The sequence below is a fragment of the Streptomyces zhihengii genome (assembly GCF_016919245.1).
GTDB classification, from domain to species: Bacteria; Actinomycetota; Actinomycetes; order Streptomycetales; family Streptomycetaceae; genus Streptomyces; species Streptomyces zhihengii.
Map to the genome: position 1 here is coordinate 5,505,093 of NZ_JAFEJA010000001.1, position 115,343 is coordinate 5,620,435.

Consider the following 115,343-nt stretch of genomic DNA (forward strand, 5'->3'; position numbering starts at 1 on the left):
CGAACGGAACAGCTTGGCGAGGCCGTTGCTCATGAAGAACGAGCTCGCCGTCAGCGGACGCCCGATGAACACGTCGTCGTTGAGGTAGAGGAAGTGCTCCGAGAGGCCGTCGATGCGGTGCAACTGGCTCTCGATGGCGTGCGAGTTGAACGTCGGCAGCCACTCGGGGTCGGTGAAGATGTCGCGGTGGCTGACGACCTCGATGCCGGGCTGGTCGGTGTCCAGCCAGGAGGGCGTCTGGTCGTCCGTCACCAGGTAGACGGTGCGCACCCAGGGGGCGAACATCGCCAGCGACCGCAGCGAGTACCGCAGTTCGTCCCGGTTGCGGAAGCGGACGTCACCGCTGTCGGCGTCGTCGACGGGCATGTCCATGCGCCGGCGGACGGTGTCCCGGCGCTCGCGCCAGGCCGGGTCGGTGTCGTCGACCCAGGTGTAGACGACGTCGACGGGGAAGTCGACGTCCCACATCAGCTTCTTGGTGAACTGGTTCAGCGTCGGATAGGCGTGCTCGCCGACCTGGAGCTTCGCGGTGGCCTCCAGCGAGGGCAGCCGGCGGCCGAGGAGCGTCGCGGACCGGGGGCTGTTGCGCCAGCCGTCCTCGTCCTCGTCCCAGAACTCGACGGTGCAGCCGTAGGCCGGTCCGTAGCGCAGGGTCCGGCTCGGGCTCGTCACCGGCTTGAAGACGCGGACGCCGGCGATGTCGCCGACACCCTCCAGCCGCTCGGCGAGCACGGCGCCGGGCGCCGCGCCCCGCGGGGTGATCAGCTCGCCGTAGACCGGCTGGCCCGCCAGCTCGGTGGCCAGCGCCCGCAGCGCGTCCGCGCGCCGCTCGACCGGCACGGCGAGCAGGTGCGGGACACCGTCGTTGCGGACGAGGACGAAGGGGATCCCGGCGTTCTCGAACGCGCCGGCCGTGATCTCCAGGTTGAGATCGGCCATCGTCGGCCCGTTTATGTCGTTGCGCTCCTCGGCCAGGCGGCCGGCGGAACGGATCAGGGACCGGTCCTGCGCCTGGATGAGGACCTCGCGGGCCTTCTGCTCGTCGGCGGAGTTCGCGAGGTGGGAGACCGGGGCGGCGACGCTGAAGCTCTTGGTGCCGCCCGCGGCGATGCGCAGGGCGGTGCGGTCGGCGCGGGCGGCGAGCCGCTCGGGGGTGTCCCGGGCGGCGAGGAGGCGCTCGAAGAGCTCCTCCCACTGCGCGGTGATCTTCTCGCCGGAGAAGCGCTCGTTGACCCCGGCCCGGGCGGCCTTGCCGAAGGCGTGCCGGGTCTCGTCGTCGCTCATCAGCCGGGACATGGCGGAGGCGAGGGAGTCGATGTCGCCCGGCGGGACGAGCAGTCCGTCCACGTCGTGCCGGATGATCTCAGCCGGGCCGGTGACGATGTCGTAGGCGATCACCGGTACACCGGCGGCGAACACCTCCAGCAGCACCAGCGGGAACGCCTCGTTGCGCGACGGCAGCAGGCAGAGCGCGGCCTTGGCCCACTCCTGCTCCATCTGGTCGGAGCGGCCCATGAGTTCGACGTGCGAGTGCAGGCCGAGCCCTTCGACGAGCCGGCGCAGCCTGACGAGCTGGGGACCGTCGCCGAAGATGCGCAGCGTCCAGTCCGGGAAGTCGTCACGGACCTTGTGGAAGGCGTTGATCGCGTGGTCGAGCTGCTTCTCCGGGGTCATCCGGGCGGCGAGGACGATGGTCCTGCTCTCCAGGTCGGAGCGCTGGCGGTAGCCGTCCGGCACCGCGTTCGGGATGTGGACCAGCTCGGGCGCGGCGGCCTGGAGCGAGTCGGCGAACCAGTCGTTGGTGCGTTCGGTGAGCGAGACCAGGGCGTCGAGCATGGGCCCGTACACGAGCAGCGGCTCGCCGGTGACGCCGCGGAGCTGGGAGGCGCGGTGCTCCTGGTGCACGGTGACGACACGGGAGGGGGCGAGCTCGGCGACGGCGGCCATCAGGGCCGGGGTCGTGCTGACCAGGATGTCGGCGTCCAGCTCGGCGAGTTCCCGCTTCAGCTCGACGTCGGAGAGCCGGTTGAAGGTGCTCTCCCAGGACGGCTTGATGATCTCGCTGGGCAGCGAGGCCAGCGTGCGGCACGCCTCGGCGTTCAGCGAGGAGGAGCGCACCGGGCGCTCGGTGGAGCCGGTCCGGTCGATCAGGTAGCGCCGCTCGACCTTCCTGGCCGCGGCGAAGAACGGCTCCTGGCGGGTCTTGAAGACGCTGAGGACCTCGACCTCGTGACGGGGCGCGAGGTGGATCGCCTGGGTGTAGGCGGCCATCTCGGTGCCGCCCATCTCGTCGCCCCAGGTGAGCAGAAACGTGATCTTCATGCGATGTCCTCAGTGCTTCGGAGCGCCGGTTCGAGTTCTGCGCAGGCGACGGTGAGTGCCCCTGCCGCCGTGACATGGGCGTGCACCCGCAGGAGGGCTCCGTTGTCCAGGGCGATGATGCGGAACGGTGTGCGGTACACCTGCTTGGGGTGGCGGACGTCCGTCAGCCGGCGGGCGATCCGCAGCCGGCTGCCGCCGGCCCGCAGGAAGAGGTCCCAGGTGCGGGAGGCACCGCGGCCGCCGCCCATGCGGTCGAGCGGCACGTCGAAGGTGAAGCGGTCGCCCTCCCAGCGGGGCTTCGCCGAGGCGGTCAGGCTGCCCCGGCGGGCGACGGCCTCGGCCGTCCCGGATCCGTCCGGGTCCCGGCCGACGAGGCGGCCGTACACGGTCACCCGGTCCCACCGCAGGTCGAACGAGGTGAGCTCGGCGTGCGGGCGGGCGGGGCGGACCTTCAGCAGGGCGAAGCCGTCGACGGAGCGGACCGGCCGGAAGACGGTGCCGTCCACGGGCGACGGGGAGTAGGTAAGGGTCGGGCCGTCGGAGATCTCGGCGTGCGCCGCCGCCGTGACCCTGACCCGGCGGGTCTGCCCCGCGGCGTCCGTGAGGAGCACGGTCAGCCGCCAGATGCCGGTCCCGAGGACGGGCCCGCGGGTGCCCGGGCCCGGCCGGTCGCGGTGGCGCAGGGGCACGGTCGCGGTGAGCAGCAGGGCGCCGTCGGCCTGGGGCTCCAGCTCCAGCGGGACGCGTTCGCGGCTGGTGCCGTGGGACAGCATGAGGTCGGCCGACGCGATGTCACCGCCCGGCACGGAGACCGCGAAATTCAGGGTCCGGCCGCTGGAGACCGAGTAGTGGACGGGCCGGAGTTGTGCGCGTGGCCGGATTCCACCGCCGATCGCGGGGACGGTGTGCAATTGCTCGACGCGACGTCGTACACGTACGGCGGCCCGGCGAGCACGCTTGGCAGCGCCCACCGCATAGGGCAGCAGTGAGTCACTCACAGCGTTCCCGGCTTCCATTCAGATCTGATGGTCAGCGTCGCATGGTGCCAAGAATGAGCATCATCGGCAAGTTGACTCATAATTCGAACCTTATGTGACGGCGATCACTCGTCCAGGTGAAACCTGTCGTCATTTTTCTCCTCTTTACCAGTGGCCGATCCGGGTGATCGGCACCGACGTGAAGAGGGAGACATGGCTCGCCGTACCGAAACTCATTGTTCCGCACTCTCGCGGCGGGCCGTACTGGCCGCCGTCGCGGGAGCCTCGGCGGCGGGCATGATGAGCGGTTGCGTCGCGGCGCCCCGCCCCGTCCCTTCGGACGCCCCGGGAGCGGCCGGCGGTTCCGGCACGCCGGTCGGCCGGGTCGGCGCCCAGCCCCGCCGGGCCTTCGCCCGTACGGGCGAGGCCCGGGTGATGCAGATCGTCGCCCATCCCGACGACGACCTGTTCTTCATGAACCCCGACGTGGCGCAGACCATCGAGGGCGGCGTCCCGGTCACCTCCGTCTACGTCACGGACGGGGGATCCTTCGGGGTCAACAAGGTGCCCGGCAGGCCCGCCCCCGCCGCGGACGTCCCCGCCTACGTCTCCGCGCGCCAGCAGGGCCTGCGCCAGGCGTACGCCCAGATGATGGGGCTGCCCCTGTTCACCCCCTGGGAGCGGGCGGCCGTCCGGCTGCCCGGCGGGCGGGAGGCCGAGCTCAACCGGCTGGACCACCTGGGCCGGCGCGTCGACCTGGTCTTCCTCAATCTGCGCATGCACGCCAAGGCCGGCGGCACCGCCGTGAACCTCACCCATCTGTGGAAGAGCCCGGGGGTGCTGCTGCCCACCCAGCCCGCCCCCGGGTCGCCCGTGAGCGGTGCCTTCTCGTACGGCCACGACGACCTCGTCGAGGCCCTCGTGGCGCTGCTCCGCCGCTACCGACCCACCCTGATACGCACGCTGGACCCCGACCCCGACGCCCAGGTGCACGACCAGCGGCATCCGCGCGGCAGCGACCAGCGCGGGTACTCGGACCACCCGGACCACACGGCGGCGGCGCTCTTCGCCTGGCGCGCGCTGACCTCCTGGGCGGCGGGCCCGGGTGGTGCCGCCGGGGCGCCCGCCTTCCAGACCGAGGCGTACCGGGGCTACTACAACCAGCGCTGGCCGCACAATCTGCCCCCGGAGACGGTCGCGCTGAAGACACGGCACCTGAACGCCTACGGCGGCGACCCGTCCTGGGGGTGCGGCAACGGTTCCGGCTGCGGCGACTACGCGATCGGGAGCGACCGGGTCCTGGCGTCGGACCGCGGCTGGGTGCGCAGCACCCACCGGCGGTACCCGACCGCGGGCCCGCGGGCCGTCGTCGACGCCGACGACGGCCGCACGACGGTCTACGCGGTGCTCGGCACCCGTCTGGCGCGCTGGGCCGGACGGCCGGACGGCACACCGGGCGACCCCGAGGACCTCGGCGGCGGCCCGCTCGCGCCCGCCATAGCCGTGGCCACCGCGGCGGACGGCGCCCATCTGGTCTTCGCGCTGCGGTTCTCCCGGCTGGGGGCCGGTGTGCGGCACAACCTCCGGGAGGTCGTGATGCTGCGGCACGGTCCCCGGGGCGAGGGCGCGGGGGAGACCTGGGAGAGCCTCGGCAGCCCCGAGACGGAGCCCCGCCGCACCCGGCTGACCGGCACCCCCGTCGCGGTGACCGGGGCGGACGGCCGTACCCATCTCTTCGTGCGCAACGGGCGCAAGGGCGTCAGTACCCGGGTGCGCGACCCGAAGGGCACCTGGTCGCCCTGGCGGCGGCTGCCCGGCGGGCACGTCCAGGAGGGACTGGCCGCGACGGTCGACGGCGACGGCCGTGTCCACCTGTTCGCCGCCTCGTCCGGCTGGATGGAGCACTGGGCCCAGCGCGGCTCCGGCGGCAGGCTGAAGAAGGGGTCCCGGCGGCTCGTCGCCCGGCCCGGTGACGTCCCGGACGCGGTCACCGCCGCGGACGGCTCGGTGCTGGTCGGCTACCGGCGCGTCGCCAGCGACCGCGTGAGGGTCGAGCGCCTCGCCGCCGGCCGCCCCGCCCGCTGGTCGACTGTGGCTGACCGGCCCGCCCCCGGCTACGGCCGGGTCGCCCTCGTCGGCGGCCGGCGGCCCGAGGCGTCCGACCTGCGCATCGCGGTCGGCGGGGGAGCGTTCGGCGGACCGGAGGGCGACGGCACCGTGATCCGGGCCGCCGCCCGGGGCACCGCCGCCCCCGTGCTCGGCACGCCGACGACCGCCGTCGCACCCGGCGGCGGCCCCGCCGTGATGGTCGTGCTCGGGCTGGACGGCAGCCCGCAGGTGACCCGGGTGCGCGAGGGCGGCGGCAGCGCCTGAGAGGGCCGGGCGGGGCGCCGGGGACGGTCTTCTAGAATGAGCGGATGACCTGGATGATCACTGGCGGTGCGGGCTTCATCGGATCTCATGTGGTGAAGGCCCTCACCGAGGGCGGGGAGCGCGTGGTCGTCCTCGACGACCTCAGCACCGGCGACCCCGCCCGGCTTCCCGCCGGGGTACCTCTGGAGCGCGGCTCCGTGCTCGACCGTGGGCTGGTGGACCGGGTGCTGCGCGAGCACGACGTCCGGGGCATCGTCCATGTGGCGGCGAAGAAGCAGGTCGGCGAGTCCGTGGAGCGTCCCCTCCACTACTACCGGGAGAACGTCACCGGTCTGCAGACCCTGCTGGAGGCCGCCGCCGACGCCGGCGTGAGCCGCTTCCTGTTCTCCTCGTCGGCCGCCGTGTACGGGATGCCCGACGTCGACCTGGTGACGGAGCGGACCCCGTGCGCCCCGATGAGCCCGTACGGGGAGACCAAGCTGGCCGGCGAGTGGCTGGTGGCCGCCGCCGGGCGGGCGCACGGCATGGCGACCGCCTCGCTCCGGTACTTCAACGTGGCCGGCGCCGCGAACGCCGAGCTCGGCGACCCCGGCGTCTTCAACCTGGTGCCGATGGTGTTCGAGCGCCTGGACCGGGGCCGGCCGCCGCTGATCTTCGGCGACGACTACGCCACCCCGGACGGCACCTGCGTCCGCGACTACATCCACGTCGAGGACATCGCCTCCGCCCACCTCGCGGCCGCGCGCCGGCTCGCCGACGACCCCACCGCCGCGCTGGTGCTGAACATCGGCCGCGGCGAGGGCGTCTCGGTGGCGGAGATGGTCGAGCTGATCCGGGAGGTCAGCGGCTTCACCGACGCCGAGGTCGAGGTCGCGCCCCGCCGGGCGGGCGACCCGGCCCGGGTGGTGGCCTCCGCCGAGCTGATCCGCAAGGAGCTGGGCTGGAGCGCCCGGTACGACGTCCGGGACATGGTCGCCTCCGCCTGGGAGGGCTGGCGTCTGCGGCACCCCGCCCCGGAGCACTGACCCGCGGGGAATCTCCCCCTGCCGACGGCCCGTGTGCGCTCGTGCGCCCACGGGCCGCGGTGCGTCCTGCCCCTCCCGCACCACGGCGGGGCGCCGGGCCGCCCGGACGGAGCATCCCTCCCGTATCGACACGACCGCACCCGAACGGGTGCGAATGCCGCTGAGGGCGCATGCAGGGGCATAACGTGGGGCGCGCTTCGTCGGGCACGTGTCCTCGGTGCCCGGGCCGCACCCGGATTCGTCGGTGCCGGAGCCGAGTGAACGGGAGTGCCGGTGAAGATCTCCTTCCTCATCCACACGGTCTACGGGATCGGCGGCACCATCCGCACGACCCTCAACCTGGCGGAGGAACTGGCCAATCGGCACGAGGTCGAGATCGTCTCGGTCTTCCGGCACCGCGACGACGCCGCCTTCGCCCTCGACCCGCGGCTGTCGGTCGTCCCCCTCGTCGACATCCGCGAGGGCAGCGAGGACCTCCGGGACCCGCTGATCTCCCAGCCCGCCACCGTGTTCCCCCGGGCGGAGGCCCGCTACAAGGAGTACAGCCGGCTCACCGACGAACGCGTCCGGGCCCACTACGCCGGCAGCGACGCCGACGTCGTCATCGGCACCCGCCCCGGTCTCGTCGCCTGCGTCGCCCGCTTCGCCCCGGTCACCGCCGTCCGGATCGGCCAGGAGCACATGACGCACAACCACCACCGCGCCGCGCTGCGGGAGGAGATGTACGAACACCTCGACGCCCTCGACGCGTTCGTCACCGTCTCCGAGGGCGACGCGCAGGTGTGGCGCGACAAGATGCCGCTGCCGACCACCCGGGTGCTGTCGATCCCCAACAGCGTGCCGGAGCCGTCGGTGCCCCCGTCGGACGGCGGCAGCCGCACGGTCGTCGCCGCCGGCCGGCTCTCCGGCGAGAAGCAGTACGACGTCCTCGTCGACGCGTTCGCCGTGGTCGCGGCCCGGCGGCCGGAGTGGACCCTGCGCATCTACGGCTCCGGCGACCAGCACGACCGGCTGTGGGAGCGCATCACCGGGCTCGGGCTCTACAACCGCGTCCATCTGATGGGGCCGTGCTCGCCGATCGAGCCCGAGTGGTCCAAGGGTGCCGTCGCCGTGTCCACCTCCCGTCACGAGTCGTTCGGGATGACCCTCGTCGAGGCGATGCGCTGCGGGGTGCCGGTGGTGAGCACCGACTGCGACTACGGTCCGCGCGAGATCATCCGGGACGGAGTCGACGGACTGCTCGTCCCGGTCGGCGACGCCGCCGCCGTCGCGCGGGGCCTGCTGCGGCTCATCGACGACGGGGAACTGCGCCGCTCGATGGCCGCCGAGGCGGTGCGCGGAGCCCGCCGCTTCGACCCGGGGGTCGTCACCAAGCAGTACGAGGCGCTGTTCGGCGAACTCGCCGCCGAGGTCGCCGAACGCGTGCCGGTCCCCGGCATGGCGCCCGTCGCCGACTGCGCCGTCGCCCGTGACGGCGCGGTGCGGGTGACCCTGGTGGCCCCGCTGCCCGCCGGCATCGAGCGGGGCGCCCGGCTGGTCTGCACCCGCACGGGCGAGCGCACCGAGGTCCGCTCGTACGCCGTCGACGAGGCGGGCTCCGCCCTGATCCCGGCGGGTGACGCCTTTCCCGAGGGCGTGTGGAACGTCTTCGTCGAACTGGCCGGAGGGGCGGGGCGGGGCAGGGTGACGGCCAGGATCGTCGACCAGCGCGGGGCGCTGCACGCGGCGGAGCGGGTCGGGCCCGGCACGGGGGTGCGCCATCTGCTCCCGTACGAGGACAAGGCGAAGGCCGGGGCGCTGATGCTGCGGGCCTGGCACCGGCCGGTGCACGCCGAGGCGGCCGACGTCAGGATCGACGGGCCCACCGTCACGTTCGAGGGCGGCATGCTGGGCACCGCGGCGATCGAGGGCAGGCCCGAACTCGTCCTGCGGCGCAGGGGGAGACCGGACGACGAGATCACCGTGCCCGGCGAGCGGGTCGGCGAGGACGGCTTCCGGTTCCGTTTCTCCTCGTCCCTGCCGGCGGCGTCCCAGACCACCGCGCACGACGTGTGGGACTTCCACATCAGGTGTGTGCCCGGCGGGGAGCCGGTACGGATCGGCCGCCTCCTCGACGATGTGGTCGGCAAACAGCGCAGCTTCGCCTTTCCGCACACGGTGTTGTCCAAACATCGTCAGGAAAATCTTGTGAGGGCCGTGATGAAACGGGTACTGGGAAGACCGGCGCCGAAGATCCGTGTGCACGTCTACTACACGCTCTCCAACGACCTCGCCCTCAATGTGGTGGATCTGTAGGGCGCGGAATGTGTGACTCCGGGGTATTTCACCCCACTGGAATGTGTGGCGTCGCTCACTTCGCGACACCGCGCGGATGCGGGCGCCGGGCCATGAAATCCCAGGTGAACAGCAGGTTTATTCGAATGTGTGCAAGGCGCCGGTCGTCTTGCGGGACGGTAAACCGGAATGCCAGCATCAGTTTGGTCCCCAGCCCCCGCACGATTGGTCCACTTGTCCCGTGCAGCACATGGCCAGAACCCGAACAACAGCCGTTCTCCTCGCCGGCGGGACGGGCCAGCGCGTGGGCCTGGCGATTCCCAAGCAGTTGCTGAAGATCGCGGGTAAGGCGGTCATAGAGCACACTCTGGCCATTTTCGAACACGCGGACTCGGTCGACGACGTGCTGGTGATGATGGCCCCCGGCTACGTGCCGGACGTGGAGCGGATGGTCGACAAGGCGGGGCTCTCCAAGGTCGCCCGGGTCATCGAGGGCGGCGCCACCCGCAGCGAGACCACGGAGCGGGCCATCGCCGCGCTCTCCGAGGGCCTGGCCGAGGGGGAGGACCGCAACGTCCTCTTCCACGACGCCGTCCGGCCGCTGCTCTCCGAGCGCGTCATCAGGGACTGCGTGGAGGCCCTCGACCGCTACCAGGCCGTCGACGTCGCCATCCCGTCCGCGGACACGATCATCGTCACCCGCACCCACGGCGAGGACGGCGAGTTCATCACCGACGTGCCCGACCGCGCCCGGCTGCGCCGCGGCCAGACGCCGCAGGCGTTCAAGCTGTCGACCATCCGCCGGGCCTACGAGATCGCCGCCGAGGACCCGAACTTCCAGGCCACCGACGACTGCTCGGTCGTGCTGAAGTACCTGCCCGACGTGCCCATCCACGTCGTCGCGGGCGACGAGTACAACATGAAGGTCACCCAGCCGGTCGACGTCTTCATCGCCGACAAGCTCTTCCAGCTCGCCTCCACCGCGGCGCCCAGCCCCGCCGACGAGGCCGCCTACCGGGAGCTGCTGACCGGCCGGACCCTGGTCGTCTTCGGCGGTTCGTACGGCATCGGCGCGGACGTCGCCGACCTCGCGCGCTCCTACGGCGCCGACGTCTACGCCCTGGGCCGGTCCACCACCGGCACCCATGTGGAGGACCCGGAACAGGTCGACAAGGCGCTGGCCGCCGCGTACGCGGAGACCGGCCGCATCGACTTCGTGATCAACACCGCGGGCGTGCTGCGGATCGGCAAGCTCGCCGAGACCGACGACGCGACGATCCGCGAGGCCCTGGAGGTCAACTACCTGGCACCGGTGCAGATCGCGCGGGCCGCCCACCGCTACCTCGCCGAGAGCGGCGGTCGGCTCCTGCTCTACACCTCCAGCAGCTACACCCGGGGCCGCGCCGAGTACAGCCTGTACTCCTCGACCAAGGCGGCCATGGTGAACCTCACCCAGGCCCTCGCCGACGAATGGGCGGCCGACGGCATCCGGGTGAACTGCGTGAACCCCGAGCGCACCGCCACACCGATGCGGACCAAGGCGTTCGGCACCGAGCCGTCCGGCTCGTTGCTGTCGTCCGAGGCCGTGGCCCGCACCTCACTCGACGTGCTGCTGTCCGACCTCACCGGGCACGTCATCGACGTCCGCCAGCAGGACCCGGCCCGCGACGCCTGCGAGGGCTCCGGATTCGAGCAAGCGCTGGCGTCCCTGCTGGACCGGCACGAAGATGAATGACGCCGCCGGGTGACGAGCCATTTCGGGCCTCTGTGTCTTCGCGGAGGCCCGATGCCGTTCCACAGGTTCCTCACAGGCGCGTCGCAGGAAATTCTCGGCAAGGAAATACCGTCACATCCCCAGGAGCGGTCTCTTCGTGTTTTCTCAAGCCATTCGGATGGCTCGCGTGGGCAGCGGACCTGAACTGGCCGCCGCCCTGCTGCTGATGCTCGGATTCCCCTGCGTCATGCTCGCGGCGATAATCCCCAGCATCTGGTTCTTCGCCGCCGCGGTGGCCGTGACCTATCTGGCCGACACCTACCTGCACCGGCGGTCCAGCTATCTGATCAACCGGCTGGCCAAGGTCAGGGCGGGACTGTCGATCCGCTTCCTCATGCGGCAGCTGCTGCTGATCCTGCTCATGGCCCGCATGGGCTACGCCCAGGAATCCGTCTTCTACGTGACGGTCGCCTGCCTCCTCGCGTTCTACGGACTCCAGGCCGCGCACGGCGCGATCGTCACCCTGATCCGGCTGCGCCGGCGGCTGCCGGTCGTCACCCGCAACATCGACCTCTCGCACGTGCGCATCCCCCGGGCCCCCCGGCCCGAACTGATGAACCGCAGCGCCGAGAAGATGCTGCACCTCGACGTCCTGGCGTTCGCCGGTGTCCTGATCACCCTGGCCGGCGGCGCGGAGGCCTTCGCCTACACGGGCCTCGCGCTCACCCTCGCGGGCGCCGTCGCCTACATCGCCGCGCTGCTGCCGAACCTGCGCGCCGCACGGCTGCCCGCCTCGCAGCAGCAGGTCCTCGACGGGATCGACGCGTGGCTGCGCGAGTACCGCCCCACCGTGATGCTGTACTTCTCCGGCTCCAAGGACTCGGCCTACCAGGTCAACATGTGGCTGGAGACCATGGCACGGCTCGGCGGACGCCCGATCGTCGTGCTCCGCGAGCGCGCCATCGTCCCCCAGCTCGGCACCACCTCGCTGCCGGTGCTCTGCGTCCCCGGCGGCGTGCACCTCATGAACCTGGACCTGTCCTCCGTCAACGTCACCCTCTACGCGGCGAACGTCGGCAAGAACATCCACATGCTGCGGGTGCCGACCATGAAGCACGTCTTCATCGGCCACGGCGACAGCGACAAGCTCGCCAGCGTGAACCCCTTCAGCAAGGTCTACGACGAGGTCTGGACCGCGGGCCGCGCCGGCCGCGACCGCTACGCCCTCGCCGACGTCGGGGTCCGCCACGAGGACATCGTCGAGGTCGGCCGCCCGCAGCTCGGCTCCATCGCCACCGCGCGGAGCAGGGGCGGCCGTCCGCTCCACCCGATCCCGACCGTGCTCTACGCCCCCACCTGGGAGGGCTGGGACGACAACCCCGGCAACACCTCCCTGCTGCTGGCCGGCGAGAACATCGTCCGGCGGCTGCTGGACGCCGACTCCCCGGTCCGGGTGATCTACAAGCCGCACCCTTTCACCGGCACCCGCGACCCGCAGGCAAAGGCCGTGCACCGGCGGATCTGCGCCATGATCGAGAAGGCGTCGGCCGCGCGGGCCGAGGAGCCGCGCTGGGTGCAGGAGGCGGCCGTCCACGCCGCAGGACACGCTGCCGCCCGGGCCGAGCTGGAGCGGGTGCGCGCCCGGCTGGCCGAGATCGCCGGCGCCACCAGGGCCGGCCGGGACGAGGCCGAGGAGTCGCGCGACGCCGCGGCCGACCCGGCGCGCGAGGCGGAGACGGCCCGGCTCAAGGAGGAGGGCAACGCCGCGTACTGGCGCTCCTTCGGCTGGTGGGAGCACACCGTGGTGCAGGGCCCCGAACCGAAGCTGTACGACTGCTTCAACGAGTCGGACGCCATGGTCTCGGACATCTCCAGCGTCGTCTCGGACTTCATCGCCAGCGGCAAGCCGTACGCGGTCACCGACTCCGCAGGGCTCGGTGCGGGCGAGTTCCGGCGGCAGAACACCGCCGTGCGGGCCGCCGTCGTGCTCTCCAACGCCGCGGTGGAGCTCGACGAGCTGCTCGCCGCCGTCGCCGACCCGGACTCCGACGCGCGCGCCGCGGCACGGCGCGAGCTGAAGGAGTACCTGCTCGGACCGGACGAGCCGACGTCGATCGACCAGTTCCGCTCGGCCCTGCAGGTGCTGACGGAGAAGGCGGAGACGCGCAACGCCGGTGTGGCCCAGCGCCTCGCCGCCGCGGCCGAGCAGGCGCCCGGACTCGACGACGCCTCGCCCGGCTTCGACGAGACCTCGCCCGCCCTGGACGAACGCCCGCCCGGTCTGGACGACACCGCCGTGGCCTGACCCGCCCGGCACGACGGCCCGGCGGCGCCCTCCGGGTGGGAGGGCGCCGCCGGGCCGTTCCGCGTCCGGGCGGGTCCCCGCCAGGGCCGTTCCGCGTCGGGGCGGTTCCGTGTCCGGGGCGTTCCGCGCCGGGCCGTTCCGCGTCGGGGCGCGGGAGGGCCGCTCGCGCTTCCCGGGCGAGGGTCTCCCGTTCCGCGTCCGGGGGCGCGTGTCGTCCGGATGGGTCCGCGGGGCGGCGACCGGCCGCGCGGCACGCTCTCGTGGATCCCATGGACGAGCCGCTGGAACCCGTGAACGACCCGCCCGGGCCGGTGGAGGACGCGCCGCTGCCCCGGGACGCGTCGCCCGCGCCCGCCACGGACCCGCCGGTCCCGGACGTCTCCGTCGTCGTGGGGGCCTACGACGCCATGCCGTACCTCGTCCGCTGCCTGGAGTCGGTGGAGTCGCAGACGATCGGACCCGGCCGGATGGAGCTCCTCGCGGTCGACGACGGCTCGGCCGACGGCACCGGGGAGTACCTGGAGGAGTTCGCCGCCCGTTCCGCGGTGCCCACCACGGTCGTCCGCCAGCCCAACTCGGGCGGCCCCGGAGGGCCCCGCAACAAGGGACTCGCCCTCGCCCGCGGCCGCTACGTCTTCTTCCTCGACGCCGACGACTTCCTCGGCGACGAGGCCCTGGAGCGCATGGTCGCCGTGGCGGACCGGGCCGGGACGGACGTGGTGCTCGGCAGGATGGCCGGGCGGGGGAGGGGTGTGCCCCGCTCGATGTTCGCCCGGAACGAGGAGCGGGCCGACGTCCGCACGTCCCGGGTCGTCTACGCGCTCAGCGCCCAGAAACTCTTCCGCCGCGCACTGCTGACACGGCTCGGGCTCACCTTCGACGAGAGGTTCGCGACCGGCGAGGACGCGCTCTTCACCATGGAGGCCTACCTCGCCGGGAGCGGTGTGTCCGTCGTCGCGGACTACGACTGCTACTACCTGGTGGGCCGCGAGGACGGGAAGCACGCCACCCGGCGGGGCGGCTGGGAGTCCCGCTTCGCGGCGGTGACCGCGCTCGCCGCGCTGATCGCGCGCCTGGAACCGCCGGGCCCGGGACGGGACCTGCTGATGGTCCGGCCGTTCACGGTCGGGCTGCTCCAGCAGTTCTCCCCCGCGTTGCTGCGCAGACCGGAGGCCGAGCAGCGGGAACGGCTGCGCCTGGCCGCCCTGGTGACCGGGCCGTACTGGAACCGCGGCGTCGCCGCGCACCTGAAGGTGGCCGAGCGGCTGGTCCTGGAGTGCGTCGCCCGGGGGCGGCTCGACCTGCTGAAGGGCGTCCTGGAGCACACGGCAGCCGGGTCGGTCCCCCGGGTCGTCCGGCGGCGCCCCGGCGGCCGGGTCTACCTAGCCCTCCCGTACTTCGGCGACCGCCGCGCCGGTCTGCCGGCCCGGTCGTACCGGGTGACCGTCCCCGACTGGTCGGGCACCAGGCGGGTCCTGCCACCGGAGCCCGGTGCGTCCCCCCTCCGCGCAACAGTGCGCCGTATTCGCCGCCGGGCAGCCGGAATCAGCGTCGTACGCGCCCTGCGGGGACACCGGAAGAAGGGTGTGCGATAGGTAACATCGGGATGCCGGGGCGGAATCCGCCCCGGCAGTACATTTTCCGATCCACAGGGCAGGGACAGTGAAGGCACTCGTACTTTCCGGAGGAGCCGGCACACGACTCCGTCCCATTACGCACACCTCCGCCAAGCAACTGGTGCCGGTGGCCAACAAACCGGTGCTCTTCTACGGCCTGGAGGCGATCGCCGAGGCCGGAATCACCGAGGTCGGTGTCGTCGTCGGGGAGACCGCGGCGGAGATCGAGGAAGCCGTCGGCGACGGGTCCCGGTTCGGGGTCAAGGTCACCTACATTCCGCAGGAGCGGCCGCTCGGACTGGCCCACGCGGTGATCATCTCCCGGGAATTCCTCGGAGAAGACGATTTTGTGATGTATCTCGGCGACAATTTCATCGTCGGTGGCATCAGCGGCCTGGTCGACGAATTCCGCACCGAACGGCCCGACGCGCAGATCCTGCTGACCAAGGTCGCCGACCCGACCTCCTTCGGCGTCGCCGAACTCGACACCGCCGGTCGCGTGGTGGCCCTGGAGGAGAAGCCCGAGCGGCCCAAGAGCGATCTCGCGCTCGTCGGCGTCTACCTCTTCACCCCCGCCGTGCACGAGGCCGTCCGCGCCATCGAGCCGTCCCGGCGGGGCGAGCTGGAGATCACCCACGCCATCCAGTGGCTGATCGACCGGCGGCGCGACGTCCGCTCCACCACCATCGCCGGCTACTGGAAGGACACCGGCAACGTCACCGACATGCTGGAGGTCAACCGGTCGGTGCTGGAGACGGTCGACTGCCGGATCGACGGCTCCGTCGACGAGAGCAGCGAGATCATCGGCCGGGTGTGCGTGGAGGCGGGCGCGCGGATCGTGAACAGCCGGATCGTCGGCCCCGCGGTCATCGGGCATTCCACCCTGATCAGCGGCTCCTACGTCGGGCCCTTCACCTCGGTGGCCGACGGCTGCCGCATCGAGGACAGCGAGATCGAGTACTCGATCGTGCTGCGCGGCGCCTCCATCACCGGGGTGCGGCGCATCGAGGCCTCGCTCATCGGCCGCGACGTCGAGGTCACCCCGGCCCCCCGCAACCCCTCCTCCCACCGACTCGTGCTCGGCGACCACAGCAAGGTGCAGATCTCGTCATGACCACCGCCATCCTGGTGACCGGCGGCGCCGGTTTCATCGGCTCCCACTACGTCCGCACCCTGCTCGGCCCGCACGGCCCGGGCGACGTCCGGATCACCGTGCTCGACGCACTCACCTACGCAGGCAACGAGGCCAATCTCGACGAGGTCGCCGGCGACGACCGTCTGCACTTCGTGCGCGGCGACATCTGCGACCCGGAGCTCGTCGGCAAGCTCATGGCCGAACACGACCAGGTGGTCCACTTCGCCGCCGAATCGCACGTCGACCGGTCCATCGACGGCGGCGGCGAGTTCGTCCGCACCAACGTCCTGGGCACCCAGACCCTCGCCGACGCGGCCCACCGCGCCGGGATCTCCGTCTTCGTCCAGATCTCCACCGACGAGGTCTACGGCTCCATCGACGAGGGCTCCTGGCCCGAGACCCACCCGCTGGCGCCCACCTCGCCCTACGCCGCCGCCAAGGCCGCGGGCGACCTGGTCGCCCTGTCCTACCACCGCACCCACGGCCTGGACGTGCGGGTGACCCGCTGCTCCAACAACTACGGGCACCACCACTTCCCCGAGAAGGTCGTCCCGCTGTTCATCACCCGGCTGCTCGACGGGGGCACCGTCCCGCTCTACGGGGACGGCGGGAACGTGCGCGACTGGCTCCACATCGACGACCACGTCCAGGGCATCGAACGCGTCCGCACCGAGGGCCGCCCCGGCGAGGTCTACAACATCGGCGGCGGCACCGAGCTCTCCAACAGGGAACTCACCGGCCTGCTCCTCGACGCGTGCGGCGCCGGCTGGGACCGCGTGGAGCACGTCGCCGACCGCAAGGGACACGACCGCCGCTACTCCGTCGACTGGACCAAGGCCCGCGAGGAGCTGGGCTACCGGCCGCGCAAGGACTTCGCCACCGGGCTCGCCGAGACCGTCGCCTGGTACCGCGACAACCGCGCCTGGTGGGAGCCGCTGAAGGAGCGTGCGGCGCTGTGAGCACCTGCTGGCTGGTCACCGGGGCGGACGGCATGCTGGCCCGGGACGTCACGGCCCGGATCGCCGCCGACGGCGAGCGCGGCGCCGCCCTCGGGCGGGCGGCGCTGGACATCACCGGCCCGGACGACGTGCGCGCCGCGCTGGCCGCGCACCGCCCGGACGTGGTGGTCAACTGCGCCGCGTGGAACGACGTCGACGGCGCCGAGACCCACGAGGAGGCCGCCCACGCCGCCAACGCGACCGGCCCCCGGGTGCTCGCCGAGGCGTGCAAGGAGAGCGGCGCCGTGCTGCTGCACGTCTCCACCGACTACGTCTTCGCCGGGGACGCCCACGAGCCCTACCCCGAGGACGCGTCCACCGACCCGCGCGGCGCCTATGCGCGCAGCAAGGCGGCGGGCGAGCGGGCCGTGCTGGAACTGCTCCCGGAGACCGGACACGTGGTGCGCACCGCCTGGCTCTACGGCGCGGGCGGGCGCAACTTCGTGCGCACCATGATCGGCCTGGAGGCCGCCCGCGAGACGGTGGACGTCGTCGACGACCAGCGCGGCCAGCCGACCTGGAGCGCCGACCTCGCCGCCCTGCTGCTGCGGCTGGGCCGGGGCGCGCTCGACGGGAGCGTGCCGCCCGGGATCCAGCACGGCACCAGCTCCGGCGAGACCACCTGGTACGGCCTCACCCGGGAGATCTTCCGCCTGCTGGGCGCCGACCCGGACCGGGTGCGGCCCACCACCAGCGCGGCCTTCGAACGCCCCGCGCCCCGCCCGGCGTACAGCGTGCTGGGGCACGAAAGGCTGCGGACCTCGGGCATCGAACCCATTCGCGAATGGCGCGAGGCACTCGGAGAGGCGTTCCCGGAGATCGTCCGGGCACACAGAGAATCGCGTGCCACCGGGCCGTAGAAGTTTACGACCGGAGGCGTCGCACGCTAACTTCGCCCCAAGCACAGAATGCGATTCCCCATGAAGGGATTCCAGTGGACCGCCACGGCTTCCTGCGTCAACTGCACCGTGTGAGCAAACCCCGAAACTATTTGGAGATCGGGGTCAACGACGGGCGCAGTCTCGCTCTTTCCCGCGTTCCCTCGGTTGCCGTGGACCCGGCATTCCGATTGGTCACGAGCATCAGTTGCGACGTGCATCTGGTCAGGGCCACGAGCGACGATTTCTTCGCCCGCCGGGATCCCCTGGTCCATCTGCGCACCGGGCGGAATCCCTTCCGTGCGCTCGCTCGCAGGGATCCGATGAACGTACTGGGCGGCGAACCGCGCCTGGAGCTCTCGTTCATCGACGGAATGCACCTGTTCGAATACGCCCTGCGTGATTTCATGAACGTCGAACGGCATTCCCGCTGGTCCAGCGTGATCGTCCTCGACGACATGATGCCGAGGGACGTGGACGAGGCCGCGCGCGACCGCCACACGAAGTTCTGGACGGGCGACGTCTACAAGGTCGTCCAGGTGCTCCGCCGGTACCGGCCCGACCTCGTCGTCGTGGAGGTGGACACCGCGCCCACCGGGGTGGCCGTCGTCTTCGGCGCCGATCCCGCCAGCACCGTGCTGAAGGACTCCTACGACCGGATCGTCGAGGAGTACGTCGTCCCCGACCCGCAGGACGTCCCCGACGAGGTGCTCACCCGCAAGAACGCGGTGCGCCCGGAGGCGCTGCTCGGCGCCGGATTCTGGCCGGGCCTCGTCCGCGCCCGCACGCTGCGCCGGGGGCGCGCGTCCTTCGCGCCGGTGCGGCAGGGGCTGGAGCGGCTCACGGGCTGAGGCGGCCCGGCCGGCCCCACACGGACGGCGGGCGCCCCGCGGACCTGGGGTCCGGGGCGCCCGCCGTCCGTGTGCGGGGTGCGCGTCGTCGCAGCTCGCGGGCGTGCGGGGCGGGGTGTGGGCCGTCGCCGTCCGTGTGCGCGCGAGGGCGTGCGCCGTCGCCGGTCGCGTTCAGGCCGGGCGTGTGCGCCGTCGCGGCTCGCGTGCGGGTCAGGCCCGGTCGTAGGCCCCCCGGAGCCCGCCCGGGCCGCCGGCGGGGCCGGGGGCGCCGCCGGCGTCGTTCAGCCGCGCGTAGTACGCCAGGCAGTCCTCGTAGCGGGGCAGCAGCCCCCGGCGCGCGGCCTCCGCGAGCCCCGGCGCCGCGGCGTCCTTCTCGGAGAGCACCGGCGCGATGCCGTCCGGCCAGGCGATGGCCAGCTCCGGATCGAGCGGATGGAGGCCGTGCTCCCGCTCGGGGGCGTACCCCTCGGAGCAGAGGTAGACCACCGTCGCGTCGTCCGTCAGCGCCATGAACGCGTGCCCGAGGCCCTCCGACAGGTACACCGCGCGGTGGTCGCGGTCGTCCAGCCGGACCGACTCCCACCTGCCGAAGCCCGGCGACCCGACCCGGATGTCGACGACCACGTCCAGCACCGCGCCCCGCACACAGGTCACGTACTTCGCCTGGCTCGGCGGCACGTCGGCGAAGTGGACGCCGCGCAGCGTGCCCCGGCTGGAGACGGAGCAGTTCGCCTGCTCCAGCCGCAGCCGGTGCCCCGTGACGGCCGCGAGGTCCGGTGCCTTGAACCACTCGTGGAAGCTGCCCCGGCTGTCGGGGAAGACCCGCGGCTCGTGCACCCAGGCCCCGGCGATGGAGAGTTCCCGCATCAGTTCACGTCCTCGCTCTCGTCACTCGGCCGGTGCGGTGCCGCGCCGGCCGTCCGCCCCCCTGGGGGAATCAGCCGGGGGGGAATCAGCCGAACACCCGGGCCGCGAGGCGCCGGGCCTTCTTCCGGGCCTTCGCCGGCAGCCGCCGCACGACCGGCCCGACGACCGATCTGACCGCCCGGCGGGCCGCCGCCCGCCGCCGCTCGGTGATCAGCTGCCGCAGCAGCACGGGGTCCGGCACCGGGAGACCGCCGTCCGGCCGGAGCCGGCCCGAGCCGTCGACGTCCGCGCTGCACAGCGGCAGCAGCGGCCCGTTCCCGCCGTCCAGCCGCACCGACAGCTGCCAGGTGCCCTCCGGCGCCCCGGGCAGCCGCCGGGGGAGCGTCAGATGCGCCCGGTCCAGCGCCGGACGCAGCTCGCCCGGGGCGGAGTGGACCACGGTGGCCTCGGCGAGGTCGCCGTCGTCCGAGGGCTTGGTCAGCACCAGCTCGGGGGCGCCGTCGCCGGCCCCCGTCCCAGGGGCGGTGGCGCCGGTGGTGAACAGGTCCAGCCGGAGCTGGACGGGCGTCCCCGGCATCCGCAGCACCGTCCGGCCGCGCAGATACGCGGCGGTCCGCTTGCCGCGCCGTGCCACGTCGAGCGTGAGATTGCCGTGCGGGTCGGTGAAGTACGGGATGACCGACCGCGGCCCGCCGGACAGCAGGGCCGGCACGCAGCGGTCGGCGACGTGCTCCGCCCGGTCGGCCCCGAGCCGGGTCCGGCGCACGACACCGAGCCCCCGCACGGTCACCCAGGCGTCCCAGAAGCCGCGCGGCAGACTGCCCCGCCCCTTCCTGCCGCCCTCCGTCGCCAGGTGCCCGGTGCCGTGCAGCACCACCTCGCAGGTCCCGTCCGGCCGGTCGGCCACCTCGGCGGTGAACGACGCCGGACACGGCCACTCGACCGCCGTCTCCCGGTCCCGCAGCGACAGTTCGGCCGTGAAGCCGCGCAGGTCGTCGGTGACGTCGACCAGTTCGCCCGCCGGCAGGAACCGGTCGGTGACCGCCGGGTCGAGGTACACCCGCCCGTCGCGGCGGACCATGGTCAGCGGCTCGCGGTCCTCGCCGTGCACCAGCCGCGCGCTGATCCGCACGGCGATCCGGCCGTCCGGCTGCCAGGCCAGGTCCTCCAGGCGGACCCCGCCCCGGACGGAGGAGGCGAACCGGGCGAGACGGACCAGCCCCGCCTCGTCGTCGGCGCGCAGCAGCTCGGAGCGCAGCCGCAGCACGGGGCCGAGCCCGTCGTGGACGGAGCCGCCCATGAAGTCCAGGGCGAGCGGGCGGACGGCGTCGGTCATCTCGCGCAGGAAGGCGTCGTCGTAGGTGAGCACGGCCGGTTCGCTGAGGCGGCCCAGCATCTCCACCCGGTAGAAGCGGCGCAGCACCCGGTCGCGCAGCGCACCGGGCTCGGTGCCCGCGACGACGACGTCCAGCACCTCGCGCAGATTGGCGTAGTACCCCTCGGGGACCAGCTTGGCCGACCCGGCGTTCTTGCCGTCGTCCCGCTTCGAGTAGTGGTAGCAGGTGTACGTGCCGAGGATCGAGACCACCTGGGCGGGGATGTACGCCCTCATCATGTAGAGCTGGTCCTCCAGCCGGCGCTTCCCCTCCGGATAGGCGATGCCGTGCTCGCGCAGGAACGCGGTGCGGAACATCTTGTGCGGCGTGAGGCTGTCGAACAGCGGGGCGTTGCGCAGCGTGCAGCGTTCGCGGTTCTTGCGGAAGACGCCGTGCGGGACGCCCCGGAAGTTGCTCGCCACCTTGCCGATCACGATGTCCGAACCGTTGCGGTGCCCCAATGCGTAGAGGCGGCGCAGGGCGTCGGTGCCGAGGTGGTCGTCCTGGTCGAGGAACTGGACGTACTCGCCCCGCGCCGCCTCCACGCCGATGTTCCGCGGCTTGCCGGGCCAGCCCGAGTTGGGGATGTGGATCACCCGGAAGTGCGGGTGGCGCTCGGCCAGCGCGTCCAGGCGCTCCGGGGTGTCGTCGGTGGACCCGTCGTCGACGAAGAGCACCTCGAACTCCCCGGCCGGCATGGTCTGTCCGACGAGGGATGTGATGCACGGATCCAGGTACTTCCCCGGGTTGTACACCGGGATGACGACACTCACTCTGACCGACACGACTGTGCCCCGTCTCTTGTGGAAGCCCGACTCGAACAGGCCGGAGGCAGGACGGTGCGGGCGCGTGCCACCGCCCGACGGGCACCTTATCGGCTGCGGGGAACCATCGGGCGCAACCGACACAACTCCGCACAGAACACGGCGTACCCTCCGCCGTCGGGCGCGGTGCGGTGTCCAGCGCTCGGAACACGCGCGCGCCCGGTGTCGGCGCTGGCATAGATTCGGGGGTGTGACAGTGGCAAGACAGCAGGTGACACAGGCCCGCAGGATCGTCGTCAAGGTCGGTTCGTCCTCGTTGACGACCGCCGCGGGCGGCCTCGACGCCGACCGCGTGGACGCGCTCGTCGACGTCCTCGCCAAGGTCCGCAGCGGGGGCGAGCGGGAGATCGTCCTGGTCTCCTCCGGCGCCATCGCCGCGGGTCTGGCGCCGCTCGGTCTCGCCCGCCGCCCCAAGGACCTCGCCCGTCAGCAGGCCGCGGCGAGCGTCGGCCAGGGCCTGCTGGTCGCCCGCTACACCGCCAGCTTCGCCCGCTACGGGGTCCGCGTCGGCCAGGTGCTGCTCACCGGCGACGACACCAGCCGCCGGGCGCACTACCGCAACGCGTACCGCACCCTCGACCAGCTCCTCGCCATGGGCGCCGTGCCCGTGGTCAACGAGAACGACACCGTCGCCACCGACGAGATCCGCTTCGGCGACAACGACCGCCTGGCCGCGCTCGTCGCCCATCTCGTCCGCGCCGACCTGCTCGTCCTCCTCTCCGACGTCGACGGCCTCTACGACGGCGACCCGTCCCGGCCCGGGACCTCCCGGATCGGCGAGGTGCGCGGCCCCGGCGACATCGCCCACGTGCAGATCGGCAGCGCCGGGAAGGCGGGCGTCGGCACCGGCGGCATGGTCACCAAGGTCGAGGCCGCGCGGATCGCCGCCGCGGCCGGTGTGCCCGTCGTCCTCACCTCCGCCAGCCGCGCGGCCGACGCCCTCGCGGGCCGCGACACCGGCACCTGGTTCCACGCCACCGGCCGGCGCTCCGCCGACCGGCTGCTGTGGCTCGCCCACGCGTCGACGCCCCAGGGGTCGCTCACCCTCGACGAGGGCGCCGTGCGGGCGGTCGTCAAGGGCCGGAAGTCGCTGCTCCCCGCCGGGATCGCCGCCGTGGACGGCGAGTTCAGCGCCGGGGACCCGGTGGAGCTGCGCGACGCCGAGGGGCGCCCGGTGGCCCGCGGGCTCGTCAACTTCGACGCCAAGGAGATCCCCCAGCTGCTGGGCCGCTCCACCCGGGAGCTCGCCCGCGAACTCGGGCCCGCCTACGAACGCGAGGTCGTACACAGGGACGATCTCGTCGTCCTGGAGACCTGACCCGCCCCTGAAAGACGGAAAGTCCCGTCATCAGGAAGAGACCTTTACCAAAACCGCCCCGGACCGAGCCCTGGACTGGTCCACTTTGATGCGGACCCGCGCAATCCACGGGCCCGCGACGAAGCGACAGGAGGCGGCCGGTGAGACGAGCGCGCCCGGGGGACACCCCCCGAGGCCACGGGAGGCCCCCCGGCCACCGGACACCGGGCGAGGAGCGGGCCCTGACGAGCGTCGGCGGCGCCGCCGACCTCGGCGGGCTTCCGGGGGAGTCCGCCGCGGGCGCGCCCGACGGGTCGCCGCCCGGGGCGCGCGGCGGCTCCACGGCCACGGCGGAGCCCGGCGCCGGCACCCGCGGCGCGCGGCAGCCGGACGAGGGCGGCCGACCGCCCGTGGAGCAGCCCCTGTCCCGGCTCTGGCACGTCACGCTGAGCGTCTCGGGCCCCGAGGCCCCGCTCAAGGAGGTCCGCCGCGGCCTCGAACAGCTCGCCCACGACCACCCCTTCCTGCTCACCAGCCGGTACGCCAACGACCACGCGGAGATCCGCTACTGGGAGGAGGCCCGCGACCTCCACGACGCCGCGGCCGTCGCCCTGCGCCTGTGGGGCGAGCACCGCTCGACGGCGAAGCTGCCGCCGTGGGAGATCGTCGGCCTGGAGGTCATCGACCGCCAGACGTACCACCTCCGCGTGGCCGAGGGCTACGGCCCTCCACCTGCCTCCCCGATCGGCGTCCACCCCTTCTGAGCGGGGGCCGGCCGAGGGCGGGGCTGGGGGCAACGGGTCCGCCCCGGTGCCAGGGGCGGATGCGCCGCGTGTCCGGGGCCGGCGGCGGGTGTTCGGCGCGGCGGGCCGGTGTGGGCGGTTCCCGCGTGCGCCCGCGCGCCCGGACGCCGCAGCGGGAAGGCGACCGGGACGCCGAACAGCCGCCCCGGGAGCTTCCCGCCCCATCGGGGCTGAGTCCGGCAGGCGCCCGTGGCGGAGTCCTGCGCCCCCGGCGCGGACGGCGGCGCCGGGGCAGCCGGCCCCAGCCCTCCGCACGGCCCCAGCCCTCCGCGCGGCCTCCGCGCGGCCCCCCGGCCGGAGCCGGTTCGCGGGCCGGGGTGCCGGGGCGGGGCACGCCCGGCCGGCGGCGGGCCCGCCCGGGGAGGTGCGGCCGGTCTCCGGCCGGAGCCGGTTCGCGGCTTTCGTGGCGCATTCGTCTCGGAGTGCGGGATGGCCGCGGATCCGCCGCCGCGGGCGCACTACCCTGCGGGGTATGACGTCGCTCTCTTCGGTCACGCCGTACGACAACATGTCCCCGGTCACCCGGGCCGCCTACCGTGCCAAGGCCGCCGCCGCCGATCTCGCGCCGCTGCCGCGGTCGGCGAAGGACGACGCGCTGCTGGCGATCGCCGACGCGCTCGAAGTGCGGACGAGCGAGATCGTCGAGGCCAACGCCGTGGACATCGAGCGGGCCCGCGAGGCCGGCACCAGCGACGCCATCGTCGACCGCCTCACGCTCACCCCCGAGCGGGTGCGGGCCATCGCCGCCGACGTGCGCCAGGTCGCGGCGCTGCCCGACCCGGTGGGCGAGGTGGTGCGCGGCTCGACCCTGCCCAACGGCATCGACCTGCGCCAGGTGCGCGTCCCGCTCGGCGTCGTCGGCATCATCTACGAGGCCCGCCCCAACGTGACCGTCGACGGCGCCGCGCTCTGCCTGAAGTCGGGCAACGCCGTGCTGCTGCGCGGCTCGTCCTCCGCGTACGCGTCCAACACCGCGCTGGTGAAGGTCATCCGCGACGCGGTCGGCGGCTCGGGCCTGCCGGCCGACGCCGTGCAGCTCGTCCCGGGCGAGAGCCGCGACTCCGTGCAGGAGCTGATGCGGGCCCGCGGCATGGTCGACGTGCTGATCCCGCGCGGCGGCGCCTCCCTCATCCGCACCGTCGTCGAGGGCTCCACGGTCCCCGTGATCGAGACCGGCACCGGCAACTGCCACGTCTACGTCGACGCCGCCACCGACCTCGACATGGCCGTCGACATCCTGCTGAACTCCAAGGCGCAGCGGCCGAGCGTCTGCAACGCCGCGGAGACCCTGCTCGTCCACCGCGACGTCGCCGACGCCTTCCTGCCCCGGGCGCTGGACGCCCTCGCCGAGGCGGGCGTCACCGTCCACGGCGACGAGCGGGTCGTCGGCTACGCCGACCGGACCAAGGCCACGATCGTGCCCGCGACGGCCGAGGACTGGGAGACCGAGTACCTCTCCTACGACATCGCCGCCGCCGTGGTCGAGTCGCTGGACGCCGCCGTGGCGCACATCCGGCTGTGGTCCTCCGGGCACACCGAGGCGATCGTCACCACCTCCCAGGCCGCCGCCCGCAGGTTCACCCAGCTGGTGGATTCCACGACGGTCGCGGTGAACGCCTCCACCCGCTTCACCGACGGCGGGGAGTTCGGCTTCGGCGCCGAGATCGGCATCTCCACCCAGAAGCTGCACGCCCGTGGGCCCATGGGCCTGCCGGAGCTCACCTCGACCAAGTACATCGTGACCGGCGACGGTCACACCCGGTAGCCGCCGGCGCCCCGCCCGGGCCGTCACCCGGGCGGGCGGACTTCCCGCTCTCCCTGCCGAAAGAGGCCGCGCCGGTCTACTCTGGATCCGTGCCGGACGACGTGGGGGGCAGGCCGTTCCCGGACGGCTGGGAGCCCGACGACGACCGCGGGGGCGCGGACGAGGACTTCGCCTCCGTGGTGTTCGACGAGGACTTCGTACGGGCCGCCGAGTTCCACGAACCGACGGCTGTGGAGCGGCTGCTGGCAGCCGCCGAGGCACGTGCCGAGGCCGACGCCGCCCGTTCCGGCCGCCGCGGCACCTCCGCCGACGACGACCTCTACGACGGCGGCTACGGCCCCGGGCGCGGCCACACCTACGACGACGACCACGCCCGCGAGGATCCCGACGGCCCCTACGGACGCCACGGCGGTGCGCTGCGTCCCTACCGCGGCTCCGCCCGCTGGCACCGGCCGGTGGCCTGGATCCTCGCCCTGATGATGGGCATCGGCATGATCGCCCTCGCCTTCAGCGCCGTCTACCGGGGCGGATCCGGCGGCCGTGAGGACCAGGTGCCCCAGCCCGCCAGGACCGGGGTCGACGCCCCGCCGACGGGCGCCACGGTCAGCGGCCGGGGGAGCGTCCCCACGGCCACCGCCGGCCACGGCCCGCCCCGCGTCACCGCCGGGCCCGCGAACCCCTGAACCGGCATGTGCGGCCATGTGGCCCAGCACGTGAGAACTCGTCAGAACTTGACGCGTACCAGCGCGTTTACCGCGGTGCCCGGCGACCTACCCTGAAAGTATGGGTCGGCGCGGAGACCCGCCTGAGGGGCCGCCCGAGGGGCCGCCCGGCGGTGAGGACGAGTACGGATCCGTCGTCTTCGACGAATCGTTCGTGAACGCTGCCCGCGTCCAGGAGTTCTCCGCCGTCGAGCGCATGGGCGACCACGCGCGGGCCGTCCGGAGCCTGCCCGCGCAGAGCCGCCGCGCCCCCCGCCGGATCCTCCTTCTCGTGCTGCTCGTGGCCCTCGCCTTCGGGACCGCCGTCTACCTCGGCGTGCGCCAGCCGTACCAGCCCGCCGTCTCCCGCCCGGGCGAGACCCTGCGGATGACCCTGGTCCCGCTCGCCCCGCACGGCACCGTGGCCGGCGGCACCCCCGAGGAGGTCCTCGACCACGGGCCGGCCGCCCAGTACCGCACCGGCGCGGCGGGCATCGCGCTGCCCGCCGTGCGGCGCACCGACCACTTCACCGAGGACCAGGTGACCACCGCGCTGGCCACCGTGAAGGACTACCTCGTCGCCTCCTCCGTCGACCCCGATGTGCTCACGGGCGGCCAGGTGCGGGCCGTGCGGGCGCTCCTGAACCCCGACCAGCTCGACCAGTTCGACCGGAGCATGTCCGCACCGGCGGCGGACGGGCGGCATGCCGCCACCGGCTGGCTGGTGCGCTTCGACCCGGCGGAGGTGGAACTGGCCGCCGGCGGGGTCCGGGTGTCGGGCGCGCTGCTCGTCACCGAGCGGGACGCCGGGGCGCTGGAGGTCACGGCCGACCACACCTTCGCGTACGCCCTGCGGCCCGCCGCCGCCGCGGGACCGGTCGGGGAGCGGGCCTCGCTGTACACCGTGCGCCGGGAGCTGCACTTCCGGCTCGACCGCGACGACCTGCGCCGGCACCGGCTCACCGTGCTGACCAGCTACGTCCAGGCCGGGCCGCAGGACTGCGCCGAGGACACGGCGGCGGTGCTCCACCCCCTGCTGGCCGGCCGGCGCGCGACCTCCACCGGCCCGGCCGACACGGACCCGTACGCCCCCGGGCCCGCCGGAGCGGCCCTGTGCGGCGCGCTCGCCGACCGCTCGGGCCCCTCGCCCGCCGCGCCCTGACACGGGCGGCTCGCGCACGCCGGGTCGGTCACCCCATGACACCCGCTCCCGTACGGCCGGCCGCGCCCCGGCACCGGCGGTCACCCGTACCGTGGGCCGGTCACGCCCTGGTGCCGCAGCCCCGCCCCGGCGGGATCAGCGCTCGCCGCCCGTCGCGCCGCCGCTGCCCCCTCCCGTTCCGGCCGCGCCGGTGAACTTGTCGCGGAGCCGGCCGCCGAGGTCGCCCGCGCCGCCCGCTATGTCGCCGACGAGCTTCATCAGCGGATCCTTGCTGGTGCGCACCGAGTCGGCGTAGTGGGACGCGGACTCGCGGAAGGAGTCGGTCACCGAGGTGTCCTTGTCCTCGGAGCGGCGCGGGTAGTGCCCGTCCATGATCCGCTGGTGGTCACGGCTCTCGGCCCACCGCTTCAGCTCCGCGGCGCGGACCGTGGTGAACGGGTGGGAGCGGGGGAGGACGTTGAGGATCTTCAGCACCGAGTCGCGCAGGTCGCCGCCCGCCTCGTACTCCTCCGCCTGCTTGAGGAAGGCGTCGACGTTCATCTCGTGGAGGTGGTTGCCTCCGGCTATCTTCATCAGGCCCCGCATCGACGCCTGGAGGTCCTGGCCCACCAGCAGACCGGCCCGGTCCGCCGAGAGCTCCGACTTGCGGAACCACTCGCGCAGCGCCGTCACGATCGCCATGATCGCCACGTTCCCCAGGGGGATCCAGGCGACCTTCACCGCGAGGCCGGTGAGGAAGAGCAGGATGGTGCGGTAGACCGAGTGACCGGAGAGGGCGTGGCCCACCTCGTGGCCGACGACGGCCCGCATCTCCTCCTCGTCGAGCAGCTCCACGAGCCCGGTCGTCACCACGATGATGGGCTCGTCGAGGCCGATGCACATGGCGTTCGGCTTGGGGTCCTGGGTCACGTACATCGCGGGGACCTTCTCCAGGTCCAGGATGTAGCAGGCGTCCCTGAGCATGGTGTGCAGATGCGCGAACTGATCGTCGCTCACCCGCACGGAGTCGGAGAGGAACAGCAGGCGCAGGCTGCGCTCGGGCAGCAGTCCGCTGAGCGCCTTGAAGACGGTGTCGAAGCCGCTGAGCTTGCGCAGCGCCACCAGCGCCGAGCGGTCCGCGGGATGTTCGTAGGCCCGTGAGGAGATGTCCTCGAAGCGCCGGCGCCTCCTGCTCGGCGCGTGCTCCTGACCTTCGGTCATGATGCCCCCTGTGTGTCGCGAGTCGTGCTCGTCCCCCTGACAGGACCCCAGCGTAGGTGCTGGTGCCGAGGCGTGACGGAGCCTGTGGACAACCTCAACGACCGAGTCGCCGTGAGCGTGCCCGAGCGGCCCGCATACGATGTGCGCGAAGTCTCCCCGCCCGGATCCCCCGATGAAAAGGTCCTGCTGAAGATGAGCCTCACGAGCGCCGCCGCCAACCTGGTCACTCTCGCCGAGGGCGCCGAGCACGGCGGCAATCACGCAAGCCTGAGCCCCTACCTCACCGGTATCGGCGCCTTCGTCGCGCTGATGCTGCTGCTGTGGATCACGACCCGCTTCAACCGCGACCGCTGAGTCGGGGCCGGCGGCCCGTGCCAGTAGGCTCTGCACGCATGGGAGAGCAGAACGCGGCGGCGGTTACCGGCTCCGGCAAGCGCCGGCTGGGTGTGATGGGCGGGACCTTCGACCCGATCCATCACGGGCACTTGGTGGCCGCCAGCGAGGTGGCCGCCCTGTTCCACCTCGACGAGGTGGTCTTCGTGCCGACCGGGCAGCCGTGGCAGAAGAGTCATCAGCACGTGTCACCGGCCGAGGACCGCTATCTGATGACGGTCATCGCCACGGCGTCCAACCCGCAGTTCTCGGTGAGCCGCATCGACATCGACCGCGGTGGTCCGACGTACACCAGCGACACCCTGAAGGACCTGCGCGATCTCAACGACGACGCGGACCTCTTCTTCATCACCGGCGCCGACGCGCTCTCCCAGATCCTCGGCTGGCGGAACGCCTCGGAACTGTTCTCGCTCGCCCACTTCATCGGGGTGACGCGCCCCGGCCACGATCTGACCGACGACGGGCTGCCGGAGGGCGGTGTCTCCCTGGTGGAGGTGCCCGCCCTGGCGATCTCGTCGACCGACTGCCGGGAGAGGGTCGCCCAGGGCGACCCGGTCTGGTATCTGGTGCCGGACGGTGTGGTCCGCTACATCGACAAGCGCCAGTTGTACCGCGGCCAGTGAGCCACGGAGAGGGGCACCGGTGAACGACCAGCAGGACTCCTACGACCCGTACGGGCAGCAGCCCAGGATCGTCGGCTACGACGAGTACGGGCAGCCGGTCTTCCAGCAGCCCCAGCAGTACGACCCTTACGCTCAGCAGTCCTCCCCGTACCCTCAGCAGCCGGGGGACCAGGGCGGCGGGCAGGGCCGGGGATACGACCCGTACCCCGCCCAGGAGCCCTACCCCGCGCAGGATCCCTACGCGGCGCGGGACGCGTACCCCGCCCAGCAGGACCCCTACGCCCCGCAGCAGGACACGGGCGCCTACGGCCGGGCGCCCGGCGGCGGGTACGGCGACACCGCAGGGGGCGGGTACGCGGACACCGCGGGCGGCGGATACACGGACACGACCGCCGTCGGCGGGTACGGCGGCTACGGCGGGCAGCAGTACGGGGAGCGGCCGGCGGCCCAGGGCCACGGCTACGACCCGTACGGCTACGACACCGGCACCCAGCCCGCCGTCGACACCACCCAGCAGTGGAACATCCCTCAGCAGCAGGCCGCCCCCGCGCCCCCGGAGGCGCCCGCCGTCCCGGAGCAGCGCCGGGCGGCGGCCGGGGACGGCGACCTCCGTCCCGGCGGCGACGGCGCCCCCGAGCCGGGGGACCGCGACTACCGCACGGAGCAGTTCGCCTTCATCGAGGAGCCCGACGAGGACTCCGAGGACGTCATCGACTGGCTCAAGTTCACCGAGAGCCGCTCCGAGCGCCGCGAGGAGGCCAAACGCCGCGGCCGCAACCGCGTCCTCGCCCTCGCCGTCGTCCTCGCCCTCGCGCTCGTCGGCGGCGTCGGCTACCTCTGGTACGCGGGCAAGCTGCCCGGGCTGTCGGACGCGAAGACCTCCGCCGGCGCCGCCGCGGGTCCGCAGAAGCGCGACGTGATCGTGGTGCACCTGCACAACACCAAGAGCGAGAAGACCTCCACGGCGCTGCTGGTCGACAACGTCACCACCCGGCAGGGCACCACGGTGCTGCTCCCCAACACCCTGTCGGTCGCCAACGACGACGGCACCGCCACCACCCTCGGCAAGTCCGTCGAGGACGACGGCTCGACCGGCACCCGGGAGGCGATCGGGACCCTGCTCGGGGCGGAGATCTCCGGGACCTGGCGGCTGGACACGCCCTACCTGGAGAACCTGGTCGAGCTGGTCGGCACGATCGACCTGACCACGGACACCGCGGTGCCGGCCGCCAAGAAGGGCGACGCCCCGCTCGTCGGGAAGGGCGAGAACCAGACCCTCGACGGACGCGCCGCCGTGGCCTACGCGACCTGGTCGGCCCCCGGCGAGGCGGAGGAGAAGCAGCTCCAGCGCTTCGGCCAGGTCATGCAGGCCGTGCTGAAGAAGCTGCCCGACGACGGGGCGTCCGCGACCGTGATCGTCGAGACACTGGGGCAGATCCTCGACCCGTCCCTCAACGAGAAGGACCTCGGCAGCTCCCTCGCCGGTCTCGCCGAGCACGCCAAGGGAGGCGACTACAAGACGGCCCTCCTGCCGGTGCAGCAGAACGGCACCCTCACCGAGGAGGCGGCGAACAGCGTCGTCAAGGACGTGCTCGGCGGCTCGGTCAGCGCGCCGGAGGCCGGCGCGGCCGTCCGGGTCGGCGTCCGGAACGCCAGCGGTGACGGCGACGCCACCGAGAAGGCCCGGATCTCGCTGGTCAACGGCGGCTACACCGTCATCGACGGCGGTACGGCGGACACCGCGGGCGCGTCCCGGGTCACCTACGCCGACGACGCCCACAAGGCCAAGGCGGAGGAGGTCGCCAAGACCCTCGGACTGCCCGCGAGCGCGGTCGGCAAGGGCAAGGCGGCGACCAACGCCGATGTGTCGGTGGTCCTCGGTTCCGACTTCAAGGGCTCCGGCACGGCGGACTGACGCCCGCACGCGGACGTGCGACGAGGGGCCGCCCGGCCCGGCGGGCCGGGCGGCCCCTCGTGCCGTACCGCGGCGCCGCCCACCGCCCGCGCCCGGCCGGGGCGGGGCCCGGGCGCGCCGCCCCCGCGGAATACGGGCGAGGTGTGCCGGCGGTCCGTGAGACCCTTGAAGCAACTCTGACCGTCGACGAAAGCCTGCTTGTGACCGCTACCGACCGTTCCATCGAGCTCGTCAATGCCGCCGCCCAGGCGGCCGCCGACCGGCTCGCGCACGACATCATCGCGTACGACGTGAGCGACGTGCTGTCGATCACCGACGCCTTCGTGCTCGCCTCCGCGCCCAACGACCGCCAGGTCAAGTCGATCGTCGACGAGATCGAGGAGCGGCTGAACAAGCAGCTCGGCGCCAAGCCGGTGCGCCGCGAGGGCGACCGCGACGCCCGCTGGATCCTGCTCGACTACGTCGACATCGTCGTCCACGTCCAGCACAGCGAGGAGCGCGTCTTCTACGCGCTGGAGCGCCTGTGGAAGGACTGCCCCGAGCTGCCCCTCCCCGAGGACGCCCGCAAGACGCGCGGCAAGGCGGAGGAGCACGCCCAGCTCGCCGGGAAGGACGCGGAAGGGGAGCTCAACTGAACGGCACGCCGGACGGGGGTGCGGCCGCCGGCGGCCGCACGGAGAAGAAGCGCGGTCGCCGGATCGTCCTGTGGCGGCACGGCCAGACCTCGTGGAACCTGGAGCGCCGCTTCCAGGGCACCACGGACATCGAGCTGACCGAGACGGGCGTGGCCCAGGCGCGGCGTGCCGCCCGCCTGCTCGCGGCGCTGCGGCCGGACGCCGTCGTGGCCTCCGATCTCAAGCGCGCCGCGGCCACCGCGGCCGAGCTGGCCACCCTCACCGGCGTCGACGTCTCCTACGACGCGGCGCTGCGCGAGACGTACGCCGGGGTGTGGCAGGGCCTGACCCACGACGAGATCGTCGCCCGCCACGGTGAGCAGTACGCCGCCTGGAAGCGCGGGGAGCCGGTGCGCCGCGGCGGCGGCGAACTGGAGACCGAGGTCGCCGACCGGGCCGCGCCCGTGGTGCTGCACCACGCCGAGAAGCTGCCCGACGACGGCACGCTCGTGGTGGTCAGCCACGGCGGCACGATCCGCACCACCATCGGGCGGCTGCTCGGCCTGGAGGCCCACCACTGGGAGAGCCTCGGCGGCCTCTCCAACTGCTGCTGGTCGGTCCTGGGCGAGGGCGCACGGGGCTGGCGGCTCATGGAGCACAACGCCGGCACCCTGCCCGAGCCGGTGCTCGGCGACGACACCTGAGCGGTGCCGCGAGGGGCCGCGCCGGACGTCCGTGCCGCGGTCCGTGCCCCCGCGCTTGGGGCCCGGACGGGCTCGCGGCCCGGATTTCACTTTCCGGCAGGTCGCAGGCTAAAGTTCTTCTTGTTCGCAGCGCGGAGCGCGAAGAACACGCGGGGCTATAGCTCAGTTGGTAGAGCGCCTGCATGGCATGCAGGAGGTCAGGAGTTCAATTCTCCTTAGCTCCACAATCCGGATCCCGTCCCCGCAAGGGGGCGGGATTCTGCGTTGTGCCGCCACCCTGCCCGTCATGACACTCTCCGTCATGCGCTGCAGCACCGCACTGACCGCCCTGAGGACCGCCGTCGCACGCCCCCGCTCCGAGACGGCCGGCCGGCCGCGCGGGCGCGGGGGCGGACCTCTCCTCGCGGTCGTCCTCGCCGCACAGTTCATGGCCCTGCTCGACGTCTTCATCGTCAATGTCGCGGCGCCCACCATCCGCGGCGAACTGGCCGCCTCCGGAGCGGGACTTCAGCTCGTCATCGCCGGCTACACCATCGCGTACGCGGTGCTGCTGATCACCGGTGCCCGGCTCGGCGACCTGATCGGACACCGCAGGGCGTACCTGGCCGGGCTCGGTGTCTTCACCGCGGCCTCGCTGGCCTGCGGACTGGCCGCCGGCACCGGCCAGTTGATCGCCTTCCGGCTGGTCCAGGGCGCGGGCGCGGCGGTGATGATCCCCCAGGTGCTCAGCCTGATCCAGCGCAACTTCACCGGCGAGGGGCGGGCCAGGGCCCTGAGCGCCTACTCCGCCGTCCTCGCCACCGGCGCCGCGGCCGGGCAGGTGCTCGGCGGTCTGGTGGTGAGCGCGGACCTGTTCGGCACCAGCTGGCGGCCGGTCTTCCTGGTCAACGTCCCCATCGGGCTGGCGCTGTTCGTCCTCGGCAGGCGGGTGCTGCCGGCGGACCGGGACGAGCGGGCCGAGCACGCGCGGCCGCTCGACCTCATGGGCCTCGCCCTGCTCGCGGCGGCCGTCTCGCTCCTCACCGTCCCCCTGGTGCTCGGGCAGGAGCAGGGCTGGCCGCTGTGGACGCGGCTCTCGCTGGGCGGCGCGGCGGTGGTGTTCACGGCGTTCTGCTTCGCCGAGTCCGCGCTCGCGCGCCGGGGAGGCGCCCCGCTCATCGCGCCGCACGTCCTGCGGATCCCCGGCATGGGCCGCTCCGTGCTGTGGATCGGCGGGGGCATGGCCGTCAACGCGGGGTTCCTGTTCACCCTCACCCTGCATCTCCAGGGCGGCCTCGGCCAGAGTGCCCTGCGCGCGGGGCTGACCTTCGCGCCGATGGCGGTGGTGTTCGGCGTGGTCGGGCTGACCTGGCGGCGGCTGCCCGTCGCCGCGCACCGCTTCCTGGTGCCCGGCGGCTTCGCCCTCGCCGCGGTCACCGTGCTCGCGCTCGGGCTGCTGCTGAGGGACGGCGGCGACGGCGGACCGCTGCTGTACGCGGCGTTCGGGGCCTTCGGCGCCGGGGTGGCGTCCGCCTTCGGACCCGCGCTGACCGGTGCGCTTGCCACCGTCCGCTCCCAGGACGCGGCCGACACCAGCGGTCTGCTGGCGACCGTCACCCAGCTCGGGCAGCTCCTCGGGATCGCCGTCTTCGGGACCCTGTTCCTCGGCCGGCTCGAAGGGGCGGGAGCCTCCGGTTCCGGCGGCGCCCTGTGGGCCTGTGCCCTGGCGCTGTTCGCCGTCTGTGTACTCGGTTCCCTCACCGGTCTCGTTCGCAAACGCCGCTGACCCCGACGCGCCGCCGTGGCAGAATCGGACGGCCGGGAGGGGACACCGGCTGTACGGGAGGGAGCGCACGATGCCCGCCAGCGGCGAGCAAGCCGAGGAGGCTGCCGGTGACCTGCTTGCCACGGCCGGGGCGCGTGCCCGTCTCAGTTGTCCCTCCTGTGGTTCCTCACACGTCGCCCAGGTCCTCGGCGACAACGGCGGTGTGTCGTACGTGTGCACGGCCTGCGGTCACAGCTGGAGCTGAGTGATGGGTGCACACAGGCGGAAATGCGACTGGTGCGGCGGCGGTACGCCCATCGTCAGGGACATGGATCCGGTCAACCCCGAGTACCAGTACTGGTGCGAGGAGTGCGCCAGGGCGCTGATCATAAAAGGCGACCCCATCGAGACGTACCGGGAACTCGAGGGCGAGCCGATCTACGGCCGGCTCCTCGACGAGCACTGCACCCTCAAGCGCTTCTATTCGTTCGCAACGGCGTGAGCCGGCCGGCCCCGTCCGCCGCTCCCCGGGCGCGCGCCCCGCTCGCGCCCGCTGCCGGGCGGCCCGCGGGAGCCCGGGAGGGAAAGGATTTGGAGATGCGCCGACGAGGGCGTTAATGTTCTCTACGTCGCCGCGAGGGAAACCGGGCGGAGGACGCACAGCAAGGGGCTATAGCTCAGTTGGTAGAGCGCCTGCATGGCATGCAGGAGGTCAGGAGTTCAATTCTCCTTAGCTCCACAGGATGAGAAGCGGGTCACCCGGTCAGGGTGGCCCGCTTCTCGTCGTACCGCCGCTCCCGCCCTCGCCGGGACCGGACGCGGCCGGTCCCGGCGAGGGCGGGGCGTCAATCCCGGCCGCTCCCCAGGGCCTTGCGGTTGCTGCTCGGCAGCGCCGGGCGCGACGGCGCCGGTGCCGGGGCGTCCACCTGCTCGATCCGCATCGCCAGCGCCGGGCAGCGGCGCACGGCCCGCTGCGCACGGCCCCGCAGGTGCACCGGGACCACCGCGTCGGCGACGGAGGGGTAGCCGTCCGGGTTGAGCCGGATCAGCTCGGGCACGATGTCGGCGCACAGGCCGTGCCCCTGGCAGAGCGTCCAGTCGATGAAGACCTTCTCGCCGCTGGGGATCGACTCCTCCGCCTCCTCGTAGCCCGGCAGCGGAAGCGGCAGCACGCCCGTGGTGGGCCGCCCGCAGCCGCCGTGCAGCACATGGGCGGCGAGGTCGTCCGTGAACGCGGAGAGCGTCGAGGCGAAGAAGCGCGCCGAACCGTCCGGGTGCTTGCACGCGCCCCGGCCCTTCACGGCCTGGGTGACCTCGCGCAGCGCCTCCAGCGCCGCCGGCCCGCCGCCGTTCATCACATCGGCGAGACCGCCCGCCGCGGCGGGCAGCCCGAGCTTGCACGGCCCGCACTGCCCCGCCGTCTCGGCGGCGAGCCAGTTGGCCACCCGCAGGGACTCGCCGAGCGGGCAGGTCTCCGGTCCGATCGGCAGGATCGCGCCCGCGCCCAGCGCGCCGCCCACGGACGCCAGGGACGCCTTGGAGACGACGGCCTCGTGCACGGCGACCGAGTCGATCCAGTTGCCGTGGTACCCGCCGGTCAGCACGCCCTGCGGCAACGGCGGGGCGCCCGCGAGCTGGAGCACGTAGCGCAGCGGCACGCCCGTCGGCACCTCGACGACCATGGGCCGGGCCACCGCCCCCGAGATCGTCAGCATGACGGTGCCGGGCTCCGAGTCGAGCCCGGTGTGGGCGTACCGCCGGGAGCCGATCCGCGCGGCGACGGCGAGCTGGGCGAACGTCTCCGCGTTCGACAGCAGGGTCGGCGCGCCGCCCACCCCGGAGTCGGCCGCGCGCACCCGGCGCCCGGGCGGCAGCGCGGGGCCGCCGTTCACCGCCCGGATCACCGACGACGCCTCACCGGAGACCATCCGCTCCGGGGTGCGCACCACCCGGGCGCGCAGCGCCTGCCCCCGGCGGTCGGACAGCCCCCGCTCCGCGAGCGCGGCGCGCATCGAGACCTCCGTGGAGTTGCGGGTCACCGCGACGACCAGGGTGCGCGCCCCGAGCGCCTCGGCCGCCAGCAGCGCGCCGTCGAGGATCAGATGGGGCGCGCGGTTGAGCAGCACCGTGTCCTTGCGGCAGGCGGGCTCGCCCTCGCTGCCGTTGACGACGACCACGGGGCGCACCCCGCGCCGGATCGCGGACTTGGCCACGGCGCGCAGCTTCCGGCCGAATGGGAAGCCCGCGCCGCCGCGCCCGGTCAGGGATATCTCCTCGGCGAGCTGCGCGAGCCGCTCGCCGCTCACCGGCTCCAGCGGGCCGTGGACCTTCAGATGCATCTGGAGGTCCAGCCGTTCGACGAGGTCGAAGCCCTGCGTGAGCTGGGGGAGGCCGACGACCCGGACTTCGGGGACGTCGGGGAGGGGGGTGTTCACGGACGTTCTCCTGCGGGTGCGTTCCAGGGTTCTCCGGCGGACGGCCGGAAGAGGGTGTTCGCGGCGGGGTCCTGCGCGTCCCGGCCGGCCGCGTCGCCGGGCGGGAAGGCGGTGGCGGCGCCGTACGGGGCGCCGCCGGGCACCGGGCCGGTCAGGGGGTCCGCCGACGGGCCGGTCAGGGGGGCCGTCAGCGGGTCGGCCGGCGGGTCGAAGGCGGAGGAGGCGTACGGGGGCGCGTCGTACGCGCCCGTCCCGGCGCCGCCGCCCGGGCCGTAGGGAGCGAAGGAGCCCGTGTCACCGGTGCCGTACGGGGCCCCGGCGCCGAACGTCCCGGAGGAGCCGTAGGCGTCCCGGCCCTGCGACGCGCCGTACGCACCGGGAGCCGGTCCGTCGTCGGGGCGGACCGAGCGGGCGGGCGGCGGCGGGGAGGGCGTGGGCCAGACGCCCGGACGAGGGCCCGTCTCGGACACCACGGGTATCTCCTCCGTCATCGGCACCCGCTCGGCGAGCGGGGCGCCCTGCTCGCCGGCGAGCGACACCGCGCGGTACGCCGCGGCCATGCCGGGAGCGCGCCCCGGCGCACGGCCGCCCGGCATCACCACCGGCGACCCCTCCGGCGGCGGGGCCTCATACAGCGGCGGCGAGGGCGCGGCCAGCCGGGGAGGCTGCGGGCGCGACTGACCGGGGAGGGCCTGGGAGTCCTCCCCGTACGGGCGCTGCGCCGGCCCACCGTTCACGCGGTCCATGCGGTCCATGCCAGCGGGTACGGGCGGACGGCCCGTCCCGTTCATCGTCCCGGCGCCCGGCAGGGGCGAGACGCGCAGGTCGCGCTGGGCCTGCTCCTCCGCGGCGGGCGGCTGGGCGCCGCCGCCGGTCAGCGAGACGATCGTGCCGGCGACCCGCCGCTGGAGGTGCCGGGGCAGCATCCTGACCGACACGGCGGTCGCGACACCGGCCAGCGCCAGGCAGTACATGGTGGTCACCCAGGTGGCCGCGGGACGGCCCGCGTACAGGCCGTGCACCAGCGCGAAGCACCACGCCGGGTAGGCGAGCATGTGCAGCGGCCGCCAGCGGCCGGCCACCCGGATGTTGCCCGCCAGCGCGCTGCGCAGGGCGCCGGTGGTCGCGGCGACGACCATCAGGAAGCCGGCCAGCGAACCGAAGCCGATGAGCGCCGACGTGCCGGTCACCCCCAGGCCGAACGGGATCAGGGCGCCGATCAGCGAGACGTGTCCGAGGGACACCTTCACGGTGGCGTGCAGCAGCAGGAAGCCGAGCGAGGCCACCGCGGTGGTCCGGTGGATGCCCTGGGCGAGCAGCCGGTGGCGCGGGGAGAGGAGCAGCCGGTCGGTGGCGAGCAGCCCCCAGGCGACGGAGGCGGTCAGCGACACCAGGGAGAGGACCCCCGTGGTGAAGTCGAGTGCCGCACGGAAGCTGTCACTGCCTCCGACGGCGAGGACGGGGACGAGGATCAACGCGGCCGCGTAGAGGCCGCCTTGTACCGGGCGACTGAGTCCAGGGCCGGCGTCCGGTGACGAACGCCGTGTGAGGCGTGGGTTCATGGGGCGACTCCGAATGGTGCGGGAAAGCGGTCCCGTTGACGCACTCTAGGTCGGCCCATACTGCTCAGTACGAGGTTTCGCAGTTATCCGAGGTGAAGGGCGGACCGCGCGTTCTTGGCTTGCCCTGGATACGGTTGATACGCGGAGTAACCTCAACGACAAGATCACTCGACGGCCTTCCGGCGGTGATCCGCCACTGGTCGGGAGCCGCCCCAGGGGGCCGCCGGGGCGCCGCGGCGGAAGCCGAATGCGGGGCGTTCACCGCCTGCGGTACCCTGACGCCATGCGTGCCGTACGCCTTCTGCTTAGCGAGCCGCGCTGATCAGTCCCGACGAAGGAAAGAATCCGTCGGAATCGGCGCGGCGTCCCCTCCTGTGCGAGGGGATTTTTCATTTCCCCCCGGCAGGAATCAGCGGCAGTCGCGGCAGCCGGCAGAGACGATCGATGGAGCTTCAAAGGATCATGAGCGATATGAACTCCGCTGCCGAGGCGGCAGCCCACCATCGTTACACGGCGGCCATGGCGGCCGACATCGAGGCACGCTGGCAGGACGTATGGGACGCCGATGGGACGTACGAGGCGCCCAACCCGACCGGTGACCTGGCCGGCGACCCGGCCGTCGTCGCCCGCCCCAAGAAGTTCATCATGGACATGTTCCCGTACCCGTCGGGTGCGGGACTGCACGTCGGCCACCCCCTGGGCTACATCGCCACCGACGTGTACGCCCGCCACCAGCGGATGACCGGCCACAACGTCCTGCACACCCTGGGCTTCGACGCCTTCGGCCTGCCGGCCGAGCAGCACGCCGTCGCCACCGGTACGCACCCCCGGGTGTCCACCGAGGCGGCCATGACCAACATGAAGTCCCAGCTGCGCCGCCTGGGCCTGGGCCACGACAAGCGCCGCTCGATCGCCACGATCGACCCGGACTACTACAAGTGGACCCAGTGGATCTTCCTGCAGATCTTCAACTCCTGGTACGACACCGAGGCCCAGAAGGCCCGGCCGATCGCCGACCTGGTCGCCGCGTTCGAGGACGGCTCCCGTGAGGTCCCCGGCGGGCGTGCCTGGAGCGAGCTGAGCGGCCCGGAGCGCGCCGAGGTCCTGGGCGAGTACCGCCTGGCGTACGCCTCGGAGGCCCCGGTCAACTGGTGCCCCGGGCTGGGCACCGTGCTGGCCAACGAGGAGGTGACCGCGGACGGCCGGTCCGAGCGCGGCAACTTCCCCGTCTTCAAGTCCAAGCTGCGCCAGTGGAACATGCGCATCACCGCCTACGCGGACCGCCTGCTGGACGACCTGGACGCGCTGGACTGGCCCGAGGCCATCAAGCTGCAGCAGCGCAACTGGATCGGCCGCTCCGAGGGCGCCCGGGTCGGCTTCGCCGTCGACGGCCGTGCCGACGCGTCGATCACCGTCTTCACCACCCGGCCCGACACCCTGTTCGGCGCCACCTACATGGTGCTGGCCCCCGAGCACGGCCTGATCGACTCGATCCTGCCCGCCGAATGGCCCGCCGGCGTCCCGGAGCGGTGGACCGGCGGCGCCGCCACCCCGGCCGAGGCCGTCGCGGCCTACCGCAAGCAGGCCGGGACCAAGAGCGACGTCGAGCGCCAGACCGAGCACAAGGACAAGACGGGCGTCTTCTCCGGCGCCTACGCGGTCAACCCGGTCACCGGCGAGCGCGTGCCCGTCTTCGTCGCCGACTACGTGCTGATGGGCTACGGCACCGGCGCGATCATGGCCGTCCCCGGACAGGACGAGCGGGACTGGGAGTTCGCCGAGGCCTTCGGCCTGCCGGTGATCCGCACCGTCCAGCCGCCCGAGGGCTGGGAGGGCGAGGCGTTCACCGGCCAGGGCCCGGCGATCAACTCCGCCAACGACGAGATCTCGCTGAACGGCCTGGGCGTCGCCGAGGCCAAGAGCCGCATCATCGAGTGGCTGGTCGCCAGGGGCGTCGGCGAGGGCACCATCAACTTCCGCCTGCGCGACTGGCTGTTCAGCCGGCAGCGGTACTGGGGCGAGCCCTTCCCGATCGTCTACGACGAGGACGGCGTGGCCCACCCGCTGCCCGAGTCCATGCTGCCGCTGGAGCTGCCGGAGGTCGACGACTACTCGCCGCGCACCTTCGACCCGGACGACGCGGACACCCGGCCCGAGACGCCGCTGTCGCGCAACGAGGACTGGGTCGACGTCACCCTGGACCTGGGCGACGGCCCGAAGAAGTACCGCCGCGAGACCAACACCATGCCCAACTGGGCCGGTTCGTGCTGGTACGAGCTGCGCTACCTGGACCCGCACAACGACCGGCAGCTCGTCGACCCGGCCGTCGAGCAGTACTGGATGGGGCCGCGCGAGGGCCAGCCGCACGGCGGCGTCGACCTGTACGTCGGCGGCGCCGAGCACGCCGTGCTGCACCTGCTGTACGCGCGCTTCTGGTCCAAGGTCCTGTTCGACCTGGGGCACGTCTCGTCCGCCGAGCCGTTCCACAAGCTGTTCAACCAGGGCATGATCCAGGCGTACGTGTACCGCGACAGCCGCGGCTTCCCGGTGACCGCCACCGAGGTCGAGGAGCGCGACGGCGCCTTCTTCTTCGAGGGCGAGCAGGTCAAGCGCGAGCTGGGCAAGATGGGCAAGTCCCTGAAGAACGCCGTCACGCCGGAGGCGATCTGCGCCGAGTACGGGGCGGACACCCTGCGGCTGTACGAGATGGCCATGGGCCCCCTGGACGTCTCGCGGCCCTGGGACACCCGCGCGGTCGTCGGCCAGTACCGCCTGCTGCAGCGCGTGTGGCGCAACATCGTCGACGAGGCGACCGGCGAGGTCACCGTCGTGGACACCGAGCCCGACGAGGACACCCTGCGCGCCCTGCACAAGGCGATCGACGGCGCGGGCCAGGATCTGGCGGCGATGCGGTTCAACACGGCGATCGCCAAGATCACCGAGCTGAACAACCACCTGACCAAGACCGCGGCCCCGCTGTCCCGGTCGGTGGCGGAGGCCTTGGTGCTGCTGATGGCGCCGCTGGCCCCGCACATCGCCGAGGAGCTGTGGCACCGGCTGGGCCGCACCGGCTCGGTCGTGCACGCGAGCTTCCCGGTCGCCGACCCGGCGTACGTCGTGGACGAGTCCGTCACCTGCGTCGTGCAGATCAAGGGCAAGGTCAAGGCGCGTCTGGAAGTCCCGCCGACGATCTCCGACGCCGATCTGGAGTCGCTGGCGCTGGGCGAGCCGGCCGTCGTCGCCGCGCTGGGCGGCGCCGCCGTCCGCAAGGTGATCGTCAGGGCGCCGAAGCTGGTCAACATCGTGATCTGACCGGTCGCCCGGTGCGGGCCCGCCCGCCGGGCCCGCACCGGCCCGGTGCGGCCGGGCCGCGGAAGGGTTGGGGGCTGTCCCCTACGGGCAGGTTGGGGGTTCCGGCGGAACCCTCGGCCTGCCCTTTCCGTTTACCGTGGAAGAACCACTGTGCACGGGTGGGGCGGGATGTCCCGCACCCGCGGGCGCGGCGGTGCGACGACCGGATTTCGAGGCCGAAGGGGCGCTCATGGAAGCCGTCATCTGGATGCTGGCGGTGCTCTTCCTCGCCTTCGTCACCCTCGGGGTGTACGTAGGGGTGAAAGTCGTGGGCGCCGCCAAGCGCGGCGTCGAACGCACGGTCACCCAGGCGCGGCGCACCGTCGAGGAGACCACGCTCCGGGCCAAGAGCTACGGCCAGGTCGGTGTGGCGGGCGAGTTGGCGCAGCTCAGGCTGTCGCTGCGGACCTCCATGCGGGCCACCCAGGACGCTCTGGAGGCCGGCGCCCCCGAGGACGCCTCGCTGTCCGAGTCGCTGGCCCTCTTCCGCCGCCTGAGCGCGCACGGCCACGAACTGGACGGCGAGCTCAAGCGCCTCGAACGCGAACCGGACCGGGCGACGGTGTCGTCGATGCTGCCCGGTCTGCGCAAGCGCACCGAGCAGATCACCGGGGCTGCCGAATCCCTGCGCTGGGCGGCCAGGGACCGGGCGCAGCGGTTCGCCGACGACGACCTCGAACTGCTGAGCTCGCAGATCGACATGGAGGCGGGCGCGCTGCGGCACTGGACGGAGGAGCCCTCCGGGGAGCGCACCCCGGCCGGGGCCGCGTCCCCGTCCGCCACGCCGTCGGCCTCGGCGCCGCGCGCCGCGGAGACGGTCTCCTGGCCCTCCGCCGGGCGCCCCGAGGAGGAGCCGCCGGCGGCCCGCGCCGAATCGGGACGGCCCGCCGGTGAGGCGGACGACGCCGGGGACGCGGGGCGCTCCGCGTCCGACCAGCCGCAGGCGATCACCGCACGGGACCCGCGGCAGCACATGACCTATTCCTGGCAGAAGTCGGCCCGCCCCGAGACCACCAACTGAGGCGGAGGCGGGGCGAGGGGCAGGCCCGGGGTAGGGGCCGGTAGCCCCTGGACGGCGTGGGCACGGGGTGCGCCGATGGGCGGGGTGGCCTGGCGGGCTACAGGCGAGGCGTTGCGCCGGTGGGTGGGTGGCGCCGGTTAGGGCGAGCTGCTTGTGGTGTGGCGTGGCCGGCTGGCGGTGGGCGGTGCGGGTCGGTGGACGGGGCGCGTCGTTGGTGCGGTCGCGCGGCTGCCCGGGGCGCTGCCCGGGTAAGCGGGGCGCACGCGAAGGGGGCGGGGCTGCTTCACGGGAGCCCCTGGGGGTAACCTCCCGCTCATGTCCCGCCATGTCGCGATCGTCACCGATTCAACGGCCTACCTGCCGACACCGGCGATGGAGCGGCACGGCATCACCTCGGTGCCGCTGACCGTGGTCCTCGGTGACCAGGCCCTCGAGGAGGGCACCGAGATCTCGGCACGGTCCCTGGCCGCCGCGCTGCAGAAGCGCCGGCCGGTGACGACGTCCCGCCCGAGCCCCGAGACGTTCGCCGCGGCCTACCGGGCCTGCGCCGAGTCCGGAGCGACCGGCATCGTCTCCCTCCATCTGTCGGCGGAGCTCTCCGGCACCTACGACGCGGCCGTGCTGGCGGCGAAGGACGCCCCCGTGCCCGTCCGCGTGGTGGACACCGGCATGGTCGCCATGGCTCTCGGCTTCTGCGCGCTGGCCGCCGCCGAGACCGCCGGGACGGGCGGCTCGCTGGACGAGGCCGTCGCAGCAGCGGAGAAGTGCGCCGCCGGGACCTCCGCCTACTTCTACGTGGACACCCTCGACTTCCTCCGTCGCGGCGGCCGGATCGGGGCCGCCCAGGCCCTGTTCGGCTCGGCGCTCGCCGTGAAGCCCCTGCTCCAGCTGGAGGGCGGCAGGATCGAGCCCCTGGAGCGGGTGCGCACCGCCTCGCGGGCCATCGCCCGCCTGGAGGAGATCGCGGTCGAGCGGGCGGGCTCCTCGCCGGTGGACATCGCGGTGCACCACCTGGCGGCGCCCGAGCGCGCCGCGGCCCTGGCGGAGCGGCTGCACGACCGGGTGGGCGGGCTGGCCGCGCTCCACGTCAGCGAGATCGGCGCGGTGATCGGCGCGCACACCGGGCCGGGTCTGCTGGGGGTCGTGGTCTCGTCCCGCTAGGCCTTGTCCGACAAACGGCGCCGTCCGCCCGCAGGGCGGGGCGCGCGGCGTCCGGTGCGTGCAATCGCAAGGCGGAGGGCCATCCTCGTACTGGGCGTACTCGGATGACTCCGACAACGCGGCATGGGGGTACCTCCCAGCGGTAGCTGGGGGAGTGCGTGCCGGGCGTCGCGTGCCAGGCCAGGCGGGATGTGTCAGACACGGCCCTTGTCCGACACGGCCTGGGGGACCTGCGCGCGTCCGGGCGGGCTCTTCGCTCGCGTCCGGGGCGGGCGAGCGCAGCTGCACGGCGGTCACGGAGAGCACGGCGGTCACGGCGTGCACGGTGGCCACTGCGACCACTCGTCCGGGTGGCGGAGTTGTCCACAACGGGTGCGTTGTCCACCGGAATTGGCTGCCTTCAGCGGGTTCGGGCGGGGATGCCTACCGTCCTGCTCATGATGCTTCGATCACCTTCGGCAACCAGTGGACCCGGCCGCGGCGCGGCCTCGGACGGGCGCATGCGCCACCGGACGGGCCGTGCCCGTCTGCGGAGCACCCTGCGGGGGCCGACGGGCCGCCACCGCCTCACCGGGGGCGGCAGCGGCACCGCGCGCGGTGCCGCCGCGCTCCCGCCCGACGAGGGCATCGGCCCGGCACCGGCCCCGCGCGGTCGGGGCCCGGGGCCCGCGGCGCCACCCGGGCTGCCCGCGGCCCGGCGGGCGGCCGGCCCGGCCGACGCCGTACGCCGCCGCGCGGACGCGCTCTTCCTGTCGCACCCGCCCGCAGGGGGCGGCGCGGGTGCGGCTGAGGCCGCCGGCCGGGGCACGGAGGTGGGGCCCGGCTCCGGCACGGGGCCCGGCGCCGGGTCGGCCCCGAGGAATGGCACGGAGGCGCGCCCCGGTTGGGGTGCGGGGCCCGTGCCTCGCCCGGGTTCCGCTCCCAGCGGGGCGGCTGGTGCCGGTCCGGCCCGGAGTCGGGCCATCGACGTGGGAGCCGCCTCTGTCACGGGTCCCGGTGCGGGCACAGGCCTGGATACGCGCGCTGCCTCCGGGGCCGGTCCGAGGGGGCTCGGGGCGGCGGCCCGGGGCGGCAGCCTCTCGTCCCGCGCTGCCCTGGACGAGAGGAATGCCGCATCGCTGCCGACTGCCGCCCGGCGGCGGCGCTCGGCCGAGCCCGCGCCGGACGAGGACCCCGGGTCCTCCCGAGCGGTCCTGGACGAGGACCCCGGGCCCTCCCGAACCGTCCTGGACGAGGACCCCGGGCCCTCCCGAGCGGTCCTGGACGTCCTGGACGAGGAGCCCGGGCCGCCGCCCGATGCGTCAGGGTGGCGCTGGGCGGCGACGCGGGAGCGGCTGCCCCTGTGGTTCCGGCTCCGCTGCGGTCTGGAACGGCGCACGCTCGCCGCCCTGGTGGTCGTGCTCGTGGTGGCCGCCCTCTTCGCCGCCCAGCACTTCTGGAGCGGCCGGCCACAGTCCGTCGCGGCTCCGGAGGTCGTTGCACACGGCGTGGCCGGCGCGGCACAGGAGGGCCTGGCCGAGCCGGACCCGCCGCCGGGCACCACAGAGCCGGCGGCGACCGCACCGGCGCCCGACGCCCGCATCGTCGTCGACGTCAGCGGCAAGGTGCGCCGCCCGGGGGTGCTGCGGCTGCCCGCCGGGGCGCGGGTGGAGGACGCCCTGGCAGCGGCCGGGGAGCGGAGCGCGGCATCGACCTCACCGGGCTCAACCGCGCGCGGGTCCTCACGGACGGCGAGCATGTGGTCGTCGGCGTCCCCGGCGCGGTGTCCGCCGCGGGGGCCCGGCCCCGGGGAGCCCGGCTTCCGCCGGGGCCCCCGCCGCGCCGATCAGCCTGAACTCGTCGACGGCCGAGCAGCTGGAGACGCTGCCCGGCGTGGGCCCGGTCCTCGCCCAGCACATCGTCGACCACCGCACCCGCGTCGGCGGATTCCGCTCCGTCGACGAACTCCGCGAGGTCAACGGGATCGGCGACCGGCGCTTCGCCGACCTGCGCAATCGGGTGCGGCCATGACGCCGGGGCCCGCACGGCCTGCCACGGCGGCCCCCGCAATCCCCTCGCCGGCAGCCACCGCACCCGCCGTGCCACCGCCCCGCGCCCCCGTGCACGCGGACGCGGGCCGCCTCGGAGCCTCGAACCCTCGTGAGGACGGCCCGGCCGACCTCCGGCTGGTGCCGCCCGCGGTGGCGGCCTGGGCCGCGGCCGCCCTCGCCCTCGGGGCACCGGGCGGCTGGACCGCCGCCGGGGTCGCCGGCTGCCTGCTGGGCGCTGTCGTCCTGCTGCTCGGCTCCCGCCGGTCGACACGGGACGGGACCGACTCCCGGTCGCACCGCCGGTCCACACGGGACGGGCCTGGCGCCCGGTCGCACCGCCCGCCCGCGCCGGACGCAGCCGTCCCCGCCCGCCCGCGCCGGACGCAGCCGTCCCCCGCCCGCCCGCGCCGGACGCAGCCGTCCCCGCTCGCCCGCGCCGGACGGGAGCGAGGCCCGCGCGGCCTCGGGGCACTCGGACCGCCCCCAGCCCACCCGCCCGCCCGTCGCCCGTCCCCGGTTCCCGGGCGTCGGGACCGGCACCGCCGCCGCCGCGGTGCTGCTGTGCGCGGCGGCCGGGGCGACCACCGCCGGGCTCCACGCGGCCGAGGCGCGCCGTGGTCCGCTGCCCGAACTGGCGCGCCAGCGTGCCCATGTGACGGTCGACGTCACCGTGGAGTCGGACCCGCGCCCCACCGGGCCCAAGGTCAACGGCCCCCGCGTCGCCCCCGGGAGCATCGCCCTCGACGTCCGGGCGACCCGGGTGACGGCCCGAGGAGGAGCGGTCACCGAGGTGCGGACTCCGCTCCTGGTGCTGGTGACCGCCCGGGGCACCGCCGGTCCGTGGCGGCTGCTGCTGCCCTCGACGAAGCTCCGGCTGTCCGGCACCCTGGCACCCCCGCTGGGCTCCGACGACCGCTTCGCCGCCGTCCTGCGGCCGTACGGCTCGGGACCGCCCCGCGTCACCGGCCCGCCGACCGCCGTCCAGCGCATCGCGGGCGGACTGCGGGCGGGGCTGCGTGAGGCGACGGACGGCCTGCCACCGGACGCGCGGGCGCTGCTCCCCGGCTTGGTCGTCGGAGACACCTCCCGGGTCACCCCCGACCTCCAGGCGGCCTTCGAGGCGACCGACCTCACCCATCTTCTGGCCGTGAGCGGCAGCAACCTCACCATCGTCCTCGTGCTGCTCATCGGCCCGCCGGGCCGCGCGCTGCGGGCCGAACGGGGCGGCCTGGCCCCGAGGCTGGGCATCACCCTGCGCGGTACGGCGCTGCTCGGCGGCGCGCTCACGCTCGCCTTCGTGGTCGTGTGCCGGCCCGAGCCCAGCGTGCTGCGGGCGGCGGCCTGCGGCCTGGTGACCCTGCTCGCCATCGGCACCGGCCGGCGCAGGTCCCTGCTCCCCGCGCTCGCGGCCGCCGTCCTGCTGCTGGTGCTGTACGACCCACGCCTGGCCCGCAGTTACGGCTTCCTGCTCTCCGTCCTCGCGACCGGGTCCCTGCTCACGGTCGCGCCCCGCTGGAGTGCGGCGCTGGCGAGCCGCGGCGTGCCGCCCCGGCTTGCCGAGGCGCTGGCGGCCTCCGCCGCCGCCCAGGCCGTGTGCGCGCCCGTCGTGGCCGTCTTCGCCGCACGGGTGAGCCTGGTCGCCGTCCCGTGCAACCTGGTGGCCGAGATGGCCGTCGCGCCCGCCACGGTGCTCGGCTTCGCGGCACTGGCGACGGCCCCGGCGGCGATGCCCGCCGCCGAGTTCCTGGCACGGGTGGCGGGCTGGCCCGTCGGCTGGATCGCGTCCGTCGCCCGTGGCGGGGCGGCGCTGCCGGGCGCGGCGGTGGACTGGCCGGGCGGCTGGCGGGGCGGGCTGCTGCTCGCGGTGGTCACGGGTGCCGTGCTGCTCCCCGTGCGCCGCCTGGCACGGCATCCGGTCGCGGGCGCGCTGTGTGCGCTGATGCTGCTCCTGTTCGTGCTCCGCCCGGCGCCGCTGACCCGTGTCGTCACCGGCTGGCCGCCGCCGGACTGGTCGTACGTGATGTGCGACGTCGGCCAGGGCGACGCGACGGTGCTGGCCGCGGGCGAGGGTGCGGCCGTCGTCGTCGACGCGGGCCCCGACCCCGAGCCGGCCGACCGCTGCCTGAGGGAACTCGGCGTCACACGGGTGCCGTTGCTGGTGATCACCCACTTCCACGCGGACCATGTCGCCGGGCTGCCCGGCATCCTGCGCGGCAGGAGTGTCGGCGCCGTGCAGACGACCACGCTGGAGGAGCCCGCGGGGCAGGCCGCGTTCGTGCGGCGCGTGGCGGCCGACGCGGGCGTCCCCGTGGTGCGGGCCGTGCCGGGGGAGCGGCGGCGCACGGCCGGCGTCGGCTGGGAGGTGCTCTGGCCGGCCGCCGGACCGGGGCCTTCGCCGGGGGAGCCGAACGACGCGAGCGTGACCCTGCACGTACGGGCGGCGGGTGGTCTGTCGCTGCTGCTCCTCGGCGATCTGGAGCCGCCCGCCCAACGGGCGCTGATGCGCACGCGTCCGGCGCTGCCGCGGGTCGACGTGCTCAAGGTGGCGCACCACGGCTCGGCCTACCAGCATCCGGCCCTGCTCACGGGTGTCCGGCCCCGCGTCGCCCTGATCTCCTGCGGCCGGGACAACCCGTACGGCCATCCCTCGGCGCGCACGCTGGCGCTGCTGCGGGCCACGGGCGCGATGGTGCTGCGCACGGACCGGCACGGCTCCGTCGCGGTGACGGGTGCCGGGCAGCGGCTCGGCGTCACCACCAGCGGCGGCCGCCCTCCCTGAGCCGCCCCGGCCGCACGGCCCCGCGCGAGGCCCACCTCAGCGCCCCGGCCGGGCGGCCCGGAATGCAGCCCACCCCGGCGACCCCGGCCGCGCGTTCCGGCACGCAGCCGCCCACCTCAGCGCCTCGCCGCATGCCCCGGCCGCACGTCTGAGGCGCTGCCCACCTCAGCCGCCCCGCCCGCACCGTGCGGGAGACTGCTGCCATGGAGAGCCCATCCCACCCGCACACCACCACAGGGGCGCCGGCCGCCCCCGTCCGGCCCGCCGACTCCGCCAGGCCCGCCGGCCCCGCCGGGGAGAACGCCGCCGCCCCGTACGTGATGGCCCCGCCGTACGAGCTGTCGCCGCGGGAGACGGACGCCTACCTCGACAGCATCGGGGCCGTCAGACCCGGGCGGGCCGATGCGGACGCGCTCCGCGAGCTCCAGCACCGGCACCTGCTGACGGTGCCGTTCGAGAACCTGTCGGTACACCTCGGAGAGGAGGTGGTGCTCAGCGAGGACCGCCTGGTCGCCAAGTTCGTGGACGCCCACCGGGGCGGCTTCTGCTACGAACTCAACGGCGCCTTCGCCGCGTTGCTGAGGTCCCTCGGCTTCGGGGTGACGCTGCACCAGGCGCGGGTCTTCGGCGAGGAAGGCCGGCTGAGCATGCCGTTCGACCATCTGACGCTCCGCGTGGAGACGGCCGACGGCAGCGGTCCCTGGCTGGCGGACGTCGGCTTCGGCGACCACGCCCGTTTTCCGCTGCTGGTGGACGAGAGGGCGGACCAGGCCGACCCGTCCGGGGTCTTCAGGGTCGCCGAGGCGCCGGACCACGGGGACCTCGACGTACTGCGGGACGGCGTCCCCGAGCTGCGGGTGGACGTCCGGCCGCGCGAGCTGCCGGAGTTCGGCGCGGGCTGCTGGTACCACCGCACCTCGCCGTCCTCGCACTTCACCAGGAAGCTGGTCTGTTCGCGCTTCACGGCCGACGGCCGGATCACGCTGTCGGGCGGCAAGCTGGTGACGACGGCACACGGGCAGCGCGAGGAGCGGGTGCTTGCGGACGACGCGGAGGTGCTCGACGCCTACCGGGAGCACTTCGGGCTGGTGCTCGACGAGGTGCCGAGGGCGGCGGTGTTCCCCGGCGTCCGCGCGGGTGCGGCGGGGGTGTGACCGGACGGCACGGTGTGACCGGACGGCACAATGTGGCGGTGGACGATGTGAGACATGTGCTGGTGCTCCCCGACCGGGACGCGGCCGAGGAAGTGGCCGAGACCCTCGGGGACCACTTCGACGTGCCGGACGAGCCCCGTCTGGTGCGGGACGCGCTCGCCGGTGAGGACGACGCCGAGGACGCCCAGTGGCTGGTGGTGGTCGAGGACCCGGACGGCCGGCTGGACGCGGTCGCGCTGGACGAGTACGTGGCGGGCTGGGACGGCTGGCGTGAGGCGCACTGACGTCCCGGGCGGGGCTGTCGGTGCCCCGTGGGATGCTTGACGGCGATGGCCAGGAACAGTTCGACCGACGATCCGCTCGCCCCCGTCACCCTCGCCGTGGGCCAGGAGGACCTGCTGCTGGACCGTGCCGTGCAGCAGGTGGTGGCCGCCGCGCGGGCGGCCGACGCCGACACCGACGTGCGCGACCTCACCGCCGATCAGCTCCAGCCGGGCACCCTCGCCGAGCTGACCAGTCCCTCGCTCTTCGCCGAGCGCAAGGTCGTGATCGTCCGCAACGCGCAGGACCTGTCGGCCGACACCCTCAAGGACGTGAAGGCGTACCTCGGTTCGCCGGCGGAGGAGATCACCCTCGTCCTTCTGCACCCGGGCGGTGCCAAGGGCAAGGGGCTGCTGGACGCGGCCCGCAAGGCGGGTGCCCGGGAGGTCGCCTGCCCGAAGACCACCAAGCCGGCCGAGCGTCTGACGTTCGTACGGCAGGAGTTCAGGGCGCTCGGCAGATCGGCGACGCCCGAGGCCTGCCAGGCGCTGGTCGACGCGATCGGGAGCGATCTGCGGGAGCTGGCGAGCGCGGTCTCGCAGTTGACGGCCGACGTGGAGGGCACGATCGACGAGGAGGTCGTCGGCCGCTATTACACGGGGCGCGCGGAGGCGTCGAGCTTCACCATCGCCGACCGGGCCGTCGAGGGCCGGGCAGCCGAGGCGCTGGAGGCCCTGCGCTGGTCGCTGTCGACGGGCGTGGCCCCCGTGCTGATCACCAGTGCGCTCGCGCAGGGCGTGCGGTCCATCGGCAAGCTGCTCTCCGCACGGGGCGGCCGCCCCGCGGACCTGGCCCGTGAGCTGGGCATGCCGCCGTGGAAGATCGACCGGGTCCGGCAGCAGATGCGCGGCTGGTCGCCGGACGGCGTCGCCGTCGCGCTGCGCGCGGTCGCCGAGGCCGACGCGGGCGTCAAGGGCGCCGGCGACGACCCGGAGTACGCCCTGGAGAAGGCGGTCGTGGCGATCGCCCGGGCCGCCCGCTCCCACCGCGGCTGAGGCCCCCGGGTCGCCCCCACGAGGGGCCGGCACCACCTGGATCCCGGCCCTCCGCGCCCAAGCCCCGCTCGGGACCTCCGCCGCGGCGATCCCGACGCTCCCGAGACGGCGAAGGCCCCTAGGTACGGCGAAGGCCCCGGTGACCGTCCTGGGGAAGGACGGCCATCGGGGCCTTCACGTCGAGCTCGGTGCGCCGCACCCGCGTGGCGAACGCAGGCCGCGTGCGGCGCGAGGGGTGCCGTTCGGGAGCGGAAGAGAGGGCCCGCTGGATCCCTGGCGGCGATCAGTCGTGAGCTCAGCCCTGGAGGGTGGCGACCTTGGAGGCCAGTGCCGACTTCTTGTTGGCAGCGGCGTTCTTGTGGATGACACCCTTCGAGACGGCCTTGTCGAGCTGACGGGCCGCGGCGCGGGACGCCACGGTCGCCTTCTCGACGTCGCCGGCGGCGACGGCCTCGCGGGCCTTGCGGATCGCGGTCTTGAGGGACGACTTGACGGCCTTGTTGCGCAGGCGCGCCTTCTCGTTCGTCTTGTTCCGCTTGATCTGGGACTTGATGTTCGCCACGAAAGAGCCTTTTCAGGATCGATGATCTTCGAGTGTGCGCCTCTTCCCCGGGCCCGTCGGGCTCGGGAGGTCTGTCCAGAGAGGGAGGACACGAGACACAGCTGCTCAGGCTACCAGCCGTCCCTCCGGCGGCCCAAACCGGGCGCAGCCCCGTACGCGTGGGACGATGGAGCCTACGTATCGATCCGACATCGACCCGAGGCGAGCCTCCACCGACCCGGCGTCTGCCACAGAATCAGGACCCTGCGTGCCCGCGACCCCTACCCACGTGCCCGAGCCGAGTCGTACCGACCCGGCGCTGATCCGCAACTTCTGCATCATCGCGCACATCGACCACGGCAAGTCCACCCTCGCCGACCGGATGCTCCAGCTGACCGGTGTGGTGGAGCAGCGGCAGATGCGTGCGCAGTACCTCGACCGCATGGACATCGAGCGCGAGCGCGGCATCACGATCAAGTCCCAGGCGGTCCGTCTGCCGTGGGCGCCCACCGAGGGTGAGGCCCAGGGCAGGACCCACATCCTCAACATGATCGACACCCCCGGGCACGTCGACTTCACGTACGAGGTGTCGCGGTCGCTGGCCGCCTGCGAGGGCACGGTCCTCCTGGTGGACGCGGCGCAGGGCATCGAGGCGCAGACCCTCGCCAACCTCTACCTGGCGATGGAGAACGACCTCACCATCGTCCCCGTGCTCAACAAGATCGACCTGCCCGCGGCCCAGCCGGAGAAGTTCGCCGAGGAGCTGGCGAACCTGGTCGGCTGCGACCCGGACGACGTGCTGCGGGTCTCGGCGAAGACCGGTGTCGGCGTCGAGGCGCTGCTGGACCGCGTGGTCCGCGAGGTCCCGGCCCCGGTCGGTGTGGCGGACGCCCCCGCCCGCGCGATGATCTTCGACTCGGTCTACGACTCCTACCGCGGCGTGGTCACCTACGTCCGTGTCGTCGACGGCCAGCTCAACAAGCGCGAGCGCATCCGGATGATGTCGACCGGCGCGACCCACGAGCTGCTGGAGATCGGCACCAACTCGCCCGAGATGCTCTCGGCCGACGGCCTGGGCGTCGGCGAGGTGGGCTACCTCATCACCGGCGTGAAGGACGTCCGCCAGTCCAAGGTGGGTGACACGATCACCCAGCAGCACAAGGGCGCCACGGAGGCGCTCGGCGGTTACAAGGACCCGAAGCCGATGGTCTTCTCGGGCCTGTATCCGCTGGACGGCTCCGACTACCCCGAGCTGCGCGACGCCCTCGACAAGCTCCAGCTCAACGACGCGGCCCTGGTCTACGAGCCGGAGACGTCGGCGGCCCTCGGCTTCGGCTTCCGGGTCGGCTTCCTCGGCCTGCTGCACCTGGACGTGATCCGCGAGCGCCTGGAGCGCGAGTTCGGCCTCGACCTGATCGCCACCGCCCCGAACGTGGTCTACCGCGTGACCATGGAGGACGGCACCGAGCACACGGTCACCAACCCGAGCGAGTTCCCCGAGGGCAAGATCGACGAGGTCCACGAGCCCGTCGTGCGGGCCACGATCCTCGCGCCGAGCGAGTTCATCGGCTCGATCATGGAGCTGTGCCAGACCCGTCGCGGCACCCTGCTCGGCATGGACTACCTGTCCGAGGACCGGGTCGAGATCCGCTACACGCTGCCGCTCGCGGAGATCGTCTTCGACTTCTTCGACCAGCTCAAGTCCAAGACCCGCGGCTACGCCTCGCTCGACTACGAGCCCACCGGCGAGCAGGCCTCCAGCCTGGTCAAGGTCGACATCCTGCTGCACGGCGACAAGGTGGACGCGTTCTCCGCCATCACCCACAAGGACGCCGCGTACGCCTACGGTGTGCGGCTCGTCGCGAAGCTGCGCGAGCTCATCCCGCGGCAGGCGTTCGAGGTGCCCATCCAGGCGGCCATCGGCTCCCGGGTGATCGCCCGCGAGACGATCCGCGCGATCCGCAAGGACGTCCTCGCCAAGTGCTACGGCGGTGACATCTCCCGGAAGCGCAAGCTGCTGGAGAAGCAGAAGGAGGGCAAGAAGCGGATGAAGATGGTCGGCTCCGTCGAGGTGCCGCAGGAGGCCTTCATCGCCGTGCTCTCCAGTGACGAGGGCGGCAAGAAGAAGTAGGGCCCGGCGCGCGGGCGGGCGGTCGTGCCGCCCGCGCGCCGCCCGGCCGGCATCACCCCGGGGCGCGTCCGCGCGCCCGCCGAAGGTAAAGCGCTCGTCAAGGCCATGGCGGGCGCTTTTCCGTGCCCCGGGAAGCCGAATCGTTACATGTACATGGCAATGAAACGTTACTCCGATGGGCGGACCTGGGCTCCGTTCGTTATGAAGCGGCAGCACGCAGGCCCTTACGCGCCGCTCCCGAGCGCTCTACCCTGATCACGGCTCGATGGTTACTCGCCAGTTAAACAACCAGCCAGTCGTGCAGTGCTGCCGCAGGCCCGGAGGACGTCGTGAGCGAAACCCAGACCCAGATCGAGAACCGGCCGCCCTCGGTGGCGAGCCTCTTCGCCGAGCGCGTGGCAGCCACGCCCGACGGCGAGGCCTACCGCTACCCGGTGCCCCCGGCGTCGGGCAGCGGGCCCGACGAATGGAAGTCCCTGAGCTGGGGCCAGTCGGCGGACCGTGTCTACGCCATCGCGGCAGGCCTGATCGGACTGGGCATCGCCGCCGAGGACCGGGTCGCCCTCGCCTCCGCCACCCGGGTGGAGTGGATCCTCGCCGACCTCGGCGTGATGTGCGCCGGCGGCGCCACGACCACGGTCTACCCCTCCACCAACGCCGAGGAGTCGGCGTACATCCTCTCCGACTCCGGAAGCCGGGTGCTGATCGCCGAGGACGCCGCCCAGCTCGCCAAGGCCCGCGAGAAGCGGGCGGAGCTGCCCGCGCTGAAGCACGTCGTGGTCATCGACTCCGAGGGCGTCGAGCCCGACGCCGCCGACCCCGAGGGCTTCGTCATCGGCCTCGCCGAGCTGGAGACCCGCGGTGCCGCCTACCTGGAGAAGCACCCGGAGGCCGTGAAGGAGCGGATCGCGGCCATCACCGCCGACCAGCTCGCGACCCTGATCTACACCTCCGGCACCACCGGCCGCCCCAAGGGCGTGCGCCTGCCGCACGACAACTGGTCGTACATGGCGAAGGCGATCGCCGCGACCGGCCTGGCGAACAAGGACGACGTGCAGTACCTGTGGCTGCCGCTCGCCCACGTCTTCGGCAAGGTGCTCACCTCCGGGCAGATCGAGGTCGGGCACGTCACCGCCGTCGACGGCCGCGTCGACAAGATCATCGAGAACCTGCCGGTGGTCCAGCCGACCTACATGGCGGCCGTGCCGCGCATCTTCGAGAAGGTCTACAACGGGGTCGCCGCCAAGGCCCGCGCGGGCGGCGGCGCCAAGTACAAGATCTTCCAGTGGGCCGCGGGCGTGGCCCGCGAGTACGCCAAGGTCACCCAGGACAACTTCCGCCGCACCGGCAACGCCTCCGCGCCGTTCGGCCTGAGCACCAAGCACAAGATCGCCGACGCGCTGGTCTACTCGAAGCTCCGGGAGGCCTTCGGCGGCCGGCTGCGCGCCGCCGTCTCCGGCTCGGCCGCGCTCGCCCCCGACATCGGCTACTTCTTCGCCGGCGCCGGCATCCACATCCTGGAGGGCTACGGCCTCACCGAGTCCAGCGCCGCCTCCTTCGTCAACCCGGGCGAGGCCTACCGCACCGGCACCGTCGGCAAGCCGCTGCCCGGCACCGAGGTGCGTATCGCGGACGACGGCGAGATCCTGCTGCGCGGCCCCGGCATCATGCAGGGCTACCACGGCCTGCCGGACAAGACCGCCGAGGTCCTGGAGCCCGACGGCTGGTTCCACACCGGCGACATCGGCGAGCTCTCCCCCGACGGCTACCTGCGGATCACCGACCGCAAGAAGGACCTGATCAAGACCTCCGGCGGCAAGTACATCGCCCCGGCCGAGGTCGAGGGCCAGTTCAAGGCCGTGTGCCCGTTCGTCTCCAACATCCTGGTGCACGGCGCCGACCGGAACTTCTGCACCGCGCTGATCGCGCTCGACGAGCCGTCGATCCTCGGCTGGGCCGCCGACAACGGCCTCGAAGGCAAGTCCTACGCCGACGTCGTGGCCGCCCCGCAGACCGAGAAGCTCATCGAGGGCTATGTGGCGCGCCTCAACGAGGGGCTCCAGCGCTGGCAGACCATCAAGAAGTTCCGCCTGCTGCCCCGCGACCTCGACATCGAGCACGGCGAGCTGACGCCCAGCCTCAAGCTCAAGCGCCCGGTCGTGGAGAAGGAGTACAAGCACCTGATCGAGGACATGTACGCGGGCTCCCGGGAGGCGTAGCCGCGCACACGGCCGGAGCGCCGGGGTCCGGAGGGGAGAGCCCTCCGGGCCCCGGCCTCGGCGTGCGGGGGGTCGCCAGGGCGCGCGTGCGAGCGCCCGGGCGGGCGGCGCGGGGCGGTCCGGGGAGTGCGTGCGAGCGGGCGCACGCCCCCCTCGGTGCGACACGGGGCCCGCTCGCGTGACATTCACGACACGCCTCCCGACCAGGCACGACCCGAAAGTCCTCGGCGAGTTCGGTGACTCCGTGCGTATGAACGGGCTCGGTCTGTCACCCTGTCGGTGTCATAAGCGGCGCACACAGCACCGACCAGGAGCCGCACGTGAGGTCCATTCCGTTGCAGCGAGACACCGGAAACCGCCCGTCACCCATGTCCCCGGGGTGGTCGGAGCCGGGGGAGCACGGGGTACGGGTCTGCCTCCCGGGAAACCTGCTGGCACCCGCCACCGCCCGGCGGCTCGTCCGCGCGGCCGTCGCCGACTGGATCCTGCTGGGCGTGCTCGACGCGTGCGCCCGCTGCCGCGGACGCGGCGGCTGCCCGCCCGGCGCGCCCTGCGCCGAGCGGATGGCCGACGACGCGGCCCTGGTCGCCGGTGAGCTGGTCACCAACGCCGTCGTCCACGCGGGCACGGCGGCCGAGCTGCTCTGCCGCTACGACGGCCCCGAGGGCGACGAGCCGGCCGCCCTGGTCGTCGAGGTCTGCGACCACCACCCGGACCGGCCCGTGCACAGCCACCCGCACGGCTCCGAGCAGTCCGGGACCCCGGACTACGGACGCGGCCTCCATCTCGTGGCCGCCGTCGCCGAGCGGTGGGGCGTGACCTACCGCGCCGCCCTGAAGTCGGTCTGGGCGCGGATCCCCCTCGACGGACGGGGCAGCCGCCCGCGTCCCGGGGCCGCGGCGGCCGAGGGGCCGGTGACCGACGGCGCCGGGGCGCGCGACCTCCCGCCGGGCCGCGACGAGTGGGACTGGCTGGCCCGCGGCGGCGCCGCGTCCTTCCTCGCCGAGGCGTCCGACCTGCTGGCCGGCCAGCTCGACGAGGACATGGTCGCGGCCCTCGCCGGCCAGTTGCTCGTCCCGCGGCTCGCCGACTGGTGCGCCGTGTGGCTCGATGACGAGGGCGGCCACCACGGATCGCGCGCGGGCGGCCGCTCCCTGCCCGCGCCCCGGCTCGCGGGCGTCTGGCACCGGGACGAGGCCAGGGCCGAGCAGCTCACCGAGGCCTTCGGCGGGGAGCCGCCCAAGCCGCCCGAACCGGGCGCCGGCGGCCCCCAGCCCGTCCCCTGGCCCGCCGGCGACGGCACGGAGGCGTCCTCCGGCGCGGCACTGGCGTACCGGCTGGCCGTCGGCTCCCGCTCGCTCGGCGTCCTGGTCGCCGGGCGGACGGGCGCGGTCCGGCTGCCCGAGGAGGTGACCGCCCTCGTCGAGGACTTCACCCGGCGGGTGGCCCTCGCCGTCAGCGCGGCCCGCGAGTACACCCGGCAGGCGACCATCAGCAAGGTCCTCCAGCGCGGCCTGCTGCCCAGCAAGGTGGGCAGCATCCCCGGCGTGGACACCTGCCTGGTGTACGAACCGAGCGGGGACGGCGTCGTCGGCGGCGACTTCTACGACGTCTTCCAGGCCGGTTCCTCCGGCCGCTGGTGCTTCGTCCTCGGCGACGTCCAGGGCAGCGGCCCCGAGGCCGCCGTGGTGACCGGGCTGGCCCGTCCGTGGCTGAGGCTGCTCGCCCGCGAGGGCTACCAGGTGGGCGAGGTGCTGGACCGGCTCAACGGCCTCCTGCTGGACGACGCGGTGGAGGCGGCCGAGGCGGCCGCGCTCTACGCGACGGGCGGCGCGCACGGCCCCGGGCTCCCCGACGGCCACCACTCCCGCTTCCTGTCCCTGCTGTACGGCGAGGTCGTCCCCGCCCCCGAGGGCACCGCGGGCGGTGCCCGCGTCACCCTGGCGAGCGCCGGGCACCCGCTGCCCCTGCTGCTGCGTCCCGACGGCACGGTCGCCCCCGTCGCCGAGCCCCAGCTGCTGCTCGGAGTCGTGGACGACGTGGCGTACCGCAGCACCACCTTCGACCTGGGGCCCGGCGACACCCTGCTGTGCGTCACCGACGGGGTCACCGAGCGGCGTTCGGGGGCGCGGATGTTCGACGACGAGGACGGGCTGGCCGAGGTCCTGGCCGGGTGCGCGGGGCTGCCCGCGCAGGGCGTCACGGACCGGATCAGGGCGGCGGTGCACGCGTTCGCCCAGACCCCGCCCGGCGACGACCTGGCCCTGCTGGTCCTCCAGGCGCGGACCGCCCGCTGACCGCCCCCGGGGGCCGGCGCCGGGGGCCGGTCCCCGGCGCGGCGGGGGCGCGCCGGGAGTGACGGACAATGGGGGGCATGCCTTCCGTACTGCCCGACGGCGAGCCCGTGCCCGACGACGGGTCGCTTCCCGCGTCCGCCCTCGACGGCGCCGGTGAGCGGCCGCTCGCCTTCTATCTGCACGTGCCCTACTGCGCGACCCGCTGCGGCTACTGCGACTTCAACACCTACACCGCCACCGAGCTGCGCGGCTCCGGCGGGGTGCTCGCCTCGCGGGACAACTACGCGGACACCCTCGCCGACGAGGTCCGCCTGGCCCGCAAGGTGCTGGGCGACGACCCCCGCCCGGTGCGCACGGTGTTCGTCGGCGGCGGCACGCCGACCCTGCTGGCAGCGGGCGACCTGGTGCGCATGCTGGACGCCGTGCGGCAGGAGTTCGGCCTCGCCGACGACGCGGAGATCACCACGGAGGCCAATCCGGAGTCGGTCGACCCCGCCTATCTGGCCGAGCTCCGGGCGGGCGGCTTCAACCGGATCTCGTTCGGCATGCAGAGCGCCCGGCAGCACGTGCTGAAGGTGCTGGACCGCACCCACACCCCGGGCAGGCCCGAGGCGTGCGTGGCCGAGGCCCGCGCCGCCGGCTTCGACCACGTCAACCTCGACCTGATCTACGGCACCCCGGGGGAGAGCGACGACGACTGGCGGGCGTCCCTGAGCGCGGCCGTCGGGGCGGGCCCGGACCATGTGTCGGCGTACGCCCTCATCGTGGAGGAGGGCACCGGGCTGGCGCGCCGCATCCGGCGCGGCGAGGTCCCGATGACCGACGACGACGTCCACGCCGACCGCTATCTGATCGCCGACGAGATGCTCGGCGCGGCCGGCTTCGACTGGTACGAGGTCTCCAACTGGGCCACCTCCGACGCCGGCCGCTGCCTGCACAACGAGCTGTACTGGCGCGGCGCGGACTGGTGGGGCGCCGGCCCCGGGGCGCACAGCCATGTCGGCGGCGTGCGCTGGTGGAACGTCAAGCACCCCGGCGCCTACGCGGCCGCCCTCGCCGCCGGCCGCTCGCCCGGCGCGGGACGCGAACTGCTGACGGACGAGGACCGCCGGGTCGAGCGGGTGCTGCTGGAGCTGCGGCTGCGCGAGGGCGTGCCGCTGTCGCTGCTGCACGAGGCGGGCCTGGCCGCCGCCGGGCAGGCGCTGCGCGACGGCCTGCTGGAGCCGGAGCCGTACGCGGCGGGCCGTGCGGTGCTGACCCTGCGGGGGCGGCTGCTGGCGGACGCGGTCGTCCGGGACCTCGTCGACTGACCGCCGTCCCGGTGCCGCGCGCCCCGGGGGGAGGGGCTCAGCCGCCCCGCCCCGGGGGAGGGCTCAGCCGCCCGGCTCGGTGACGAAGTCGATCAGTTCCTCCACCCGCCCCAGCAGCGCCGGTTCCAGGTCCTTGTAGGAGTGGACCTTCGACAGGATGTGCTGCCAGACGGCGCCGGTGTTCTCCGGCCAGCCCAGGGCGCGGCAGACGCCCGTCTTCCAGTCCTGGCCCCGGGGCACCGACGGCCAGGCGGGGATGCCGACCGAGGACGGCTTCACCGCCTCCCACACGTCGATGTACGGATGGCCGACGACCAGCACATGGGGGTCCCGCACGGAGGCGGCGATCCGGGACTCCTTCGACCCGGTGACCAGATGGTCCACCAGCACCCCGAGACGGGCGTCCGGGCCGGGCCCGAAGGACCCGACGATCGCCGGCAGGTCGTCGACGCCCTCCAGGTACTCCACGACCACGCCCTCGATGCGCAGGTCGTCGCCCCAGACGCGCTCGACCAGTTCGGCGTCGTGGCGGCCCTCCACGTAGATGCGGCCCGCGCGGGCGACACGGGCGCGGGCGCCGGGGACGGCCACCGAGCCCGAGGCCGTCCGGGAGGGCCGCGCGGGGGCGCCCGCCGGGGGCCGCACCAGGGTGACGGTCCTGCCCTCCAGCAGGAAGCCGGCCGGCTCCATCGGGAAGACCCGGCGCTTGCCGAAGCGGTCCTCCAGGGTGACGGTCCCGGCCTCGAAGCCGGTCACCGCCCCGCAGAAGCCGGTCGACACCTCCTCGACCACCAGATCCGGCTCCGCCGGGACCTCGGGGACGGGGGCCCGCCGCTTCCAGGGGGGCGTCAGATCAGGGCTGTAGCTGCGCATATCGGATGACCATACGGGCCGGACGTCCTACGACACGCCGAAACGCGCCGCCAGTTCACCGCGCTGACGGCGGACGAACTCCGCGTCCACGACAGCCCCGTGACCCGGTACGTACCGCGCGTCCGGGCCGCCGAGGGCGAGCAGCCGGTCGAGCGCGGCGGGCCAGCGGGCGCCGATCGCGTCGGGCCCGGCCTGGGGCTCGCCGGACTCCTCCACCAGATCTCCGCAGAACACCACGTCCGGCGTGCCGGGCACCAGCAGGGCCAGGTCGTGGCCGGTGTGGCCGGGGCCCGCGTCGGCGAGCACCGCCTGCCGGCCGCCCAGGTCGATCGCGCACTCGCCGGTCACCGCGTGGTGCGGCACGACCAGCACGTCCGCCGCCTCGGCGGCCTCCCCGGGCGCCACCCCGTGGCGCACGGCGTCCTGCCGGAGGGCGTCGCCCCCCCGCCGCAGCAGCCCGTCCAGGCCCACCGCCCCGTAGACCTCGGCCCCCGCGAAGGCGGCCGTGCCGAGGACGTGGTCGAAGTGGGGGTGGCTGAGTGCGACATGTGTCACTCGGCGGCCCAGCAGCGCCTGCACCTCGGCCCGGATCGCGGCGCCCTCGCGGATGGTGGAACCCGTGTCCCAGAGCAGCACCGCGTCCTCGCCGGCGACCAGGCCGACGGTCGCGTCCCAGGTGGGCAGCCTGCGGCGGCCGACGCCGTCCGCCAGCCGTTCCCAGCCGAAGTCTTCCCAAGCGACGTCCATGGGCGCGACGCTATCCGCATCCGCCCGCCGGGCGTCGGCCGGGACGCCGGGGCGGCCCGTCGCGCCGACCCGGTGGTCGGTCACCCTTGCTAGGGGCGTACCCCGCAGCCGTACACTGGCCGGGGGACCGCTGGCACTCGGCCGTATCGAGTGCCAGGCGGCTGCCGGGGCAGACGGCCGAGGGATCACGAACCGCAGCAGGAGGTGCGCACGGTGCTCAGCGAACGCAGGCTCGAGGTCCTGCGCGCCATCGTCCAGGACTACGTCGGCACGGAGGAGCCCGTCGGCTCCAAGGCGCTGACCGAGCGCCACCGCCTGGGCGTCTCCCCGGCCACCGTGCGCAACGACATGGCCGTGCTGGAGGAGGAGGGCTTCATCGCCCAGCCGCACACCAGCGCCGGCCGGATCCCCACGGACAAGGGCTACCGCCTCTTCGTCGACAAGCTCGCCGGAGTGAAGCCGCTGTCCACCCCCGAGCGCCGCGCCATCCAGAACTTCCTGGACGGGGCCGTCGACCTCGACGACGTCGTCGGGCGCACGGTGCGGCTGCTCGCCCAGCTCACCCGGCAGGTCGCCGTGGTGCAGTACCCCTCGCTGACCCGCTCGACGGTCCGGCACGTGGAACTGCTGTCACTGGCCCCCGCCCGGCTGATGCTGGTGCTCATCACCGACACGGGGCGGGTGGAGCAGCGGCTCGTCGACTGCCCCGCGCCGTTCGGCGAGACCTCCCTCGCCGACCTGCGCGCCCGGCTCAACAGCCGGGTCGTCGGGCGCCGCTTCGCGGACGTGCCGACCCTGGTGCAGGATCTGCCGGAGTCGTTCGAGACCGAGGACCGCGGGACGGTCTCCACGGTGCTCGCGACCCTGCTGGAGACGCTGGTGGAGGAGACCGAGGAACGGCTCATGATCGGCGGCACCGCCAATCTGACCCGCTTCGGGCACGACTTCCCCCTGGTGATCAGGCCGGTGCTGGAGGCGCTGGAGGAGCAGGTCGTGCTCCTCAAGCTGCTCGGCGAGGCCAAGGAATCGGGCATGACCGTGAGAATCGGGCACGAGAACGCCCACGAGGGACTGAACTCCACGTCCGTCGTCTCGGTCGGTTACGGTTCGGGCGGCGAAGCAGTCGCCAAACTCGGCGTGGTCGGACCGACCCGCATGGACTACCCCGGAACGATGGGAGCGGTACGCGCAGTGGCACGTTACGTCGGACAGATCCTGGCGGAGTCGTAAGTGGCCACGGACTACTACGCCGTACTCGGCGTACGCCGCGACGCGTCCCAGGACGAGATCAAGAAGGCCTTCCGCCGTCTTGCGCGAGAACTCCACCCGGATGTGAATCCGGACCCGAAGACGCAGGAGCGCTTCAAGGAGATCAACGCCGCGTACGAGGTGCTGTCGGACCCGCAGAAGAAGCAGGTCTACGACCTCGGCGGCGACCCGCTGTCCCAGGCGGGCGGCGGCGCGGGCGGGTTCGGGGCCGGCGGCTTCGGCAACTTCTCCGACATCATGGACGCCTTCTTCGGCACGGCTTCGCAGCGCGGCCCGCGCTCGCGCACCCGGCGCGGCCAGGACGCGATGATCCGGCTGGAGATCGACCTCAACGAGGCCGCCTTCGGCACCACCAAGGACATCCAGGTCGACACGGCCGTGGTGTGCACCACCTGCTCCGGCGAGGGTGCGGCACCGGGCACGTCCGCGCAGACCTGTGACATGTGCCGCGGCCGCGGCGAGGTCTCCCAGGTCACCCGGTCCTTCCTGGGCCAGGTCATGACCTCGCGTCCGTGCCCGCAGTGCCAGGGCTTCGGCACGGTCGTGCCCACGCCGTGCCCGGAGTGCGCCGGCGACGGCCGCATCCGCTCGCGCCGCACGCTCACCGTGAAGATCCCGGCGGGTGTGGACAACGGCACCCGCATCCAGCTCGCGGGCGAGGGCGAGGTCGGCCCCGGCGGCGGCCCCGCCGGCGACCTGTACGTGGAGATCCACGAGATCGCCCACCCCGTCTTCCAGCGGCGCGGCGACGACCTGCACTGCACGGTGACGATCCCCATGACGGCGGCGGCCCTGGGCACCAAGTGCCCGCTGGAGACGCTCGACGGCCTGGAGGAGGTCGACATCCGGCCCGGCACCCAGTCCGGCCAGTCGATCCCGCTGCACGGGCGCGGCATCACGCATCTGCGGGGCGGCGGCCGCGGCGACCTGATCGTGCACGTCGAGGTCACCACGCCCACCAAGCTCGACCCCGAGCAGGAGCGACTGCTGCGGGAGGTCGCGAAGCTGCGCGGCGAGGAGCGGCCGACGGGCCAGTTCCAGCCGGGTCAGCAGGGGCTGTTCTCGCGTCTGAAGGACGCGTTCAACGGCCGCTAGGGCCCACGGCGCCCACGAGGGCTCGACGGAGCGGGGCGCGTCCACCGGACGCGCCCCGTCCGCATGTCCGCGCCTCGCGCCCCCGCCACCCGGTGCTCGGGCAGCGTCGTGGTGTCGCTGCCCTCGACCTCGAACCCGGCGTCCGCGCCGGGAGTCCCGCGGGGGCGGGGCCGGGGGCGCCGGGCACCCGCCTGGACGTGGGACGATGCGTACATGTCGTCCGCGCTCCCCGGTCTCGGCCGCCACCCGATCGTGCAGGCCCCCATGGCCGGCGGCGCCTCCCGCCCCGAGCTCGCCGCCGCCGTCGGCGACGCCGGCGGTCTCGGCTTCCTCGCCGCGGGCTACAAGACGGCGGACGGCATGTACCAGGAGATCCGGCGGCTCCGGAGCCTCAGCTCCCGGCCCTTCGGCGTGAACCTGTTCATGCCGCAGCCCGCCGCCGCGGACCCGGCGGCCGTCGGGGTGTACCGCGACCAGCTCGCCGGTGAGGCCACCTGGTACGAGACCCCCCTCGGCGACCCGGACGCCGGACGGGACGACGGCTACGAGGCGAAGCTGGCCGTCCTCCTCGACGACCCCGTGCCCGTGGTCTCCTTCACCTTCGGCTGCCCCTCCCGCGAGGCCCTCGCCGCGCTCGCCCGGGCGGGCACCACGACCGTGGTCACCGTCACCACCCCCGAGGAGGCGCGGGCCGCCGAGCAGGCCGGCGCCGACGCCGTGTGCGTCCAGGGCATCGAGGCCGGCGGGCACCAGGGCACCCACCGCGACGACCCGGACACCGACGGCGCGGGCATCGGACTGCTCGCCCTCGTCGGGCTGGTGCGCGAGAGCGCCGGGCTGCCGGTGATCGCCGCGGGCGGCCTGATGCGCGGGGCGCAGATCGCCGCCGTGCTCGCCGCGGGCGCGAGCGCCGCCCAGCTCGGCACCGCGTTCCTGGTCTGCCCCGAGTCCGGGGCGCACGCCCTGCACAAGCGGGCCATGACCGACCCCCTCTTCACCCGCACCGAGACGACCCGTGCCTTCTCCGGGCGGCCCGCGCGCGGCCTGGTGAACCGCTTCCTGCGCGAGCACGGGCCGTACGCCCCCGCCGCGTACCCGGAGGTCCACCACCTCACCGCCCCGCTGCGCAGGGCGGCCGCCGCGGCCGGCGACCCGCAGGGCATGGCGCTCTGGGCGGGCCAGGGCCACCGGCTCGTCCGGGACCTGCCCGCCGGGCGGCTCGTGGACGTCCTCGCCGCCGAACTCGACACCGCGCGGGCCTCGCTCGCCGAGGAAGGGACCCGATGACCGCCCCCGTCTTCGTCGTCGACTCGCTCGACGGCATCGCCCCCGGCGCCCTCGTCACGCTGGACGGCCCCGAGGGCCGGCACGCCGTCTCGGTGCGCCGGCTGGTGCCCGGCGAGGAGATCGTCCTCACCGACGGCGCGGGCCGCGGCGCCGCCGGGACCGTGCACGGCACGGAGGGCAAGGACCGGCTCACCGTCGAGGTGCGCGACTGCCCCGAGGAGCCCGAGCCGCGGCCCCGGATCACCGTCGTCCAGGCGCTGCCCAAGGGCGACCGCGGCGAACTCGCCGTCGAGACCATGACGGAGACCGGCGTCGACGAGGTCGTGCCGTGGGCCGCCGCCCGCTGCATCACCCAGTGGAAGGGCGAGCGCGGCGCCAAGTCCCTCGCCAAGTGGCGCTCCACCGCCCGGGAGGCGGGCAAGCAGGCGCGCCGGCTGCGCTTCCCCGACGTCGCGGACGCGGCGACGACCAAGCAGGTGGCGGCACTTCTGGCGGCCGCCGACTTCGCCGCCGTGCTGCACGAGGAGGGCTCCGAGCCGCTCGCCGGGGCCGAACTCCCCGCCGCCGGCTCGATCGTGCTCGTGGTCGGCCCCGAAGGCGGCGTCTCCCCGGAGGAGTTGGCGCTCTTCGCCGGGGCGGGCGCCCGGCCGTTCCGGCTGGGCCGCACGGTGCTGCGCACCTCCACCGCGGGCACGGCGGCGACCGCGCTGCTGCTCGGGCGCACCGGCCGCTGGTCCTGACCCCCGGCGGTCCGCCGCCGCACGCCGGCCGGGTCCGCGCCCCGCGCATCGCCCTCCCGGACACCGCGGGGGCCGCCGCCCCGGACGTCACCCACAAGGGGAATGTGGCCGCAAGGGCCCTGGTGCGCTCCCGGCCGGAGGTGGGATTCTGCCGCCCATGAGGCTGCTGAGAACCATGGCCGCGCTCGGGGCCTGCGGGATCGCCGTCGCCGGAGCCGCCGCCTGCGAACCGGCCGCGGGCGGCCTCGACTCCGCCGCGGTCGCCCTCACCACCGACCGCACGGCCACGAGCACCCTGGAACGGCTCACGTTCGACGTCGCGTGGCTGAGCTGCTCGGCCAGGGCGCTGACCCGGGCGGCGGAGAGCGCGCCGGCCGCCGACGGCACCACGGCCCCCGCCGCCCCGCGCGAGGTGGAGGTCGACTGCGAGGGGGAGACCGACGACGGCAAGGCCATCACCCTGGACGGCACCGTCACCGAGGAACGCGCCGGGGTGTGCGTCAAGGGCGACATGACCGCCAGGATCGCGAAGAAGGTGGTCTTCCAGGCCACCATGCTCGGCGACTGCTCGGCCGCCGCCACGGCCCGGCCTTCGTCCCGCCCGGCCCGCCCCTCGGACCCCCGCCCGGCGCCCGCCGTCACCGTCACGGAGACCGTCACCGTGACGGCTGTTCCGGCCAAGTGATCCAAAGCCCTGCTGACGGGGCCGGGCGTTCCCTAGGGTGAATCCCGTGACGCACCCTGCCTACCTCCGGTTTCCCCATCTGCACGGCGAGCTGATCGCCTTCACCGCCGAGGACGACGTCTGGGTGGCGCCGCTCGACGGCGGCCGGGCGTGGCGTGTCAGCGCCGACAACATGCCCGTCGACCATCCGCGCTTCTCGCCCGACGGCGCCCGGGTCGCCTGGAGTTCGACCCGGGACGGCGCCCCCGAGGTGCATGTCGCACCCGCCGGCGGCGGACCGTCCGAGCGGCTCACCCACTGGGGCAGCGTGCGGACCACCGTGCGCGGCTGGACGGCCGACGGCCGGGTCCTCGCCACCTCCAGCCAGGGCCGGCCCTCGTTCCGCCGCACCTGGGCGCACGCGGTGCCGCTCGACGGCGGACCGGCCGAGGTCCTGCCGTACGGGCCCGTCGGGGACGTCGCCGACGGCCCGCGGACCTTGCTGCTGTCGGCCACCATGGGCCGCGAGGCCGCCGCCTGGAAGCGCTACCGGGGCGGCACCGCGGGCAAGTTGTGGATCCGCGCGTCCGACGACGCCGCGGACGGCGACTTCGTCCGCGTCCACGAGGACCTCGACGGCAACATCGAGTACCCGCTGTGGGTCGGCGACCGGATCGCCTTCCTCTCCGACCACGAGGGCGTCGGCGCCCTCTACTCCTCGCTCCCCGACGGGAGCGGACTGCGGCGCCACACCCCGGTCGACGGCTTCTACGCCCGCCACGCGGCCACCGACGGCACCCGTGTGGTGTGGACGAGCGCCGGCGAGCTCTGGATCCTCGACGACCTCGACGGCGCCGAGCCCCGCCGCCTCGGCATCGGGCTCGGCGGCCAGCGCACCGACCTCCAGCCCTGGACCCTGAGCCCGGACCGGAACGTCGGCGGCGCGTCCCCCGACCACACCGGCCGCGGCAGCGCTGTCGAGATCCGCGGCGGCATCCACTGGGTCACCCACCGCGAGGGCCCCGCCCGCGACCTCGCCACCGCACCGGGCGTGCGCGCCCGGATGCCCCACACCTTCCGCGCCGACGGCGAGGAGCACGTCGTCTGGGTGACCGACGCGGAGGGCGACGACGCCCTGGAGTTCGCCCCGGCGACGGGCACGGCCGCCGGCTCCACCCCGCGCAGGCTCGGCGCCGGCCGCCTCGGCCGGGTGGTCGCCCTCGCCGTCGCCCCCGACGGCAGCCGCGCGGCCGTCGCCTCCCACGACGGGCGGGTGCTGCTCGTCGAGCGCGAGTCGGGCGAGGTGCGCGAGGTCGACCGCAGCGAGGACGGCGACGCCGAGGGCCTGGTCTTCTCGCCCGACTCGGCCTGGCTGGCCTGGTCGCACGCCGGCCCCGACCCGCTGCGCCAGATCCGCATCGCGGGCACCGCGGACCTGACCGTCTCCGAGGCGACGCCGCTGCGGTTCGCCGACTACCAGCCCGCGTTCACCCTCGACGGCAAGCACCTCGCCTTCCTCTCCGAGCGCGCCTTCGACCCCGTCTACGACAGCCACGTCTTCGACCTGGCGTTCGTCGGCGGCTGCCGCCCGCACCTGATCACGCTGGCGGCCACCACCCCCTCGCCGTTCGGACCGCAGCGCCACGGGCGGCCCTTCGAGGCGGACCGGGACGACGACTCCGAGGGCGAGGACGGCGGCGCGCCCGTGACCCGGGTCGACCTCGAAGGGCTCGCCGACCGGATCGTGCCCTTCCCCGTCGAGGCCGCCCGCTACTCGTCCCTGCGCGCCGCCAAGGACGGGCTGCTGTGGCTGCGCCACCCGCTGCGGGGCGTCCTCGGCGCCACGAAGGCCACCCCCGACGACCCGGGCCCGAAGACGACCCTGGAGCGTTTCGAGCTCGGCGGGCGGCACCCGGAGGAACTCGCCGACGACGTCTCCTTCTTCGGTGTCAGCGGTGACGGCAAGCGGCTGCTGATGTCCACCGAGGGAAAGCTCAAGGTCGTCCCCAGCGACCGGCGCGCCTCCCGCGACGAGGACAGCGACTCCAACATCACCGTCGACCTGAGCCGGGTGCGCCGCACCGTCGAACCGGCCGCCGAATGGCGCCAGATGTACGACGAGGCCGGCCGTCTGATGCGCGACCACTTCTGGCGCGAGGACCTCGGCGGCGTCGACTGGGAGGGTGTGCTCGCCCGCTACCGGCCGGTGCTGGACCGGGTCGCCACCCACGACGACCTCGTCGACCTGCTCTGGGAGGTGCAGGGCGAACTCGGCACCTCGCACGCCTATGTGAGGCCGCGCGGCGGGCGCGGCAGGCGCTCCACCCGGCAGGGGCTGCTCGGCGCGGACGTCTCGCGCACCGACGACGGCACCTGGCGGATCGACCGCATCCTGCCCTCGGAGACCTCCGACCCGCTGGCCCACTCGCCGCTGGCCGCGCCCGGGGTGGCGCTGCGCGCGGGCGACACCCTGGTCGCCGTCGACGGCCGGCCCGTCGACCCGGTCAGGGGGCCCTGGCCGCTGCTCGTGGGCGCGGCGGGCAGCCCGGTGGAGCTGACCGTCTCCCCGGCGGGCGGCGGCGACCCGCGGCACGCGGTCGTCGTGCCCGTCGACGACGAGGAGCCCCTGCGCTACCACGACTGGGTCGCCGGCCGGCGGGCCTACGTCCACGAGCGTTCCGGCGGCCGGCTCGGCTACCTCCACGTCCCGGACATGCAGGCGCCCGGCTGGGCGCAGATCCACCGGGACCTGCGGGTCGAGGTGGCGCGCGAGGGCCTGGTCGTGGACGTCCGGGAGAACCGCGGCGGCCACACCTCCCAGCTCGTCGTCGAGAAGCTGGCCCGCCGGATCGTGGGCTGGGACCTGCCGCGCGGGCGGCGCGCCTCCAGCTACCCGGTCGACGCGCCCCGCGGGCCGGTCGTCGCGGTGGCGAACGAGTTCTCCGGCTCCGACGGCGACATCGTGAACGCGGCGATCAAGGCGCTCGGCATCGGCCCGGTCGTCGGCACCCGCACCTGGGGCGGCGTCGTCGGCATCGACAGCCGCTACTCGCTGGTCGACGGCACCCTGGTGACCCAGCCCAAGTTCGCCTTCTGGCTGGAGGGTTACGGCTGGGACGTGGAGAACCGGGGCGTCGACCCGGACGTGGAGGTGGTGGTGACGCCCCGCGACCACGCGGAGGGGCGCGATCCGCAGCTCGACGAGGCGATCCGGACGGCGCTGGCCGCCCTCGCCGAGCATCCGGCGAAGACGCCTCCCGAGCGTCCCTGACACCCCGTCGGGCGGGTGGCGCCCGGCGAAGGGCGCCCGGGCGGCCCGCTAGCATGACGGCACACGTGACCGCACCGCGAGGAGGCCCCGCGCATGGCCGGAGAACCGCAGGCCGACTGCCTGTTCTGCAAGATCGTCACCGGCGACGTGCCCGCCACGATCGTGCGGGAGACGGACACCACCGTCGCCTTCCGGGACATCAACCCGCAGGCCCCCACGCACGTCCTGGTCATCCCCCGGGCGCACTACGCGGACGCCGCCGCGCTCGCCGCCGCCGCCCCGGAGCTCGCGGCCGACGTGCTGCGGGAGGCGGGGGCGGTGGCCGCCGACGAGAAGCTGGAGGCGCACGGCTACCGCGTCGTGTTCAACACGGGCTCGGGCGCCGGACAGACGGTCTTCCACGCCCACGCGCACGTGCTGGGCGGCCGCGGTCTCCAGTGGCCCCCCGGGTAGGGACGCCGTGTCCGTACGCGAACTGGTGGTGCTGGGCACCGCCAGCCAGGTGCCGACCCGGCACCGCAACCACAACGGCTACCTGCTGCGCTGGGACGGCCAGGGCATCCTCTTCGACCCGGGCGAGGGCACCCAGCGGCAGATGCTGCGCGCCGGGGTGTCCGCGCACGACATCGACCGGATCTGCGTCACCCATTTCCACGGTGACCACTCGCTCGGTCTGGCCGGGGTGATCCAGCGGATCAACCTCGACCAGGTGCCGCATCCGGTCACCGCGCACTACCCGGCGAGCGGGCAGCGATTCTTCGACCGGCTGCGGTACGCCACCGCCTACCGGGAGACGGTGGACATCGACGAGCGGCCGGTCGCCGACGGCGGCCCGCTCGTCACCGAGGGGCCCTACCGGCTGGAGGCCCACCGGCTGTCGCACCCCGTCGAGTCGTTCGGCTACCGGCTCGTCGAGCCCGACGGCCGCCGGATACTGCCCGCGAAGCTGGCCGAGCACGGCGTGCGGGGCCCGGACGTGGGCCGCCTCCAGCGGGAGGGCGCCCTGGGCGGGGTCACGCTCGACGACGTCAGCGAGGTCCGGCGCGGGCAGCGGTTCGCGTTCGTCATGGACACCCGGCTCTGCGACGGGGTCCACGCGCTCGCCGAGGGCTGCGACATGCTGGTGATCGAGTCCACCTTCCTCGACGAGGACGCCGGGCTCGCCGCCGAGCACGGGCATCTGACCGCGGGGCAGGCCGGACTGGCCGCCCGCGAGGGCGGTGTGCGGCATCTGGTCCTCACCCACTTCTCGCAGCGCTACACCGACGCGGCCGAGGTCTTCGAGCGGCAGGCGCGGCAGGCCGGCTTCGAGGGGGAGATCACGGTCGCGCAGGATCTGTGGCGGATCCCGGTGCCGAAAAGGGTCTGAAGGTCCGCAGGTCCACCGGCCCTAGAATGCGTGCATGCCCATACCCAAGGCCGAACTGCACCTTCACATCGAAGGCACCCTGGAGCCCGAGCTCGCTTTCGCCCTCGCCGCGCGCAACGGCGTCGAGCTGCCGTTCGCGGACACCGGCGAACTGCGCGCCGCCTACGCGTTCACCGACCTCCAGTCGTTCCTCGACCTGTACTACGGCCTGATGGCGGTCCTGCGCACCGAGGAGGACTTCGCCGAACTGGCCGACGCCTATCTCGCCCGGGCCGCCGCGCAGGGCGTGCGGCACGCGGAGATCTTCTTCGACCCGCAGGCGCACACCGCGCGCGGCGTCCCGATGGGCACGGTCGTCGAGGGCCTCGGCCGCGCGCTGGAGCGGTCCGAGGAGCGGCACGGCGTCTCCACCCGGCTGATCATGTGCTTCCTGCGCGACGAGCCGGCCGAGTCGGCGCTCGCGACGCTGCGGGAGGCGGAGCCGTACCTGCACCGGATCACCGGCGTCGGCCTGGACTCGGCGGAGGTGGGCAACCCGCCGTCGAAGTTCCGCGAGGTGTACGAGGCGGCGGCCGCGCTCGGGCTGCGGCGGGTGGCGCACGCGGGCGAGGAGGGCCCCGCCGCCTACGTGCGCGAGGCGCTCGACGTCCTCGGCGTGGAGCGCGTCGACCACGGGCTGCGGGTGATGGAGGATCCCGGCCTGGTGGAGCGGCTGGTGCGCGAACGCGTCCCGCTGACCCTGTGCCCGCTCTCCAACGTGCGGCTGCGCGCGGTGGACGTGCTGGCGGAGCACCCGCTGCCGCGCATGATGGCGGCCGGGCTGATGTGCACGGTCAACTCCGACGACCCGGCCTACTTCGGCGGCTACGCCGGGGACAACTTCACCGCGGTGCGCCGCGAACTGGACCTCGGCGACGAGCAACTGCGCGAGCTGGCCCGCAACTCGTTCCTGGCCTCCTTCCTGGAGGACGACGAGGAGCGGCGCGCACGGTACCTGGCGGAGGTCGAGGCGTACGACTTCGCGCCGACGGCCGCCGTCCCCGCCGGACGCGACCCCGAGGACCCGGTCCCGGCCCCGGCCGCGTCCCGCTGAGCGCCGCTGCCCGGGGATCCCGGGCCGGGCGTCCGCCCCGCCGCCGACACGTGACGTGCGGGCGCGGCGGGCGCCCGGACGGGCGGGGCGCATCAGGCAGACTGGCGGGAACCGCACCATGCACGGGAGCCCCACGGTGAGCATTCGCGACGGAGAGCGACAGCAGGCGACGAGCCTGGACCCTCTGGCCGGTCTGCGGGGCCCCGCGGACCCGCCCTGCGACGTCTATCTCACCGGCAGCGTCTTCCTGGACATCATCTTCACCGGCCTCGACTCCGCGCCGGTCCGCGGCACCGAGTCCTGGGCCCGCGGCATGGGTTCGAGCCCCGGCGGCGTCGCCAACATGGCCACCGCGCTCGCCCGGCTCGGCCTGCGCACCTCGCTCGCCGCCGCGTTCGGCGACGACCACTACGGCGAGTACTGCTGGGACGCCCTCGAACAGGGCGAGGGCATCGACCTCTCGCTGTCCCGCACCGTGACCGGCTGGCACTCGCCCGTCACCGTGTCGATGGCCTACGAGGGCGAGCGCACCATGATCTCCCACGGCCACGAGGCGCCGCAGCCGGACCACGCGCCCCAGTGCCCGCCGTCCGCCCGGGCCGCGGTCGCCTCGCTGACCCCGGGGACCCGGGCCGAGTGGATCGCCCAGGCCGCCCGCAAGGGCACCCGGGTCTTCGCCGACGTCGGCTGGGACGAGACCGGCCGCTGGGACCCGGCCGACCTCGCCGACCTGGAGCACTGCGAGGCGTTCCTCCCCAACGCGGGCGAGGCGATGCGCTACACCCGCACCGACTGCCCCCGGGCGGCCGCCCACGCCCTCACCGAGCACGTCCGGCTCGCCGTCGTCACCCTGGGCGCCGAGGGCGCGTACGCGGTGGACGGCGCGACCGGCGAGAGCGCCCAGGTGCCCGCCATCGCGGTCGAGGCGCTGGACCCGACGGGCGCCGGCGACGTGTTCGTGGCCGGCTTCGTCACCGGCACCCTCGCGGGCTGGCCGCTGGCCGACCGGCTGGCCTTCGCCGGACTGACCGCCGCCCTGTCGGTGCAGGAGTTCGGCGGATCGCTCTCCGCGCCCGGCTGGTGGGAGATCGCCGCCTGGTGGCAGTCGGTGCAGGGGGTGCCCGACCAGGACCCGGCCGCCCTGCGGCGGTACGCCTTCCTGGAGGGCCTGCTGCCCGCCCCGGCCCGGCCCTGGCCGCTGCGCCGGGCGGTCCCGACCATCGGCTTCGGACGCAGCGCCTGACCGGTCCGCCGCCCCTCCCGGGCCCGTACGCGCCTTCGGGCCCGGTAAAAGCCTTCGGTCCTGCCGGTGGCAGGTCGTACCCTGGATGTCCGGAGGTTGTCGAGCAGCGAGAACCCTGCAACAGGAGGTATGTGCAGGCCACAGAGCCGGCCCATGACTCAGACACCCACAGCCCAGAACCCGGCGCCGGGGCAGGCGCGAGCCCACTTCACCGTCCCCGCCAAGCATCCGATGGTGACGGTCCTCGGCTCGGGTGACGCCCTGCTGCGCGTGATCGAGAACGCCTTCCCCCGCGCCGACATCCATGTCCGGGGGAACGAGGTCAGCGCGGTCGGCGACGCGGCGGAAGTCGCGCTCGTCCAGCGCCTGTTCGACGAGATGATGCTGGTGCTCCGCACCGGGCAGCCGATGACGGAGGACGCAGTGGAACGCTCGATCGCCATGCTGAAGGCGGCCGAGGACGGCACCGGTGAGCCGGGCGCCGAGACCCCGGCCGAGGTTCTCACCCAGAACATCCTCTCCAGCCGCGGCCGGACCATCCGCCCCAAGACGCTCAACCAGAAGCGGTACGTCGACGCGATCGACAAGCACACGGTCGTGTTCGGCATCGGCCCCGCCGGTACCGGCAAGACGTACCTCGCCATGGCCAAGGCGGTGCAGGCGCTCCAGTCCAAGCAGGTCAACCGGATCATCCTGACCCGGCCCGCGGTCGAGGCCGGCGAGCGGCTCGGCTTCCTGCCCGGCACGCTCTACGAGAAGATCGACCCGTATCTGCGCCCGCTCTACGACGCCCTGCACGACATGCTCGACCCCGACTCCATCCCGCGCCTGATGGCGGCGGGCACGATCGAGGTCGCGCCGCTGGCCTACATGCGCGGACGCACCCTCAACGACGCCTTCATCATCCTGGACGAGGCGCAGAACACCAGCGCCGAGCAGATGAAGATGTTCCTCACCCGGCTCGGCTTCGACTCCAAGATCGTCATCACCGGTGACGTCACCCAGGTCGACCTGCCGAGCGGCACCAAGAGCGGCCTGCGGCAGGTGCAGGAGATCCTGGACGGCGTCGAGGACGTGCACTTCTCCCGGCTCACGAGCCAGGATGTCGTACGGCACAAGCTCGTCGGCCGTATCGTCGACGCCTACGAGAAGTACGACAACGGGAAGTAGTCACAGCGCGCCATGTCGATCGACGTCAACAACGAGTCCGGAACCGAGGTCGACGAGCAGGCGATCCTCGATGTCGCCCGCTACGCGCTGGCGCGTATGCGCATCCACCCGCTCTCCGAGCTCTCGGTGATCGTGGTGGACGAGGAGGCGATGGAGCAGCTCCACATCCAGTGGATGGACCTCCCCGGACCGACCGATGTCATGTCCTTCCCGATGGACGAACTGCGTCCGCCGGCCAAGGACGACGAGGAGCCCCCGCAGGGGCTCCTCGGTGACATCGTGCTCTGCCCCGAGGTCGCCGAGAAGCAGGGCGCCGAGGCTCCCACGCAGCACTCCATGGACGAGGAGCTCCAGCTCCTGACCGTCCACGGGGTGCTGCACCTGCTCGGGTACGACCACGAGGAGGCGGACGAGAAGGCGGAGATGTTCGGCCTCCAGGCCGCCATCGTCGACGGCTGGCGCGCGGAGAAGGGCCTCACCGGTCCCTCCCCGGCCCCGACCGTCTCATGAGCGTCCAGCTCGTCGCGGGCGCGGTCGCCCTGGTCGTGGTCGCCTGGCTCGCGGCCTGCGCCGAGGCCGGCCTCGCCCGCGTCTCCAGTTTCCGCGCCGCCGAGGCCGTGCGCTCCGGGCGGCGCGGCGCCGAGAAGCTGGCCCAGGTCACCTCCGACCCCACCCGCTACCTGAACGTCGCCCTGCTGGCCCGCGTCGCCTGCGAGATGGCGGCCGGGGTCCTCGTCACCTACGCCTGCATCGAGGCGTTCGAGGAGACCTGGGCGGCCCTGCTCGTCGCCATGGCCGTGATGGTCCTCGTCAGCTATGTCGCCGTCGGGGTCTCGCCGCGCACCATCGGCCGCCAGCACCCGCTGAACACGGCCACCGCCGCCGCGTACGTGCTGCTGCCGCTGGCCCGGATCATGGGCCCGATCCCGCAGCTCCTGATCCTCATCGGCAACGCCCTCACCCCCGGCAAGGGCTTCCGCAAGGGCCCGTTCGCCTCCGAGGCCGAACTGCGGGCCATGGTCGACCTCGCCGAGCAGGAGTCCCTGATCGAGGACGACGAGCGGCGCATGGTGCACTCCGTCTTCGAGCTCGGCGACACCCTCGTCCGCGAGGTCATGGTGCCGCGCACCGATCTGGTCTCCATCGAGCGGTTCAAGACCGTGCGGCAGGCGATGACGCTGGCGCTGCGCTCGGGCTTCTCCCGCATCCCCGTCACCGGGGAGAACGAGGACGACATCGTCGGCGTCGTCTACCTCAAGGACCTGGTCCGCAAGACCCACATCAACCGCGACGCCGAGGCCGACCTGGTCTCGACCGCCATGCGGCCCGCCGTCTTCGTCCCCGACACGAAGAACGCCGGCGACCTGCTGCGCGAGATGCAGCAGAAGCGCAACCACGTCGCCGTCGTCATCGACGAGTACGGCGGCACCGCCGGCATCGTCACCATCGAGGACATCCTGGAGGAGATCGTCGGCGAGATCACCGACGAGTACGACCGCGAACTGCCCCCGGTCGAGGAACTGGGCGAGGGCCGCTTCCGGGTCACCGCCCGCCTCGACATCGGCGATCTCGGGGAGCTCTACGGACTGGGCGCCGACGAACTCGACGACGAGGACGTGGAGACGGTCGGCGGCCTGCTGGCCAAGGCGCTCGGCAGGGTCCCGATCGCGGGCGCCGGCGCGGTGGTCGAACTGCCCGACGGCCGCTCGGTGCGCCTGACCGCCGAGTCCCCGGCCGGCCGGCGCAACCGGATCGTCACCGTGCTCGCGGAGCCGGTGGAGAAGCCCGACGACGAGAGCGGACCGGAATGAGGGCACGGGAACTCCGGGCGTTCTGCCTGGAATTCAACGCGGCGGTCGAGGAGTTCCCGTTCGGTCCCGAGACCTCGGTCTTCAAGGTGCTCGGCAAGATGTTCGCGCTCAGCGCCCTGGAAGGGGCGCCGCTGACGGTCAACCTCAAGTGCGACCCGGAGAACGCCGTCCGGCTGCGCGCCGAACATCCGGCGATCGCGCCGGGCTACCACATGAACAAGCGGCACTGGAACACCGTGACGGTGGGGGAGCTGCCGGACCGGATGGTGCGCGAACTCGTCGAGGACTCCTACGACCTGGTCGTCGCGGGCCTGCCCCGCGCCGAACGGCTGCGCCTGGACCGCGCGTAGGGCCTGCCGCCGCCGGGGTCCGAGCGCCGGTCCGCGCCACCGCAATCCCGTTCGGGGAGACCGCGGAAGCTGTGTATTGTCTGTCCGCGTACAGGGAGGGGGGGCCTCCCGCAATCCATTGACCACGGGAGAGAACATCCTTATGCGTACCCGTATGCGCCGCGGCGTCGCCGCCGCACTCACCGCTTCCGCGCTCGTCCTCACCGCCGCCGCGTGCGGCGGGGGCGAGGACGAGAAGAAGCCGGCCGCCTCCGGCGAGGCGGGCGGCGACAAGGCGTCCGCGCCGGCCGAGGAGAAGCCGGCGGCCACCGAGCCGCTGACGGCCGCTCAGCTCAAGGCCGCGACCCTGGTCGCCGCCGACCTGGGCGACGGCTGGAAGGCCGCCCCGATCGCCGCCGACGACGAGCCGGCGCCCAAGGCCGACAAGGCCGAGTGCCAGCCCATCGCCGACCTGATGACCGAGGTGCCCGCGACCGCGAGCGCCAAGGGCGAGGCGGCGGACTTCGAGAAGGGCGCCGAGGGCGACAGCGCCCTCAGCCAGCGTGCCTTCACCTACGAGGGCACCGGCGCCGCCGACCTCACCAAGGCGCTCGGCGCCGCTCTGGACGCCTGCCCCAAGCTGTCGTTCACGCAGGACGGCGAGAAGGTCGAGATGAACATCCAGAAGCTCCCCGGCGCGCCGAAGACCGCCGAGGAGTCCTACGCCTTCGTGATGGACATGCCCATCCCGGGTCTGGACCTCTCGATCAAGGCCCACCTCCTGGTCGCCCGCCAGGGCACCGGCATCACCCGTGCCGCCTACGTCCCCGGCCAGGACCCGGCCGCGGCCAAGGCGTTCGACGCGCTGATCCCGAAGATCGGCGACAAGCTCGTCAAGGCCACCCAGGGCTGACGCCCTCCCGCCTCACGACCGGCCGCCCGGAATCCCTCCGGGCGGCCGATCTATGCTTCGGGGCATGACGCAGACCGACGACCTCGGCCCCGAGGACCGCAAGATCATCACGCTGGCGCGCAGTGCCCGGGCCCGCAACGGGGTCCCCGAGGGTGCCGCGGTGCGCGACGAGACCGGGCGGACGTACGTCGCCGGCACCGTGGCCCTCCCGTCGCTGGAGCTGAGCGCCCTGCGGACGGCCGTCGCCATGGCCGTCGCCAGCGGCGCCACCTCGCTGGAGGCGGCCGCCGTCGTCTCCGCGTCGGACACCGCGTCGGACGAGGACCGCGCGGCCGTGCGGGACCTCGGCGGCGCCGCGACCCCGGTGCTGCTCGCGGGCCCGGACGGCGTGCTCAAGTCGTCGGTCACCGCGGGCTGACACCGCCCGCGGGGCCCCTGCCCGGGCGCGCGTCACGGACCGCGTCCGGGATCAGGGACAATGGGCGCCATGAGCGCTCGTACCCAGTCTTCCGAAGCCCCCCACCGGGCCGGCTTCGCCTGCTTCGTCGGTCGTCCCAACGCGGGCAAGTCCACTCTCACGAACGCTCTGGTCGGCCAGAAGGTGGCCATCACCTCCAACCGGCCGCAGACCACCCGGCACACCGTGCGGGGCATCGTGCACCGCCCGGAGGCGCAGCTCATCCTGGTGGACACCCCCGGTCTCCACAAGCCGCGCACCCTGCTCGGCGAGCGGCTGAACGACATCGTGCGCACGACGTGGGCCGAGGTCGACGTCATCGGCTTCTGCCTGCCCGCCGACCAGAAGCTCGGCCCCGGCGACCGCTTCATCGCCAAGGAGCTCGCGGGGATCAAGAAGACCCCCAAGGTCGCCGTCGTCACCAAGACCGACCTGGTCGACTCCAAGACGCTGGCCGAGCAGCTGATCGCGATCGACCAGCTCGGCCGTGAACTGGGCATCGAGTGGGCGGAGATCGTCCCGGTGTCCGCCGTCGGCGGCAGCCAGGTGCAGCTCGTGGCCGACCTGCTGATCCCGCTGCTGCCCGAGAGCCCGCCGCTCTACCCGGAGGGCGACCTCACCGACGAGCCCGAGCAGGTGATGGTCGCGGAGCTGATCCGCGAGGCCGCGCTGGAGGGCGTGCGCGACGAGCTGCCGCACTCGATCGCGGTGGTCGTCGAGGAGATGATCCCCCGGGAGGACCGCCCGGCGGACAAGCCGCTGCTCGACATCCACGCCAACGTCTACATCGAGCGCCCCAGCCAGAAGGGCATCATCATCGGCCCGAAGGGCCAGCGGCTGAAGGAGGTCGGCATCAAGTCCCGCAAGCACATCGAGGCGCTGCTGGGCACGCCGGTCTACCTGGATCTGCACGTCAAGGTCGCCAAGGACTGGCAGCGCGACCCCAAGCAGCTCCGCAAGCTCGGCTTCTGACGGACACGGGCGGGAGCGTGACGCTCCCGCCCGTCTTCCGCGGCCGGGGTCAGGCGCCTTCCTTGAGGACGAGCGAGATCAGGTCGCGCTGCGCCGCCGTGAGCCGGGGATCGGCGCAGTAGACCGTCCGCCCGTCGACGGTGAGCTGGTAGACGAAGCCGTCGGGCACCCCGACCGGGGGCTCCTCGTGGCCGTCCGGGACGGCCCGCCCGGCCAGCGCGTGCACGTCCCCCGCGTCGGCCCGGTCCGCCGTGTCGATCTCGGCCGTCTTCTCGATGCCGGCGAATCCGCCGGTACGCCTCACCTGGATACGCATGGTCTCCGTTCTAGTACGGATCGTGGCGGGGCGACAGCGGAGCCCGGCGGCCCCGGCGCCCCGCCCGCGGCGCCCCGCTCAGGCCCGGGTGTCCACGCCCACCTGCGACCAGGCCTTCAGCACCGCGTCGTGCTCCTCGCCCTCGCCGTAGCGCTCCGCGGCGGCGGCCACCGTCAGGCGGGCGAAGCTCGCGAAGTCCGCGTCCACCAAAAGGTCGCCGCCGGTGAGCACGTCGAACCAGATCTGGCCCGCCCGCTCCCAGGACCGCCCGCCGAGCCGGGTGGCGAGCAGGTAGAAGGCGTGGTTGGGGATGCCCGAGTTGATGTGCACCCCGCCGTTGTCGCGGCCGGTGCGGACGTAGTCGGCCATCGTCGCGGGCTGGGGGTCCTTGCCGAGCACGTCGTCGTCGTACGCGGTCCCGGGCGCCTTGAGGGAGCGCAGCGCCGTGCCGGTGACCCGCGGGGCGAGCAGCCCCGCGCCGATCAGCCAGTCCGCCTCGTCGGCGGTCTGCCCGAGGGTGCGCTGGCGCACCAGGGAGCCGACGACGTCGGAGACCGATTCGTTGAGGGCGCCCGGCTGGCCGAAGTAGCTGAGGTTGGCCGTGTACTGGGTCAGCCCGTGGGCCAGTTCGTGGGCGATCACGTCGACGGAGACGGTGAAGTCGAGGAAGATCTCGCCGTCGCCGTCGCCGAACACCATCTGCTCGCCGTTCCAGAAGGCGTTGCCGTACTTCTCGTCGTAGTGGACGGTCGCGTCGAGCGGCAGTCCCCGGCCGTCGACGGAGTTGCGTCCGTAGGCGTCCAGCAGCAGCTCGAAGGTGGCGCCGAGGCCCGCGTAGGCCCGGTTCACGGAGGCGTCCGCGACGGGGTCCTCGGCCTCGCGGCGGACCACGACGCCCGGCAGGTCGGTGCCGTTGCGCGCGTCGTGGAGGGTGCGGCGGGGGCCGGCGGCGGGGGCCGCGGCGGTGCGGGCGGCGGCGCCGGCGACCGTGGTCAGGCGCCGGCCGGTGCGCTGGGCCGCGTCCGCCTGGAGGGTGCGGCGGGCGGGGCCGGAGAGGGCGGGGTCGTCCGAGCGCGCCAGCCTGTCGAGGATGTGCGGCGGGACGATGGTGCAGAAGACCGGGGTGTGGTTGTCCATTCCTGGACAGTGGCAGCGCGCACGCGCGATGTCACGGAAAGTGAACACGATTACCGAAATGGAGTGATGTGCCACATCTGGGCTTTACTCATCGGTCGTCCCGCATACTGAAACGGGTCCCACGCTCCCGCCGGGGCTCGGCTACTCTTCTGGGCATCATGCGTTTCGGGCTGCTTCTCCTTAGCTGCCGCGGCGAGGGCCTGTAGTCGTAGGCCGACCCCCTCCCCGCGGAGTCTGGTGCTGCTCTCGACCACTGGTCGGCCCCCATCCCCGCAGGATCCCGAGGAGCCCAACGCCATGACGCAGTCGCAGTGGATCGGCCGTCCGACCCCGATCACCAACACGACGCACACCCAGCAGCCCTCCGGCATGCCGATCCACAAGTACGGCCGGTACGAGGCCGTGGACATCCCGGACCGCACCTGGCCGGAGCGGCGCATCACCAAGGCGCCCCGGTGGCTGTCCACCGACCTGCGCGACGGCAACCAGGCGCTGATCGACCCCATGAGCCCCGCGCGCAAGCGCGAGATGTTCGACCTGCTGGTACGCATGGGCTTCAAGGAGATCGAGGTCGGCTTCCCCTCCTCCGGCGAGACGGACTTCGCCTTCGTGCGCTCCATCATCGAGGAGGGCGCGATCCCCGAGGACGTCACCATCTCGGTGCTGACGCAGGCCCGTGAGGACCTGATCGAGCGCACGGTGGAGTCGCTGATCGGCGCCCGCCGCGCCACGGTCCACCTGTACAACGCGACCGCGCCCACCTTCCGCCGGGTCGTCTTCCGCGGCTCCAAGGACGACATCAAGCAGATCGCCGTCGACGGCACCCGGCTGGTCATGGAGTACGCCGAGAAGCTGCTGGGCCCGGAGACCGCCTTCGGCTACCAGTACAGCCCCGAGATCTTCACCGACACCGAGCTGGACTTCGCCCTGGAGGTCTGCGAGGCGGTCTGCGACGTGTGGCAGCCCGGCCCGGGCCGCGAGATCATCCTCAACCTGCCCGCCACCGTGGAGCGTTCGACGCCCTCCACCCACGCGGACCGCTTCGAGTGGATGTCGCGCGAGCTGACCCGGCGCGAGCACGTCTGCCTGTCCGTGCACCCCCACAACGACCGCGGCACCGCCGTCGCCGCCGCCGAGCTGGCGGTCATGGCCGGCGCGGACCGCATCGAGGGCTGCCTGTTCGGCCAGGGCGAGCGCACGGGCAACGTCGACCTGGTCACCCTGGGCATGAACCTGTTCTCCCAGGGCGTCGACCCGCAGCTGGACTTCTCGCAGATCGACGACGTCCGCCGCACCAGCGAGTACTGCAACCAGATGGAGATCCACCCGCGCCACCCCTACGCGGGCGACCTGGTCTACACCGCCTTCTCCGGCTCCCACCAGGACGCCATCAAGAAGGGCTTCGACGCGATGGAGGCCGACGCGGCCGCCGCCAGCAAGACCGTCGACGACATCGAGTGGGCGGTCCCGTACCTGCCGATCGACCCCAAGGACGTCGGCCGCTCCTACGAGGCGGTCATCCGCGTCAACTCGCAGTCCGGCAAGGGCGGCATCGCGTACGTCCTGAAGAACGACCACAAGCTGGACCTGCCCCGCCGGATGCAGATCGAGTTCTCGCGGATCATCCAGGCCAAGACCGACACCGAGGGCGGCGAGGTCACCCCCGCCGCGATCTGGTCCGTCTTCCAGGACGAGTACCTGCCCAGCCCGGAGAACCAGTGGGGCCGCATCCGGATCCGCTCCGGGCAGACCACCACCGACAAGGACGGCGTGGACACCCTGACCGTCGAGGCGGTCGTCGACGGCGTCGAGACGGTGCTGACCGGTTCCGGCAACGGTCCGATCTCCGCGTTCTTCGAGGCGCTGAACGGCGTCGGCGTCGACGTGCGGCTGCTGGACTACCAGGAGCACACCATGAGCGAGGGCGCGTCCGCGCAGGCCGCCTCGTACATCGAGTGCGCCATCGACGGAAAGGTGCTGTGGGGCATCGGCATCGACGCCAACACCACCCGCGCCTCCCTGAAGGCCGTCGTCTCCGCCGTCAACCGCGCGGCCCGCTAGTACGCCGCCCGGTCCCGGTGCGAGCGCCGGGTGTGCCCGAGTACGGGCACACCCGGCGTTTTCGCACCCCCCGGAGCGGGCTCCCGGTGCACCCGGATCCGGCCATGTCGGGGGCAACCTCCTTCCGGGGTGCTGACGTGACATCACTCGTGTGGCTAACATCACGTCCACGCGGCAATGTTGCCGCAGCATTGCGGAGGTGCGACGTGCTGCCAACCCTGGGACATCTGGGCCGAAAAGTGCGGGTCTGCGGCATTCGTACGTCCTGGACCACCATCGGCGACGGCGAGTTCTTCTGCGCGGACTGCGGCGGCGACCGCAACTACCGCCGCCGGACCGGGCGCCGCCGGTTCACCCTCCTCGGGGTGCCGCTGCTCGGCCGGGGCAGTACCGGCCCCGTCGTCGAATGCGCCGCCTGCCACACCCACTTCGGCCCCGACGCCCTCGACCACCCCACCACGGGCCGCTTCTCCGCGATGCTCCGCGACGCCGTGCACACGGTCGCCCTCGCCGTCCTCGCCTCCGGCGGGACCTCCTCGCGCTCGGTGCTGGAGACCGCCGTGCACACCGTCCGCGCCGCCGGGCTCGACGGCTGCACCGAGGACCAGCTCGTCTCCCTGATCGACGACCTCGCCGCCGACACCGGCCGGTACGTCGCCGACACCACGCCCTACGGCGCGGCCCTCGCCATCGAGCTCCACGAGGCACTGGAGCCGCTGGCCCCCCATCTCGCCCCGGCGGGACGGGAGTCGATCCTCCTCCAGGGCGCCCGGATCGCCCTCGCCGACGGCCCCTACACCCAGGCCGAGCGGGAGGTCCTCACCACCGTGGGCGCGGCCCTGCGGCTCGGCGAGGACGACACCGCCCGCCTGATGGAGATGGCCCGCGCACCGTTCTGACCCCCACCCGGACGCACCCCGTACTCCCCGCGGAGCAGCGGCACCGACGGGGCCGCCCCCGGGAGTACCCGGCATCTCGGCCTCCCGCGCGACGTGGGCGGCGCTCCCCGACGGGACGCTGGTGACGCAGATCCGTCACCAGGACGCCCGTACGAAGGGGAGACACCCATGGGGCCTTTACCGCCAGCCGTCGCGACACCGCCGGTGAAACCGCCCGCCCGCCGCGGCGGGCGGCGCGCCCTGCCCTGGGCCGTCGTGCTGCTGTGGGCCGCCGTCCTCGCCCTCGCCCTGCCCTTCGCCGGCAAGCTCGGCGACGCGCAGCGGGACAACGTCGTCGACTACCTGCCCGCGAGCGCCGACTCCACCCGGGCCGCCCGCGTCGAACAGGCCCTGCCCGGCGGGGAGTCCACCGAACTGGTCGTCGTCTACCACCGCGAGGCCGGGCTCACCGGCGCCGACCGGGCCCTCGCCGAGCGGCGGCTGGCGGAGATCACCGGGGCCCACGACTTCGGGGACGCCCCGGCCGAGGGCATCCCGTCGCAGGACGGCACCACCCTGATGTACCCCCTGACGACCACCGCCCCCGGCACCGACAACGACGCGCGCATCGCCCTCGTGGACGACGTGCGCGAACGCCTCGCGGCCGACGTGAGCGACGGGCTGCGCGCCGAGCTCGGCGGCCCCGGCGCGCTGGCGAGCGACATGGAGAAGGTCTTCGAGACCATCGACGGCACCCTCATGATCGCCACCGTGCTGGTCGTCGCCGTCCTGCTGATCATCACCTACCGCAGCCCGTTCCTGTGGCTGGTGCCGCTCCTCGTCGTCGGTGCGGCGGCCGTCGCCTCCCAGGCCCTCGTATACGGTCTGGTCCGCGGCTTCGACCTGACCGTCACCAGCCAGAGCGCCGCGATCATGACCGTGCTCGTCTTCGGCGCCGGCACCGACTACGCCCTGCTGCTGGTCGCCCGCTACCGCGAGGAACTCCGCCGCATCGCCCACCCGCACGACGCGATGCTCGCCGCCCTGCGCGGCTGCGGACCCGCCGTGCTCGCCTCCTCCGGCACGGTCGCGGCCGGCCTGCTGTGCCTGCTCGCCGCCGACCTCAACAGCGCGAGCGGCCTCGGCCCGGTCGGCGCCGTCGGCGTGGTCTGCGCGCTCGCGGCCATGCTCACCCTGCTGCCCGCCGTCCTGGTGCTGCTCGGCCGCCGGGTGTTCTGGCCGCTCGTGCCCGTCCACGGCTCCGAGCCCCCGCACCGCCGCTCGCTGTTCGCCGCCATGGGCGGCTCCGCCGGGCGCCGGCCCGGTGTGGTGCTGGCGGCCGGCGCGCTCGTGCTCGGCGCCCTCGCCCTCGGCACCCTGAACCAGCCCGGCGACCTCGCCCAGGAGGACAGCTTCACCGACCGGCCCGAGTCGGTGTCGGCGACGCTGCTCCTCGGCGAGGCGTACCCCGGGCGGAGCAGTCAGCCCATCACCGTCGTCGTCCCCGCGGACACCACGGACGCCGCCCTGGAGCGGGCCCGCGCCACCGAGGGCGTCGTGCGCGCCGAGCCCGGCCGCTCCGGCGGCGGCTGGAGCGAGATCACCGTGCTGGCGAAGGACGCGCCCGAGACCCCGGGCGAGAGACGGACCATCGAGGCCCTGCGCGCCGGGCTGGACGGCGGCCACGTCGGCGGCCCCGGCGCGCAGCAACTGGACCTGGCGGAGACCAACGCGCGCGACCGGCGGGTGGTCATCCCGCTCGTGCTCGTCGCGGTCCTGCTGATCCTCGTCGCCCTGCTGCGCAGCCTGGTCGCCCCGCTGATCCTCACCGCCGCCGTCGTCGCCGTGTGGGGGGCCGTCACCGGCCTCGGCGGCCTGGTCTTCGAACCGCTCCTGGGCTTCGAGGGCATCGACCCCGGCATCCCGCTGCTGTCGTTCGTGTTCCTGGTCGCGCTCGGCGTCGACTACGGCATCTTCCTGATGCACCGGATGCGCGAGGAGTCCCTCGCGGGCGCCGACCCGCGCGCCGCGGCCCTGACCGCGCTGCGCACCACCGGCGGGGTCATCGCCTCGGCGGGCATCGTGCTGGCGGCGACGTTCACCGTGCTGATGAACCTGCCGCTGGTGCCACTGGTGGAGATGGGCTTCCTCGTCGCGGTGGGCGTCCTGCTCGACACTTTCCTGGTGCGCACCTACCTGGTCACCGCGGTCAGCGTGCTGCTGCGCGAACGGGTCTGGTGGCCGGGCCCGTTGAGCCGGCGCCGCCCGCCGGCCCCGGCGCCGGAGCCCGCCGCCGTCCGCGAACCGGCGTCCGCGGGCTGAACGCCTGGCCCTGCCGGGACCGCCCGGCCCCGGCGGGCCCCGTCCGGCCCGCGCCCATGACGGAGGATGGAGCCCGTGGAACTGCTGTCCGACAACGCGGCGCCGCCCGGCGCACCCCGCATCGGCGAGCGGGTGCTCAACGCGATCAGCCGCGACCCGCTCACCGCCCCCCACCGCAGGCGCAACGACGCGGTCCTCACCGTGCTGGTCGGCGCGGTGACGGTGCTGCTCGCCCTGCTCGCCGACGACGGGCGCCGCCCGGGCCCGCTCGGCTGGGCGCTGCTCGCCGGCTGCGTCCTGCCGCTGGCGAAGCGGCGCTCACGGCCCGGCCTCGTGCTGTTCGCGGTGGTGGCGTGCGTCGCGCCGTACCACGCGCTCGACAACAGCCACATGGCCCCGGTGCCGGCCTCGCTGCTCGCCCTGTACACCTACGCCGTCACGGCCCGGCCGCTGCACACGCTGCTGGCGGGCTGCGGCATCGTCTGCGTCACCCTCGCGGTGATGTTCCGCATCGGCTCCCACGAGGGCTTCGAGTCGCTGCGCACCTCGGGCTGGATCATCGCCGCCCTGGTCTGCGGGGTCGACGTCCGCGTCTACCGGCTCTACATCGCCTCCGTCGTCGGCCGCGCCGAGCGGGCCGAACGGACCCGCGAGGAGGAGGCCGCCCGCCGGGTCGCCGAGGAACGCCTGCGGATCGCGCGCGATCTGCACGACCTGCTCGCGCACTCGATCACGCTCATCGGCGTCCAGACCTCGGTCGCCTCCCACGTTCTCACCGTCGATCCCGAACGCCTGGACCGTGCCGCGATCGCCGCGGCGCTGGAGGACATCGCGGAGACCTGCCGGACCGCCCGCGGCGAACTGCGCACCACCCTGGAGGTGCTGCGCGCCGACGGCCCCGAGTGCGACGGCCCGCTGCCCGATCTGGCGGCCCTGCCCGGCCTCGTCCGCACCGCGGGCGCCCGGCTGGATCTGCGCACCGGCGACGGGCCGCTGCCGCCGGCGGTCGCCGCCGCGGCCTACCGCATAGTCCAGGAGTCCCTCACCAACGCGGTCCGGCACGCGGGCCCGGACGTGCGCGTCGACGTGCGGCTGGAGCGCCTCGCGGACAGCCTGCGGGTCACCGTGACCGACGACGGCCGGGGGCCGGCCGCCGGGCCCGGCGGCGGCTTCGGCATCATCGGCATGCGCGAACGGGCCCGCAGCGTCGGCGGCACCCTCACGACCGGCCCCCGCCCCGGACAGCCCGGCTACGAGGTCGCCGCCCTTCTCCCGCTCCAGCCCTCGGAGGCCCCCGCATGACCCTTCTCCCGCTCCAGCCCTCGGAGGCCCTTGCATGATGCGTCTCGCGCTCCCGGCGACCGGGGGCCCGCGCACGGCCCCTGCGCCGCTCCGGCACCCGGAGGCCCGCTCATGATCCGTGTGCTGCTCGCGGACGACCAGACGCTCGTGCGCGCCGCCTTCGCGATGCTCGTCGAGTCGGCCGGCGACATGGAGGTCGTCGGCCAGGCGGGCACGGGCGCCGAGGCCGTCGCCCTCGCCCGCTCGGAGCGGGCGGACCTCGTCGTGATGGACATCCGCATGCCCGAACTCGACGGCATCGAGGCGACCCGGCTGATCGCCGCGGACGAGGACATGGCGGGCGTGAAGGTCCTCGTGCTGACCACCTACGACACCGACGACCACATCGTGGAGGCGCTGCGCGCCGGCGCCTCGGGATTCCTGGTGAAGGACACCAGACCGGCCGACCTGCTGGCCGCCATCCGCACGGTCGCCGCGGGCGAGTCCCTGCTCTCCCCGGGCCCGACCGCCCGGCTGATCGCCCGCTTCCTCAGCACCCCCGGCCTGCCCCGCACGGCCGGCGGCCCCGACGACCTCACCGACCGCGAACGCCAGGTGCTCCGCCTCGTCGCCCGCGGCCTCAACAACACCGAGATCGCCGAGTCCCTGGGCCTGAGCCCGCTCACGGCCAAGACCCACGTCAGCCGCATCATGGGCAAGCTCGCCGCCCGCGACCGCGCCCAACTGGTCATCGTCGCCTACGAGTCGGGCCTGGTCACCCCGGGCGCCCCGGAGTGAGCGCGCCCGGCTGATCGCGCCCGCGCACCCCGACGGGCCCCGCGCGGGCTGAAGGGCCGGTGAACGTTGACGCGCGCTGAGGGGCCGGCGAACGTCGACGGGCCCCGCGCACGCCGAGCGGCCCGCGAACGTCGACGCGCGCACACGCCGACGGGCCCCGCACACGCCGACGGGCCCGGCGGCTTCCGCCACCGGGCCCGTCGGTTCGAGCGACCGTCCTGCGCGCCGCCCGTCGGGAGCTCGCGCCTCAGGCGCCGCTCGCCTTGAGCATGTCCTCGCGCTCGACGATCTTCACGCGCTCACGGCCCTGGGGCTCGCCCAGCGCCTTCTCGGCGGCGTCGAGCCGGTACCAGCCGTCCCAGGTGGTCCAGCGGACGCCGCGGCCGGAGAGGAAGCCCTCGACGGCCTCGGGCTCGGGGCTGGCCGGGGTCTGGAGGCGGTCGGCGGCGTAGTCGGCCAGCAGGTTGGCGACGGTCTCGTTGGCGTCGCCCTTGGTGTGGCCGATGAGGCCGACCGGGCCGCGGCGGATCCAGCCGGTGACGTAGGTGGAGTCCAGGTGCTCGCCGGACTCCTCGATCACCCGGCCGCCCGCGTCGGGGACGGTGCCCGACGCGACGTCCCAGGGGAGCTTCGGCAGCTCGTCGGAGAGGTAGCCCACGGCCCGGTAGACCGCCGTGACGTCCCAGTCCTTGAACTCGCCGGTGCCCTTGACGTTGCCCGTGCCGTCGAGCTCGGTGCGCTCGGTGCGCAGGCCCACGACCTTGCCGTCCTCGCCGAGGATCTCCGAGGGGGACTCGAAGAAGTGCAGGAACAGCTTGTGCGGGCGCTCGCCGACGTCGCGGATCGCCCAGTTCTCCAGCGTCTTCGCGACCATGTCCGCCTGCTTGTTGCCGCGGCGGGTCTCGATGGAGCCGGCGTCGTAGTCGATGTCCTCGGGGTCGACGATGACCTCGATGGTGGGGGAGTGGTCCAGCTCGCGGAGCTCCATCGGGCTGAACTTCGCCTGCGCCGGGCCGCGCCGGCCGAAGACGTGGATCTCCTTGGCCCGGTTGGCCTTCAGGCCCTCGTGGACGTTCGGCGGGATCTCGGTCGGCAGCAGCTCCTCGGCGGTCTTCGCGAGGATGCGGGCCACGTCGAGGGCGACGTTGCCGACACCGAGCACGGCCACCTTCTCGGCCTCCAGCGACCAGGTGCGGGGCCAGTCCGGGTGCCCGTCGTACCAGGAGACGAAGTCGGCCGCGCCGTGGGAGCCGTCCAGCTCGACGCCCGGGATGTCGAGCGCCCGGTCCGCCGTCGCGCCGGTGGAGAAGATCACCGCGTCGTAGAAGGCGCGCAGGTCGTCCAGGGTGATGTCGGTGCCGTAGTCCACGTTGCCGAAGAGGCGGATCTGCGGCTTGTCGAGCACCTGGTGCAGGGCGGTGATGATGCCCTTGATGCGCGGGTGGTCGGGGGCGACGCCGTAACGGATCAGGCCGAAGGGAGCGGGCATGCGCTCGAAGAGATCGATGGAGACGCCGGGTTCGGCGGCTGCCACCTCGGACTTCAGCAGCGCATCGGCGGCGTAGATACCGGCGGGGCCGGCTCCGACGATGGCTACCCGCAGGGGGCGGGGCATGGCAGGTTCCCTTCGAGCGGCGACAAGAGGCTCGTCGACAACCCTAAACAAAGGCAAGCCTAAGTCTGTACCCGGTCCCCTTCTATGAGCCCATAAGGCAGACTTATGAGTTCTCAAAGATCCACTTGACGATGCTTCCCCGGCGCCTCCCCGCCCCTCCCCGGCCGGTGCCGCGGGCGCCGTCCGCGGGAGCGCCGCACGGCTGCCGGGCGGCTTCCCGAGTGCCGCCGGAGCGCCGTCGGAGGGCCGTCGGAGGGCCCCGTCACCCGGGACACGCCGCATCCGCTCGCCGGATCGGGGCGCCGCGCGGTGGAGACTGACCGTCTGATCGCGGCAGCTCTGCCCAGGGAAGGGGGGCGCACGCCATGACCCTGCCCATCGGTACGTACGTCGTCGACACCCGCACCGGACGCGTGGGCCGGTTCATGGGGCCGGCCGGTCCGTTCGTCGCGCTGAGACCCGTCGGCGGCGGGCGCGAGTGGGAGTGCGAGCCCGAAGAGGTGCGCCCGGCCACCGCGGCGGAGCGGATCAGCGCCACGACGGCCTATGTGAACGCCCGCAGCCGCGGCGAGGTGACCTGACCCGGTCCGTGCGTCCCTGACCCGGTCCGTGCGTCCCGGCCCCGGTCCGTGCGTCCCGGCCCCGGTCAGTAGTACCCGGTCTCGCCGTCCAGCAGCTCGCGGACGGCGTCGAGGTGTCCGGCGTGCCGGGCGGTCTCCTCGATCATGTGGATCACCATCCAGCGCAGCGAGGCGGCGGCCGAGCGGAAGTCGGGGTGCCGGCCCACCTCGTCGAGGTCATGGGCGGCGATGATCTCGTCCGAGATCGCGCACTGCTCGCGGTAGTCGTCGAGCAGCCGCGCGAGCGGCACGCCCTCCACCCGCATGTCCAGGTCCTCCGGGTCCTCGGAGAACTGGGGGCCCTCGGCCGGGCGGCCCAGGAACAGCACCTCGAACCAGGTCTGCTCGGTCCACCGCAGATGGGAGACGATCCCGGCGACCGTCATCAGCGGGGACGACGGCAGCACCGCACGGTGCGCGTCCTCCTCGGCGAGCCCCTCGCACTTGAAGTGCACGATCTCGCGCTGCATCCGGAACCAGCCCGTGAGCTGGGTCCGCTCGTCCGCGCTGAAGGGGGGCCGTTCCCGGGGAAGTGTCATGTCCGCGGACGCTAGCGGCCCCCGGCCGTGCCCGCACCGGGTTTTCCGGAGCGGGCGCGGCGGGTGCACGGGGCCGCGATGAGTTCCGGACGCGGACCCGGTCACGACTGCATGGACAAGGAATTCACCGCCGTACTGGAGAAGAGCCCCGCCGAAGGCGGCTGGACGTACCTGGTCTGGCCCGAGTCGGCCGCGTTCTTCGGCACCCGAGGCCTGGTCAAGGTGCGCGGCACCATCGACGGCCACCCGTTCCGCAGCTCCTTCATGGCCCTCGGCGACGGCCGCCACAAGCTCCCCGTGAAGGCGGACATCCGCAAGGCCATCGGCAAGGACGCGGGCGACACCGTGACCGTCCGCCTCCTCGAACGCGTACGGGAGTGACCGCGCGCGCGGACCGGGGCCGGGGCGGGGCGCCCGGTACGGGAGAATGGGCGCATGAGCCTCTTCCGTGACGACGGTGTCGTGCTGCGCACCCAGAAGCTGGGTGAGGCGGACCGCATCATCACGCTGCTCACCCGCGGTCACGGCCGCGTGCGGGCGGTGGCGCGCGGAGTGCGGCGCACCAAGTCCAAGTTCGGGGCGCGGCTGGAGCCGTTCTCCCATGTCGACGTGCAGTTCTTCGCGCGCGGCAGCGAGCTGGTGGGGCGCGGGCTGCCGCTGTGCACCCAGTCGGAGACCATCGCCCCCTACGGCAGCGGCATCGTCAGCGACTACGCCCGCTACACGGCCGGCACCGCCATGCTGGAGACCGCCGAACGCTTCACCGACCACGAGGGGGAGCCGGCGGTGCAGCAGTACCTGCTGCTCGTCGGCGGTCTGCGCACCCTCGCGCGGGGCGAGCACGCGCCGAATCTCGTCCTCGACGCCTTCCTGCTGCGCTCGCTGGCCGTCAACGGCTACGCGCCCAGCTTCGGCGACTGCGCCCGCTGCGGGCTCCCGGGCCCGAACCGGTTCTTCTCCGTGGCCGCGGGCGGCGCCCTGTGCGGTGACTGCCGGGTGCCCGGCAGCGTCGTACCCTCTGCGGAGGCCATCGCCCTGCTGAGCGCGCTGCTCACGGGCGACTGGCCGACGGCGGACGCGTGCGAGGCGCGTCACGTCAGGGAGGGCAGCGGGCTGGTGTCCGCGTATCTGCACTGGCACCTGGAGCGTGGCCTGCGCTCGCTCCGGTACGTAGAGAAGTAGCTGACGAGGAGTTGTGAGCCGCATGGCACGACGCGGAATCCTGGGGCGGTCCCGCCGCGAGTACAAGGTCCCCGAGCCGCACCCCTCCGGCGCCCGCCCGCCCCGGATCCCGTCCGAGCTGGTCCCGAACCACGTGGCCTGCGTCATGGACGGCAACGGCCGCTGGGCGAAGGACCGCGGCCTGCCGCGCACCGAGGGCCACAAGGTCGGCGAGGGCGTCGTCCTCGACGTGCTCAAGGGCTGCCTGGAGATGGGCGTCAAGAACCTCTCGCTCTACGCCTTCTCCACGGAGAACTGGAAGCGCTCGCCCGAAGAGGTCCGCTTCCTGATGAACTTCAACCGGGACGTCATCCGCCGCCGCCGTGACGAGATGAACGAGCTCGGCATCCGCATCCGCTGGGTGGGCCGGATGCCCAAGATGTGGAAGTCCGTCGTCCAGGAGCTCCAGGTCGCACAGGAGCAGACCGTCGACAACGACGCGATGACGCTCTACTTCTGCGTCAACTACGGCGGCCGGGCCGAGGTCGCGGACGCCGCGCAGGCCATCGCGCGTGACGTCGCCGCCGGCCGGCTGGACCCGGGCAAGGTCAACGAGAAGACCTTCCAGAAGTACCTCTACTACCCGGACATGCCGGACGTCGACCTCTTCCTGCGTCCCAGCGGTGAGCAGCGCACGTCCAACTACCTGATCTGGCAGTCGAGTTACGCCGAGATGGTGTTCCAGGACGTGCTGTGGCCGGACTTCGACCGCCGCGACCTGTGGCGTGCCTGCCTCGAATACGCCCAGCGCGACCGCCGGTTCGGCGGTGCGATCCCCAACGAGGAGATCGCCGCGATGCAGGGCCGCCCGGACACCACCACCGGCTGATCCGGCCGGCCTCGCGGCGGCGGCCGGTCCCGGCCGCCGCCCCCGCCGGCCTGCTCGGGTCTCCCGCCGCGGCCGGTCCGGCCGTCGTGGCCGCCCGCTACGATCACGGCCCATGACGGACACACAGGACCGGCCCGGCGCGTACGAGGACCCCGGCACGGGCGCACACGGGGAAACCGCGGCCGGGGCTGCCGTGGAGTTCGTCTACGAGATCACCGTGCCCGACCTGGCGGACTCGCTGAACGCCCGGCTCCGCGCCACCCCGTCGGGCCGCCGCACCCGGTGGCTGCTGCGCGTCGCCGGTGTCGTCGGCGCCGTCTGGCTGGTGGGGCTGACACTCGGCGACCCCGTGTACACGGAGCTGCTGCCGCCGGCCGCGTTCCTGGTCATCGGCTTCGGGCTCACACCGGTGGTCCACTTCCTCCAGGCCCGTCAGGTGCACGCCGTGGCGTCCCGGCAGGGGCCCTTCCGGGCCACGGCGACGGACGAGGGCATCCGGCTGGTCTCCCGGGACAGCGACACCCTCCACCGCTGGGCCATGTACGCCCGCTGCGCGGAGACCGACACCGTCTTCGTGCTGCTCACCGGCGACAAGCACGGCGTCGGGATGCTGACGCTGCCCAAGCGCGGCGCCACGACCGCGGACGGCGCGCCGACCGCCTCCGCGCCCTGCTCGACGGACACGTCGAGCGCGTCTGACACCTCGGCCTCCGGCCCCCCTGGGTGAACGCCCCCGCACGAACGCCCGGGCACGACGCCCTCGGGCACGACGACCCCCGCCCCGGAACCACGCCCCGGGCACGACGACCCCCGTCGCACGCCCCCCGGACACGGCGGCGGAGGATCAGGCGGGCTTCGCGGCACACTCCGCGCAGGTGCCGAAGATCTCCACCGTGTGCGCCACGTTCACATAGCCGTGCTGGGCGGCGACGGTCTCGGCCCACTGCTCGACCGCGGGGCCCTCGACCTCGACGGCCTTCCCGCACAGCCGGCACACCAGGTGATGGTGGTGGTCGTCGGTGGAGCAGCGCCGGTAGACCGACTCGCCGTCGCTGGTGCGCAGCACGTCCACCTCGCCCGCGTCCGCGAGCGACTGGAGGGTGCGGTACACCGTGGTCAGGCCGACCGAGTCGCCGCGGTGCTTGAGCATGTCGTGCAGCTCCTGGGCGCTGCGGAACTCGTCCACCTCGTCGAGCGCCGCCGCGACCGCGGCACGCTGCCGGGTGGACCGGCCTCGCACCGGGGCGGTGTTCCCGCCGGTTGGCGCCGTGGTCACTGGAGCCTCCTTGCCTCGCCCGCACATGTGTCGGGCCATTCTGCCAGGCCCTCACACGGACGCGTTCCGTACTGCCGGTGCGCGGTGCCGGGTCCGGCACCGCCCGCCGTCTCAGACCTTGACGTCGTCGTTCGGACGTCTGCTGCCCGGCATCGGGGCCGTGCAGTCCGCCCCGCCGCCGGAGTCCGCCTCCAGGGCCCTCGCCCGGCGCCGTGCCAGCGGCGCGGCCAGCGCGGTCAGCAGGACGAAGACGCCGATGGCCAGCATCACAATGGTCGCTCCCGGCGGCACGTCCTGGAAGTAGGACGTGGTCGTGCCGGTGAGCGCGACGACGACGCCGATGCCGACCGCCAGCGCGTAGGTCGCCTTGAAGGAGCGCGCGAGCTGCTGCGCCGCGGCCACCGGGACCACCATCAGGGCGCTGACCAGCAGCAGACCGACGACGCGCATGGCGACGCTCACGGTGACCGCCGCCGTGACGGCGATCAGCAGGTTCAGCGCCCGCACCGGAAGGCCGGTGACCCGGGCGAACTCCTCGTCCTGGCTGACGGCGAAGAGCTGCCGCCGCAGGCCCAGGGAGACCGCCACCACGAAGGCGGCGAGCAGCACGATCGCCGTGACGTCCCCGTCGGAGACCGTGGACAGCGAGCCGAAGAGGTAGCTGGTCAGGTTGGCGGTGGAACCGGAGTCCGACAGCTCGATCAGCAGGACACCGCCCGCCATGCCGCCGTAGAACAGCATCGCCAGCGCGATGTCGCCCCGGGTGCGCCCGTAGGTGCGGATGAGCTCCATCAGCACGGCGCCGAGCACCGAGACCAGGGTGGCCATCCAGATGGGGTTGGCCGACATCAGGAAGCCGAGCCCGACACCGGTCATCGCGACATGGCCGATGCCGTCGCCCATCAGCGCCTGGCGCCGCTGCACCAGGTAGATGCCGACGGCGGGCGCCGTGATGCCGACCAGCAGGGCCGCGATCAGCGCCCGCTGCATGAACGGGGATTGGAGCATTTCGATCATGTCAGCAGTCCCGTGCGGAGCGGCTCGTCGGCCGCGTGCGGATGTACGTGGTCGTGGCCGGGCAGCGCGTGCTGGCCGACGGCCTCCGGCGGCGGGCCGTCATGGACGACGCAGCCGTCGCGCAGCACCACCGCGCGGTCGATCAGCGGCTCCAGCGGGCCCAGCTCGTGCAGGACCAGCAGCACGGTCGTCCCGGCGGCGACCTGCTCGCGCAGGGTGCCCGCGAGCACCTCCTGGCTGGCCAGGTCCACGCCCGCCATCGGCTCGTCCATGATCAGCAGATCCGGTTCGGAGGCCAGCGCCCGGGCGATCAGCACCCGCTGGTGCTGGCCGCCGGAGAGCGCGCCCACCGGGTCCTTGGCGCGGTCGCCGAGACCGACCAGCTCCACGGCCCGCCGCACGGCGGCCCGGTCGGCGCGCGAGGGCAGGCCGAACGGGGCGCGCGAGAGACGGCCGGAGGCCACGACCTCGCGCACGGTCGCCGGCACCCCGCTCGCGGCGGTGGTGCGCTGCGGCACGTAGCCGACGCGCCGCCATGCGCGGAAGCGCCGCAGCCCGGTGCCGAACAGCTCCACGCTGCCCTCGTCGAGCGGCACCTGGCCGATCACGGAGCGCACGGCGGTGGATTTGCCGGAGCCGTTGGCGCCGAGCAGGGCCACCACCTCACCGCGGTGGACGGTGAGGTCGACGCCGCGCAGGACGGGCCGGGAGCCGAGTGTGGCGCGGGCTCCGCGGACGGAAATGACCGGCTCGGTGTTCATGGCGGGCCGCCTCTCGTCTGATTGCGTCACTTCGCGCCGAGGGCCTTCTGCAGCGCGGCGAGGTTCGAGCGCATGACCTCGGTGTAGTCATCGCCCCGGGACTTGTCCGTGATTCCCTCCAGCGGGTCGAGGACGTCCGTCTTCAGGCCGGTGTCCTTCGCGAGGGTCTTCGCGGTGCGGTCGCTGGCGAGGGTCTCGAAGAAGACGGTCGTGACCTTGTCCTTCGCCGCGATCGTCTGGAGTTCCTTGATACGGGCCGGGCTGGGCTCGGACTCGGGGGCGACGCCCGAGATGCCCTCCTGCTCCAGGCCGTAGGCCTCGGCGAGGTAGCCGAAGGCGGAGTGGGTGGTGATGAACGTCCGGGTGGCGGTGTTCTTCAGACCCTGCTCGAAGTCCTTGTCGAGGGCGGTCAGCTCGGCGACCAGCGCCTCGGTGTTCTTCTTGTACTCGGCGGCGTGGTCGGGGTCGGCCTTCTCCATCCGGGCGCCGACGCCCTGGGCGACCTCCGCGTACTTCGCGGGGTCGAGCCAGATGTGCGGGTCGGCGCCGCCCTCGGTGGTGTGGTCGTGGCCCTCGTGACCGGCCTCGCCCCCGGCCTCCTCGTGGCCCTCCTCGTGGGCGTGGCCGTCGCCCTCCTCGTGGGCGTGTCCGTCCTCCCCCTCGTGGGAGTGGTCGTGGCCGCCGCCGGTGCCGAAGCTCTCCATCGTGGTCAGCTCCGCCGCGTCGACCTTGTGCGCCACGGAGGCCTGCTCGATGGCCTTGTCGACGGCCGGCTGCACGCCCTTCAGGTAGAGGATGAACCCGGAGTCGTTCAGCTCGGCCGTCTGGCGGGGCTTGAGCTCCAGGTCGTGCGGTTCCACGCCGGGCTTGGTGAGGGTGGTCACCGAGACATTGGCGCCACCTATCCGCTCGGCGAGATACTGCATGGGGTAGAACGACGCCACGACCTTCAGCCTGCCGTCGTCCGTGCGCTCAGCGGCGTCGGAGGTGGAGCACGCGGAGACGGCCAGCAGGCCGAGCCCGACGGCTCCGGCGACGGCGGTGGTGGGTATGAGGCGTCGTACGTTCATGACAGTCATTTTCAACAAAAACGGAAACGATTGTCAATAAACCTCGGTGCCGCCTGCGTCACCCGGTCCGGACCGGAACCGATTTGATCCGGGGGGTGCGGCCGCCGGTAATCTGAATCATTCTCCGTTCGCCGTCGTACTGAAGAGAGCACCGTGGCCGCCGACAAGATCGACACGATCGTCAACCTGAGCAAGCGCCGTGGCTTTGTCTACCCCTGCAGTGAGATCTACGGCGGTCAGCGTGCCGCCTGGGACTACGGGCCGCTGGGTGTCGAGCTGAAGGAGAACATCAAGCGCCAGTGGTGGCGCTACATGGTCACCTCGCGCGAGGACGTCGTCGGTATCGACTCGTCGGTGATCCTGGCCACCGAGGTCTGGGAGGCCTCCGGCCACGTCGCCACCTTCACGGACCCGCTGACCGAGTGCACCTCGTGTCACAAGCGCTTCCGCGCCGACCACCTGGAGGAGGCGTACGAGGAGAAGCACGGCCGCCTCCCCGAGAACGGCCTCGCCGGCCTCAGCTGCCCCCACTGCGGCAACAAGGGCACCTTCACCGAGCCCAAGCAGTTCTCCGGCCTGCTCTCCACCCACCTCGGCCCGACCCAGGACTCCGGTTCCGTCGCCTACCTGCGTCCCGAGACGGCGCAGGGCATCTTCACCAACTTCGGCCAGGTGCTCCAGACCTCGCGCAAGAAGCCGCCCTTCGGCATCGCGCAGATGGGCAAGTCCTTCCGCAACGAGATCACGCCCGGCAACTTCATCTTCCGCACCCGCGAGTTCGAGCAGATGGAGATGGAGTTCTTCGTCAAGCCGGGCGAGGACGAGCAGTGGCAGGAGTACTGGATGGAGCAGCGCTGGAACTGGTACACCGGCCTCGGCCTGCGCGAGGAGAACATGCGCTGGTTCGAGCACCCGCAGGAGAAGCTCTCCCACTACTCCAAGCGCACCGCGGACATCGAGTACCGCTTCCAGTTCGGCGGCAGCGAGTGGGGCGAGCTGGAGGGTGTCGCCAACCGCACCGACTACGACCTCTCCGCGCACTCCAAGGCGTCCGGCACCGACCTGCAGTACTTCGACCAGGACGCCGGCGAGCGCTGGACCCCGTACGTCATCGAGCCCGCGGCCGGTGTCGGCCGGACGATGCTCGCCTTCCTGCTGGACGCCTACAACGAGGACGAGGCGCCCAACGCCAAGGGCGTCATGGAAAAGCGCGCCGTGATGCGCCTCGACCCGCGCATCGCGCCGGTCAAGGTCGCCGTCCTGCCGCTGAGCCGCAACGCGCAGCTCTCGCCGAAGGCCAAGGGCCTCGCCGCCGACCTCCGGCAGAACTGGAACATCGAGTTCGACGACGCCGGCGCCATCGGCCGCCGCTACCGCCGTCAGGACGAGATCGGCACGCCGTACTGCGTCACCGTCGACTTCGACACCCTCGACGACAACGCCGTCACCGTGCGCGAGCGTGACTCGATGAAGCAGGAGCGCGTCTCGCTGGACCAGATCCAGGGCTACCTCGGCAGCCGTCTGCTCGGCTGCTGACACCCGCGCCGCGGACACACCGGAGCCCCCGGTCCGACCTCGTGTCGGACCGGGGGCTTTGTCGTGGGCGGGCCTGCCGCCCGGCGTCAGGGGGCGCTCCGCTCAGGGGCGCAGGCCGCGCAGCAGCAGGCCCACCACCTCGTCGAACTCCGCGTCCGCGGTGGGCGAGCGCCAGCCCGGCGCGTGTGCCGGGTCGTGGAAGCGGGCGGTGGCGGCGAACACGGCGCGCGCCGACGCCGAGGGGTCGGGCGCCGTGAACTCGCCGGCCGCCACCCCCTCCTCGACGATCCGCCGGACCTGGTCCTCCAGCACGGTCAGATGCCGGTCCACGACTCCGCTGCTCTCGTCGATGAGCACGTTGTACGTCGCGAAGAGCTCCGGGTCGTCGCCCGCCTTGTGGCGCTTGGCCTCGAAGAGGGTCGCGAGCCATTCCCGCAGCTTCTCGGGCGCGGGGCCGGGCGTGGCGGCCAGCTCCTCCAGCGTCCCCTCGGTCCGGCCGAGCCAGCGGTGGGTCACCGCCTCCCGCAGCTCCGCCTTGGTGCGGAAGTGCCGGTAGACGCTGCCGTGGCTGACGCCGAGCGCGCGTGCCACGTCGACCACCGTCGCCTTCGCCGGGCCGTAGCGGCGCAGCACCTCCTCGGTGGCTTCGAGGATGCGCTCGGGGGTGAGGGCTTCGGGCGTCATGGCGTCTGCGCTGCCTTTCGGTGGTCACGGCTCACGCGACCGTACCCAAGGATCAGTGCTCGCTGTCGAGGTGGGCCATCTGGGCCTGCGGGTAGCGCTCGCCGGAGGCCGAGCCGGCGGGGACGGCCTTCTCGATCGCGGCGAGGTCCCCGGCGTCGAGCGCCACGTCCAGCGCGCCGAGCGCCTCCTCCAGGCGCGCGCGGGTGCGGGCCCCGACGAGGGGCACGATGTCCGTGCCGCGGCTGAGCACCCAGGCGATGGCCGCCTGCGCGGTGCTGACGCCCTTGGCCTCCGCCACGGCGCGCAGCCGGTCGACCAGGTCGAGATTGCGCTGGAGGTTCTCGCCCTGGAAGCGGGGGCTCATGCCGCGGAAGTCGCCCGGGGCCAGCTCGCGGTCGCGGGTGAAGTGGCCGCTGATGAGACCGCGCGAGAGCACCCCGTACGCGGTGACACCGATGCCGAGCTCCCGGACGGTGGGCAGGATCGTCTGCTCGATGCCGCGAGAGAGCAGGGAGTACTCGATCTGGAGGTCCGCGATCGGGGCCGTGGCCGCCGCGCGGCGGATGGTGTCCGCGCCGGCCTCCGAGAGCCCGATGTGGCGGACGTGGCCCGCCTCCACCAGCTCGGCGATGGCGCCGACGGTCTCCTCGATCGGCACGTCCGGGTCGACGCGGGCGATCCGGTAGACGTCGATGTGGTCGGTGCCCAGGCGCTGGAGGCTGTAGGCGGCGAAGTTCTTCACCGCGGCGGGGCGGCCGTCGTAACCGGTGAAGCCGCCCTCGACGGTGCGCAGGGCGCCGAACTTGACGCTCACGACGGCCTGTTCCCGGGCGGCCGGGGGCGCGGTGCGCAGGGCCTCGTTGATCAGCAGCTCGTTGTGGCCCATGCCGTAGAAGTCGCCGGTGTCGAGGAGCGTGACGCCGGCGTCGAGCGCCGCGTGGACGGTGGCGATCGACTCGGCGCGGTCCGCCGCCCCGTAGAGCGCGGACATGCCCATGCAGCCGAGGCCGAGGGCGGAGACCTGGGGGCCCGTGGTGCCGAGGGCGCGGACGGGGCGGGGGAGCTGGGCGGCGGAGGAGGTCATGAGGGTCTCCCGAGGACGTGTCGGTTGCCGTGCCGTACCCCTCCACGATGGCATGACGACTGACAGATTTCAATATCTGTCAGTCGTCATCCGTCGTTCGGGTGACCGGGTGGTCGGGTCGGCGGGCGGAGAAAACCGGATGCCGCGCGTGCGGGGCGCGCGCTACCTTCGGCTCATGTCTTCGTTCTTCCAGATCTACGAGTGAGAGCGCGGCGGCCCCGCCGCCCACGCCGGACGCATCACCAGTCATGTCTCACCACGATGGGAGAACCCCATGGCCAAGAGCCGCAACAACCTCCTCGGCGTCGGCGGACAGCGCAAGAAGCTGTCCCGTACGGGCGGGCAGGGCAACGGCCCCGCGGCCGCCGCCGACCGCAAGGCGGCCGTCGACCAGAAGCAGGAGCTGCTCCGCAGGATGCGTGAGCGCGCCGCCCAGGGCGGCACGGAGCAGCCCGCGCCCCAGGAGGAGTCCTCCTCCTGACCGTCCGCACCTCCGCGAGGCCCGGACCGCCCCCGGCGGTCCGGGCCTTTCGCCGTCCGGGCGCGGGTGCCCCGGACGGCCCCGGTGTGCGCCCCGGAGGTGCGGGTGCCGGGCCGCCCCGGGACACGTCCCGCATCCCCCAATAGCGGGCATTTCGCCGGAAAAGGTATAGATTTCCGCTCGTCGTACGGGCGCCGCGAGCCGCGCCGCCCCGGGAGCCGAGTGGGGGCGGGCGCGTCATGAGCGGGAGCACCGAGCGGACCGGGAGCCACGAGGTCACCCCGCCGACGGCGAAGCTGACCCTGACGACGCTCACCGCGATGGTGGTCGGCTCGATGGTCGGGGCGGGGGTCTTCTCGCTGCCGAGCCGCTTCGCGCAGGAGACCGGCGTCGCGGGGGCGCTGATCGCCTGGGCGATCGCCGGCACCGGCATGCTGATGCTGGCGTTCGTCTTCCAGTCGCTGGCGGTGCGCCGGCCCGACCTCGACGCCGGTGTCTACGCCTACGCCAAGGCCGGCTTCGGCGAGTACCTGGGCTTCTTCTCGGCGTTCGGCTACTGGGCCAGCGCCTGCGTCGGCAACGTGACCTACTGGGTCCTCATCATGTCCACCGTCGGCGCGGTCTGGCCCGCGCTCGGCGACGGCGACACCCTGCTCGCCGCCGTGCTCTCCACGCTCGGGCTCTGGGGCTTCTTCCTGCTGATCCGCCGCGGGGTGAAGGAGGCCACGACGATCAACCGCGTCGTCACGGTCGCCAAGGTCGTCCCGATCCTCGTGTTCGTCGTCATCGCGCTCTTCTACTTCGACGCGGGGGTGTTCGCCGACAACTTCGCGGGGGCCGACTACGCCGGCTCGCTCTTCAACCAGGTCCGCGGCACCATGCTGGCCACGGTCTTCGTCTTCCTCGGCGTCGAGGGCGCCAGCGTGTACTCGCGGCACGCCAAGCGGCGCGCGGACGTCGGCCGGGCGACGGTGCTCGGCTTCCTCAGCGTCTTCGCCGTCTTCGCCTCGGTCACCGTCGTCTCCTACGGCATCATGCCGATGGGCGAGATCGCCGAGCTGCGCCAGCCGTCCATGGCCGGCGTCCTGGAGCACGCGGTCGGGACCTGGGGCAAGGTGTTCGTCAGCGTCGGGCTGATCGTCTCCGTGCTCGGCGCCTACCTGGCGTGGACGCTGATGGCCGCCGAGGTGCTGTTCGTCGCGGCGAAGGACGAGGACATGCCGCGCTTCCTCGGGCGGTCCAGCGGCGACGACGTGCCGGTGCCGGCGCTGATGATGACGACGCTGCTGAGCCAGCTCGTGCTGGTCGTGACGCTGTTCTCGGACGACGCGTTCAACTTCGCGCTCGACCTCACCAGCGCGCTGAGCCTGATCCCCTTCCTGCTGGCGGCGGCCTTCGCCCTGAAGCTCGGGCTGCGGCCGGACGAGCGGACGGCGGGCGGCGCGATCACGGGACGGGAGATCACGGTGGCCGCGGTCGCCACCGTCTACACCGCGTTCCTGCTGTTCGCCGCCGGGCTGAAGTTCGTGCTGGTGTCGTTCATCGTCTACGCGCCGGCGACGCTGCTCTTCGCCAAGGCCCGCCGCGAGCAGGGCCGGCGGCTGTTCTCCCCGCGCGAGCTGCTCATCTGCGCCGTCTCGGTGGCCGGGGCCGTGCTCGGGGTCGCCGCCCTGGCCCTGGGCTGGATCAGCCTCTGACCGCGGGCCGGGGGGCCGCGCGCCGCGCGCCATGAGCCGCGGGCCCCGGCCGGCAGGGCCCGCGCACCGGCGTCGCGGACGCGGGCGGGGCGGCCGGCGGTGTCGGATGCCTCACGCGGCCCCCGGGCCTCCCTGCGCATGCGGGACAATGGGCGGATGACCACGCTCGCCCCCGCCGCCTCCAGCCTCCGGATCGGTCCGCACACCGTGCAGCCGCCGGTGGTGCTCGCCCCCATGGCCGGTATCACCAACGCCCCCTTCCGCACCCTGTGCCGCGAGTTCAGCGGGGGCAAGGGCCTGTTCGTCAGCGAGATGATCACCACCCGGGCCCTGGTGGAGCGCAACGAGAAGACCATGCAGCTCATCCACTTCGACGCGACCGAGACACCGCGCTCGATCCAGCTCTACGGAGTGGACCCGGTCACCGTCGGCAAGGCGGTGCGCATGATCGTGGACGAGGATCTGGCCGACCACATCGACCTGAACTTCGGCTGCCCCGTCCCCAAGGTGACCCGCAAGGGCGGCGGTTCCGCCCTCCCGTACAAGCGGAACCTGCTGCGCGCGATCCTCCGCGAGGCCGTGGGGAACGCGGGCGGGCTGCCCGTCACCATGAAGATGCGCAAGGGCATCGACGACGACCACATCACCTTCCTCGACGCGGGTCGGATCGCCGTCGACGAGGGCGTGACGGCCATCGCCCTGCACGGGCGCACGGCCGCCCAGCACTACGGCGGCACCGCGGACTGGGACGCCATCGCCCGGCTCAAGGAGCACGTCCCGGAGATCCCGGTGCTCGGCAACGGCGACATCTGGTCCGCCGGGGACGCCCTGCGGATGGTGCGCGAGACGGGTTGCGACGGTGTGGTCGTGGGCCGCGGCTGCCTGGGCCGCCCGTGGCTCTTCGGGGACCTGGTGGCGGCCTTCGAGGGCCGCACGGGGGAGTACGCGCGGCCCACGCTGCGCGAGGTGGCGGACGTGATGCTGCGCCACGCGACGCTGCTGGGGGAGTGGATCGGCGACGAGTCACGCGGTGTCATCGACTTCCGCAAGCATGTGGCCTGGTACCTGAAGGGCTTCGCGGTCGGTTCCGAGATGCGCAAGCGGCTGGCGGTCACCTCCTCCCTGGACGAGCTGGGCGCTCAGTTGAGCGAGCTGGACCTGGACCAGCCGTGGCCGGCCGGCGCGGACGGCCCGCGCGGGCGGACCTCGGGGAACAACCGTGTGGTGCTGCCCGACGGCTGGCTGAAGGACCCGTACGACTGCGCCGGTGTCGGCGAGGAGGCGGAACTCGACACCTCCGGCGGCTGAGCCCGCCGGAAGGGGTCCGGATGATGGAATTCCGGCCCCGCGGGCGGCGTGATCCTCGCCACCCCTGATAGGGGTGGCGCTCAGATGAGCGAATTTTAGACGCCTGCACCTCCCGAAGGGTGGCACTCAGTGCCACCCTTTTGGCGTTCGGATCCCATCGGCGGCGATGACCCTCCGTGGGCGAATGATCGATCAACGATCACCCTCCGCGCCGATGCGTTCAGAAGTCGAAGGAACGGGTGCGCACCCCACCCGCCGCCAGGCACTTTCGATCTGCTGGCGGACGAGTGGTTAAGGCCGTATGACGCGCAAGTGGACGTACCCAGACGCCTTTGATCTGGGTATGTTCCTCGCCGTCAGGGCAGCCACCCGAGTCGTCGAGGAGTCGAGACCCGTGTCGGAAAACAAAGATCAGAAGTTCGTCTACGACTTCACCGAGGGCAACAAGGACCTGAAGGACCTTCTCGGTGGCAAGGGTGCGAACCTCGCCGAGATGACCAACCTCGGTCTCCCGGTCCCTCCCGGGTTCACGATCACGACCGAGGCGTGCAAGGTCTACCTCGACAGCGGCGAGGAGCCGGCGGCACTCCGCGACGAGGTGAGTGCGCACCTCGACGCCCTGGAGACCTCCATGGGCAAGCGGCTCGGCCAGGCCGACGACCCGCTGCTCGTCTCGGTGCGCTCGGGCGCCAAGTTCTCGATGCCCGGCATGATGGACACCGTCCTCAACATCGGCCTCTCCGACGAGTCCGTCGCGGGCCTCGCCGCCCAGGCCGGCGACGAGCGCTTCGCCTGGGACTCGTACCGCCGCCTCATCCAGATGTTCGGCAAGACCGTGCTGGGCGTCGACGGCGAGCTCTTCGAGGACGCGCTGGACGAGGCCAAGGCCGCCAAGAAGGTCGCCGTCGACACCGACCTCGACGCCGCGGACCTCAAGAAGCTGGTCAAGCACTTCAAGAAGATCGTCAAGGCCGAGGCGGGCCGGGACTTCCCGCAGGACCCGCGCGAGCAGATGGACCTCGCCATCCACGCGGTCTTCGACTCCTGGAACACCGACCGGGCCAAGCTCTACCGCCGCCAGGAGCGCATCCCCGGCGACCTCGGCACCGCGGTCAACGTCTGCTCCATGGTCTTCGGCAACCTCGGCCCCGACTCCGGCACCGGCGTCGCCTTCACCCGCGACCCCGCCTCCGGCCACCAGGGCGTGTACGGCGACTACCTCCAGAACGCCCAGGGCGAGGACGTCGTCGCGGGCATCCGCAACACCGTCCCGCTGGCGGACCTGGAGTCGATCGACAAGACGTCGTACGACCAGCTCATGCAGATCATGGAGACCCTGGAGAACCACTACCGGGACCTCTGCGACATCGAGTTCACCATCGAGCGCGGCCAGCTCTGGATGCTCCAGACCCGCGTCGGCAAGCGCACCGCCGGCGCCGCGTTCCGCATCGCCACGCAGCTCGTCGACCAAGGCCTGATCGACGAGGCCGAGGCGCTCCAGCGCGTCAACGGGGCGCAGCTCGCGCAGCTCATGTTCCCCCGCTTCGACGACAAGGCCACCACCGAGCTGCTGGGCCGCGGCATCGCCGCCTCCCCGGGCGCGGCCGTCGGCAAGGCCGTCTTCGACTCGTACACGGCCGTCAAGTGGTCGCGTTCGGGCGAGAAGGTCATCCTCATCCGCCGCGAGACCAACCCGGACGACCTGGACGGCATGATCGCCGCCGAGGGCATCCTGACCTCGCGCGGCGGCAAGACCTCGCACGCCGCCGTCGTCGCCCGCGGCATGGGCAAGACCTGTGTCTGCGGCGCCGAGGACCTGGAGGTCGACACCAAGCGCCGCCGGATGACGGTGGGCGGGACGGTCGTCGAGGAGGGCGACGTCGTCTCCATCGACGGCTCCACCGGCAAGGTGTACCTCGGCGAGGTGCCGGTCGTGCCGTCCCCGGTCGTCGAGTACTTCGAGGGCCGGATGCACGCCGGCGCCGACGACGCCGACGAGCTGGTGCAGGCCGTCCACCGGATCATGGCCTACGCGGACCGGGTACGCCGGCTGCGCGTACGGGCCAACGCCGACAACGCCGAGGACGCGCTGCGCGCCCGCCGCTTCGGCGCCCAGGGCATCGGCCTGTGCCGCACCGAGCACATGTTCCTCGGCGAGCGCCGCGAGATGGTCGAGAAGCTGATCCTCGCCGACACCGACGAGGAGCGCGAGGAGGCCCTCCAGGCCCTGCTCCCGCTCCAGAAGAAGGACTTCGTCGAGCTGTTCGAGGCGATGGACGGGCTGCCGGTGACGGTGCGTCTGCTCGACCCGCCGCTGCACGAGTTCCTGCCCGACATCACCGAGCTCTCGGTGCGCGTCGCCCTCGCCGAGGCCCGCAAGGACCACAACGAGAACGATCTGCGCCTGCTCCAGGCCGTGCACCGGCTGCACGAGCAGAACCCGATGCTCGGCCTGCGCGGAGTGCGTCTCGGCCTGGTCATCCCCGGCCTGTTCGGCATGCAGGTGCGGGCCATCGCCGAGGCCGCGGCGCAGCGCGTCGACGCCAAGGGCGACCCGCGCGCGGAGATCATGATCCCGCTGGTGGGCACCGTCCAGGAACTGGAGATCGTGCGGGACGAGGCCGAGGAGGTCATCGCCGAGGTCGCGCGGCAGACCGGTGTCGAACTCCGGCTGGCCCTCGGCACGATGATCGAGCTGCCCAGGGCCGCGCTGACCGCCGGCCAGATCGCGGAGGCCGCGGAGTTCTTCTCCTTCGGCACCAACGACCTCACCCAGACGGTGTGGGGCTTCTCCCGCGACGACGTGGAGGCCAGCTTCTTCACCGCCTACCTGGAGAAGGGCATCTTCGGCGTCAGCCCGTTCGAGACGATCGACAAGGACGGCGTGGGCGCCCTCGTCCGCGACGCCGTGGCGGCCGGCCGGGCCACCCGCCCCGACCTCAAGCTCGGTGTCTGTGGCGAGCACGGCGGCGACCCGGAGTCCGTGCACTTCTTCCACGAGGTGGGCCTGGACTACGTCTCCTGCTCGCCCTTCCGGATCCCGGTGGCCCGCCTGGAGGCGGGACGCGCCGCGGCGCAGTCGGCGGGCAGCGACTCCCGCTGACGCGGGTCAGGGCTCCCGCCGGCGGCGGGAGGTGCTCGGTCAACGGCGCCCGAGCACCCGTCCGCCCCAGGCGGACACCCTTCCGGGGCCGTCATCCGGGCCGGGGCACGAAACCCGGAGCCCGGTAACCCGACCCTCACCGGCTCCCGGTGACGGTCCCGGAATCACAGCGGTAGGGGCAGGCGCCCCGTGCAAGGCGCCTGCCCCTTCTGCTTTTTGGGCTCGGTTCGCCTCCGGGGCGCTCAAGACGGTCCCGACGGTCGACCGTGCCTGTTTTCCTCGGGCTCGGTTCGCCTCCGGGGCGCTCAAGACGGTCCCGACGGTCGACCGTGCTCGATCCCTCGTTCCTCGGGACCTCCGCGCGCTCTCCCTTTCGGCACCGCCCGCGCCCCTTCGGCTCACTCGCCGGACGTGGGCCGCGCGCTCTCCCTTTCGGCGCCGCCCGCGCCCCTTCGGCTCACTTGCCGGACGTGGGCCGCGCGCTCTCCCTTTCGGCGCCGCCCGTGCCCCTTCGGCTCACTCGCCACGGGGGCACCGACCTTGCCCCGTCGGGCCGCCCGGCCGGGTCGGTCGTGCTGACCCGTCGTTCAGTTGAATTGCGGACGTTTAACGGGGAGCGAATTTCTGCCGTTTCCCGAGCAAAGACTCGGAGGAGTGCGGCCGGCGGATCCCCACCCACCGACCGCACTCCATTACCCGTGCCGGACACGGAGCCGCAACCTCCGTCACCGCCGCCGGACGCGCAGGCCCCCCACGGTCCTAGCTGCGTCACATCGGTGATGAAGGTTTCATGCCCGACGTCGTACAGCCTTTCGGTTGCCCCCGTGGTGCCGCGAGGTGTTTCAACTGTGGCCGAAACACCGTGGTAACAACCTGTGATTGCATGCATACTCATTGGTGGGGGCGATTGCGGGTGCAACAGGTGGGGGTTCGGTGCTTCGTATTCATTTCAGTGCGGACGATCTGGCGCGCGTAAGGATGGCGGCCGGTCCGGACGCGCTGTGGGAATCGATTCTGAGTTTCCACCGGCTGAGGGACCGCAGAGGCTCCCTCGTCTTCGGTGAATGGCGGTCGGAAGCACGCGTCCGGTTGAAAGGTGAAACGCGTCTGCTGGCCCAACTGGTTCCGCCGCGCGGGTATTTCCCGGATTTCCTGACGCCCGCGGAGGGCCGTGACGGCCTGGAGGCGGGCCTCGCGGCACTGCGGGCCACCCCGGCCGAGCGGCTGCGCGCGGAAGTGGCCCTGACGGCCGTCCACCGCTCCCCGCTGCGGGTGCCGCCCGCCCGGCTGGAGCCGCTCTCCGAGGGCCGTGCGGACGCCGTGGGACGGCTCGTGGACGCCCTGCACGCCTACCACCGCGCCGCCGTCGAGCCGTACTGGCCGCATGTGCGGGCCCGGGTGGAGGCCGACCGCGCGGCGCGCGGGCGCGCCCTCCTCGACGGCGGCGCCGCCGAACTGCTCGCCTCACTGCCCCCGGTGCTGCGCTGGCGCGCCCCCGTCCTGGAGGCCGACTACCCGGTCGACCGGGAGCTCCACCTGAAGGGGCGGGGCCTGCTGCTCCAGCCGTCGTTCTTCTGCCGGGGCACACCCGTCGTGCTGCGCGACCCCTCGCTGCCGCCGGTGCTGGTCTATCCGGTGCAGCACAGCGCCGAGTCCGCCCTGCCGGAGGCCGCCGGCGCCTCGCTCGGCCGGCTCGTCGGCCACACCCGCTCGGCGGTCCTCCAGGCCATCCGGCACGGCTGCACCACCAGCGAACTGGCCCGCAGGGCGGGGGTGTCCCTCGCCTCCGCGAGCCAGCACGCCGCGGTGCTCCGCGAATCCGGCCTCGTCGTCACCCTCCGGCACGGGAACGCGGTACTCCACACGCTGACCCCGCTGGGCGCCGCCCTGCTGCGCGGCGGCGTCCCCGGGGAGCCCCGTGCGGACCCGGGGGCGGAGCCCCGCCCCGAGCCCCGCCCCTACGCGCGGAACGGGCCGGTCACCTCGTAGGTGATGCCGCCCGACGAACTGCCGCTGGTGCCGCGCTGGCTGGAGAAGTACAGCCGGCGCCCGTCGGGCGAGAAGGCCGGGCCGCAGATCTCGGAGCCGGACTGCCCGGTGATCCGCAGGAACGGCGCGACGACGTCCGACGGGGTGATCACACAGATCTCCATGTTGCCGCCGTCCTCGGCGACGAACAGGTCGCCGGAGGCGGCGCCCGTGACGTTGTCGACGCCGGTGAGCGGCGCCGAGCCGCCGGTCACCAGGGAGTCGTCGTAGGCGAGCGAGTAGGTGTTCGACGTGAGGTCGAGCTCCCAGAGCCGGTTGTCGCCCTTGGTGGTGAACCACACGGTGTCGTTGGCGTAGTGGCAGCCCTCGCCGCCGTTGAACTTCTTCGCCCCCGACACCTGGTTGCGGGTGGCCGTGGGGGAGCCGTCCGGGTCCGGCACGTTCGCCCAGCTGAACGACCCGGACGTCCCCGAGCCGGCGACCAGCACCTGGAGCGTGCCGGACGACAGGTTGCCCCAGGTGGTGGGGAGGAAGCGGTACAGGCAGCCGCTGGTCTCGTCCTCGGTGAGGTAGACGGCCCTGCGGACGGGGTCGGCGGCCGCCGCCTCGTGCTTGAAGCGGCCCATCGCGGGCCGCTGCACGGCCGCGTTCACGCCGTACGGGTCGGCCTCGTAGACGTAGCCGAGGCTGACCTCCTCGCACGACAGCCAGGTGTTCCAGGGCGTCTTGCCGCCGGCGCAGTTCTGGCGGGTGTTGGACAGGATGCGGTAGGCGCCGGTGATGGCGCCCGAGGAGTCGAAGCGCACCGCGCCCGCCCCGCCGGACGGGTTGATCTCGGAGTTGGAGACGTAGATCCAGCCCGTGCCGTCCGTGAAGCAGGCGCCGCCGTCGGGGGCGTTGTGCCAGGTGTACGAGGTGGAGCCGACCTTCTGGCCGGAGCGGGCGATCACCCGGCTGGTGAAGCCGGCCGGGAGCTGGATGCCGTTGGCGTCCGCCGCGCCGAGCGTCCCGTACGGGCCGGCGCCGGGCTGGGCGGGCGCCGCGGACGCGGCGCCCTGCCAGAGGGTGAAGCCGAACGCTGCCGCGGACGTGCCGACGACCGCTCCGCGCAGAAAACTGCGACGTTCCACGTGTCACTCCAGAGGGGGATGACCGCCCCGTGGCACCGGCCGGCGCCGCGGGGTCGCGCGCCGCAGAACCTAGGCGGGGCGAGTTGCGTCCACCTCAACGCGGGGTGACGGTGAGCGGGTGCGCGGTGTGAAGAAAAAACCTCCGGCAGGGCCGATGAGATCTTCGCGGCCCGTCCGTCTACCCATTCGACAGCACCGCACGGAGCACCGCATGACGAGAGAGAGCACACCATGTCCCAGATGATCTTCCTGAACCTGCCGGTCAAGGATCTGGAGACCAGCAAGTCCTTCTGGACCAAGCTGGGTTACTCCTTCAACCCGCAGTTCAGCGACGAGAACGCGGCCTGTCTCGTCATCAGCGACACCATCTTCGCCATGCTGCTGACGGAGCAGCGCTTCAAGGACTTCACCAAGAAGGACATCACGGACGCCACCGTGTCCACCGAGGCGATCTTCGCGCTCAGCGCCGAGAACCGCGAGGCCGTGGACACGCTGGTCGACGGCGCCCTGGCGGCCGGCGGCTCCCCGTCCGGCGAGACCCAGGACTTCGGCTTCATGTACGGCCGCGCCTTCCAGGACGTCGACCACCACAACTGGGAGGTCATGTGGATGGACGTCGAGGCCATGCAGGAGGCGACGGCCGGCGAGTGAGCCGGCGACGCGGCAGACCCCCGGAGCCGGGTGGACGTGCACCGGATCCGGGGGCGGGTCGTGCCCGGGGAAGTGCCCGGGGCGTGAGGTGTGCCGCCCGCGCGCCGCGAAGGTCAGGGCAGTGACAGACGGCGCGCGGGCGGATTCCGTGGCACCGGGGTGCCGTGCCTCAGTGCAGCCGCACCTCGTACGCCGTCACCGCGACGTCCGCGTCGTCGATGCAGGCCCCCGTCTCCAGGTCGAAGCGCTGCTTCAGCAGCGGCGACGCGACGAACGGGCGGCCCGCCGCGGTGCCGATCAGCCCGCGCGACAGGACCTGCGCACCGCCGAACGGGTCACGGTTGTCGATGGCGTACGGCCGGCCGTCGCGGTCCAGGAACAGCGCGGCCTGGCGCCCGCCGGGGAGCAGCGCCGCGACGCCGCGCCCGGGGATCAGCCGTGACAGCGGGCACACGGCCAGCCAGTCGTCGCCGATCTTGATCTGGAGCTGGACGTCGGTCTTCTCAGGGGCGATGGTCATCGGGCGGCGCTTCCTTCCAGTGCTTCGTCCAGCGGACGGATGGACAGCAGGGGCAGGTCGGGCTTGACCTGGTCCCGCTCGGGCACGAACTTGACCGTGGGGTCGGGCACGTCGGGGGCGTTGACGAAGGAGACGAACCGCATCAGGCGCTCCGGGTCGTCCAGCGTCTCGGCCCACTCGTCGCGGTAGCCGGCGACGTGGTCGGCCATCAGGGACTCCAGTTCGGCGCAGATGCCCAGCGAGTCGTCGACCACCACGTCGCGCACATGGTCCAGGCCGCCCTCGATCCGCTCCAGCCAGGTCGAGGTCCGCTCCAGCCGGTCGGCCGTGCGGATGTAGAACATCAGGAACCGGTCGATCAGCCGGATCAGTTCGCCGTCCGACAGGTCCTGGGCGAGCAGGTCGGCGTGGCGCGGGGTCGCGCCGCCGTTGCCGCCGACGTAGAGGTTCCAGCCGTTCGCCGTGGCGATCACCCCGAAGTCCTTGGACTGGGCCTCGGCGCACTCGCGCTGGCAGCCGGAGACCGCCGACTTCAGCTTGTGGGGCGAGCGCAGGCCCCGGTAGCGCAGCTCCAGGTCGATCGCCATGCGGACCGAGTCCTGCACGCCGTAGCGGCACCAGGTCTGTCCCACGCAGGACTTCACCGTCCGCAGCGCCTTGCCGTAGGCGTGACCGGACTCGAAGCCCGCGTCCACCAGCCGGCCCCAGATCTGCGGGAGCTGGTCCACCCGGGCGCCGAAGAGGTCGATCCGCTGACCGCCGGTGATCTTGGTGTAGAGCCCGAAGTCCCGCGCCACCTCGCCGATCACGATCAGCTTCTCCGGGGTGATCTCACCGCCGGGGATGCGGGGCACGATCGAGTACGACCCGTTCTTCTGCATGTTCGCCAGGAAGTGGTCGTTGGTGTCCTGGAGCGCCGCCTGCTCGCCCTCCAGCACGTATCCGCTCGCGCCGATCGTGGGGGCCAGCGAGGCGATGATCGAGCCGACCGTCGGCTTGCAGACCTCGCAGCCGTTGCCGCCGCGGGCCTCCTCGCGTCCGTGCTGGTCCAGGAGCCGCTGGTAGGAGGTGATGCGCAGGGCCCGGACGATCTCGTAGAGCTCCTGCCGGGTCTGGCCGAAGCAGGGGCACAGGCCCTTGTCGACCTCGACGCCCGCGGCCTCCAGCTCGGCGTTGACGAGCTGGCCCAGCACCTTGACGCAGCTTCCGCAGCCGGTGCCCGCCTTGGTGCACTTCTTGACCTCGGGCACCGTGGTGCACCGGTGGTCGGTGACCGCGCTCCGGACGGTGCCCTTGGTGACGTTGTGGCAGGAGCAGACGACCGCCTCGTCGGGCAGGGCGGCCGGGCCGAGCGCCACCGGCGCGCCCGCGCCGGCCGGCAGCACGAGCTGCTCCGCGGAGACCGGCGGCTTGCTGCCGGTGAACGCCCGCAGGGTGCCGTACTGTTCGGCGTCGCCGACCAGGATGCCGCCGAGCAGCGTCCCGTCGGCGCCGATCACGAGCTTCTTGTAGAGGCCCGCGCGGGAGTCGGAGTACACCACGTCGAGGCAGCCGTCGGCGGTGCCGTGCGCGTCGCCGAAGGAGGCGACGTCCACGCCGAGCAGCTTCAGCTTGGTGGACAGGTCGGCGCCGGTGAACGACTTCACCTCGCCCTCCAGCGTGGCGGCGGCCGTCTCCGCCATCTCGTACCCGGGCGCCACCAGGCCGTACACGCGGCCGTCGCTGGCGAGCGCGCACTCGCCGATCGCGAAGACCGCCGGGTCGGAGGTGCGGCACTGCTCGTCGACGACGATGCCGCCGCGCTCCCCGACGGCGAGCCCCGCGTCCCGGGCGAGCTGGTCCCGGGGCCGGACGCCCGCGGAGAAGACCACCAGGTCGGTGGGGAGCACCGAGCCGTCGGAGAGGGCCATGCCGGTGACGGCGCCCGTCTCCCCGGCGACGACCTCCTGGGTGCCGACTCCGGTGTGCACGGAGAGCCCCATGTTCTCGATGGTGCGCAGCAGCGCCGCGCCGCCGCCGTCGTCGACCTGGACCGGCATCAGCCGCGGCGCGAACTCGACGACATGGGTCTGCAGGCCGAGGCCCTTCAGCGCCCCGGCCGCCTCCAGGCCGAGCAGACCGCCGCCGACGACCGCGCCCACCCGGGAGGTCTTGGCGTACTCCTCGATGGCCAGCAGGTCCTCGATGGTGCGGTAGACGAAGCAGCCCTCGGCGTCCTTGCCCGGCACCGGCGGCACGAACGGGTACGAGCCGGTGGCCAGCACCAGGGTGTCGTAGGCGAGGGTCACCCCGGCCCGCGAGACGACGGTGCGCGCGGCGGTGTCGATCCGGACGGCGGGGTCGTCGAGGTGCAGTTCGATGCCGTGCTTCTCCATGAAGCCGTCCTCGACCATGGACAGGTCGTCGGGCGTGTTCCCGGAGAAGTACGAGGTCAGCTTGACGCGGTCGTAGGCCGGGCGCGGCTCCTCGCAGAGCACGACGATCCGCGCCCGCTCGGTGACACCGCGGTCGGCGAGGGCCTCCAGGAAGCGCTGGCCGACCATGCCGTGGCCGACGACCACGATCGTGGGGCTGATCGCGGGGGTGGACATCGCGGACGTCGCAGCCATGTCAGAGGCCTCCATCATTGGTGAGCAGGTGGAGCAGGGGCACGGAGTCGGGGAGGGCCTCGTCGCCCTCCCAGGCCCGGGCGAGGGCGCCGACCGAGGCGAGGTCCCCCAGCAGTACGCCGCCGACGAGCCGGTCCCCGCGGACGACGACCTTGCGGTACGCGCCCCGGGTGGCGTCGGCGAGCTGGACGACGTCGTCCCCCGGGCGGGGAGTCGGGTCGCCGAACGCGGCGAGGTCCAGCGGCGCGGCCGAGGGGTCCGCCGCGGGGGCGGAGGTCAGGGTCAGCCGGGTCAGCGCCCGGAAACCCGTGTAGCGGGGCGCCTCCTCGGCCTTCAGCACCGAGGCGAGCACATCGGCCTGTTCCAGCGCCGGTCCGGCCAGCCCGTGGACCACGCCGTCGTGCTCGGCGCAGTCGCCGATGGCGTGGATGTACGGGTCGGAGGTGCGCAGCTCGTCGTCGACGACCACACCGCGCCGGACCTTCAGCCCGGCGTCGGCCGCCAGACCGACCCTCGGCCGGACGCCGCAGGCCAGCACCACGACCTCGGCGTCCAGCGCGAAGCCGTCCGCGAGGACGACGGCGCCGACCGCGCCGTCGGCGCCGGTGCGCAGTCCGCGCACCCGGCACTCGGTGTGCACCTCGACGCCGAGCGACTCCAGGTGGGTGCGCAGCAGCGCGGACGCCGAGGCGTCGAGCTGCCGCTCCATCAGGTGCTCGCCCTGCTGGGCCAGCACCACCTTGGCGCCCCGGGTGGCGAGCGCGCGGGCCGCGGAGACGCCGAGCAGGCCGCCGCCGACGACGACCGCCCGGGTGCCGGGGCCGACGGCCGCGGACAGGGCCGCGCAGTCGTCGAGGGTCCGGAACGGGTGGACGCCGTCCGGGAGGCCGGGGCCGATGCCGCGCAGCGGCGGCAGCACCGGGTTCGAGCCGGTGGCGAGCACCAGCCGGTCGTAGGGGACCGAGGTGCCGTCGGCGCAGTGCACCAGCCGCCGCGCCCGGTCGATCGAGGTCGCCCGCACACCGCGGCGCACCGGCACCTCGGGCAGCGCGATGACGTCCGCGGGGTACCGGCCGGCGAGCACCTCGGCGAGGAGCACCCGGTTGTACGGGGCGTGGGTCTCCTCGCCGAAGACGGTGACGCGGGCCGCGGCGCCGAGCTGGCGCGCGAGCCGGGCGCCTGCCGTGCCGGCGCCGATCACCACGATCTCCGATGTCATGCGAGCAGCGTGCGTCGTGGGTGTTTCCCGTCCGGATCCCTTCTGTTTCCCACGGGGAACCTTGCCCTCAGCGCGTGCCCGGCCGCCGTGTGAGGGCCGGGACCGGGCAGCGGGGGCCCGGGGCGCCGGAGCCCGGGCGCGGTGGGGGCCCGGACGCCGACCCGGCCGGGGCCGGAGCGCGGGGCTCGCTCAAGTCTCGCTCAGATCGTTGGACGGCACACGTATCCCGTCCGTAGGCTCGCGCGAGTGCCCGACATATCACTGACCACGCTGGTCGTCCTGTGCATCGCCGCCGCCGCTGCCGGCTGGATCGACGCCGTCGTGGGCGGCGGCGGACTGCTGCTGCTGCCCGCGCTGCTGCTGGGCCTGCCGAACACCGGCGCGGCCCATGTGCTGGGCACCAACAAGGCGGTGGCCATCGTGGGCACCTCGGGCGCCGCGATCACCTATGTGCGCAAGGCCCCGGTCCAGGTGAAGACGGCGGTACGGATCGGCCTCGCCGCCCTCGCGGGCTCGATGACGGGC

Annotated in this window: 92 protein-coding genes, 2 tRNA genes and 1 pseudogene (2 of these 95 cut by a window edge); 71 read left to right on the forward strand and 24 right to left on the reverse strand. The window is 73.3% G+C overall.

Annotated features, from left to right (window positions below; genetic code table 11):
- A protein-coding gene (locus JE024_RS23335; protein ID WP_205375450.1) for a stealth family protein crosses the window boundary here: on the reverse strand, window positions 1–2,322 show its 5' portion. It extends 489 nt beyond the left edge of the window; only the first 2,322 of its 2,811 coding nucleotides appear in the window; it begins with the start codon at window positions 2,320–2,322; the stop codon falls past the left edge of the window.
- Entirely contained in the window at window positions 2,319–3,233 is a 915-nt protein-coding gene (locus JE024_RS23340; protein WP_244883038.1) for a hypothetical protein, read from the reverse strand. Before JE024_RS23340 ends, JE024_RS23335 begins: the two co-directional genes overlap by 4 nt.
- A 363-nt stretch (window positions 3,234–3,596) precedes the next feature.
- Here JE024_RS23340 and JE024_RS23345 point away from each other — a divergent pair, with 363 nt between their 5' ends.
- The 10 genes from JE024_RS23345 to JE024_RS23390 all read left to right on the forward strand — a co-directional run bounded on the left by JE024_RS23345 (window position 3,597) and on the right by JE024_RS23390 (window position 18,468).
- Window positions 3,597–5,672: a PIG-L family deacetylase gene (locus JE024_RS23345; protein ID WP_244883039.1), complete on the forward strand. Its 2,076-nt coding sequence runs from the start codon at window positions 3,597–3,599 to the stop codon at window positions 5,670–5,672.
- A gap of 44 nt (window positions 5,673–5,716) precedes the next feature.
- Window positions 5,717–6,697, forward strand: coding sequence for a UDP-glucose 4-epimerase GalE (gene galE / locus JE024_RS23350; protein WP_205375453.1), 981 nt, complete (start codon window positions 5,717–5,719; stop codon window positions 6,695–6,697).
- Window positions 6,698–6,970: 273 nt separating this feature from the next.
- On the forward strand, window positions 6,971–8,992 hold the full coding sequence (locus JE024_RS23355; RefSeq protein WP_205375454.1) for a glycosyltransferase family 4 protein: 2,022 nt from the start codon (window positions 6,971–6,973) through the stop codon (window positions 8,990–8,992).
- 229 nt (window positions 8,993–9,221) lie between these two features.
- Complete coding sequence (locus JE024_RS23360; protein WP_205375455.1) at window positions 9,222–10,706, forward strand: bifunctional cytidylyltransferase/SDR family oxidoreductase; 1,485 nt, start codon at window positions 9,222–9,224, stop codon at window positions 10,704–10,706.
- A gap of 157 nt (window positions 10,707–10,863) precedes the next feature.
- Complete coding sequence (locus JE024_RS23365) at window positions 10,864–12,990, forward strand: hypothetical protein (RefSeq protein ID WP_244883040.1); 2,127 nt, start codon at window positions 10,864–10,866, stop codon at window positions 12,988–12,990.
- A gap of 269 nt (window positions 12,991–13,259) precedes the next feature.
- Window positions 13,260–14,585 carry a glycosyltransferase family 2 protein gene (locus tag JE024_RS23370; RefSeq protein WP_205375456.1) on the forward strand — a complete coding sequence of 442 codons (1,326 nt, stop codon included), beginning with the start codon at window positions 13,260–13,262 and terminating at the stop codon, window positions 14,583–14,585.
- Between the two features lie 67 nt (window positions 14,586–14,652).
- Window positions 14,653–15,720 (forward strand): glucose-1-phosphate thymidylyltransferase, encoded by a 1,068-nt coding sequence (locus JE024_RS23375; RefSeq protein ID WP_205375457.1) that lies wholly within the window; start codon window positions 14,653–14,655, stop codon window positions 15,718–15,720.
- On the forward strand, window positions 15,717–16,700 hold the full coding sequence (rfbB, locus tag JE024_RS23380; RefSeq protein ID WP_205375458.1) for a dTDP-glucose 4,6-dehydratase: 984 nt from the start codon (window positions 15,717–15,719) through the stop codon (window positions 16,698–16,700). The genes JE024_RS23375 and rfbB overlap by 4 nt, the downstream gene beginning before the upstream one ends.
- Window positions 16,697–17,599 (forward strand): dTDP-4-dehydrorhamnose reductase, encoded by a 903-nt coding sequence (gene rfbD / locus JE024_RS23385; RefSeq protein WP_205375459.1) that lies wholly within the window; start codon window positions 16,697–16,699, stop codon window positions 17,597–17,599. The genes rfbB and rfbD overlap by 4 nt, the downstream gene beginning before the upstream one ends.
- 74 nt (window positions 17,600–17,673) lie before the next feature.
- Window positions 17,674–18,468: an O-methyltransferase gene (locus tag JE024_RS23390; RefSeq protein ID WP_205375460.1), complete on the forward strand. Its 795-nt coding sequence runs from the start codon at window positions 17,674–17,676 to the stop codon at window positions 18,466–18,468.
- 210 nt (window positions 18,469–18,678) lie between these two features.
- Here the strand turns inward: JE024_RS23390 and rfbC are convergent, their stop codons facing one another.
- Window positions 18,679–19,335 (reverse strand): dTDP-4-dehydrorhamnose 3,5-epimerase, encoded by a 657-nt coding sequence (gene rfbC / locus JE024_RS23395; protein WP_205375461.1) that lies wholly within the window; start codon window positions 19,333–19,335, stop codon window positions 18,679–18,681.
- A gap of 85 nt (window positions 19,336–19,420) precedes the next feature.
- Window positions 19,421–21,484: a glycosyltransferase family 2 protein gene (locus JE024_RS23400; RefSeq protein WP_205375462.1), complete on the reverse strand. Its 2,064-nt coding sequence runs from the start codon at window positions 21,482–21,484 to the stop codon at window positions 19,421–19,423.
- 241 nt (window positions 21,485–21,725) lie between these two features.
- Between JE024_RS23400 and proB the strand changes: the two genes are divergently transcribed.
- From proB to JE024_RS23425, 5 genes are all read left to right on the forward strand, one after another.
- Entirely contained in the window at window positions 21,726–22,853 is a 1,128-nt protein-coding gene (proB, locus tag JE024_RS23405) for a glutamate 5-kinase (protein WP_205375463.1), read from the forward strand.
- 140 nt (window positions 22,854–22,993) lie between these two features.
- Complete coding sequence (locus JE024_RS23410) at window positions 22,994–23,596, forward strand: DUF8830 family protein (RefSeq protein ID WP_205375464.1); 603 nt, start codon at window positions 22,994–22,996, stop codon at window positions 23,594–23,596.
- Between the two features lie 511 nt (window positions 23,597–24,107).
- Window positions 24,108–25,400 carry a glutamate-5-semialdehyde dehydrogenase gene (locus JE024_RS23415; RefSeq protein WP_205375465.1) on the forward strand — a complete coding sequence of 431 codons (1,293 nt, stop codon included), beginning with the start codon at window positions 24,108–24,110 and terminating at the stop codon, window positions 25,398–25,400.
- A gap of 89 nt (window positions 25,401–25,489) precedes the next feature.
- Window positions 25,490–26,083 carry an SCO2584 family spore wall biosynthesis protein gene (locus JE024_RS23420; protein ID WP_205375466.1) on the forward strand — a complete coding sequence of 198 codons (594 nt, stop codon included), beginning with the start codon at window positions 25,490–25,492 and terminating at the stop codon, window positions 26,081–26,083.
- Between the two features lie 100 nt (window positions 26,084–26,183).
- Window positions 26,184–27,263: an SCO2583 family membrane protein gene (locus JE024_RS23425; protein ID WP_205375467.1), complete on the forward strand. Its 1,080-nt coding sequence runs from the start codon at window positions 26,184–26,186 to the stop codon at window positions 27,261–27,263.
- A 135-nt stretch (window positions 27,264–27,398) separates the two neighbouring features.
- On the opposite strand, the gene JE024_RS23430 is transcribed toward JE024_RS23425, so the two are convergent.
- Complete coding sequence (locus JE024_RS23430; RefSeq protein WP_205375468.1) at window positions 27,399–28,463, reverse strand: M48 family metallopeptidase; 1,065 nt, start codon at window positions 28,461–28,463, stop codon at window positions 27,399–27,401.
- Window positions 28,464–28,535: 72 nt separating this feature from the next.
- Here JE024_RS23430 and JE024_RS23435 point away from each other — a divergent pair, with 72 nt between their 5' ends.
- The 9 genes from JE024_RS23435 to JE024_RS23475 all read left to right on the forward strand — a co-directional run bounded on the left by JE024_RS23435 (window position 28,536) and on the right by JE024_RS23475 (window position 35,195).
- Window positions 28,536–28,817, forward strand: a complete 282-nt coding sequence (locus JE024_RS23435; protein WP_205376781.1) for a hypothetical protein — start codon at window positions 28,536–28,538, stop codon at window positions 28,815–28,817.
- 38 nt (window positions 28,818–28,855) lie between these two features.
- Window positions 28,856–29,479 (forward strand): nicotinate-nucleotide adenylyltransferase, encoded by a 624-nt coding sequence (nadD, locus tag JE024_RS23440; protein ID WP_205375469.1) that lies wholly within the window; start codon window positions 28,856–28,858, stop codon window positions 29,477–29,479.
- Window positions 29,480–29,498: 19 nt separating this feature from the next.
- Window positions 29,499–31,394, forward strand: coding sequence for an LCP family protein (locus JE024_RS23445; protein WP_205375470.1), 1,896 nt, complete (start codon window positions 29,499–29,501; stop codon window positions 31,392–31,394).
- Between the two features lie 200 nt (window positions 31,395–31,594).
- Entirely contained in the window at window positions 31,595–32,029 is a 435-nt protein-coding gene (gene rsfS / locus JE024_RS23450; protein ID WP_205375471.1) for a ribosome silencing factor, read from the forward strand.
- A complete protein-coding gene (locus JE024_RS23455; protein WP_205376690.1) occupies window positions 32,026–32,712 on the forward strand; it encodes a histidine phosphatase family protein in 687 nt (228 codons plus the stop codon). The genes rsfS and JE024_RS23455 overlap by 4 nt, the downstream gene beginning before the upstream one ends.
- 151 nt (window positions 32,713–32,863) lie before the next feature.
- A tRNA-Ala gene (locus JE024_RS23460) sits at window positions 32,864–32,936 on the forward strand.
- 62 nt (window positions 32,937–32,998) lie between these two features.
- A complete protein-coding gene (locus tag JE024_RS23465) occupies window positions 32,999–34,477 on the forward strand; it encodes an MFS transporter (RefSeq protein ID WP_205375472.1) in 1,479 nt (492 codons plus the stop codon).
- Window positions 34,478–34,724: 247 nt separating this feature from the next.
- Window positions 34,725–34,958 (forward strand): hypothetical protein, encoded by a 234-nt coding sequence (locus JE024_RS23470; RefSeq protein ID WP_147986417.1) that lies wholly within the window; start codon window positions 34,725–34,727, stop codon window positions 34,956–34,958.
- 164 nt (window positions 34,959–35,122) lie between these two features.
- Window positions 35,123–35,195, forward strand: a tRNA-Ala gene (locus JE024_RS23475).
- A 106-nt stretch (window positions 35,196–35,301) separates the two neighbouring features.
- On the opposite strand, the gene JE024_RS23480 is transcribed toward JE024_RS23475, so the two are convergent.
- On the reverse strand, window positions 35,302–36,891 hold the full coding sequence (locus JE024_RS23480) for an NADH-quinone oxidoreductase subunit NuoF family protein (protein ID WP_205375473.1): 1,590 nt from the start codon (window positions 36,889–36,891) through the stop codon (window positions 35,302–35,304).
- On the reverse strand, window positions 36,888–38,453 hold the full coding sequence (locus tag JE024_RS23485) for a ferric reductase-like transmembrane domain-containing protein (protein WP_205375474.1): 1,566 nt from the start codon (window positions 38,451–38,453) through the stop codon (window positions 36,888–36,890). The genes JE024_RS23480 and JE024_RS23485 overlap by 4 nt, the downstream gene beginning before the upstream one ends.
- 462 nt (window positions 38,454–38,915) lie before the next feature.
- Between JE024_RS23485 and leuS the strand changes: the two genes are divergently transcribed.
- From leuS to holA, 8 genes and pseudogenes are all read left to right on the forward strand, one after another.
- Window positions 38,916–41,765, forward strand: coding sequence for a leucine--tRNA ligase (gene leuS / locus JE024_RS23490; protein WP_205375475.1), 2,850 nt, complete (start codon window positions 38,916–38,918; stop codon window positions 41,763–41,765).
- Window positions 41,766–41,994: 229 nt separating this feature from the next.
- Complete coding sequence (locus JE024_RS23495; protein ID WP_205375476.1) at window positions 41,995–42,825, forward strand: hypothetical protein; 831 nt, start codon at window positions 41,995–41,997, stop codon at window positions 42,823–42,825.
- Between the two features lie 315 nt (window positions 42,826–43,140).
- Window positions 43,141–43,986 (forward strand): DegV family protein, encoded by an 846-nt coding sequence (locus tag JE024_RS23500; protein ID WP_205375477.1) that lies wholly within the window; start codon window positions 43,141–43,143, stop codon window positions 43,984–43,986.
- 962 nt (window positions 43,987–44,948) lie between these two features.
- Window positions 44,949–45,996: pseudogene (locus JE024_RS42555) on the forward strand (ComEA family DNA-binding protein).
- Between the two features lie 573 nt (window positions 45,997–46,569).
- Window positions 46,570–48,795: a ComEC/Rec2 family competence protein gene (locus JE024_RS23510; protein WP_307840712.1), complete on the forward strand. Its 2,226-nt coding sequence runs from the start codon at window positions 46,570–46,572 to the stop codon at window positions 48,793–48,795.
- 320 nt (window positions 48,796–49,115) lie between these two features.
- Window positions 49,116–49,949, forward strand: a complete 834-nt coding sequence (locus JE024_RS23515) for an arylamine N-acetyltransferase family protein (protein WP_205376692.1) — start codon at window positions 49,116–49,118, stop codon at window positions 49,947–49,949.
- Window positions 49,950–49,987: 38 nt separating this feature from the next.
- Complete coding sequence (locus tag JE024_RS23520) at window positions 49,988–50,233, forward strand: hypothetical protein (RefSeq protein ID WP_205375478.1); 246 nt, start codon at window positions 49,988–49,990, stop codon at window positions 50,231–50,233.
- Between the two features lie 45 nt (window positions 50,234–50,278).
- A complete protein-coding gene (gene holA / locus JE024_RS23525; protein WP_205375479.1) occupies window positions 50,279–51,265 on the forward strand; it encodes a DNA polymerase III subunit delta in 987 nt (328 codons plus the stop codon).
- 295 nt (window positions 51,266–51,560) lie between these two features.
- On the opposite strand, the gene rpsT is transcribed toward holA, so the two are convergent.
- Window positions 51,561–51,827, reverse strand: a complete 267-nt coding sequence (gene rpsT, locus JE024_RS23530; protein WP_205375480.1) for a 30S ribosomal protein S20 — start codon at window positions 51,825–51,827, stop codon at window positions 51,561–51,563.
- A gap of 247 nt (window positions 51,828–52,074) precedes the next feature.
- Here rpsT and lepA point away from each other — a divergent pair, with 247 nt between their 5' ends.
- From lepA to hemW, 4 genes are all read left to right on the forward strand, one after another.
- The gene (gene lepA / locus JE024_RS23535; protein WP_205375481.1) at window positions 52,075–53,937 is read left to right on the forward strand and encodes a translation elongation factor 4; all 1,863 of its coding nucleotides are present in this window, start codon (window positions 52,075–52,077) and stop codon (window positions 53,935–53,937) included.
- Window positions 53,938–54,266: 329 nt separating this feature from the next.
- Window positions 54,267–56,156, forward strand: coding sequence for an AMP-dependent synthetase/ligase (locus JE024_RS23540; protein ID WP_205375482.1), 1,890 nt, complete (start codon window positions 54,267–54,269; stop codon window positions 56,154–56,156).
- A gap of 368 nt (window positions 56,157–56,524) precedes the next feature.
- Window positions 56,525–58,453: an ATP-binding SpoIIE family protein phosphatase gene (locus tag JE024_RS23545; protein WP_205375483.1), complete on the forward strand. Its 1,929-nt coding sequence runs from the start codon at window positions 56,525–56,527 to the stop codon at window positions 58,451–58,453.
- 77 nt (window positions 58,454–58,530) lie between these two features.
- Complete coding sequence (gene hemW / locus JE024_RS23550) at window positions 58,531–59,763, forward strand: radical SAM family heme chaperone HemW (protein WP_205375484.1); 1,233 nt, start codon at window positions 58,531–58,533, stop codon at window positions 59,761–59,763.
- Between the two features lie 63 nt (window positions 59,764–59,826).
- Here hemW and JE024_RS23555 read toward each other — a convergent pair whose 3' ends face one another.
- Both JE024_RS23555 and JE024_RS23560 read right to left on the reverse strand, forming a co-directional pair.
- The gene (locus JE024_RS23555) at window positions 59,827–60,636 is read right to left on the reverse strand and encodes a DUF3097 domain-containing protein (RefSeq protein WP_205375485.1); all 810 of its coding nucleotides are present in this window, start codon (window positions 60,634–60,636) and stop codon (window positions 59,827–59,829) included.
- A gap of 27 nt (window positions 60,637–60,663) precedes the next feature.
- Window positions 60,664–61,383, reverse strand: a complete 720-nt coding sequence (locus JE024_RS23560) for an MBL fold metallo-hydrolase (RefSeq protein WP_205375486.1) — start codon at window positions 61,381–61,383, stop codon at window positions 60,664–60,666.
- A 213-nt stretch (window positions 61,384–61,596) separates the two neighbouring features.
- Here JE024_RS23560 and hrcA point away from each other — a divergent pair, with 213 nt between their 5' ends.
- The 17 genes from hrcA (at window position 61,597) to era (ending at window position 79,066) form a co-directional block, all read left to right on the forward strand.
- Entirely contained in the window at window positions 61,597–62,613 is a 1,017-nt protein-coding gene (hrcA, locus tag JE024_RS23565; RefSeq protein ID WP_205375487.1) for a heat-inducible transcriptional repressor HrcA, read from the forward strand.
- Window positions 62,614–63,747 (forward strand): molecular chaperone DnaJ, encoded by a 1,134-nt coding sequence (dnaJ, locus tag JE024_RS23570; protein WP_205375488.1) that lies wholly within the window; start codon window positions 62,614–62,616, stop codon window positions 63,745–63,747.
- Window positions 63,748–63,960: 213 nt separating this feature from the next.
- A complete protein-coding gene (locus JE024_RS23575) occupies window positions 63,961–65,034 on the forward strand; it encodes a nitronate monooxygenase (protein WP_205375489.1) in 1,074 nt (357 codons plus the stop codon).
- Entirely contained in the window at window positions 65,031–65,774 is a 744-nt protein-coding gene (locus JE024_RS23580) for a 16S rRNA (uracil(1498)-N(3))-methyltransferase (RefSeq protein ID WP_205375490.1), read from the forward strand. The genes JE024_RS23575 and JE024_RS23580 overlap by 4 nt, the downstream gene beginning before the upstream one ends.
- 157 nt (window positions 65,775–65,931) lie before the next feature.
- A complete protein-coding gene (locus JE024_RS23585) occupies window positions 65,932–66,459 on the forward strand; it encodes a hypothetical protein (RefSeq protein ID WP_205375491.1) in 528 nt (175 codons plus the stop codon).
- Between the two features lie 46 nt (window positions 66,460–66,505).
- Window positions 66,506–69,709: a S41 family peptidase gene (locus JE024_RS23590; RefSeq protein ID WP_205375492.1), complete on the forward strand. Its 3,204-nt coding sequence runs from the start codon at window positions 66,506–66,508 to the stop codon at window positions 69,707–69,709.
- A 93-nt stretch (window positions 69,710–69,802) separates the two neighbouring features.
- On the forward strand, window positions 69,803–70,162 hold the full coding sequence (locus JE024_RS23595) for a histidine triad nucleotide-binding protein (protein ID WP_205375493.1): 360 nt from the start codon (window positions 69,803–69,805) through the stop codon (window positions 70,160–70,162).
- Window positions 70,163–70,169: 7 nt separating this feature from the next.
- Window positions 70,170–71,078, forward strand: a complete 909-nt coding sequence (locus JE024_RS23600) for a ribonuclease Z (RefSeq protein WP_205375494.1) — start codon at window positions 70,170–70,172, stop codon at window positions 71,076–71,078.
- Between the two features lie 34 nt (window positions 71,079–71,112).
- The gene (locus tag JE024_RS23605; protein ID WP_205375495.1) at window positions 71,113–72,171 is read left to right on the forward strand and encodes an adenosine deaminase; all 1,059 of its coding nucleotides are present in this window, start codon (window positions 71,113–71,115) and stop codon (window positions 72,169–72,171) included.
- 118 nt (window positions 72,172–72,289) lie between these two features.
- Window positions 72,290–73,414, forward strand: a complete 1,125-nt coding sequence (locus JE024_RS23610; protein WP_205375496.1) for a carbohydrate kinase family protein — start codon at window positions 72,290–72,292, stop codon at window positions 73,412–73,414.
- A gap of 153 nt (window positions 73,415–73,567) precedes the next feature.
- Window positions 73,568–74,584 carry a PhoH family protein gene (locus JE024_RS23615; protein ID WP_205375497.1) on the forward strand — a complete coding sequence of 339 codons (1,017 nt, stop codon included), beginning with the start codon at window positions 73,568–73,570 and terminating at the stop codon, window positions 74,582–74,584.
- Between the two features lie 12 nt (window positions 74,585–74,596).
- Window positions 74,597–75,094 carry an rRNA maturation RNase YbeY gene (gene ybeY / locus JE024_RS23620; protein ID WP_205375498.1) on the forward strand — a complete coding sequence of 166 codons (498 nt, stop codon included), beginning with the start codon at window positions 74,597–74,599 and terminating at the stop codon, window positions 75,092–75,094.
- Window positions 75,091–76,395: a hemolysin family protein gene (locus JE024_RS23625; RefSeq protein ID WP_205375499.1), complete on the forward strand. Its 1,305-nt coding sequence runs from the start codon at window positions 75,091–75,093 to the stop codon at window positions 76,393–76,395. The genes ybeY and JE024_RS23625 overlap by 4 nt, the downstream gene beginning before the upstream one ends.
- A complete protein-coding gene (locus JE024_RS23630) occupies window positions 76,392–76,745 on the forward strand; it encodes an MmcQ/YjbR family DNA-binding protein (protein WP_205375500.1) in 354 nt (117 codons plus the stop codon). The genes JE024_RS23625 and JE024_RS23630 overlap by 4 nt, the downstream gene beginning before the upstream one ends.
- Window positions 76,746–76,887: 142 nt before the next feature.
- Window positions 76,888–77,637 carry a hypothetical protein gene (locus JE024_RS23635; RefSeq protein ID WP_205375501.1) on the forward strand — a complete coding sequence of 250 codons (750 nt, stop codon included), beginning with the start codon at window positions 76,888–76,890 and terminating at the stop codon, window positions 77,635–77,637.
- 64 nt (window positions 77,638–77,701) lie between these two features.
- A complete protein-coding gene (locus JE024_RS23640) occupies window positions 77,702–78,055 on the forward strand; it encodes a cytidine deaminase-like protein (RefSeq protein ID WP_205375502.1) in 354 nt (117 codons plus the stop codon).
- Between the two features lie 69 nt (window positions 78,056–78,124).
- Entirely contained in the window at window positions 78,125–79,066 is a 942-nt protein-coding gene (gene era / locus JE024_RS23645; RefSeq protein ID WP_205375503.1) for a GTPase Era, read from the forward strand.
- Between the two features lie 49 nt (window positions 79,067–79,115).
- On the opposite strand, the gene JE024_RS23650 is transcribed toward era, so the two are convergent.
- A complete protein-coding gene (locus JE024_RS23650; RefSeq protein ID WP_205375504.1) occupies window positions 79,116–79,382 on the reverse strand; it encodes a protealysin inhibitor emfourin in 267 nt (88 codons plus the stop codon).
- A 78-nt stretch (window positions 79,383–79,460) separates the two neighbouring features.
- Window positions 79,461–80,519 carry a M4 family metallopeptidase gene (locus tag JE024_RS23655; RefSeq protein WP_205375505.1) on the reverse strand — a complete coding sequence of 353 codons (1,059 nt, stop codon included), beginning with the start codon at window positions 80,517–80,519 and terminating at the stop codon, window positions 79,461–79,463.
- A gap of 297 nt (window positions 80,520–80,816) precedes the next feature.
- Here JE024_RS23655 and leuA point away from each other — a divergent pair, with 297 nt between their 5' ends.
- The 5 genes from leuA (at window position 80,817) to JE024_RS23680 (ending at window position 87,859) form a co-directional block, all read left to right on the forward strand.
- Entirely contained in the window at window positions 80,817–82,580 is a 1,764-nt protein-coding gene (leuA, locus tag JE024_RS23660) for a 2-isopropylmalate synthase (RefSeq protein ID WP_205375506.1), read from the forward strand.
- Window positions 82,581–82,786: 206 nt separating this feature from the next.
- Window positions 82,787–83,479, forward strand: coding sequence for a TerB family tellurite resistance protein (locus JE024_RS23665; RefSeq protein WP_244883042.1), 693 nt, complete (start codon window positions 82,787–82,789; stop codon window positions 83,477–83,479).
- 168 nt (window positions 83,480–83,647) lie between these two features.
- Window positions 83,648–85,780, forward strand: a complete 2,133-nt coding sequence (locus tag JE024_RS23670; protein WP_205375508.1) for an MMPL family transporter — start codon at window positions 83,648–83,650, stop codon at window positions 85,778–85,780.
- A 66-nt stretch (window positions 85,781–85,846) separates the two neighbouring features.
- On the forward strand, window positions 85,847–87,082 hold the full coding sequence (locus JE024_RS23675) for a sensor histidine kinase (RefSeq protein ID WP_205375509.1): 1,236 nt from the start codon (window positions 85,847–85,849) through the stop codon (window positions 87,080–87,082).
- A 111-nt stretch (window positions 87,083–87,193) separates the two neighbouring features.
- On the forward strand, window positions 87,194–87,859 hold the full coding sequence (locus tag JE024_RS23680; protein WP_205375510.1) for a response regulator transcription factor: 666 nt from the start codon (window positions 87,194–87,196) through the stop codon (window positions 87,857–87,859).
- 247 nt (window positions 87,860–88,106) lie between these two features.
- Here JE024_RS23680 and JE024_RS23685 read toward each other — a convergent pair whose 3' ends face one another.
- Complete coding sequence (locus JE024_RS23685) at window positions 88,107–89,474, reverse strand: FAD-dependent oxidoreductase (protein WP_205375511.1); 1,368 nt, start codon at window positions 89,472–89,474, stop codon at window positions 88,107–88,109.
- 365 nt (window positions 89,475–89,839) lie between these two features.
- Between JE024_RS23685 and JE024_RS23690 the strand changes: the two genes are divergently transcribed.
- Window positions 89,840–90,055 carry a hypothetical protein gene (locus JE024_RS23690; protein WP_205375512.1) on the forward strand — a complete coding sequence of 72 codons (216 nt, stop codon included), beginning with the start codon at window positions 89,840–89,842 and terminating at the stop codon, window positions 90,053–90,055.
- A 65-nt stretch (window positions 90,056–90,120) separates the two neighbouring features.
- Here JE024_RS23690 and JE024_RS23695 read toward each other — a convergent pair whose 3' ends face one another.
- A complete protein-coding gene (locus JE024_RS23695; RefSeq protein WP_205375513.1) occupies window positions 90,121–90,633 on the reverse strand; it encodes a DinB family protein in 513 nt (170 codons plus the stop codon).
- A gap of 111 nt (window positions 90,634–90,744) precedes the next feature.
- Between JE024_RS23695 and JE024_RS23700 the strand changes: the two genes are divergently transcribed.
- From JE024_RS23700 to JE024_RS23715, 4 genes are all read left to right on the forward strand, one after another.
- Window positions 90,745–91,014: a DUF1905 domain-containing protein gene (locus JE024_RS23700; RefSeq protein WP_205376693.1), complete on the forward strand. Its 270-nt coding sequence runs from the start codon at window positions 90,745–90,747 to the stop codon at window positions 91,012–91,014.
- 54 nt (window positions 91,015–91,068) lie between these two features.
- Window positions 91,069–91,815, forward strand: coding sequence for a DNA repair protein RecO (recO, locus tag JE024_RS23705; RefSeq protein ID WP_205375514.1), 747 nt, complete (start codon window positions 91,069–91,071; stop codon window positions 91,813–91,815).
- A 22-nt stretch (window positions 91,816–91,837) separates the two neighbouring features.
- Window positions 91,838–92,683, forward strand: a complete 846-nt coding sequence (locus tag JE024_RS23710; RefSeq protein ID WP_205375515.1) for an isoprenyl transferase — start codon at window positions 91,838–91,840, stop codon at window positions 92,681–92,683.
- Window positions 92,684–92,795: 112 nt separating this feature from the next.
- Window positions 92,796–93,410 (forward strand): YcxB family protein, encoded by a 615-nt coding sequence (locus JE024_RS23715; protein WP_205375516.1) that lies wholly within the window; start codon window positions 92,796–92,798, stop codon window positions 93,408–93,410.
- Window positions 93,411–93,527: 117 nt separating this feature from the next.
- Here JE024_RS23715 and JE024_RS23720 read toward each other — a convergent pair whose 3' ends face one another.
- The 4 genes from JE024_RS23720 to JE024_RS23735 form a co-directional block, all read right to left on the reverse strand.
- Window positions 93,528–93,959, reverse strand: coding sequence for a Fur family transcriptional regulator (locus JE024_RS23720; protein ID WP_205375517.1), 432 nt, complete (start codon window positions 93,957–93,959; stop codon window positions 93,528–93,530).
- 111 nt (window positions 93,960–94,070) lie between these two features.
- Window positions 94,071–94,976: a metal ABC transporter permease gene (locus JE024_RS23725; protein WP_205375518.1), complete on the reverse strand. Its 906-nt coding sequence runs from the start codon at window positions 94,974–94,976 to the stop codon at window positions 94,071–94,073.
- The gene (locus tag JE024_RS23730; RefSeq protein ID WP_205375519.1) at window positions 94,973–95,737 is read right to left on the reverse strand and encodes a metal ABC transporter ATP-binding protein; all 765 of its coding nucleotides are present in this window, start codon (window positions 95,735–95,737) and stop codon (window positions 94,973–94,975) included. Before JE024_RS23730 ends, JE024_RS23725 begins: the two co-directional genes overlap by 4 nt.
- A gap of 26 nt (window positions 95,738–95,763) precedes the next feature.
- Window positions 95,764–96,807 (reverse strand): metal ABC transporter substrate-binding protein, encoded by a 1,044-nt coding sequence (locus tag JE024_RS23735; protein WP_205375520.1) that lies wholly within the window; start codon window positions 96,805–96,807, stop codon window positions 95,764–95,766.
- Window positions 96,808–96,960: 153 nt separating this feature from the next.
- Between JE024_RS23735 and JE024_RS23740 the strand changes: the two genes are divergently transcribed.
- On the forward strand, window positions 96,961–98,343 hold the full coding sequence (locus tag JE024_RS23740; protein WP_205375521.1) for a glycine--tRNA ligase: 1,383 nt from the start codon (window positions 96,961–96,963) through the stop codon (window positions 98,341–98,343).
- Window positions 98,344–98,445: 102 nt separating this feature from the next.
- Here the strand turns inward: JE024_RS23740 and JE024_RS23745 are convergent, their stop codons facing one another.
- Both JE024_RS23745 and JE024_RS23750 read right to left on the reverse strand, forming a co-directional pair.
- A complete protein-coding gene (locus tag JE024_RS23745) occupies window positions 98,446–99,027 on the reverse strand; it encodes a TetR/AcrR family transcriptional regulator (protein WP_205375522.1) in 582 nt (193 codons plus the stop codon).
- A 52-nt stretch (window positions 99,028–99,079) separates the two neighbouring features.
- The gene (locus JE024_RS23750) at window positions 99,080–100,111 is read right to left on the reverse strand and encodes an aldo/keto reductase (RefSeq protein WP_205375523.1); all 1,032 of its coding nucleotides are present in this window, start codon (window positions 100,109–100,111) and stop codon (window positions 99,080–99,082) included.
- Between the two features lie 274 nt (window positions 100,112–100,385).
- On the opposite strand from JE024_RS23750, the gene JE024_RS23755 reads away from it, so the two are divergent.
- From JE024_RS23755 to JE024_RS23775, 5 genes are all read left to right on the forward strand, one after another.
- Window positions 100,386–100,592, forward strand: coding sequence for a DUF6243 family protein (locus JE024_RS23755; protein WP_205375524.1), 207 nt, complete (start codon window positions 100,386–100,388; stop codon window positions 100,590–100,592).
- Between the two features lie 239 nt (window positions 100,593–100,831).
- Window positions 100,832–102,289 (forward strand): basic amino acid/polyamine antiporter, encoded by a 1,458-nt coding sequence (locus JE024_RS23760; protein ID WP_205375525.1) that lies wholly within the window; start codon window positions 100,832–100,834, stop codon window positions 102,287–102,289.
- 156 nt (window positions 102,290–102,445) lie between these two features.
- Window positions 102,446–103,597, forward strand: coding sequence for a tRNA dihydrouridine synthase DusB (gene dusB, locus JE024_RS23765; protein WP_205375526.1), 1,152 nt, complete (start codon window positions 102,446–102,448; stop codon window positions 103,595–103,597).
- A 394-nt stretch (window positions 103,598–103,991) separates the two neighbouring features.
- Window positions 103,992–106,700, forward strand: a complete 2,709-nt coding sequence (gene ppdK / locus JE024_RS23770; RefSeq protein WP_205375527.1) for a pyruvate, phosphate dikinase — start codon at window positions 103,992–103,994, stop codon at window positions 106,698–106,700.
- Between the two features lie 933 nt (window positions 106,701–107,633).
- Window positions 107,634–108,689 carry an ArsR/SmtB family transcription factor gene (locus JE024_RS23775; protein ID WP_205375528.1) on the forward strand — a complete coding sequence of 352 codons (1,056 nt, stop codon included), beginning with the start codon at window positions 107,634–107,636 and terminating at the stop codon, window positions 108,687–108,689.
- Here JE024_RS23775 and JE024_RS23780 read toward each other — a convergent pair.
- Window positions 108,659–109,819 carry a PhoX family protein gene (locus JE024_RS23780; RefSeq protein ID WP_205375529.1) on the reverse strand — a complete coding sequence of 387 codons (1,161 nt, stop codon included), beginning with the start codon at window positions 109,817–109,819 and terminating at the stop codon, window positions 108,659–108,661. The genes JE024_RS23775 and JE024_RS23780 overlap by 31 nt on opposite strands.
- A 231-nt stretch (window positions 109,820–110,050) precedes the next feature.
- Between JE024_RS23780 and JE024_RS23785 the strand changes: the two genes are divergently transcribed.
- Window positions 110,051–110,470 (forward strand): VOC family protein, encoded by a 420-nt coding sequence (locus JE024_RS23785; RefSeq protein ID WP_205375530.1) that lies wholly within the window; start codon window positions 110,051–110,053, stop codon window positions 110,468–110,470.
- Window positions 110,471–110,639: 169 nt separating this feature from the next.
- Here the strand turns inward: JE024_RS23785 and nirD are convergent, their stop codons facing one another.
- From nirD to JE024_RS23800, 3 genes are read right to left on the reverse strand one after another with little or no spacing between them, the layout of a single operon-like run.
- On the reverse strand, window positions 110,640–110,990 hold the full coding sequence (gene nirD / locus JE024_RS23790) for a nitrite reductase small subunit NirD (RefSeq protein WP_205375531.1): 351 nt from the start codon (window positions 110,988–110,990) through the stop codon (window positions 110,640–110,642).
- Window positions 110,987–113,599: a nitrite reductase large subunit NirB gene (nirB, locus tag JE024_RS23795; protein WP_244883044.1), complete on the reverse strand. Its 2,613-nt coding sequence runs from the start codon at window positions 113,597–113,599 to the stop codon at window positions 110,987–110,989. The genes nirD and nirB overlap by 4 nt, the downstream gene beginning before the upstream one ends.
- Before the next feature lies 1 nt (window position 113,600).
- Window positions 113,601–114,818, reverse strand: a complete 1,218-nt coding sequence (locus JE024_RS23800) for an NAD(P)/FAD-dependent oxidoreductase (RefSeq protein WP_205375532.1) — start codon at window positions 114,816–114,818, stop codon at window positions 113,601–113,603.
- A gap of 246 nt (window positions 114,819–115,064) precedes the next feature.
- Between JE024_RS23800 and JE024_RS23805 the strand changes: the two genes are divergently transcribed.
- A protein-coding gene (locus tag JE024_RS23805; RefSeq protein WP_205375533.1) for a sulfite exporter TauE/SafE family protein crosses the window boundary here: on the forward strand, window positions 115,065–115,343 show its beginning. 507 nt of this gene lie beyond the right edge of the window; the window shows 279 of its 786 coding nt (coding positions 1–279); its start codon is at window positions 115,065–115,067; the stop codon falls past the right edge of the window.

What these genes read in the sequence shown, in the direction of transcription:
- JE024_RS23345 (WP_244883039.1), top strand. Translation starts at nt 3,597, where the DNA reads ATGATGAGCGGTTGCGTCGCGGCGCCCCGCCCCGTCCCTTCGGACGCC.
- galE (WP_205375453.1), top strand. Translation starts at nt 5,717, where the DNA reads ATGACCTGGATGATCACTGGCGGTGCGGGCTTCATCGGATCTCATGTG.
- JE024_RS23360 (WP_205375455.1), top strand. Translation starts at nt 9,222, where the DNA reads ATGGCCAGAACCCGAACAACAGCCGTTCTCCTCGCCGGCGGGACGGGC.
- JE024_RS23365 (WP_244883040.1), top strand. Translation starts at nt 10,864, where the DNA reads ATGGCTCGCGTGGGCAGCGGACCTGAACTGGCCGCCGCCCTGCTGCTG.
- JE024_RS23370 (WP_205375456.1), top strand. Translation starts at nt 13,260, where the DNA reads ATGGACGAGCCGCTGGAACCCGTGAACGACCCGCCCGGGCCGGTGGAG.
- rfbB (WP_205375458.1), top strand. Translation starts at nt 15,717, where the DNA reads ATGACCACCGCCATCCTGGTGACCGGCGGCGCCGGTTTCATCGGCTCC.
- rfbC (WP_205375461.1), bottom strand. Translation starts at nt 19,335, where the DNA reads ATGCGGGAACTCTCCATCGCCGGGGCCTGGGTGCACGAGCCGCGGGTC.
- JE024_RS23415 (WP_205375465.1), top strand. Translation starts at nt 24,108, where the DNA reads ATGACGTCGCTCTCTTCGGTCACGCCGTACGACAACATGTCCCCGGTC.
- JE024_RS23425 (WP_205375467.1), top strand. Translation starts at nt 26,184, where the DNA reads ATGGGTCGGCGCGGAGACCCGCCTGAGGGGCCGCCCGAGGGGCCGCCC.
- JE024_RS23430 (WP_205375468.1), bottom strand. Translation starts at nt 28,463, where the DNA reads ATGACCGAAGGTCAGGAGCACGCGCCGAGCAGGAGGCGCCGGCGCTTC.
- nadD (WP_205375469.1), top strand. Translation starts at nt 28,856, where the DNA reads ATGGGAGAGCAGAACGCGGCGGCGGTTACCGGCTCCGGCAAGCGCCGG.
- JE024_RS23465 (WP_205375472.1), top strand. Translation starts at nt 32,999, where the DNA reads ATGACACTCTCCGTCATGCGCTGCAGCACCGCACTGACCGCCCTGAGG.
- JE024_RS23470 (WP_147986417.1), top strand. Translation starts at nt 34,725, where the DNA reads ATGGGTGCACACAGGCGGAAATGCGACTGGTGCGGCGGCGGTACGCCC.
- JE024_RS23485 (WP_205375474.1), bottom strand. Translation starts at nt 38,453, where the DNA reads ATGAACCCACGCCTCACACGGCGTTCGTCACCGGACGCCGGCCCTGGA.
- leuS (WP_205375475.1), top strand. Translation starts at nt 38,916, where the DNA reads ATGAGCGATATGAACTCCGCTGCCGAGGCGGCAGCCCACCATCGTTAC.
- JE024_RS23495 (WP_205375476.1), top strand. Translation starts at nt 41,995, where the DNA reads ATGGAAGCCGTCATCTGGATGCTGGCGGTGCTCTTCCTCGCCTTCGTC.
- JE024_RS23500 (WP_205375477.1), top strand. Translation starts at nt 43,141, where the DNA reads ATGTCCCGCCATGTCGCGATCGTCACCGATTCAACGGCCTACCTGCCG.
- JE024_RS23515 (WP_205376692.1), top strand. Translation starts at nt 49,116, where the DNA reads ATGGCCCCGCCGTACGAGCTGTCGCCGCGGGAGACGGACGCCTACCTC.
- holA (WP_205375479.1), top strand. Translation starts at nt 50,279, where the DNA reads ATGGCCAGGAACAGTTCGACCGACGATCCGCTCGCCCCCGTCACCCTC.
- JE024_RS23545 (WP_205375483.1), top strand. Translation starts at nt 56,525, where the DNA reads ATGTCCCCGGGGTGGTCGGAGCCGGGGGAGCACGGGGTACGGGTCTGC.
- hemW (WP_205375484.1), top strand. Translation starts at nt 58,531, where the DNA reads ATGCCTTCCGTACTGCCCGACGGCGAGCCCGTGCCCGACGACGGGTCG.
- JE024_RS23555 (WP_205375485.1), bottom strand. Translation starts at nt 60,636, where the DNA reads ATGCGCAGCTACAGCCCTGATCTGACGCCCCCCTGGAAGCGGCGGGCC.
- JE024_RS23560 (WP_205375486.1), bottom strand. Translation starts at nt 61,383, where the DNA reads ATGGACGTCGCTTGGGAAGACTTCGGCTGGGAACGGCTGGCGGACGGC.
- JE024_RS23575 (WP_205375489.1), top strand. Translation starts at nt 63,961, where the DNA reads ATGTCGTCCGCGCTCCCCGGTCTCGGCCGCCACCCGATCGTGCAGGCC.
- JE024_RS23580 (WP_205375490.1), top strand. Translation starts at nt 65,031, where the DNA reads ATGACCGCCCCCGTCTTCGTCGTCGACTCGCTCGACGGCATCGCCCCC.
- JE024_RS23585 (WP_205375491.1), top strand. Translation starts at nt 65,932, where the DNA reads ATGAGGCTGCTGAGAACCATGGCCGCGCTCGGGGCCTGCGGGATCGCC.
- JE024_RS23595 (WP_205375493.1), top strand. Translation starts at nt 69,803, where the DNA reads ATGGCCGGAGAACCGCAGGCCGACTGCCTGTTCTGCAAGATCGTCACC.
- JE024_RS23605 (WP_205375495.1), top strand. Translation starts at nt 71,113, where the DNA reads ATGCCCATACCCAAGGCCGAACTGCACCTTCACATCGAAGGCACCCTG.
- JE024_RS23610 (WP_205375496.1), top strand. Translation starts at nt 72,290, where the DNA reads ATGCACGGGAGCCCCACGGTGAGCATTCGCGACGGAGAGCGACAGCAG.
- JE024_RS23615 (WP_205375497.1), top strand. Translation starts at nt 73,568, where the DNA reads ATGACTCAGACACCCACAGCCCAGAACCCGGCGCCGGGGCAGGCGCGA.
- ybeY (WP_205375498.1), top strand. Translation starts at nt 74,597, where the DNA reads ATGTCGATCGACGTCAACAACGAGTCCGGAACCGAGGTCGACGAGCAG.
- JE024_RS23625 (WP_205375499.1), top strand. Translation starts at nt 75,091, where the DNA reads ATGAGCGTCCAGCTCGTCGCGGGCGCGGTCGCCCTGGTCGTGGTCGCC.
- JE024_RS23630 (WP_205375500.1), top strand. Translation starts at nt 76,392, where the DNA reads ATGAGGGCACGGGAACTCCGGGCGTTCTGCCTGGAATTCAACGCGGCG.
- JE024_RS23635 (WP_205375501.1), top strand. Translation starts at nt 76,888, where the DNA reads ATGCGTACCCGTATGCGCCGCGGCGTCGCCGCCGCACTCACCGCTTCC.
- JE024_RS23640 (WP_205375502.1), top strand. Translation starts at nt 77,702, where the DNA reads ATGACGCAGACCGACGACCTCGGCCCCGAGGACCGCAAGATCATCACG.
- era (WP_205375503.1), top strand. Translation starts at nt 78,125, where the DNA reads ATGAGCGCTCGTACCCAGTCTTCCGAAGCCCCCCACCGGGCCGGCTTC.
- JE024_RS23650 (WP_205375504.1), bottom strand. Translation starts at nt 79,382, where the DNA reads ATGCGTATCCAGGTGAGGCGTACCGGCGGATTCGCCGGCATCGAGAAG.
- JE024_RS23655 (WP_205375505.1), bottom strand. Translation starts at nt 80,519, where the DNA reads ATGGACAACCACACCCCGGTCTTCTGCACCATCGTCCCGCCGCACATC.
- leuA (WP_205375506.1), top strand. Translation starts at nt 80,817, where the DNA reads ATGACGCAGTCGCAGTGGATCGGCCGTCCGACCCCGATCACCAACACG.
- JE024_RS23670 (WP_205375508.1), top strand. Translation starts at nt 83,648, where the DNA reads ATGGGGCCTTTACCGCCAGCCGTCGCGACACCGCCGGTGAAACCGCCC.
- JE024_RS23675 (WP_205375509.1), top strand. Translation starts at nt 85,847, where the DNA reads ATGGAGCCCGTGGAACTGCTGTCCGACAACGCGGCGCCGCCCGGCGCA.
- JE024_RS23680 (WP_205375510.1), top strand. Translation starts at nt 87,194, where the DNA reads ATGATCCGTGTGCTGCTCGCGGACGACCAGACGCTCGTGCGCGCCGCC.
- JE024_RS23685 (WP_205375511.1), bottom strand. Translation starts at nt 89,474, where the DNA reads ATGCCCCGCCCCCTGCGGGTAGCCATCGTCGGAGCCGGCCCCGCCGGT.
- JE024_RS23690 (WP_205375512.1), top strand. Translation starts at nt 89,840, where the DNA reads ATGACCCTGCCCATCGGTACGTACGTCGTCGACACCCGCACCGGACGC.
- JE024_RS23695 (WP_205375513.1), bottom strand. Translation starts at nt 90,633, where the DNA reads ATGACACTTCCCCGGGAACGGCCCCCCTTCAGCGCGGACGAGCGGACC.
- JE024_RS23700 (WP_205376693.1), top strand. Translation starts at nt 90,745, where the DNA reads ATGGACAAGGAATTCACCGCCGTACTGGAGAAGAGCCCCGCCGAAGGC.
- recO (WP_205375514.1), top strand. Translation starts at nt 91,069, where the DNA reads ATGAGCCTCTTCCGTGACGACGGTGTCGTGCTGCGCACCCAGAAGCTG.
- JE024_RS23710 (WP_205375515.1), top strand. Translation starts at nt 91,838, where the DNA reads ATGGCACGACGCGGAATCCTGGGGCGGTCCCGCCGCGAGTACAAGGTC.
- JE024_RS23715 (WP_205375516.1), top strand. Translation starts at nt 92,796, where the DNA reads ATGACGGACACACAGGACCGGCCCGGCGCGTACGAGGACCCCGGCACG.
- JE024_RS23725 (WP_205375518.1), bottom strand. Translation starts at nt 94,976, where the DNA reads ATGATCGAAATGCTCCAATCCCCGTTCATGCAGCGGGCGCTGATCGCG.
- JE024_RS23730 (WP_205375519.1), bottom strand. Translation starts at nt 95,737, where the DNA reads ATGAACACCGAGCCGGTCATTTCCGTCCGCGGAGCCCGCGCCACACTC.
- JE024_RS23735 (WP_205375520.1), bottom strand. Translation starts at nt 96,807, where the DNA reads ATGAACGTACGACGCCTCATACCCACCACCGCCGTCGCCGGAGCCGTC.
- JE024_RS23745 (WP_205375522.1), bottom strand. Translation starts at nt 99,027, where the DNA reads ATGACGCCCGAAGCCCTCACCCCCGAGCGCATCCTCGAAGCCACCGAG.
- JE024_RS23750 (WP_205375523.1), bottom strand. Translation starts at nt 100,111, where the DNA reads ATGACCTCCTCCGCCGCCCAGCTCCCCCGCCCCGTCCGCGCCCTCGGC.
- JE024_RS23755 (WP_205375524.1), top strand. Translation starts at nt 100,386, where the DNA reads ATGGCCAAGAGCCGCAACAACCTCCTCGGCGTCGGCGGACAGCGCAAG.
- JE024_RS23760 (WP_205375525.1), top strand. Translation starts at nt 100,832, where the DNA reads ATGAGCGGGAGCACCGAGCGGACCGGGAGCCACGAGGTCACCCCGCCG.
- dusB (WP_205375526.1), top strand. Translation starts at nt 102,446, where the DNA reads ATGACCACGCTCGCCCCCGCCGCCTCCAGCCTCCGGATCGGTCCGCAC.
- JE024_RS23785 (WP_205375530.1), top strand. Translation starts at nt 110,051, where the DNA reads ATGTCCCAGATGATCTTCCTGAACCTGCCGGTCAAGGATCTGGAGACC.
- nirD (WP_205375531.1), bottom strand. Translation starts at nt 110,990, where the DNA reads ATGACCATCGCCCCTGAGAAGACCGACGTCCAGCTCCAGATCAAGATC.
- nirB (WP_244883044.1), bottom strand. Translation starts at nt 113,599, where the DNA reads ATGGCTGCGACGTCCGCGATGTCCACCCCCGCGATCAGCCCCACGATC.
- JE024_RS23800 (WP_205375532.1), bottom strand. Translation starts at nt 114,818, where the DNA reads ATGACATCGGAGATCGTGGTGATCGGCGCCGGCACGGCAGGCGCCCGG.